The organism is Bilifractor sp. HCP3S3_D3, from assembly GCF_052063915.1.
Taxonomy (GTDB): domain Bacteria; phylum Bacillota; class Clostridia; order Lachnospirales; family Lachnospiraceae; genus Bilifractor.
The window spans coordinates 115,344-230,686 of the sequence record NZ_JBQHWP010000002.1 but is presented as its reverse complement, the minus strand read 5'-3'; the positions used below and the strand labels follow the sequence as shown (position 1 = coordinate 230,686).

At 51.2% G+C, this 115,343-nt stretch carries 114 protein-coding genes and 2 pseudogenes (2 of these 116 cut by a window edge); 107 read left to right on the top strand and 9 right to left on the bottom strand.

The window, feature by feature from the left end; genetic code table 11:
• Positions 1 to 496: the 3' end of an MATE family efflux transporter gene (locus ACTNDI_RS02290; RefSeq protein ID WP_441099140.1), read on the top strand. 893 nt of this gene lie to the left of the window's left edge; only the last 496 of its 1,389 coding nucleotides appear in the window; its start codon lies off the left edge, out of view; the stop codon is at positions 494 to 496.
• Positions 497 to 701: 205 nt separating this feature from the next.
• Positions 702 to 2,171, top strand: a complete 1,470-nt coding sequence (locus tag ACTNDI_RS02285) for an aminoacyl-histidine dipeptidase (RefSeq protein WP_441099139.1) — start codon at positions 702 to 704, stop codon at positions 2,169 to 2,171.
• 14 nt (positions 2,172 to 2,185) lie between these two features.
• Here ACTNDI_RS02285 and ACTNDI_RS02280 read toward each other — a convergent pair whose 3' ends face one another.
• Positions 2,186 to 3,319, bottom strand: coding sequence for a hypothetical protein (locus tag ACTNDI_RS02280; RefSeq protein ID WP_441099138.1), 1,134 nt, complete (start codon positions 3,317 to 3,319; stop codon positions 2,186 to 2,188).
• Between the two features lie 271 nt (positions 3,320 to 3,590).
• Here ACTNDI_RS02280 and rpsB point away from each other — a divergent pair, with 271 nt between their 5' ends.
• The 6 genes from rpsB (at position 3,591) to ACTNDI_RS02250 (ending at position 12,665) form a co-directional block, all read left to right on the top strand.
• Complete coding sequence (rpsB, locus tag ACTNDI_RS02275; RefSeq protein WP_441099137.1) at positions 3,591 to 4,337, top strand: 30S ribosomal protein S2; 747 nt, start codon at positions 3,591 to 3,593, stop codon at positions 4,335 to 4,337.
• Between the two features lie 31 nt (positions 4,338 to 4,368).
• Positions 4,369 to 5,310, top strand: coding sequence for a translation elongation factor Ts (gene tsf / locus ACTNDI_RS02270; protein WP_441099136.1), 942 nt, complete (start codon positions 4,369 to 4,371; stop codon positions 5,308 to 5,310).
• A gap of 282 nt (positions 5,311 to 5,592) precedes the next feature.
• The gene (locus ACTNDI_RS02265; RefSeq protein ID WP_441099135.1) at positions 5,593 to 6,909 is read left to right on the top strand and encodes an alpha-amylase family glycosyl hydrolase; all 1,317 of its coding nucleotides are present in this window, start codon (positions 5,593 to 5,595) and stop codon (positions 6,907 to 6,909) included.
• A gap of 206 nt (positions 6,910 to 7,115) precedes the next feature.
• The gene (ade, locus tag ACTNDI_RS02260) at positions 7,116 to 8,819 is read left to right on the top strand and encodes an adenine deaminase (RefSeq protein ID WP_441099134.1); all 1,704 of its coding nucleotides are present in this window, start codon (positions 7,116 to 7,118) and stop codon (positions 8,817 to 8,819) included.
• 651 nt (positions 8,820 to 9,470) lie between these two features.
• Positions 9,471 to 12,092 (top strand): cation-translocating P-type ATPase, encoded by a 2,622-nt coding sequence (locus tag ACTNDI_RS02255; protein ID WP_441099133.1) that lies wholly within the window; start codon positions 9,471 to 9,473, stop codon positions 12,090 to 12,092.
• Positions 12,093 to 12,101: 9 nt separating this feature from the next.
• Positions 12,102 to 12,665 (top strand): DNA-3-methyladenine glycosylase I, encoded by a 564-nt coding sequence (locus tag ACTNDI_RS02250; RefSeq protein ID WP_441099132.1) that lies wholly within the window; start codon positions 12,102 to 12,104, stop codon positions 12,663 to 12,665.
• Between the two features lie 4 nt (positions 12,666 to 12,669).
• On the opposite strand, the gene ACTNDI_RS02245 is transcribed toward ACTNDI_RS02250, so the two are convergent.
• Positions 12,670 to 13,872: an iron-containing alcohol dehydrogenase gene (locus ACTNDI_RS02245; protein WP_441099131.1), complete on the bottom strand. Its 1,203-nt coding sequence runs from the start codon at positions 13,870 to 13,872 to the stop codon at positions 12,670 to 12,672.
• 517 nt (positions 13,873 to 14,389) lie between these two features.
• Positions 14,390 to 15,310 (bottom strand): FKBP-type peptidyl-prolyl cis-trans isomerase, encoded by a 921-nt coding sequence (locus ACTNDI_RS02240; RefSeq protein ID WP_441099130.1) that lies wholly within the window; start codon positions 15,308 to 15,310, stop codon positions 14,390 to 14,392.
• A 791-nt stretch (positions 15,311 to 16,101) separates the two neighbouring features.
• On the opposite strand from ACTNDI_RS02240, the gene ACTNDI_RS02235 reads away from it, so the two are divergent.
• From ACTNDI_RS02235 to ACTNDI_RS02210, 6 genes and pseudogenes are all read left to right on the top strand, one after another.
• Positions 16,102 to 17,574, top strand: coding sequence for an NAD(P)/FAD-dependent oxidoreductase (locus ACTNDI_RS02235; RefSeq protein WP_441099145.1), 1,473 nt, complete (start codon positions 16,102 to 16,104; stop codon positions 17,572 to 17,574).
• 14 nt (positions 17,575 to 17,588) lie between these two features.
• A pseudogene (locus tag ACTNDI_RS02230) lies at positions 17,589 to 18,854 on the top strand (NAD(P)/FAD-dependent oxidoreductase); the annotation flags it as partial.
• Between the two features lie 125 nt (positions 18,855 to 18,979).
• On the top strand, positions 18,980 to 19,345 hold the full coding sequence (locus ACTNDI_RS02225; RefSeq protein WP_441099144.1) for a DUF1667 domain-containing protein: 366 nt from the start codon (positions 18,980 to 18,982) through the stop codon (positions 19,343 to 19,345).
• A gap of 337 nt (positions 19,346 to 19,682) precedes the next feature.
• Positions 19,683 to 21,647: an electron transport complex subunit RsxC gene (gene rsxC, locus ACTNDI_RS02220; protein ID WP_441099129.1), complete on the top strand. Its 1,965-nt coding sequence runs from the start codon at positions 19,683 to 19,685 to the stop codon at positions 21,645 to 21,647.
• Position 21,648: 1 nt separating this feature from the next.
• Entirely contained in the window at positions 21,649 to 22,281 is a 633-nt protein-coding gene (locus tag ACTNDI_RS02215) for a methylenetetrahydrofolate reductase C-terminal domain-containing protein (protein WP_441099128.1), read from the top strand.
• A 103-nt stretch (positions 22,282 to 22,384) separates the two neighbouring features.
• Entirely contained in the window at positions 22,385 to 23,266 is an 882-nt protein-coding gene (locus ACTNDI_RS02210) for a methylenetetrahydrofolate reductase (protein ID WP_441099127.1), read from the top strand.
• 243 nt (positions 23,267 to 23,509) lie between these two features.
• Here ACTNDI_RS02210 and ACTNDI_RS02205 read toward each other — a convergent pair whose 3' ends face one another.
• From ACTNDI_RS02205 to ACTNDI_RS02195, 3 genes are all read right to left on the bottom strand, one after another.
• Positions 23,510 to 24,640 carry a pyridoxal-phosphate-dependent aminotransferase family protein gene (locus ACTNDI_RS02205; protein ID WP_441099126.1) on the bottom strand — a complete coding sequence of 377 codons (1,131 nt, stop codon included), beginning with the start codon at positions 24,638 to 24,640 and terminating at the stop codon, positions 23,510 to 23,512.
• 84 nt (positions 24,641 to 24,724) lie between these two features.
• On the bottom strand, positions 24,725 to 25,300 hold the full coding sequence (locus ACTNDI_RS02200; protein ID WP_441099125.1) for an ECF transporter S component: 576 nt from the start codon (positions 25,298 to 25,300) through the stop codon (positions 24,725 to 24,727).
• Positions 25,301 to 25,397: 97 nt separating this feature from the next.
• A complete protein-coding gene (locus ACTNDI_RS02195) occupies positions 25,398 to 26,273 on the bottom strand; it encodes a rhomboid family intramembrane serine protease (RefSeq protein ID WP_441099124.1) in 876 nt (291 codons plus the stop codon).
• A gap of 324 nt (positions 26,274 to 26,597) precedes the next feature.
• On the opposite strand from ACTNDI_RS02195, the gene ACTNDI_RS02190 reads away from it, so the two are divergent.
• From ACTNDI_RS02190 to ACTNDI_RS02060, 27 genes and pseudogenes are all read left to right on the top strand, one after another.
• A complete protein-coding gene (locus ACTNDI_RS02190) occupies positions 26,598 to 27,854 on the top strand; it encodes an ROK family protein (protein WP_441099123.1) in 1,257 nt (418 codons plus the stop codon).
• A 335-nt stretch (positions 27,855 to 28,189) separates the two neighbouring features.
• On the top strand, positions 28,190 to 28,846 hold the full coding sequence (gene fsa / locus ACTNDI_RS02185; protein WP_441099122.1) for a fructose-6-phosphate aldolase: 657 nt from the start codon (positions 28,190 to 28,192) through the stop codon (positions 28,844 to 28,846).
• A gap of 226 nt (positions 28,847 to 29,072) precedes the next feature.
• Positions 29,073 to 29,924 (top strand): transketolase, encoded by an 852-nt coding sequence (locus ACTNDI_RS02180; protein ID WP_441099121.1) that lies wholly within the window; start codon positions 29,073 to 29,075, stop codon positions 29,922 to 29,924.
• A complete protein-coding gene (locus ACTNDI_RS02175; protein WP_441099120.1) occupies positions 29,912 to 30,850 on the top strand; it encodes a transketolase family protein in 939 nt (312 codons plus the stop codon). Before ACTNDI_RS02180 ends, ACTNDI_RS02175 begins: the two co-directional genes overlap by 13 nt.
• Positions 30,825 to 31,004, top strand: a complete 180-nt coding sequence (locus ACTNDI_RS02170; RefSeq protein WP_441099119.1) for a hypothetical protein — start codon at positions 30,825 to 30,827, stop codon at positions 31,002 to 31,004. The genes ACTNDI_RS02175 and ACTNDI_RS02170 overlap by 26 nt, the downstream gene beginning before the upstream one ends.
• A 46-nt stretch (positions 31,005 to 31,050) precedes the next feature.
• On the top strand, positions 31,051 to 31,569 hold the full coding sequence (locus ACTNDI_RS02165) for a metallophosphoesterase family protein (RefSeq protein ID WP_441099118.1): 519 nt from the start codon (positions 31,051 to 31,053) through the stop codon (positions 31,567 to 31,569).
• Between the two features lie 422 nt (positions 31,570 to 31,991).
• Positions 31,992 to 32,783 (top strand): ZIP family metal transporter, encoded by a 792-nt coding sequence (locus ACTNDI_RS02160; RefSeq protein ID WP_441099117.1) that lies wholly within the window; start codon positions 31,992 to 31,994, stop codon positions 32,781 to 32,783.
• Positions 32,784 to 32,935: 152 nt separating this feature from the next.
• Positions 32,936 to 33,697 carry an alpha/beta hydrolase family protein gene (locus ACTNDI_RS02155; RefSeq protein WP_441099116.1) on the top strand — a complete coding sequence of 254 codons (762 nt, stop codon included), beginning with the start codon at positions 32,936 to 32,938 and terminating at the stop codon, positions 33,695 to 33,697.
• A gap of 136 nt (positions 33,698 to 33,833) precedes the next feature.
• Complete coding sequence (locus tag ACTNDI_RS02150; RefSeq protein WP_441099115.1) at positions 33,834 to 35,735, top strand: RyR domain-containing protein; 1,902 nt, start codon at positions 33,834 to 33,836, stop codon at positions 35,733 to 35,735.
• Between the two features lie 136 nt (positions 35,736 to 35,871).
• Entirely contained in the window at positions 35,872 to 36,780 is a 909-nt protein-coding gene (locus tag ACTNDI_RS02145) for a hypothetical protein (protein ID WP_441099114.1), read from the top strand.
• A gap of 132 nt (positions 36,781 to 36,912) precedes the next feature.
• Entirely contained in the window at positions 36,913 to 37,548 is a 636-nt protein-coding gene (locus ACTNDI_RS02140) for a phosphoesterase (protein ID WP_441099113.1), read from the top strand.
• A gap of 293 nt (positions 37,549 to 37,841) precedes the next feature.
• Complete coding sequence (locus ACTNDI_RS02135) at positions 37,842 to 38,450, top strand: hypothetical protein (RefSeq protein ID WP_441099112.1); 609 nt, start codon at positions 37,842 to 37,844, stop codon at positions 38,448 to 38,450.
• Positions 38,451 to 38,839: 389 nt separating this feature from the next.
• Entirely contained in the window at positions 38,840 to 39,355 is a 516-nt protein-coding gene (locus ACTNDI_RS02130) for a MarR family winged helix-turn-helix transcriptional regulator (RefSeq protein ID WP_441099111.1), read from the top strand.
• Positions 39,356 to 39,388: 33 nt separating this feature from the next.
• Entirely contained in the window at positions 39,389 to 40,729 is a 1,341-nt protein-coding gene (locus ACTNDI_RS02125) for an MATE family efflux transporter (RefSeq protein WP_441099110.1), read from the top strand.
• Positions 40,730 to 41,193: 464 nt separating this feature from the next.
• On the top strand, positions 41,194 to 42,021 hold the full coding sequence (locus ACTNDI_RS02120; RefSeq protein ID WP_441099109.1) for a nucleotide-binding protein: 828 nt from the start codon (positions 41,194 to 41,196) through the stop codon (positions 42,019 to 42,021).
• Positions 42,022 to 42,223: 202 nt separating this feature from the next.
• Positions 42,224 to 44,410, top strand: a pseudogene (locus ACTNDI_RS02115) (nitrogenase component 1); the annotation flags it as partial.
• A gap of 561 nt (positions 44,411 to 44,971) precedes the next feature.
• A complete protein-coding gene (locus ACTNDI_RS02110) occupies positions 44,972 to 45,181 on the top strand; it encodes a HypC/HybG/HupF family hydrogenase formation chaperone (protein ID WP_441099108.1) in 210 nt (69 codons plus the stop codon).
• Entirely contained in the window at positions 45,178 to 46,236 is a 1,059-nt protein-coding gene (gene hypD / locus ACTNDI_RS02105; RefSeq protein ID WP_441099107.1) for a hydrogenase formation protein HypD, read from the top strand. Before ACTNDI_RS02110 ends, hypD begins: the two co-directional genes overlap by 4 nt.
• Before the next feature lie 152 nt (positions 46,237 to 46,388).
• Positions 46,389 to 47,393 carry a hydrogenase expression/formation protein HypE gene (gene hypE, locus ACTNDI_RS02100; protein WP_441099106.1) on the top strand — a complete coding sequence of 335 codons (1,005 nt, stop codon included), beginning with the start codon at positions 46,389 to 46,391 and terminating at the stop codon, positions 47,391 to 47,393.
• 161 nt (positions 47,394 to 47,554) lie between these two features.
• Positions 47,555 to 47,806: a TM1266 family iron-only hydrogenase system putative regulator gene (locus tag ACTNDI_RS02095; protein ID WP_441099105.1), complete on the top strand. Its 252-nt coding sequence runs from the start codon at positions 47,555 to 47,557 to the stop codon at positions 47,804 to 47,806.
• Between the two features lie 20 nt (positions 47,807 to 47,826).
• A complete protein-coding gene (locus ACTNDI_RS02090; RefSeq protein ID WP_441099104.1) occupies positions 47,827 to 49,281 on the top strand; it encodes a nitrogenase component 1 in 1,455 nt (484 codons plus the stop codon).
• A gap of 190 nt (positions 49,282 to 49,471) precedes the next feature.
• A complete protein-coding gene (locus ACTNDI_RS02085) occupies positions 49,472 to 50,695 on the top strand; it encodes a nitrogenase component 1 (protein WP_441099103.1) in 1,224 nt (407 codons plus the stop codon).
• 150 nt (positions 50,696 to 50,845) lie between these two features.
• The gene (hydF, locus tag ACTNDI_RS02080) at positions 50,846 to 52,054 is read left to right on the top strand and encodes a [FeFe] hydrogenase H-cluster maturation GTPase HydF (RefSeq protein WP_441099102.1); all 1,209 of its coding nucleotides are present in this window, start codon (positions 50,846 to 50,848) and stop codon (positions 52,052 to 52,054) included.
• Positions 52,055 to 52,181: 127 nt separating this feature from the next.
• Positions 52,182 to 53,318: a [FeFe] hydrogenase H-cluster radical SAM maturase HydE gene (gene hydE, locus ACTNDI_RS02075; protein WP_441099101.1), complete on the top strand. Its 1,137-nt coding sequence runs from the start codon at positions 52,182 to 52,184 to the stop codon at positions 53,316 to 53,318.
• Between the two features lie 95 nt (positions 53,319 to 53,413).
• On the top strand, positions 53,414 to 56,101 hold the full coding sequence (hypF, locus tag ACTNDI_RS02070; protein WP_441099100.1) for a carbamoyltransferase HypF: 2,688 nt from the start codon (positions 53,414 to 53,416) through the stop codon (positions 56,099 to 56,101).
• 204 nt (positions 56,102 to 56,305) lie between these two features.
• Positions 56,306 to 57,073 (top strand): metal-dependent hydrolase, encoded by a 768-nt coding sequence (locus ACTNDI_RS02065; protein WP_441099099.1) that lies wholly within the window; start codon positions 56,306 to 56,308, stop codon positions 57,071 to 57,073.
• Between the two features lie 12 nt (positions 57,074 to 57,085).
• Entirely contained in the window at positions 57,086 to 58,993 is a 1,908-nt protein-coding gene (locus tag ACTNDI_RS02060) for an ABC-F family ATP-binding cassette domain-containing protein (protein ID WP_441099098.1), read from the top strand.
• A gap of 140 nt (positions 58,994 to 59,133) precedes the next feature.
• Here ACTNDI_RS02060 and ACTNDI_RS02055 read toward each other — a convergent pair whose 3' ends face one another.
• Positions 59,134 to 59,676: a glutathione peroxidase gene (locus ACTNDI_RS02055; RefSeq protein ID WP_441099097.1), complete on the bottom strand. Its 543-nt coding sequence runs from the start codon at positions 59,674 to 59,676 to the stop codon at positions 59,134 to 59,136.
• A 465-nt stretch (positions 59,677 to 60,141) separates the two neighbouring features.
• Positions 60,142 to 60,405, bottom strand: a complete 264-nt coding sequence (locus ACTNDI_RS02050; RefSeq protein ID WP_441099096.1) for an HPr family phosphocarrier protein — start codon at positions 60,403 to 60,405, stop codon at positions 60,142 to 60,144.
• Between the two features lie 377 nt (positions 60,406 to 60,782).
• Between ACTNDI_RS02050 and asnA the strand changes: the two genes are divergently transcribed.
• The 37 genes from asnA to ACTNDI_RS01865 all read left to right on the top strand — a co-directional run bounded on the left by asnA (position 60,783) and on the right by ACTNDI_RS01865 (position 98,712).
• On the top strand, positions 60,783 to 61,793 hold the full coding sequence (asnA, locus tag ACTNDI_RS02045; protein ID WP_441099095.1) for an aspartate--ammonia ligase: 1,011 nt from the start codon (positions 60,783 to 60,785) through the stop codon (positions 61,791 to 61,793).
• Positions 61,794 to 61,909: 116 nt separating this feature from the next.
• The gene (locus ACTNDI_RS02040) at positions 61,910 to 62,248 is read left to right on the top strand and encodes a hypothetical protein (protein WP_441099094.1); all 339 of its coding nucleotides are present in this window, start codon (positions 61,910 to 61,912) and stop codon (positions 62,246 to 62,248) included.
• 409 nt (positions 62,249 to 62,657) lie between these two features.
• Positions 62,658 to 63,233: a 2-oxoacid:acceptor oxidoreductase family protein gene (locus ACTNDI_RS02035; protein WP_441099093.1), complete on the top strand. Its 576-nt coding sequence runs from the start codon at positions 62,658 to 62,660 to the stop codon at positions 63,231 to 63,233.
• Between the two features lie 233 nt (positions 63,234 to 63,466).
• A complete protein-coding gene (locus ACTNDI_RS02030; RefSeq protein ID WP_441099092.1) occupies positions 63,467 to 63,775 on the top strand; it encodes a 4Fe-4S binding protein in 309 nt (102 codons plus the stop codon).
• Positions 63,772 to 64,980, top strand: coding sequence for a transketolase C-terminal domain-containing protein (locus ACTNDI_RS02025; protein ID WP_441099091.1), 1,209 nt, complete (start codon positions 63,772 to 63,774; stop codon positions 64,978 to 64,980). Before ACTNDI_RS02030 ends, ACTNDI_RS02025 begins: the two co-directional genes overlap by 4 nt.
• 50 nt (positions 64,981 to 65,030) lie before the next feature.
• Positions 65,031 to 65,978: a thiamine pyrophosphate-dependent enzyme gene (locus ACTNDI_RS02020; protein WP_441099090.1), complete on the top strand. Its 948-nt coding sequence runs from the start codon at positions 65,031 to 65,033 to the stop codon at positions 65,976 to 65,978.
• A 221-nt stretch (positions 65,979 to 66,199) separates the two neighbouring features.
• Entirely contained in the window at positions 66,200 to 67,075 is an 876-nt protein-coding gene (locus ACTNDI_RS02015) for a LysR family transcriptional regulator (protein WP_441099089.1), read from the top strand.
• Between the two features lie 48 nt (positions 67,076 to 67,123).
• Positions 67,124 to 68,155: an aldo/keto reductase gene (locus tag ACTNDI_RS02010; protein WP_441099088.1), complete on the top strand. Its 1,032-nt coding sequence runs from the start codon at positions 67,124 to 67,126 to the stop codon at positions 68,153 to 68,155.
• Positions 68,156 to 69,534: 1,379 nt separating this feature from the next.
• Positions 69,535 to 69,849: a hypothetical protein gene (locus ACTNDI_RS02005; RefSeq protein ID WP_441099087.1), complete on the top strand. Its 315-nt coding sequence runs from the start codon at positions 69,535 to 69,537 to the stop codon at positions 69,847 to 69,849.
• 17 nt (positions 69,850 to 69,866) lie between these two features.
• Complete coding sequence (locus ACTNDI_RS02000; RefSeq protein WP_441099086.1) at positions 69,867 to 71,888, top strand: V-type ATP synthase subunit I; 2,022 nt, start codon at positions 69,867 to 69,869, stop codon at positions 71,886 to 71,888.
• A 2-nt stretch (positions 71,889 to 71,890) separates the two neighbouring features.
• Entirely contained in the window at positions 71,891 to 72,355 is a 465-nt protein-coding gene (locus ACTNDI_RS01995; protein WP_441099085.1) for a V-type ATP synthase subunit K, read from the top strand.
• Between the two features lie 153 nt (positions 72,356 to 72,508).
• The gene (locus tag ACTNDI_RS01990; protein WP_441099084.1) at positions 72,509 to 73,120 is read left to right on the top strand and encodes a V-type ATP synthase subunit E; all 612 of its coding nucleotides are present in this window, start codon (positions 72,509 to 72,511) and stop codon (positions 73,118 to 73,120) included.
• Positions 73,113 to 74,087: a V-type ATPase subunit gene (locus ACTNDI_RS01985; RefSeq protein WP_441099083.1), complete on the top strand. Its 975-nt coding sequence runs from the start codon at positions 73,113 to 73,115 to the stop codon at positions 74,085 to 74,087. Before ACTNDI_RS01990 ends, ACTNDI_RS01985 begins: the two co-directional genes overlap by 8 nt.
• Positions 74,080 to 74,403, top strand: a complete 324-nt coding sequence (locus tag ACTNDI_RS01980; protein ID WP_441099082.1) for a V-type ATP synthase subunit F — start codon at positions 74,080 to 74,082, stop codon at positions 74,401 to 74,403. The genes ACTNDI_RS01985 and ACTNDI_RS01980 overlap by 8 nt, the downstream gene beginning before the upstream one ends.
• A 99-nt stretch (positions 74,404 to 74,502) precedes the next feature.
• Complete coding sequence (locus ACTNDI_RS01975; protein WP_441099081.1) at positions 74,503 to 76,269, top strand: V-type ATP synthase subunit A; 1,767 nt, start codon at positions 74,503 to 74,505, stop codon at positions 76,267 to 76,269.
• Between the two features lie 5 nt (positions 76,270 to 76,274).
• Positions 76,275 to 77,669: a V-type ATP synthase subunit B gene (locus ACTNDI_RS01970; protein WP_441099080.1), complete on the top strand. Its 1,395-nt coding sequence runs from the start codon at positions 76,275 to 76,277 to the stop codon at positions 77,667 to 77,669.
• A gap of 186 nt (positions 77,670 to 77,855) precedes the next feature.
• Positions 77,856 to 78,509, top strand: a complete 654-nt coding sequence (locus ACTNDI_RS01965) for a V-type ATP synthase subunit D (RefSeq protein WP_441099079.1) — start codon at positions 77,856 to 77,858, stop codon at positions 78,507 to 78,509.
• Positions 78,510 to 78,817: 308 nt separating this feature from the next.
• On the top strand, positions 78,818 to 80,140 hold the full coding sequence (rsxC, locus tag ACTNDI_RS01960) for an electron transport complex subunit RsxC (protein ID WP_441099078.1): 1,323 nt from the start codon (positions 78,818 to 78,820) through the stop codon (positions 80,138 to 80,140).
• A 15-nt stretch (positions 80,141 to 80,155) separates the two neighbouring features.
• Positions 80,156 to 81,163, top strand: a complete 1,008-nt coding sequence (locus ACTNDI_RS01955) for an RnfABCDGE type electron transport complex subunit D (RefSeq protein WP_441099077.1) — start codon at positions 80,156 to 80,158, stop codon at positions 81,161 to 81,163.
• Positions 81,160 to 81,804 (top strand): FMN-binding protein, encoded by a 645-nt coding sequence (locus tag ACTNDI_RS01950; RefSeq protein ID WP_441099076.1) that lies wholly within the window; start codon positions 81,160 to 81,162, stop codon positions 81,802 to 81,804. The genes ACTNDI_RS01955 and ACTNDI_RS01950 overlap by 4 nt, the downstream gene beginning before the upstream one ends.
• A complete protein-coding gene (gene rsxE / locus ACTNDI_RS01945; protein ID WP_441099075.1) occupies positions 81,801 to 82,640 on the top strand; it encodes an electron transport complex subunit RsxE in 840 nt (279 codons plus the stop codon). The genes ACTNDI_RS01950 and rsxE overlap by 4 nt, the downstream gene beginning before the upstream one ends.
• Positions 82,637 to 83,209 carry an electron transport complex protein RnfA gene (locus ACTNDI_RS01940; protein ID WP_441099074.1) on the top strand — a complete coding sequence of 191 codons (573 nt, stop codon included), beginning with the start codon at positions 82,637 to 82,639 and terminating at the stop codon, positions 83,207 to 83,209. The genes rsxE and ACTNDI_RS01940 overlap by 4 nt, the downstream gene beginning before the upstream one ends.
• A gap of 21 nt (positions 83,210 to 83,230) precedes the next feature.
• Complete coding sequence (locus ACTNDI_RS01935) at positions 83,231 to 84,022, top strand: RnfABCDGE type electron transport complex subunit B (protein WP_441099073.1); 792 nt, start codon at positions 83,231 to 83,233, stop codon at positions 84,020 to 84,022.
• A 223-nt stretch (positions 84,023 to 84,245) separates the two neighbouring features.
• Entirely contained in the window at positions 84,246 to 84,803 is a 558-nt protein-coding gene (locus ACTNDI_RS01930; protein ID WP_441099072.1) for a NusG domain II-containing protein, read from the top strand.
• 31 nt (positions 84,804 to 84,834) lie between these two features.
• On the top strand, positions 84,835 to 85,347 hold the full coding sequence (locus ACTNDI_RS01925; RefSeq protein WP_441099071.1) for a Gx transporter family protein: 513 nt from the start codon (positions 84,835 to 84,837) through the stop codon (positions 85,345 to 85,347).
• Positions 85,348 to 85,492: 145 nt separating this feature from the next.
• A complete protein-coding gene (locus ACTNDI_RS01920) occupies positions 85,493 to 86,710 on the top strand; it encodes an FAD:protein FMN transferase (RefSeq protein WP_441099070.1) in 1,218 nt (405 codons plus the stop codon).
• A gap of 164 nt (positions 86,711 to 86,874) precedes the next feature.
• The gene (locus ACTNDI_RS01915) at positions 86,875 to 88,080 is read left to right on the top strand and encodes a metallophosphoesterase family protein (protein ID WP_441099069.1); all 1,206 of its coding nucleotides are present in this window, start codon (positions 86,875 to 86,877) and stop codon (positions 88,078 to 88,080) included.
• Positions 88,077 to 90,890 (top strand): AAA family ATPase, encoded by a 2,814-nt coding sequence (locus ACTNDI_RS01910; protein ID WP_441099068.1) that lies wholly within the window; start codon positions 88,077 to 88,079, stop codon positions 90,888 to 90,890. Before ACTNDI_RS01915 ends, ACTNDI_RS01910 begins: the two co-directional genes overlap by 4 nt.
• Positions 90,891 to 90,997: 107 nt before the next feature.
• Positions 90,998 to 91,768, top strand: a complete 771-nt coding sequence (locus tag ACTNDI_RS01905; protein ID WP_441099067.1) for a type III pantothenate kinase — start codon at positions 90,998 to 91,000, stop codon at positions 91,766 to 91,768.
• A 182-nt stretch (positions 91,769 to 91,950) separates the two neighbouring features.
• Positions 91,951 to 92,820: a class B sortase gene (locus ACTNDI_RS01900; protein ID WP_441099066.1), complete on the top strand. Its 870-nt coding sequence runs from the start codon at positions 91,951 to 91,953 to the stop codon at positions 92,818 to 92,820.
• A gap of 37 nt (positions 92,821 to 92,857) precedes the next feature.
• Positions 92,858 to 93,043 (top strand): DUF951 domain-containing protein, encoded by a 186-nt coding sequence (locus ACTNDI_RS01895; RefSeq protein WP_441099065.1) that lies wholly within the window; start codon positions 92,858 to 92,860, stop codon positions 93,041 to 93,043.
• A gap of 385 nt (positions 93,044 to 93,428) precedes the next feature.
• Positions 93,429 to 93,908, top strand: coding sequence for a single-stranded DNA-binding protein (locus ACTNDI_RS01890; RefSeq protein WP_441099064.1), 480 nt, complete (start codon positions 93,429 to 93,431; stop codon positions 93,906 to 93,908).
• 85 nt (positions 93,909 to 93,993) lie between these two features.
• Positions 93,994 to 96,045 (top strand): DHH family phosphoesterase, encoded by a 2,052-nt coding sequence (locus ACTNDI_RS01885; protein ID WP_441099063.1) that lies wholly within the window; start codon positions 93,994 to 93,996, stop codon positions 96,043 to 96,045.
• A complete protein-coding gene (gene rplI / locus ACTNDI_RS01880) occupies positions 96,045 to 96,494 on the top strand; it encodes a 50S ribosomal protein L9 (protein WP_441099062.1) in 450 nt (149 codons plus the stop codon). Before ACTNDI_RS01885 ends, rplI begins: the two co-directional genes overlap by 1 nt.
• Before the next feature lie 46 nt (positions 96,495 to 96,540).
• Entirely contained in the window at positions 96,541 to 97,893 is a 1,353-nt protein-coding gene (gene dnaB / locus ACTNDI_RS01875; RefSeq protein WP_441099061.1) for a replicative DNA helicase, read from the top strand.
• A 216-nt stretch (positions 97,894 to 98,109) separates the two neighbouring features.
• The gene (locus ACTNDI_RS01870) at positions 98,110 to 98,283 is read left to right on the top strand and encodes a DUF362 domain-containing protein (protein ID WP_441099060.1); all 174 of its coding nucleotides are present in this window, start codon (positions 98,110 to 98,112) and stop codon (positions 98,281 to 98,283) included.
• 198 nt (positions 98,284 to 98,481) lie between these two features.
• Positions 98,482 to 98,712, top strand: coding sequence for a DUF1858 domain-containing protein (locus ACTNDI_RS01865; RefSeq protein WP_441099059.1), 231 nt, complete (start codon positions 98,482 to 98,484; stop codon positions 98,710 to 98,712).
• 11 nt (positions 98,713 to 98,723) lie between these two features.
• Here the strand turns inward: ACTNDI_RS01865 and ACTNDI_RS01860 are convergent, their stop codons facing one another.
• Entirely contained in the window at positions 98,724 to 99,476 is a 753-nt protein-coding gene (locus ACTNDI_RS01860) for a GNAT family N-acetyltransferase (protein ID WP_441099058.1), read from the bottom strand.
• 417 nt (positions 99,477 to 99,893) lie between these two features.
• On the opposite strand from ACTNDI_RS01860, the gene ACTNDI_RS01855 reads away from it, so the two are divergent.
• From ACTNDI_RS01855 to rpsM, 29 genes are all read left to right on the top strand, one after another.
• The gene (locus tag ACTNDI_RS01855) at positions 99,894 to 100,931 is read left to right on the top strand and encodes a hypothetical protein (RefSeq protein WP_441099057.1); all 1,038 of its coding nucleotides are present in this window, start codon (positions 99,894 to 99,896) and stop codon (positions 100,929 to 100,931) included.
• Positions 100,932 to 101,414: 483 nt separating this feature from the next.
• Complete coding sequence (gene rpsJ / locus ACTNDI_RS01850; protein ID WP_441099056.1) at positions 101,415 to 101,732, top strand: 30S ribosomal protein S10; 318 nt, start codon at positions 101,415 to 101,417, stop codon at positions 101,730 to 101,732.
• A 103-nt stretch (positions 101,733 to 101,835) separates the two neighbouring features.
• A complete protein-coding gene (gene rplC, locus ACTNDI_RS01845; RefSeq protein ID WP_441099055.1) occupies positions 101,836 to 102,471 on the top strand; it encodes a 50S ribosomal protein L3 in 636 nt (211 codons plus the stop codon).
• A 28-nt stretch (positions 102,472 to 102,499) separates the two neighbouring features.
• Entirely contained in the window at positions 102,500 to 103,120 is a 621-nt protein-coding gene (rplD, locus tag ACTNDI_RS01840; protein WP_441099054.1) for a 50S ribosomal protein L4, read from the top strand.
• A complete protein-coding gene (gene rplW / locus ACTNDI_RS01835) occupies positions 103,120 to 103,419 on the top strand; it encodes a 50S ribosomal protein L23 (protein WP_441099053.1) in 300 nt (99 codons plus the stop codon). Before rplD ends, rplW begins: the two co-directional genes overlap by 1 nt.
• Before the next feature lie 56 nt (positions 103,420 to 103,475).
• Positions 103,476 to 104,315: a 50S ribosomal protein L2 gene (rplB, locus tag ACTNDI_RS01830; protein WP_441099052.1), complete on the top strand. Its 840-nt coding sequence runs from the start codon at positions 103,476 to 103,478 to the stop codon at positions 104,313 to 104,315.
• A 16-nt stretch (positions 104,316 to 104,331) separates the two neighbouring features.
• On the top strand, positions 104,332 to 104,610 hold the full coding sequence (gene rpsS, locus ACTNDI_RS01825; RefSeq protein WP_441099051.1) for a 30S ribosomal protein S19: 279 nt from the start codon (positions 104,332 to 104,334) through the stop codon (positions 104,608 to 104,610).
• A 27-nt stretch (positions 104,611 to 104,637) separates the two neighbouring features.
• Positions 104,638 to 105,024 (top strand): 50S ribosomal protein L22, encoded by a 387-nt coding sequence (rplV, locus tag ACTNDI_RS01820; protein ID WP_441099050.1) that lies wholly within the window; start codon positions 104,638 to 104,640, stop codon positions 105,022 to 105,024.
• 12 nt (positions 105,025 to 105,036) lie between these two features.
• Positions 105,037 to 105,693 (top strand): 30S ribosomal protein S3, encoded by a 657-nt coding sequence (gene rpsC, locus ACTNDI_RS01815; RefSeq protein ID WP_441099049.1) that lies wholly within the window; start codon positions 105,037 to 105,039, stop codon positions 105,691 to 105,693.
• A 2-nt stretch (positions 105,694 to 105,695) separates the two neighbouring features.
• Positions 105,696 to 106,133: a 50S ribosomal protein L16 gene (gene rplP, locus ACTNDI_RS01810; RefSeq protein WP_441099048.1), complete on the top strand. Its 438-nt coding sequence runs from the start codon at positions 105,696 to 105,698 to the stop codon at positions 106,131 to 106,133.
• The gene (gene rpmC / locus ACTNDI_RS01805; RefSeq protein ID WP_441099047.1) at positions 106,123 to 106,332 is read left to right on the top strand and encodes a 50S ribosomal protein L29; all 210 of its coding nucleotides are present in this window, start codon (positions 106,123 to 106,125) and stop codon (positions 106,330 to 106,332) included. Before rplP ends, rpmC begins: the two co-directional genes overlap by 11 nt.
• 44 nt (positions 106,333 to 106,376) lie before the next feature.
• Positions 106,377 to 106,634, top strand: a complete 258-nt coding sequence (gene rpsQ / locus ACTNDI_RS01800; protein WP_441099046.1) for a 30S ribosomal protein S17 — start codon at positions 106,377 to 106,379, stop codon at positions 106,632 to 106,634.
• A 28-nt stretch (positions 106,635 to 106,662) separates the two neighbouring features.
• Positions 106,663 to 107,031, top strand: a complete 369-nt coding sequence (gene rplN / locus ACTNDI_RS01795) for a 50S ribosomal protein L14 (RefSeq protein WP_441099045.1) — start codon at positions 106,663 to 106,665, stop codon at positions 107,029 to 107,031.
• Positions 107,032 to 107,042: 11 nt separating this feature from the next.
• A complete protein-coding gene (gene rplX, locus ACTNDI_RS01790) occupies positions 107,043 to 107,351 on the top strand; it encodes a 50S ribosomal protein L24 (RefSeq protein WP_441099044.1) in 309 nt (102 codons plus the stop codon).
• A gap of 18 nt (positions 107,352 to 107,369) precedes the next feature.
• Complete coding sequence (gene rplE, locus ACTNDI_RS01785; protein WP_441099043.1) at positions 107,370 to 107,909, top strand: 50S ribosomal protein L5; 540 nt, start codon at positions 107,370 to 107,372, stop codon at positions 107,907 to 107,909.
• 19 nt (positions 107,910 to 107,928) lie between these two features.
• On the top strand, positions 107,929 to 108,114 hold the full coding sequence (locus ACTNDI_RS01780; RefSeq protein ID WP_441099042.1) for a type Z 30S ribosomal protein S14: 186 nt from the start codon (positions 107,929 to 107,931) through the stop codon (positions 108,112 to 108,114).
• Between the two features lie 19 nt (positions 108,115 to 108,133).
• On the top strand, positions 108,134 to 108,535 hold the full coding sequence (rpsH, locus tag ACTNDI_RS01775; RefSeq protein WP_441099041.1) for a 30S ribosomal protein S8: 402 nt from the start codon (positions 108,134 to 108,136) through the stop codon (positions 108,533 to 108,535).
• Positions 108,536 to 108,668: 133 nt separating this feature from the next.
• Positions 108,669 to 109,208 carry a 50S ribosomal protein L6 gene (gene rplF / locus ACTNDI_RS01770; RefSeq protein WP_441099040.1) on the top strand — a complete coding sequence of 180 codons (540 nt, stop codon included), beginning with the start codon at positions 108,669 to 108,671 and terminating at the stop codon, positions 109,206 to 109,208.
• A gap of 18 nt (positions 109,209 to 109,226) precedes the next feature.
• Positions 109,227 to 109,595: a 50S ribosomal protein L18 gene (gene rplR / locus ACTNDI_RS01765; RefSeq protein WP_441099039.1), complete on the top strand. Its 369-nt coding sequence runs from the start codon at positions 109,227 to 109,229 to the stop codon at positions 109,593 to 109,595.
• Between the two features lie 21 nt (positions 109,596 to 109,616).
• Positions 109,617 to 110,126 carry a 30S ribosomal protein S5 gene (gene rpsE, locus ACTNDI_RS01760; RefSeq protein ID WP_441099038.1) on the top strand — a complete coding sequence of 170 codons (510 nt, stop codon included), beginning with the start codon at positions 109,617 to 109,619 and terminating at the stop codon, positions 110,124 to 110,126.
• A 14-nt stretch (positions 110,127 to 110,140) separates the two neighbouring features.
• Complete coding sequence (rpmD, locus tag ACTNDI_RS01755; RefSeq protein WP_441099037.1) at positions 110,141 to 110,323, top strand: 50S ribosomal protein L30; 183 nt, start codon at positions 110,141 to 110,143, stop codon at positions 110,321 to 110,323.
• 17 nt (positions 110,324 to 110,340) lie between these two features.
• On the top strand, positions 110,341 to 110,781 hold the full coding sequence (rplO, locus tag ACTNDI_RS01750; protein ID WP_441099036.1) for a 50S ribosomal protein L15: 441 nt from the start codon (positions 110,341 to 110,343) through the stop codon (positions 110,779 to 110,781).
• A complete protein-coding gene (gene secY / locus ACTNDI_RS01745; RefSeq protein ID WP_441099035.1) occupies positions 110,781 to 112,091 on the top strand; it encodes a preprotein translocase subunit SecY in 1,311 nt (436 codons plus the stop codon). The genes rplO and secY overlap by 1 nt, the downstream gene beginning before the upstream one ends.
• 267 nt (positions 112,092 to 112,358) lie before the next feature.
• Positions 112,359 to 113,000 (top strand): adenylate kinase, encoded by a 642-nt coding sequence (locus ACTNDI_RS01740; protein WP_441099034.1) that lies wholly within the window; start codon positions 112,359 to 112,361, stop codon positions 112,998 to 113,000.
• A gap of 30 nt (positions 113,001 to 113,030) precedes the next feature.
• Positions 113,031 to 113,792 (top strand): type I methionyl aminopeptidase, encoded by a 762-nt coding sequence (map, locus tag ACTNDI_RS01735; RefSeq protein ID WP_441099033.1) that lies wholly within the window; start codon positions 113,031 to 113,033, stop codon positions 113,790 to 113,792.
• Between the two features lie 10 nt (positions 113,793 to 113,802).
• A complete protein-coding gene (locus tag ACTNDI_RS01730; protein ID WP_441099032.1) occupies positions 113,803 to 114,069 on the top strand; it encodes an RNA-binding protein in 267 nt (88 codons plus the stop codon).
• On the top strand, positions 114,069 to 114,287 hold the full coding sequence (infA, locus tag ACTNDI_RS01725; RefSeq protein WP_441099031.1) for a translation initiation factor IF-1: 219 nt from the start codon (positions 114,069 to 114,071) through the stop codon (positions 114,285 to 114,287). Before ACTNDI_RS01730 ends, infA begins: the two co-directional genes overlap by 1 nt.
• A 391-nt stretch (positions 114,288 to 114,678) precedes the next feature.
• Positions 114,679 to 114,792 carry a 50S ribosomal protein L36 gene (rpmJ, locus tag ACTNDI_RS01720; RefSeq protein WP_003022746.1) on the top strand — a complete coding sequence of 38 codons (114 nt, stop codon included), beginning with the start codon at positions 114,679 to 114,681 and terminating at the stop codon, positions 114,790 to 114,792.
• Between the two features lie 298 nt (positions 114,793 to 115,090).
• Positions 115,091 to 115,343: the 5' portion of a 30S ribosomal protein S13 gene (gene rpsM, locus ACTNDI_RS01715; protein WP_441099030.1), read on the top strand. The gene runs 119 nt beyond the window's last position; 253 of the gene's 372 nt are visible here — the first part of the coding sequence; it begins with the start codon at positions 115,091 to 115,093; its stop codon lies beyond the right edge, outside the window.

Below are 115,343 nucleotides of genomic sequence, written 5' to 3'. Positions count from 1 at the left end.
CATCGGTGGCATAGGAATCGGTATCGGTCTGATGACCGTTGTTGGTCAGTGTATTGGTGCAGGACGTGTAGAAGAGGCAAAGTATTACATTGTAAAGATAAGCATGATCGCTGAAGTTGTCGTGCTCGTCTCCTGCGCTATTGTTTTTGTGATTGCAAAACCTGTGATGTGGCTTGCCGGTATGGATCCGGAAGCTGCTGATATCTGCTTTAACATGCTGATCTATGTGTCTATTGTAAAGCCAATTGTCTGGATACCGGCGTTTATTCCTGCTTACGGTATGCGATCTGCCGGAGACGTGAAATTTTCCATGATCGCGTCCAGCATAACCATGTGGTGCTGCAGGGTTCTTGTGACCACAGTGTTGATTCGTGTGTTCGGTTTTGGACCGATCGCTGTATGGATCGGTATGTCACTTGACTGGCTGGTGCGTGGGATTGTATATTCTCTGCGTTATCGTTCCGGTAAGTGGCTGAATCACACGGTTATTTCGTAAAATTACATATTATTTACGCGAACAGTGAGCCGCAGCCGAATGCGAAGTATTCGTGTGCGGCGATCGTCGCGATAGCGAGATAAAACTCGCGCAGCGTGTTTTTATCTCGTTTGATGTACTGGGGACATAATAATGAAGTTGCTCACATATCATGGATTTGAGCTGCTTTCTTATTATCAATAGATAAAGATCAGGAGGAAAAAGAATGTCAGACAGAAAAATTCTGGAGGGAATCGAACCTGCGGAGGTTTTTCGCTATTTTGAGGAGATTTCGGCGATACCGAGACCTTCCGGAAAGGAAAAGAAAATCAGTGATTATCTGATTCAATTTGCCCGGGCACACGGTTTTGAGCATTATCAGGACGCCTTGAACAATGTAATTATCATAAGAGAAGCATCAGAGGGATATGAAAATCAGGAGCCTATCATTCTTCAGGGCCATATGGATATGGTTTGTGAAAAAAATCCGGGTGTGACGAAGGATATGTCGAACGAGGGGCTTGATCTTGACGTCAAGGGTGATTTTATCTCCGCAAAAGGGACGACTCTCGGCGGTGATGACGGAATTGCGGTTGCGTACATTCTGGCCATTCTGGACTCCGCGACACTGAGACATCCGAGACTGGAGTGTGTGATTACCGTTGGTGAGGAGGTAGGGATGGATGGCGCGAAGTTCATCGATTGTTCCCCATTAAAGGGCCATCTCCTTTTAAACCTTGATTCTGAAAAAGAAGGTGTTGTTCTGGCCGGTTGTGCCGGCGGCGCGTCCGAAAAGGTGATTCTTCCAATCACCCGGAAACCATTTAATGGACAGAGAGTGGAGCTTCACGTATCCGGTCTCACAGGCGGCCATTCGGGTACGGAAATACACAAGGGACGGGCAAATGCAATGCTTCTCTTGTTCCGTACAATTATGGAAGCATCCCGTGAGACAGGAGTACGCTTGATTTCTATAAGCGCAGGTACAAAGGACAATGCGATTCCGAGAGAAGCAGCTGCAACGGTTGTGGTTGAGGATTTTTCAAAATTCCTGCATTCCGTTCAGATCAGCGAAAAAAATATTCAGAGGGAGTACCGGGCGGTTGACCCTGGTCTTCAGATGACGGCAAAAGAGGAATCCGCCATCCCGGAATCCGGAGCGGATGAAGATCCACTGACTATGGAAGACACCCGCAGAGTTATCGCTCTGGCAAATTCGCTTCCTTCCGGAGTCCAGCGTATGAGCGATGAAGTAGATGGACTCACAGAAACTTCCCTGAACTGGGGCATTACAAGCCTGACAGACGGAGAATTCTCTATGTGCGCTTCTGTACGGAGCTCCGTGGCATCGGCACTCGCCGCTCTGGTTCAGAAAATCAACTGGATCGCGTCAGCATACGGTGCCGAGACGGTGGAGAACGGTGCCTATCCGCCGTGGGAATGGGTCGAGCACTCTAAGCTGCGCACGCGGATGTCGAAGATATATCGTGAGATGTTCGGGAAGGAACTCGTCATAAAGGCAATACATGCCGGTGTGGAGTGCGGTCTGCTTGCCGGGAAGATTCACGGCCTGGATGCAGTTTCCATGGGACCGGATATCTTCAATATTCACACCCCGCAGGAACGGCTGTCGATTTCCTCTGCCAGGAGAATGTATGATTACATCCTCAGGATACTGGAATATAAAAATGCATAGAGATGTACTGAGAATCATTCCTCCAGAGCTTTTTGTGCATCCGCCAGCTGTTCTTCAAGATCACTGATTTCCAGCTCAAGCATCGGACGCGCTTCCTCTGCCTGTGTAATCCTTCGAAGCTGCTCCAGTATAGAATCGTCATCCGGCTTCAGAAAGCCTGACAGAAAAGCCTTCGGATACAGGAAGGCTTTTTCTGTATCCGAAAAACGAACCGTCATACGTCCGTTAACACACGAAGAAACAGTGCCGGTGCCGAAGGCACGGTGTACTACCGAAATTCCGTCTACTGCCGGAAGCTGCAGAGAGAGCAGATCTTCCAGATGTGCTTTCTTCACAGAGAGTTCCCGGCGGATCTCATCGATGCGTCCAGCAAGCTCTCTGGCCCGTTTCGCTCTTTCCATCCATTCGTCTGTAAAGGAGGACCGGATGCGCAGATGCGAATAGAAGTCATTCCGGTATGCACAGTCGAGAATATCATATGCCAGAAAATGGAGGTTATTGCTGAATTCTGCGGGGAAATCCGCCATACGGTTCTGATGGAGCTTCAGAATTTCAGGATAATTCCATACCTCCTCCAGAAGGTTATCGCACATTTTGTAGTAACCCTTAAGGGAAAAATGATTGCCATACATGAAATAATCCCCGAATTCCGTCGCCTGAGCGAAAAGATCAGCAGCTTCTTTTTTATAGAAATAATTATCAGAAGGAGAAAATGCTGTGAGAAGATTCAAAACAGAGACTGAGGTCTGCTCAAATTCAGTTTTCCCCTCAAATCGCCGGCCGATCCGGGCGTTGATGTCGTTCCGAAAATCAAGGATACGGGAAGCGCGCAGTTCCAGATCACCGTGATCCTCCGTATAGAAGAGTCGGATCAGCTGTTCTCTGACAAATGATGTTTCTTCCGGGATCTCGGCAAGTGCGGCAATACCCTCGAGAGAGCGGTACATCGGAGTATCAAGAAAGGTCCTGATTCCTGATGTTGACGCCCGGAGCATTGCCGGAAAATCTGCATCATCCGGATTCCAGTTTTTTTTGAAATCGGAAAGGCCTTTCCGCAGAGAATCAGTGCCGGAAATTTCGCCTGCTGCTGCACTGTCAAAGCAAAGTCTGTACTGGGTGAAAATCAGATCTGAATTTTTTGTGTTCATTGTATACTCCTGTATGATTGTACATTTGCGTTGCCTTAAATACTGCGCAGAAAGATTGTGCATTTGCGCTGCCTTAAATACTGCGCAGAAAACTTCAAAAGTATAACACATAAACACGTGCAATTATATCCTTGCGGAAGAAGAAAAACTGTGCTACAATTGGAAAGCTGTTTAGAAAGCATGCGCGGAAATTTTCGGGGTGGTGCCTCCTGTGAGGTTCCCCGGTAAGTTGAACCGTGCAGAAGTTTAAAACCAAAAGGAGAGAAATACTATGAGCGTAATTTCAATGAAGCAGTTACTCGAAGCCGGTGTACATTTCGGACACCTCACAAGAAGATGGAACCCCAAGATGGCTCCCTACATCTACACAGAGCGCAATGGCATCTATATCATTGACCTTCAGAAGTCTGTAGGAATGGTAGATGAGGCTTACAAGGCTGTTGCGGACATCATCGCTGACGGCGGCAGAATTCTCTTTGTGGGAACAAAGAAGCAGGCACAGGATACCATCAAGACTGAGGCTGAGCGCTGCGGTGAGTTCTATGTCAATGAGAGATGGCTCGGCGGAATGCTGACGAACTTCAAGACCATCCAGACACGTATTGCCCGCCTGAATGAGATTGACAAGATGGAAGAGGACGGGACCTTTGATGTTCTTCCGAAGAAGGAAGTCATGGGTCTGAAGAAAGAGCAGGAGAAGCTCGTTAAGAACATCGGCGGCATCAGAGAGATGAAGAAGATCCCGGATGCTATCTTTGTTGTAGATCCGAAGAAGGAGCACATCTGTGTTGAAGAGGCTCACGCACTGGGAATCACTCTGATCGGCATCTGCGATACCAACTGTGATCCGGAAGACCTCGACTATGTAATCCCGGGAAATGACGATGCGATTCGTGCCGTTAAGCTTCTGGTTTCCAAGATGGCAGATGCTGTCATCGAAGCAAAGCAGGGAATGGCACAGGAATCCGGCGATGAGGCTGCAGAGGAAGCTGCTGCGGAAGCCGCAGAGGCAGAATAATTAATCATACAACCTACAGGAGGAATTCGAAATGGCTATTAAAGCTTCTCAGGTTAAAGAGTTAAGAGAAATGACCGGTGCCGGAATGATGGACTGCAAGAAGGCCCTGACGAACACCGACGGAGATATGGATAAGGCAGTTGAATGGCTTCGTGAGAACGGTATGGCAAAGGCACAGAAGAAGTCCGGACGTATCGCCGCAGAAGGTATTGTTATGTTCAAGGCTGCTGATGATGGCAAAAAGGCCGCTATCGTTGAGGTAAATTCCGAGACAGACTTTGCTGCCAAGAACGAGAAGTTCCGTTCCTATGTGGCACAGGTTGCAGATCAGGCACTGACAACAACCGCTGCAGATATCGACGCATTCCTGGCAGAGCCCTGGAAGTTCGACACAAGCAAGACCGTTAAGGAAGAGCTTGACGCAGAGATCGCCGTTATCTCCGAGAATATGCATATCCGTCGTTTCGCACAGGTTGAGGAGCCGAACGGATTTGTAGCAACCTACAATCATGCGGATGGAAAGATCGGCGTTCTGGTTGATGTTGAGACAGATGTCGTAAATGACGCAATCAAAGAGATGGCAAAGAATGTTGCCATGCAGATCGCTGCCATGAGACCGCAGTACACAAGCAACGCTGAGGTTCCGGCAGACTACATCGCGCATGAGACAGAGATTCTTCGCGCTGCAATCATGAACGATCCCAAGGAATCCCAGAAGCCTGAGAAAGTGATCGAGGGAATCGTAAAGGGCCGTGTCAACAAGGAACTGAAGGAGATCGTTCTTCTTGATCAGGTATACGTAAAGGCTGAGGACGGCAAGCAGTCTGTTGAGAAATATGTTCAGCAGGTAGCAAAAGAGAACAATGCCAAAGTTACCATCAAGGGCTTTACTCGTTTCGAGACCGGAGAAGGACTTGAGAAGAAGAACGAGGATTTCGCCGCTGAGGTAGCTGCTCAGGTTGCAGGAAAGTAATTCCGGTGGATCTGAATTGTGCCGGAGTTATCCGCGCACCTCTTCCTGATCTCTTATAAATCGAGAAAATTTAAAAGCATTACAAAACAGACAAGCTTCGGAAGCACAGTCACACAAAGAATTTAACGTGACAGAGCCTCCGGAGCTTTTCTAATTTCTATTTGAAGGAACAGTTCTCCGGCGATATACTGTTATAGACAGACAGGATGTGCTACGCAAGTGGAGCATACAAAAAGTAAATACCCGCATCTGACAGAGGCGGGAACGGAAAGGTATAAAACGATGGCATACAATACTTCAAAAGAATTACGAAATGATGTGATTTATTCCGTTTTTGTAAGAAACTACAGCGAAGAAGGTACCTTTGACGCGGTTCGTCGGGACCTTCCCAGGATCAAGGCATTGGGAACAGATATCATCTGGCTGATGCCGATTCATCCGTGTGGCGTGAAAAACCGGAAGGGCAGTCTGGGGTCTCCGTACGCGATCCGGGATTACCGCGCGGTAAATCCTGAATTTGGAACAGCAGAGGATTTTCGACATCTTGTGGATGCAATCCACGACCATGGCATGAAATGCATCATAGACGTCGTATACAATCATACTTCACCCGACAGTGTTCTCGCGAAGGAGCACCCGGAATATTTCTATCACAAACCGGATGGAAGCTTTGGCAACCGGATCGGAGACTGGTGGGATGTCATTGACCTGGATTACAGCTGCCATGATCTGTGGAAGTATCAGATTGACACATTGAAAATGTGGGCAGGGGAATACCGGGTCGACGGATTCCGTTGTGACGTCGCTCCGCTTGTTCCGGTTGCGTTCTGGAAAGCGGCTAGAGAAGCTGTGGAGGAGGTACATCCGGGATGTATCTGGCTGGCAGAAACTGTGGAACCTGAGTTTATCTCGTTTAACCGCTCACACGGCATTCCCTGCGCGTCGGATTCGGAAATCTTTCAGGCATTCGATATCAGCTATGCATATGACATTCACGGAATCTTCTACGATTATCTGACTGGCTCAAAGAAGCTGAAAGAGTACGCGGATGCTGTCAACCTTCAGGAGTGTATCTATCCCGACAATTACGACAAACTGAGATTCCTTGAGAATCATGACCAGCTCAGGGCTGCTTACATGATTCGTGACGAGAAGGCGCTCCGCAACTGGACAGCGTTTCAGTATTTTCAGAAGGGAACTGTTCTGATTTATAATGGACAGGAAAGATGTGCGGACCACACACCGGGACTGTTTGACAGAGATAATATTTCCTGGAAAGGAGAAGATATCACGCCTCTGCTTCAGAAGCTTTTCCAAATCCGAAAAGAAAATTTTGCGGCAGACTGCAGTATCCATCTGCAGGCGGAGGACAGGGACATTCTGATCGGAATCCGCACGGAGAACGCGGACAGAACAGCGGGGGATACCGGTAAGAGAGCTGTCGGAATCTTTTCGCTCCGGGGAGAGACAGGGCTTCTTTCCGTAAAGCCCTATGAGATACCAGACGGCATCTATACAAACCTGATTGACGGCACAGAAGTAGAAGTGAGCATGGGGCGGATATCGGTCAGCGGTGAGCCCTTGATCATTCTTGTGTAAGTCCAGTCGCAATATTCCCGGCTTACGGTGCCTGCTCACCAGTGGGCAAGTTCATTAGCGGCACGGAAGCTGCCTGCAGCTTCCGCATCGCGGAAACTTATCCATTGCGGCGGTCCGCCTGAACGATGCAAAGAGGTAAGCGGCTTAGGGAATGCAGTGTGTAATCTGAGAGACAGTGTGTCGTTCCGATACGGAGGTGATATGGTATGGAACTTACGAAGTATATCGGCTGCTCCAGAGCGGCAAGGAAGCTAGATAAGGCAGATCTTGTTCTGAAAAATGCGAAAATAGTCAATGTATTTACCGACCGTGTGGAGGAAGGAAATGTCGCAATTACAAACGGCATGATTGTCGGAATCGGAGATTATCACGGTGTGCGCGAAATTGATCTGGAGGGCCAGTATCTTACCTCGGGATTTATTGACGCGCATCTTCACCTGGAGTCGACACTCGTAAATCCGCAGGTGCTGATTGCCAAGGCAACGGCACACGGAACCACTACCTTTATCGTTGATCCTCACGAGGTGGCAAACGTGGCAGGGACAGCCGGAATCGATTATCTCCTGTCCCAGACGGAGAACTGTCCCGCACACGTCTACGTGATGATCGCCTCCTGCGTCCCGTCCACACCGATTGATGACAACGGTTGTACCCTGACTGCGGATCAGATGGCTCCTTATCTGAAAAACCGCCGTGTTCTTGGTCTTGGCGAGGTGATGGACTGCATGTCTGTCATCAATGGGGATCCGGAGATGAACCGTAAGCTGGAGCTGTTTGACGGCAAAGTGAAGGATGGCCACGCTCCGAATTTGTCGGATGAGGAGCTTGCCGCCTATGTCATGGCCGGTGTGACCACTGATCACGAGGGCACCACTTATGAATACGTCATGAAGGAACGCTCCATGGGCATGACCTGTCATATCCGGGAGGGGAGCGCCGCAAGGAATCTGGAAATGATAGTAAAGGGCATTGTAGAGAACAATACAAATACCGAGGGCTTTTGTTTCTGCACGGACGACAAACACATCGAAGATATTGCTCGGGAGGGCGACATCGATCACAACGTCCGCAAGGCTGTCAGTATGGGCATCAGTCCAATCGCCGCTGTCAAGATGGCGACAATACAGCCGGCGCGATGCTACGGGCTGAGAAGAACCGGAGCTGTTGCGCCCGGGTATGACGCAGACCTTGTGGTATGGGATTCCATCAAGGACTTCAATGCCCGGATGGTCTTCTACAAGGGAAACTTGATCAGAGGAGAGCAGAGAATAAAGCCTGCGCCGTGTCCACCAGAGCTGATGGATACCATCCACCTCGGAAAGATCGATCCGGAAAAGCTGAAAATACGCCTGGACGGGCATCCTTTCCCGGTGATCCGCATGATCCCGGGACAGATTCTCACTGAGCGAAAGGACCTGCTCCTTCCCGGGAAGGAGTATTTTGAGGCAAACGGCGATCTGGACAAGATCGCGGTTTTTGAGCGGCACAAGGCAACCGGAAAAACCGGCGTCGGTGTGGTACAGAATTTTGGACTGCGGGAAGGCGCAATCGCATCCTCAGTGTCTCACGACAGCCACAATATCATCGTCATCGGAGACAATGACCGGGATATCCTTCTTGCGGTAAAGGAACTTGAACGAACGCACGGCGGCTATACGATCATCCGGAACGGTGAGGTCTGTGACACCCTTGAGCTTCCGATCATGGGACTGATTTCCGACAGGAGCTACAGCTATGTCAATCAGAAGCTTCGAAAGATGATCCGTCAGGCACACCGGATGGGCGTTCCCGAGGATATGGATCCCTTCATTACACTCTCTTTCATGGCGCTCCCGGTTATTCCGGAGATCCGCTGTACGCCGAGAGGCATCTACAGCGTCACGGGCGGTGAATTTCTCCGCAGGGCATGAAAAAATTCCGTCGTTACTAAAGTATCTAAATTTTTCAAAAACACTTGACGGAAAGACCTGCGGATGATAGCATTCTGTTTTACAGAAGCATAGAGGGAGTAATCAAAATAGCCCGTCAACAAGCGCGTCTGTCCATGCGGCAGAATGGTTGGCTATACCTCGGGATTCGTTCAGGTGATGAGACTTTATGCAGATGGAGAGACAGAACGTTGTGTTCTGCCTTTCCGTCTGCGTAAAGTCTCTTTTACTGTATAAGCTCTTCGAAAACGCAGACAGGCCGCCTGTCGCGAAGCGCGCGTAAGAGACTGTATGCGATTTCGAAGGCAACAGGTATGAGCGTGAAGCCGTGTGAAACACGGCGAAAACGCGAATATGCGTGGGCAGTGAGCCACATCCGCTCACACAAAGTGTGAAGCGGTGGGGCGAACGCCGCGACAGACCGACGAAGTCGGTCACCTGTAGGATTGCGAGAGTGCGAAGCACGGAGCAATCCGTAGCTTATACAGTGTGTGGCACAATGTATCGAAAACGCAAACAGGATCGTCGCACGCGAAGCGCGTAAGAGACTGTATGCGATTTCGAAGGCAACAGGTATAAGCACGAACAGCGTGACAATTGACGGAACAGAACAGAAGAAAGGAAGGTGCAGCTATGGCGGACTGGTATCAGAAGAATTCAGAAGAATCCCTTCAGGAGCTTCATTCCAGTAAGGAAGGGCTCACAGATGATGAGGTCAGAAAACGTCAGGAACAGTATGGGTTCAATGAACTGAAGGAAAAAAAGAAGGAATCAGTATTGCAGGTTTTCCTGGGACAGTTCAAGGACCTGATGGTGATTATCCTGATTATCGCCGCGACAATTTCCATGCTGACCGGCGATGTGGAGAGTACACTGGTTATTTTTGCCGTTCTTGTGCTGAATGCGGTTCTGGGGACAGTTCAGCATGTAAAAGCGGAAAAATCTCTCGAGGCGTTGAAGGCACTGTCCTCGCCCACCGCAAAGGTAATTCGTAATGGGACGCGCGTAGAAGTCGAATCCAGACAGGTTGTGCCGGGCGATATCCTTGTGGCGGAGGCTGGTGATCTGATCGTCGCGGATGGACGGATCCTGGAGAACTATTCCCTTCAGGTCAATGAGAGCTCTTTGACCGGAGAATCTCTTAATGTGGACAAGAGTGATGCTGTGCTCAATGGCGATCTGCCGCTTGCGGACCGGAAGAACATGGTCTATTCCGGCTCCCTTGTCACCTATGGGCGCGCCGTGGTTCTGGTGACGGAAACGGGAATGCAGACGGAAATCGGCAGGATTGCCACACTGATGAACCAGACCGGTGAGAAAAAAACCCCCCTTCAGAAAAATCTGGATGATTTTTCAAAGAAACTCGCGACAGGGATTCTGATTATTTCGGCGGTAATTTTTGTACTGGGAATCGTGCGGGGCATGGAGCTTCTGAATTCTCTCCTGTTCGCCGTTGCGCTTGCGGTTGCAGCAATTCCCGAGGCACTCAGTTCCATCGTTACGATCGTGCAGGCTATGGGAACGCAAAAAATGGCACGGGAACATGCGGTCATCAAGAAACTATCCGCAGTGGAATCTCTGGGCTGCGTATCGGTTATCTGCTCGGACAAAACCGGTACTCTGACGCAGAACAAGATGACGGTGCAGCAGATTTATGCCGGCGGCAGAGTATTCGGGCCGGAGGAGTTTGATATGCATCAGCAGACACATCGTTATCTTCTCTACGACTCCGTTCTCACCAACGATGCGACATTATCAAACGGAAAGGGAGTCGGAGATCCGACAGAATACGCGCTTCTGGAGATGTATGGCAAGGTCAAGGGCCTGATGCAGAAGGAAGAGGATCTGACGCTTTCTTACGAGGACCTTCGCACCATGCTGCGAAGGATTGAGGAGGTGCCCTTTGATTCCGACCGGAAGCTGATGAGTACAAAGCACCGGATCCACGGAGTTTCCACAATCTTCACCAAGGGCGCTGTAGATGTGTTGCTTGACCGCTGTGACAGCATTCGGATCAGCGATGAGGAAATCAGGCCGATTACTGAGGAAGACCGTAAGAATATCACAGAGCAGAACCGGAAGTTCTCTGAAAACGGTCTCCGTGTTCTGGCGTTTGCGTACCGGGAGTCTGAAGAGGAGCTTTCACCGGAGACAGAGTATCACTTCACCTTCCTCGGACTGATTTCGGAGATGGATCCACCGAGAGAGGAGTCCGTTCAGGCCGTTCAGCATGCAAAAGAGGCAGGAATCCGGACCGTAATGATCACTGGAGATCATAAGATCACAGCGACCGCGATTGCGAAGCAGATTGGCATCTTTCAGGAGGGTGATCTTGCGGTAACCGGCATGGAGCTGGATGATATGTCGGATGAAGAACTCAACGGAAAAATCGAGAAAATATCAGTCTACGCCAGAGTATCTCCGGAGAATAAAATCCGGATCGTGGATGCTTGGCAGAAAAAGGGAAAAATCGTTTCCATGACCGGCGACGGTGTAAACGACGCGCCTGCTCTGAAGAAGGCGGATATCGGAGTCGCGATGGGCATCACGGGAACGGAAGTCTCTAAGGATGCGGCGTCCATGATTCTGGAAGATGACAATTTCGCAACGATAATCAAGGCAGTTGCGAACGGGCGGACCATCTACACAAATATCCGTAACGCCGTTCTCTATCTGCTGTCCGGCAATCTTTCGGCAATTATCACCGTTCTGGTTACCTCGCTTCTGGCGCTTCCGATTCCGTTCCAGCCGGTACAGCTTCTGTTCATTAATCTGGTGACAGATTCACTTCCGGCGCTGGCGATCGGAATGGAGCCCGGCTCAGACGATGTTTTGAAGAAGAAGCCCAGAGACCCGAAGGCTGGAATCATGGACCGCAACTTTGCGCTGCGGATGATTTTTCAGGGAGGATTGATTTCCGTGGCTGTTATCATCGCCTATCATATCGGCCTTGGAGAATCCCCTGCCATGGCATGCTCGCTCGCGTTTCTGACGCTGACCTGCTCACGGCTGCTTCACGGCTTCAACTGCCGCGGAGAAAAAAGCCTGCTCCGCCTGGGATTCCGAAAAAATCCCTACAGCCTAGGTGCATTCCTGCTCGGACTGGTTCTGGTGATCCTTGTTTCCGTCACCCCTGTGGGCAGAAGCCTGTTCTCGGTATCAGCCCTGAACAGCATACATATTCTGACCATCGGCGTTCTGGCGCTGATACCGACGGCAATCATTCAGATTGTCCGAATCATACAAAGAAAGTGAGGAATCGCAGTGAGCAGCAGATGTACAGAATATTTCAGAGATGATCCGATTCTGATGGAATACCATGACAGGGAATGGTGCAGAATCAGGCATGATGACCGCTTTGAATTCGAAATGCTCTGCCTCGAGGGCGCCAGCGTCGGATTATCCTGGAAGACGATCATTCACAGAAGGGCCTTCTATCAGAGGGCCTTCCACAACTTTGAGATAGACGCCTGCGCAGCAATGTCCGATGCTGAACTGGAAGGCCTTATGACTGATGAGGGACTGATCCGGAACCGGAGCAAGATTTTCAGTGTGCGCCGGAATGCTGCCGCGGTTCAGAAGATCCGGGATGAATTCGGCTCCTTTGACGCGTATCTGTGGAGCTTTACGGATGGCAGACCGCGGGACGGGCACTGGAAGACACCGGAGGAGATCCCCGCGGTCTCCGGACTTTCCCGGGAGATGAGCCGGGACATGAAGAAGCGGGGACTTTCCTATGTAGGACCTGTCATTACCTATTCTTTTCTTCAGGCTGTCGGAATCGTAAACGATCACCTGGAAGACTGTGAGGTCAGAAAACAGCCATAAATGTTCAGGACAGCTGTCCGGCTCTGCGGAGAATCCTTTTGAAATGCTCCCGGTCATAAATAACCGGAACCGGATACAGAGGATTGGCTTCCTGAACCGCCCACGCGGCCATCTGGTCCAGGTCAGCTTCGGAGATTCCCTCGATGTGATCCGGAATGCCAAACGTCCGGTTCATGTCGCGGATTTTCTGAATAAAGACAGCGGCACATTCGCTGTCCGTGCCTGCTGCGATATGAGCTGCTCTGGCGAGATCTGCGAGAGGCCGTTCTACTTTTTTTCCGTAATCCTCGAGAACGATGGGCAGAAGGACCGCGTTGGCGAGCCCGTGCGGAACATGATACAGGCCGCCGATGGTGTGCGCCGCCGCGTGTACGTTCCCCACACAGGCGGTGGTGAAAGCCAGTCCGGCCTTGAAAGAGGCAAAAAGCATTTCCTGACGTGCCTTCAGATTGTCCGGTTTTTTAAATGCCTCAGGAAGATAACGAAAAATCGCTCTGACAGCTTCCCGACATTGTCCGGGTGTCTCCCGACGGTGATAAGGCCGGTTGAGGTATGCCTCAACCGCATGCGTCAGAGCGTCCATTCCCGTTGTGGCGGTCAGAAACGGCGGAAGAGAAACAGTCAGAACCGGATCGAGAATTGCATAGTCCGGACAGAGGACAAAATCGTTGATCGAATACTTATGATGTGTCTCCGCGTCGGTTATAACGGCGGCGACTGTGCATTCGGAACCGGTGCCTGCAGTCGTCGGTACCGCAAGGAAGAGAGGCGTCTTCCTGCGAACCTTCAGAGTTCCGCCCATCTCCTGCAGCGACCTGTCCGGTCTGGCAATCCGGGCAGAAGCTGCCTTCGCCGCGTCCATATTTGAGCCGCCGCCAATTGCCACAAAGCAGTCACACCGCTCCTGTGTATACATGGCAGCGATCTTTTCAACTGTTTTCGTATCCGGATCCGGACGGACATCGGAGAAGAGCGAATATTCCTTCAGCTTTTTACACGCGTTTACGAAAAAATCGCTTTTTACAATTCTCGGCCCCGTGACAATCATCGGGTGTGATTTTCCTTCTTTTTCCAGAATTTCATCGATACGATTCAATGCATGGGCTCCGGAAACCACCTCAGGGCCTTTTACCGGCAAAACCCGGATCCCAAGTCCGAATACACTCTGATAGAGTCTGTCGTATATCTGATCTAATCTAACATTCATAATAGATATCCTTTCCGAAATCCGGCGGCATACATCTGGTGCGGATTTTCCTGACGGACAGATCCTGTCCGGTATGCTTCAGGGTTACTTTTTCATTATACCCCTGTTATACTGCGCACGGGGCACCATTATATTGGAAAGGCCATCGATACAAACGCGAGAGCACAGAAGAACGCTGGTAGAGATGACCCCTGAGCCCCGCAGCAAAACGAGATAAAACACGCTGCGCGAGTTTTATCTCGCTATCGCGACGCTCGCCGCACACGAATACTACGCATTCGGCTGCGGCTCACTGTTCGCGTAAAAAAATCCTCCCTCACAGATCCTGATATGGAAATCAGGCTCTGGTGGGAGGAATTTTTGCCGCCGGCTGAAATGGCCGGCGTCTGTCCCGCTGTCGTGATCAGTCCGGTGCAGCTTTACACGCATCAGGAAAAGCGTTTCCGATCCGTTCTCTGTCCTGGTCAGTCATATGCAAAAAACAGTCGGGGACAAGGTGTCGCCTTTTATATCCCGATCATGCTTCCACGGAGACAAGCTCGATCTTGAAATTGAGCTCCTTTCCAGCCATCTCATGGTTGGCATCGAAAGTAATTGTCCTGTCATCCTTTGCAGTGACGACAACCGGAAACGGCTGTCCCATAGCGTTTGAGAGGTATACATGGTCGCCTGTCTTCAGACCGGCGGCACCCTCCATCTGGCTGATCTCTACCGTGAAAATCGCTCTTGGATCGCGTTCGCCGTAAGCTTCGTCCGGAGTGAGATGAATATTTACAATATCTCCGACATTCATATCTACGACCGCCTTGTCAAAGCCAGGGATCATCATGCCCGTTCCACAGACAAACTCCAGCGGTTCTCCCCGGTCGTACGATGAGTCAAAGACCGTCCCGTTGTTGAAGGTGCCTTCGTAATGCGTCTTCACTGTCTTTCCGGCGTTTTTACCCTCCAGGATCACCTTCATTTCATGACAGCCGCCTCCACAGCATCCACCGCAGCCTTCTTCCTCCTCGCCGCCGCAGCAGCCGCCGGCGCATCCGTCTTCATTGTCACCACAGCATCCGTCTTCGCTGTCTCCGCAGCATCCGCCGTGACTTTCGGATCCATGGTGATGCTCACAATTCACTCCCGCTGAAGAAAGCTTTCCGGCGAGAAATGCCTGAACCGCCTCATCCGTATCACCCTGTGCGCCGGAGACAATCTGCAGCCCCGCGGACTGGAGAGCCGACTGGGCGCCGCCGCCGATTCCGCCGCAGATAACCGTATCTGCGCCAAGGTCTGCAAGCAGTCCTGCGAGCGCCTCATGTCCGATTCCGCCGGCTCCAATCACCTCGCTCGACACGATCCGTCCGTCCTCAACGGTATAAATCTTGAAATTCTCTGTTCTTCCAAAATGCTGGAAGATATTTCCGTTATCATAAGTAACTGCAATTTTCATAAATAAAATCCTTTCGTTTGTTGCAGGCGGAAGCCCACTCGCTTCAGGCTGTGGGCAGCTGACAAAACATTTTCATCAGCTGCTGGCTCTGAAATCTTTGGTTTTTCCGACCGATTCAACCGTGTTTCACGGGTTATCTCACTGTCACAACTTCTGCGCAATAAAGACAGTATACGAAATAATAAGAAGAAAAGCAACATCCTCAGCATTTCCCGCTGCAAGGTCCGGAAGCTGCGTAGCAGATGTCAGAGTTCCAGGATTGCGAGAGCGCGAAGCACGGAGCAATCCTTAGCTTATACAGTTTGTGGCACGATGTAATGTATGGTTTATTACTGAATATCAGTAACCGGTAAAAAAATAAAAAAAATTAACGGATAAATAACACACAAACGATGAAAGATGTGTTACAATACATTTAGTTTCGGATTTCAGAGGTCAAAGTACCGCCGGTAGCGCGGCGATCCCTGTTGACAGACCTCGATGAATTCCGGAAGAGTGAATAGTCAAATCTAATATTGCAGCTGGAGAACAATGAGTCAGTCGCTGAACAGTACATCGTACTGTTTATGTGCTGACTCTTTTTTTACGCGAACAGTGAGCCGCAGCCGAATGCGAAGTATTCGTGTGCGGCGAGCGTCGCGATAGCGAGCTGCAGGCCGCATCCGAATGTGGGACGGCCGGATGTGGCAAGCTTCACGATCGTGGAGAAAAATCCGTAAGTTTTTTCCCTGCAGCCTGCGGGTATCCCTGCAGGGCAGAAGTCCACAAATCAGGAGGTTGAATGTACGATGCTGTATGATGTGATCATTGTAGGAGCGGGAGTGAGCGGATGCGCGATTGCCCGGGAGCTTTCCAGATACAGACTCAATATCTGTGTGCTGGAAAAGGAAGAAGACGTCTGCTGCGGCACAACAAAGGCCAACAGTGCGATTGTGCATGCCGGTTTTGATGCGGCGACAGGAAGCATGATGGCTAAGCTGAATGTTCGCGGTAACGAAATGATGGATAAGATTGCCGCTGATCTTGATGTGCCGTTCCGCAGAAACGGCGCTCTTGTGGTCTGCACGGACCCGGAGGAGCTTGGAGGACTTCAGGAACTGTATGACCGGGGAATCGCCAACGGTCTAAGCGCCGACAGCATGGAAATTCTGAGCCGGGAGGAAGCCCTCGCCATTGAGCCGAATCTCGCGGACGATGTGGTAGGCGCGTTCCATGCCAAAACAAGCGGAATTGTCTGCCCGTTTCTTCTGAATATTGCGATGGCGGAAAACGCAAACGTCAACGGCGTCGACTTTTTCTTCAATACTGAGGTGGAAAAAATCGAAGCGGATAACCTGAAGCCGGACGGAGAGAGGATCTGGAAGATCCGCACCTGCAACGGAGAATACCGGACCAGGTACCTTGTCAACGCGGCCGGCGTCTACGCGGATGTCTTCCACAATATGGTAAGCGCCAGGAAAATACATATCACCCCGAGACGCGGCAGCTACTGCCTGCTTGACCATTCAGCCGGAAATCATGTATCTCACACGGTTTTCGCACAGCCCGGAAAAATGGGCAAGGGTGTTCTGGTAACGCCTACGATTCACGGCAACCTGCTGATCGGCCCGAATGCCCAGGATATCGAGAACAAAGAAGGTACAAATACAACGGCGGACAGTCTGAACGAGATCATAGAAAAAGCCGCGAAGAGCGTGAAAAATATACCCATGCGCCAGGTAATCACCTCCTTTGCCGGACTCAGAGCTCATGAGGATGGCCATGATTTCATCATCGGAGAGGTAGAGGATGCGCCTCATTTTATTGACTGCGCGGGAATTGAATCCCCCGGCCTGTCCTCGAGTCCTGCGATTGGAGAATATGTCAGAAAGCTGCTGGAGGAGAAGATGAAACCGGAGCGGAAGGAGAACTGGACCGGTACCCGAAAGGGAATTCTGAATCCCGCCTCTCTTTCCTTTGAGGAGAGAAATGAGCTGATCCGGGAAAATCCAGCATACGGAAGAATTATCTGCCGGTGTGAATCCGTGACCGAAGGAGAAATTCTGGACGCGATCCACCGCCCGCTCGGCGCCCGCTCCCTGGACGGCGTCAAGCGCAGAACGAGAGCAGGCATGGGACGCTGTCAGGCAGGCTTCTGTTCTCCGCGTACCATGGAGATCCTTCATCAGGAACTTGGACTTCCATATGAGAAAATCACCAAGAGCGGGGGAAATTCCAGACTGGTTATCGGCCGCACGAAAGAGCATAGCGGGGAGGAAGAATGATGGAGACAAATGAGATGATGTCTTATGATATTGTGATTGTCGGCGGCGGTCCCGCCGGCCTTGCGGCGGCTATCGCGGCCAGAAAAGGCGGAACCCGGAGCATTCTGATTCTGGAAAGAGATAAGGAACTCGGAGGAATTCTGAATCAGTGCATCCACAACGGATTCGGACTTCATACCTTCAAGGAGGAGCTGACCGGTCCGGAATATGCAGACCGCTTTATTCAGCAGGTATATGATTTGGGTATCGAGTACAGACTCGATACGATGGTGATGGACATCTCCCGGGATAAGGTTGTGACCGCGATGAATCGGACTGACGGGATGTTCCGGATTCAGGCGGGTGCCGTGATTCTCGCTATGGGATGCAGGGAGAGACCAAGAGGTGCTCTGAACATACCGGGATACCGGCCTGCCGGCATCTACAGCGCAGGTACGGCACAGCGCCTGGTGAATATCGAGGGTTACATGCCGGGACATGAGGTCGTCATCCTGGGATCCGGCGATATCGGGCTGATCATGGCGCGCAGAATGACTCTTGAAGGGGCAACCGTCAAGGTTGTCGCAGAGCTGATGCCTTATTCCGGAGGCCTCAAGAGAAATATCGTGCAGTGCCTGGATGACTTTGGAATTCCGCTGAAGCTTTCACACACCGTGGTGGACATTGAAGGAAAGGACCGCGTGAAGGCGGTTACGATAGCAAAGGTGGGAAAGGACATGAAACCGATTCCGGGTACGGAAGAACGGTATACCTGCGACACGCTTCTTCTGTCCACCGGCTTAATCCCGGAGAACGAACTTTCCGCAGGCTGCGGAGTGGAGATGAATCCGGTCACGAAGGGACCGTTTGTCAATGAAATCATGGAGACGAACATTCCCGGTGTATTTGCCTGCGGGAATGTCCTTCATGTTCATGATCTGGTTGATTACGTATCAGAAGAGGCAGGCAGGGCAGGTGAAGCTGCTGCCAGATATGTGCAGAGCGGATGCGCTGAGGCATCAGGGGAACAGTCACCTATTCGGCTTGTCGCTGCCGGCGGAGTCCGGTATACCGTTCCGTCAACGATTCACACGGATCGGATGGATGATCTGCTGACAGTCCGCTTCCGGGTCGGAGCGGTTTATCGTCAGGCCTATGTGAGCGTTTGTTTTGATGACGAGCGGGTTCAGCATCAGAAGAAGAAAATCATGGCGCCCGGAGAGATGGAACAAATCATTCTCCAGAAGAAAAAGCTTCTGGAAAAGCCGGACCTGCGCACCATCACAATAAAAATCGAAGAGGACGATACCCCGGAAGCGGTAAAGAGCGCTTCTGAGGAGAATACCATGAGCCATGCGAATGAGACGTCCGGAGCTGCGGACAGCGCCGCACACCGGCAGACCATATGAAGGAGGCACGGAGTATGATGCAGAAAAGAGATCTGACCTGTATCGGCTGCCCCATGGGCTGCCAGATCACAGTAGAATTTGAAGGGGAAGAAATAAAGAGCGTAACCGGAAACAGCTGCAAAATCGGCGACCGGTACGCAAGAAAAGAGGTTATACACCCGGAGAGAACAGTAACCTCAACCGTCGCGGTGACAGGAGGGGACAAGGAGCGCTGTTCGGTGAAGACCAGGGGAAATATCCCGAAGGACATGATTTTCGAATGCATGGACGCCATCAACCGCGTCTGCATTTCAGCTCCCGTAAAGATCGGAGATGTCGTCATTCCGGACGTCTGCGGAACCGGAATCGATGTCGTTGCCACAAGAAATATCCACAGGCAGTGAGCCACACCCGACAGGGCAGAGATTTCACGGCACGCTTTTCGCGCGGCTGTGAATCCCTGCCCTGTTTTTTTACGCGAACAGTGAGCCGCAGCCGAATGCGAAGTATTCGTGCGCGGCACAGACGGCGTTCTGTTGACAGAATTATCTGTATGTAATTTCCAAAAATTATAGAGAATTTCGATAAAAAATATGCTAAAATAGACACAAGTCCTGGTTATTTAGGCGTATGAAACGGATAACCGAGATTAATGGAAACGGTAGGATTGCGGAGAATCCGAAATTTCACGGAAGTGGACATAGATGGTCAGGACAATCAAATATTTCAGAAAGGAGAAAAATGGTGAATTATACCAAGTATGCGTTGAAAGACAGCGAAGAATTGAAAACTCTTCTCAAAGACAGAGACAATCTCTTCGTTGTCGCCTGTAACAAATGCTTCAAGGAATTCGACACCCTGAACGAGCCGGATGCGGACGAGTTCGCGAAGCTTGCGGAGGCACAGGGCAAAAGGATCACAGGCATTGCCAAGGTTGACTTCCTCTGCAATCAGGTCCGGACAGAAGAACGTCTGCCGGATATGATTCCAGAAGGAACTGACCATATTGCGGTTGTTGCCTGCGGTCTTGGTATTCAGACAGTCGCGAATATGGAGGTTAAACCCGTACTCGCTGCGGCTGATTCACTGAACTATACCGGTTATCATGGTATGGCCCTGACGAAGAAGACCTGCGGTGCGTGTTCTCAGTGTTATCTGAACCTTACCGGAGGTATTTGTCCGATTGTTGACTGTTCCAAAAGCCTGTTAAACGGCCAGTGCGGAGGCGCAAAGGACGGAAAGTGCGAAGTTGACCCGGAGAAGGACTGCGCATGGCAGAGAATTTATGACCGACTGAAGGCACAGGGAAGGCTGGAGGAATTTCTTGCTCAGCCTGTGCAGTACCGCGATTATTCCAGAATCAGCCACAAGGAAATCAACGACTATGTAAAGAATCTCCGGGAGAGAAGATTCTCCGGTTATTACGGAGGTGTCCATCCGAGCGAACGCAAGGAAATTACCGAGGATATTCCGCTCGCGAAATTCCCGGAGCCGGAACAGGTAATTATTCCCTTGTCCATGCATGTTGGAAAGCCAGCGGTTCCGATTGTCAAGGTCGGAGATCACGTAAACGTCGGACAGAAAATTGCCGAGCAGGATGGATTTATCAGCTGCTGCATTCACTCCAGTGTGAGCGGAACCGTTACTGCCATCGAGCCGCATACCCATCCGAACAAGGGACCGGGCGTGATGTCGATTGTGATCCGGTCTGACGGCAAGGACACTCCGGACGCATCTGTGAAACCCGCCGGAAAGCTGGAGGATCTCACACCGGATGAGATCATTGAAATCGTAAAGGAGAAGGGCATCACCGGAATGGGCGGCGCCGGCTTCCCGACCTATGTGAAGCTCAAGCCGAACAAGCCGATTGACGCGGTCCTTCTGAACGGATGTGAGTGCGAGCCCGTTCTCACCGCGGATCACCGCGTTCTTCTTGAGTATCCGGACGCTGTCATTTTCGGACTGCAGGCGATTATGAAGGCGGTGAATGCGCCGAAGGGATACATCGTTATAGAAGACAACAAACCGGACGCTGTAGCCCTGCTTCAGTCAAAGGTGGAAGATATTGCGAACATCGAGGTGCGTTGCGTACGAACGAAATATCCGCAGGGCGCCGAGAAGATGCTCATTAAGAATGTGATGGGACGAATGGTTCCGAGCGGCGGACTTCCTGCGGATGTCGGCGCTGTCGTAGACAACGTCAGCACAGCGAAGGCGATTGCTGACGCCATCAGAACCGGCATGCCGCTGGTGGAACGGGCGGTGACCGTATCGGGAGAGCATATGGTTCATCCCGGAAATTTCATGGTCAGGATCGGTACGAATGTGCAGGAGATCATTGACTACTGCGGCGGCACGACAGGAGACGATATCACCATCAAGATGGGAGGCCCGATGATGGGCTTCGCGATTTCCGATACGAACGTTCCTGTGATCAAGGGCTCCAACGGCATCATCGCTGTCGATACACAGCACAGTGAAGAGGAAGCCTGCATCCGCTGCGGACGCTGTGTGGATGTCTGTCCGATGGAACTTGCACCGCTGAATTTTGCGAAATATGTGGATGAAGGCGACGCGAAGGCTCTTCTTGCAGAAAATATCAGAGATTGCTTTGAGTGCGGCTGCTGCCAGTATATCTGCTCCTCCAAGATTCCTCTGGTCACCAAGATCAGAAAAGGAAAAGTCATGATCAGGGAGGTGAAGTGAAGTGCTGATTACGGAGTTAAAATCAAAAGATACCATCGAGTCCCTTGTGACCGGTAAAGCATTCATTATTAACTGTCACGGATGCATGGAGGTACGCTTCCCCGAGAAGGAAGCAGATGCGCTTGAGAAATCTCTTGCAGAGAGCGGGAGAGTGACCGGTATCGTCACAACAGATTATATCTGCAACCCGGACAACCTGAAGCTCCAGCTGAAAAACCATGCGGCTGAAATTGAGGCGGCTGACTCAATTCTTGTATTCTCATGCGGAGTCGGTGTCCAGACGGTTGCGGATCTCTACCGGGACAAACCAGTGTATGCCGCATGCGATACGATCCGGCTGCCGGGGTATCAGGGCGTCACTCCACTTGAGGCAGACTGCGGACAGTGCGGGACCTGCTATCTGAATCTGACCGGAGGAATCTGCCCGATCACTGCGTGCTCCAAGAGCCTTGTGAACGGTCAGTGCGGCGGTGCCCGGAACGGTATGTGTGAAGTGGATCCCGAGATGGAATGCGGATGGGAGCGCATATACAAACGGCTGAAAGCTCTCGGTCGGCTCGACGCCATGCGCTGTCCTACCCAGCTGCACAATTTTGCAACTGATGAAGCAACCAGAGAATGTAAAGAATCATAAAGGAAAGCAATTCGGCTTCCGGACCTGAGATACCGTGAATTACAGTTCCCGGGGCCGGAGGCTGAATATCTGCCATAGATCACAAATATCAGGAGAGACAATTATGAAAATTACAGAGTTGTTTAAACAGGGCGAATTTGTAGTATCTGCAGAGGTAGGTCCGCCAAAGGGATTTCACATCGATGAACTGGTGGAGAGCGCAAAGAAATATTTGAGCAAAGTCGACGCGATCAACGTAACGGACTGCCAGTCCTCTGTCATGCGGATCGGTTCTCTGGCTGTTTGCAAGACACTGAAGGATGCAGGGCTCAATCCGATTTTCCAGCTCGCCTGCCGTGACAGAAACCGGATCGCTCTGGAATCTGACCTGCTGAGCGCCGCGCTATTCGGCATCGACAATGTGCTTGCGCTTACCGGAGACCACACAAAGCTGGGTGATCATCCGGACGCGAAGCCGGTATTCGATCTGGATTCCGTCTCCCTTCTGCACACCATGTGTCTGCTGGAACAGGGCAGGGATCTCGGAGGAAACGATCTCGTCGGCGAGCCGCCGAAGTTCGCCAAGGGTGCCGTTGTATCTCCATGCAGCGACTCCGTAGACGCACAGCTCATGAAAATGGAGCGAAAGGTAGCGGCAGGCGCAGAATACTTCCAGACGCAGGCTGTCTTTGAGCCGGAGAAGTTCATCAAATTCATGGAACAGGCGAAACAGTTCGGCAAACCGGTTATGCTTGGCATCATCATTCCGAAATCTGTCGGCATGTGCAAATTCATGAACAACAATGTCGCGGGAATTTCTGTCCCGGATTCCATGCTTGATGAGCTCAGAGCAGACAAGGAGAAGACAAAAGCCGGAATCACCGGCGTTGAAATCGCTGCCCGGATTATCCGGGAGTGCAGACCCTACTGTCAGGGCGTTCACATCATGTCGCTCGGATGGGAGGACAAGATCCCGGAGCTGCTGGAAAAGGCAGAAATCCGCTGATTTTATCTTCTGCGTTCATTTCCGGTAAAAACCGGAGGAGAAAATAGCCTAAAACGAAGACGGTCCACGTCACTGCCCGTGATCCGGGTGTGACAGGGCCGCCTTTTTTGATTTTTGTGTAATATTTTCTGATCCGTCCGGATCCACATGTCTATATGCTGGAACCGTCTTTTGGGGTTGTTACGTGATATTTTCTGACCCGTCCGGATCAATTTCTCTGTGGGAAGGAACCGTGTTTTCTGATTATTTTGTGAGCGTCAGAAATGTCTGCTTCATGTCACATTTCAGGCGGATTCCATGCTTCTCCAGCACCTTCTGCATCGCGCAGAGCGTGTCCGCGACATCCGGCCGGTTGCAGCTCTCGCCCATATGCCCGATTCGCACAACCTTTCCGGCAAGAACATCAAAGCATCCGGATATCAGAATGTTGTAGTCTTCCGCCATTTCCTTCAGCAGCTCCCGGTCTGTGATACCATCCGGCACATTGATCACCGTTACCGTGTTGGACATTCCGCTTCTCAGATAAAGGGAGAGACCGGCTGCCCTTACAGTTTCCCGTACGGCACCGGCAATCCGGGCATGTCTGTCGAAGACATCCGGGTCATCCAGGAAGTTGTCGAGCGCCTGCCGGAGACCGTTGATGTCGCTGACCGGCATGGTGTAGGGGAACCACTGATCCTTATAATAGTTTTTCATGGCCAGAATGTTCGCGTAAAAGCTCCTTATCGGGGTTTTCCGTTCTTCCATGGCACGGAAGGCGCGGTCACTTACCCAGATCATAGTCAGGCCGGGCGGACAGGAGAGCGCTTTCTGAGACCCTCCGCAAAGGATGTCGATGCAGCTTTTCCCGAGATCAAGAGGTTCTCCGAACATGCCTGCAACAGAGTCCGCAACGACCATGATGCCGTAGGAATTCAGAAGTCTGCTGATGGCCTCCACGTCATTCAGTACCCCGCTCGGTGTATCACAGTGGACAACGGTCGCGTATTTGAAGTCATGGTCATTCTGCAGATAAGCTCTCAGGGCGTTCAGGGGTACCGGCTCGTGATAATCCGTAGTAAAGAGGACAGGAACCCCTTCGTAGATTTTCACAAAATCCGCGAATCCCTTTCCAAAAATGCCGTTGTCGATGACGAGAACCCGGTCGCCGGGCTCCGTGAGCGAAGCACAGGCGGCTTCCAGTCCCAGAATACCCTCTCCTCCGAGAATGAAGGCAGTCTGATCGGTGTGCAGTGCCTTCGAGAGCAGCGCACAGGTTTCATGATAAAAATCGTAGAATGCCGGATCAATGTCCGGATTGGTGCAGGGCAGCGCCCTTGCGTCTCTGACGTTCTGGCGGACCTGAGAGGGCCCCGCCGTCATGATCTTGTACATAATATCATCACCTCTGATGGAAAAAATATGAACATCCGCACAACAAAAAACGTGTGCCTCCGCGGTGGAATGACGCTGACAGACTCAGACAGCCACCGCATAGGCGCGGCGGGTAACTCTCCGAAGTACCGGAAGAACAGCCAGAACGATAACGGCTGCCGTTACGACCTGCAGAACATTTCCCGGGATGGAGCCGAGGGGAGTGATCCAGTTTCCATATAGGATGACCTCGGCAAAGTAATAACCGACAATTTTGATCAAGAGAGCAAGTATCATGGAAACCGTGTCATTCAGATGCACATTCCGGATCGGACGTTTTTCTGCGAACAGACCGACTACAAAGCCCATGAATCCGACAATGATCAGGGTAAAAGGCGCCCAGGCGGTCCATCCGCTCAGCAGATCAAAAAGCCCCATCCCGATTCCGCCCGCGAGGGCACCGGTTCGCCTGCCAAAGAGAATCGCGGCAATAAACAGGGGAACATTTCCCAGATGAATCAGTCCGCCGCTTCCCACAAACGGAAGACGGATGTTAATCAGCCAGGTCGCCACATAGGTGAGGGCAATCATCAACGCAGTGGTAACCAGATCCTGAGTACGGCTTTTAAATGGGATTACATTTGATGCTGCTGTTTTCTTTGTCGTATTTTTCTCTGTCATAATTGTTTCCTCCCGCCATTGAATTTTGAAAATCTGCGTCTTATTCTATACGCTTTTGGATATATGAGTATTTCCAATTCGGGAGAAAAAAATATGATCAGATATTTCTCTGAAGGAAATCCGGTCTGCCGTTTCGGTCGTTATCCCGTAGAACCATGCCAAGGATAAAACCGGTGATCATGCCTCCGAGATGGGCCCAGGCATTGACACCAGCCCCGATATTCTGGAGAAACATAAAAACGGAAAAAATAATCATCAGCCATGGATTCGCGCGGCGGTTTGTCTTCTTTCTGTCTATGACCGCAGCCCCTGCGTATGCGCCGATCAGCCCGAAAACGGCTCCGGACGCGCCGGCAGATATTCCGAAGTTTCCGGTGGAAAGGTCGACAGCAAGGCTGAGAAGATTGCCGCCGATCCCGCTGACCAGGTAGAGAATCAGATACCGGATTTTTCCATACTGTTGCTCCAGAGACCAGCCGCAGTAAGTCAGTGAGATCATATTGGAAAATATATGGCTGAACCCGAAGTGGATAAACATGCTTGTAAACAGCCTCCACCACTCATGCTCCCTGATCATCAGCGGCGCATACTGTGCGCCTGCCTCAACGACTGCGTTGTCTCCATTGCTTCCTCCGGTCATTTCTTCAAACAGAAACACAAGCACATTCGCGAGAATCAGCAGAATTGTGATGACAGGAACTGTAGTCCCGCGGCCGGACCGTTTTTTCCTCCCGAAAGTGCCAGAAGAGGAGCCGGCATCCGCCTCGAAAGGCGAATTTCCCTGCGAATAGCGGTCGCCACGCGAACGAATAATGCGATCAATCAGATCACGTCCCCACCGTTCCGCCTCGTCCTGACTTTGGAAAAGTCCTGCCTGCAGCACGTTTTTCTGAGGATCCAGGACCTCACAGCGGATTCCTGCTACCTCATAATAGAATTTGAGTGAATAATCCCGGTATTTCTGTGTTTTCATCGAATCGTTTTCCTCCAGGGTTTCTCTCATTGTACCACAACATGTTTGACCAGAGGATCACTTCATCCGTTTCCTTTCCGTTGTTTTACCAGAGGCTCTTACTTCCCGTTTCTCACCGCGAGGCCGTTTCCTGCCGGTTACTGTTCACCCCAACTATGTGCGGTAAGGATTTTTCAGTCCTATTGCCGGTTCTTCCGGTATCTTTCACTTAGTTCCGTCTTATAAGTTATTCGTTTCCGTGTTATAATCAGATAAAAGAACGTTGTCCGGGAACACATTCTGAACAGGGGGCCGGATCCGGATCGGCAGACATGAGGACGAGATATGAGTGTAGCGAGAACAGGCATGAATCAGACGAACATCCAGGATTTGAACAGGGAGCTTCTCCTGAATTTTCTACGAAGTGAGGGCGAGTGCGCAAGGATTACACTCGCAAAGCTTTCCGGTCTGAAGCAGGCCACGGTGACGAACATTATCAATGACTTTATCCGGTGGGGAATTGTAAAAGAAGTCGGTTTTCTGACCGGGGAGAAGGGGCGTCGATCGATCGGCATTTCTTTGAACAAGGAAGAATACGGTGTCATCGGAATCCGGATCACCAGGAAGAATTACTCATTCGGGTTGTTCAACATTGCAGGAGAAGAGATTTTTTCCCGTATATCTGAAGATTTCACCGGAGTGTCCGCAAAGGAGGTATTTTCCCACCTGTTAACATCCGTGGATCAATGCATTGACGAGGCAGGGGGACGTAAGATCCTTGCAATCGGAGTCGCAATTCCGGGTCCCTATAACAGGGTAACCCGGAGAATCGAGCTTATGACGGGGGCATCCGGCTGGAATGAGGTCCCGATTGAGCAGGAATTGAAAAACCGGTATCACATTCCGATCTATATCGAACAGAATGCAAACGCGGCGGCTGTTGCTCAGTACTGGTATAATCGCGACAAACTGGACAATGATCTCCTTGTCTATGTCGCTGCCGGGCAGGGCATCGGCGCCGGAATCATCAGTGACGGAGAGCTCGTTCGTGGAAGCATCGGCACCGCCGGAGAAATCGGGCATACCTCCATCGATATGAATGGGCCAAGATGCATCTGCGGCAACAGAGGATGCCTTGAGAATTACTGCTCATCGATTGCATTTACAAAATTTGTCAATGAGCGGATGCGCAGGCGCAGTTCATCGGAAGACAGCTCTTCCGGTTCGCCGCAAAGAGACAGAGCGCTGACATTCCGGGAGGCAGCGGAACTGGTCCGTGATGGAGATGCGGATGCCGTAGCAGTCTATCTGGAATGCTGCGATCGTCTGGCGGTCGGCGTCGTCAATATTATCAACAGCTTTAATCCGAAATACCTCATGCTGGGGGATGAAATGTCCCACGTGGCGCCGGATCTGATGCTTCAGAGGGTGAGACAGAGGGTGCGGGAGCGCACAATCCCGGCAATTTTCGAAAGCACAAATATCAGTCTTTCCGTCGTTGAACATGACTCGATGGTGAATGGCGCTGCTATAGTGGCAATCACGGATATTTTCCGTCATCCGGCTGATTTTTTCAGTGACACGCAAAAGAAAGGCGAGTGATCCATTCCGGCAGCGCCTGTTGCATATGATGCTGCCGCATTCCCGTGACTTTATTCGTGTGAGCCTTCACTGTAAAATCGTGACGGACCATGAATGTGGAAGATCAGTAATCTTTGTAAACCAAACAACCATGCGACAAATCGTGCGACAAACGGTATAAGATTTGGACTGCCCGTGCCTCACAGGCAAATTTAATATTGACTTTATGTATTAATCGAATTAATCTATATGTTGAGCAAAGATATATGCCATCAGGCTTCTGAGAGCTTTGCTCATCCATTCATTGGTTTCAATGTAAGATGTGACATCATTTATTTTTAAGGAGGACCTTAATCATGAAATTCTTTATCGACACAGCAAATGTAGATGAAATCCGTGAGGCAAATGACATGGGAGTTATCTGCGGCGTTACCACAAACCCGTCTCTGATCGCAAAGGAAGGCCGCGATTACAAGACGGTTCTGAAGGAAATCACCACGATTGTTGATGGAGCGATCTCCGGAGAGGTAAAGGCTACCACAACGGATGCGGAAGGAATGATCAAAGAAGGACGGGAGATTGCCGCGATTCATCCGAACATGGTTGTAAAAATCCCGATGACGGCAGAGGGGCTGAAAGCGATCAAGGTTCTTCACTCGGAAGGGATCAAGACAAACTGCACGCTGATCTTTACGGCAAATCAGGCACTTCTTGCCGCAAGAGCAGGCGCGACATATGTATCTCCCTTCCTGGGACGTCTGGATGACATCAGCACGAGAGGCGTTGATTTGATCCAGGAGATTTCCGACATCTTTGCTGTTGCCGATGATATCGACACCCAGATTATCTGCGCATCGATCCGCAACCCCATGCATATTACGGACTGCGCACTCGCGGGCGCAGACATCGCAACCGTTCCGTTTAAGGTAATCAAGCAGATGATCCATCATCCGCTTACCGATGAGGGAATTGTAAAATTCCAGAACGATTACAAGGCTGTCTTTGGAGAGTAAGCAGACATTAGATACCTGGTGCCACAGACTTAATCAGTCTCGGATTCCCACACAGGGCCGCACCGTGATCATTCAGGCTATTGGGTCACGGTGCTGTTTTTTTGTACAGAAACAGCAGTGACCTTGTCGCTTCCGCTGATGGTCATTACCGTTACCGTGTATTTTTGATGGAAATAATCTTTACCACATCGCTGTCACTGCCATATGACATTTATTACAGGAGACAATGAAAGAAATGGAAAATCTGGAATTACAGAAAATCGCAAATGAAGTTCGCAAGGACATCGTAACTGCCGTACATTCCGCGAAATCCGGTCATCCGGGCGGGTCTCTCGGAGCGGCGGATATTTTTACCTATCTGTATTTTGAGGAGCTGAAGAATATTGACCCGCATGATCCGAAGAAGCCGGACCGTGACCGCTTTGTGCTCTCCAAAGGCCACTGCGCGCCGGGACTGTATTCCGCTCTGGCGGAGAGGGGATACTTCCCGAAGGAGGATCTCGTCACCCTCCGCCATGTGGGTTCCTATCTGCAGGGACATCCAAACATGAACGACACTCCAGGTGTGGACATGTCGACGGGATCGCTCGGACAGGGCGTTTCTGTCGCCTGTGGAATGGCACTCGCAGCGAAGCTGTCCGGAGAAAGCTATCATGTATACACACTGCTCGGAGATGGTGAGTGCGAGGAGGGCGAGGTCTGGGAGGCCGCGATGTTCGCGGGCGACAAGAAGCTGGACAATCTCACCGTAATTGTGGACTACAACAATCTCCAGATCGACGGAACCCTGGAGGAGGTCAATTCACCCCTTCCGCTCGACCGGAAGTTTGAGTCCTTCCGTTTTCACGTCATCTCCGTGGCGGACGGAAACGACTTTGATCAGCTCCGCGCTGCTTTCCGCGAGGCAGCACAGATCAAGGGCATGCCGACGGCGATCATCTGCAGAACCGTGAAAGGAAAAGGTGTCTCCTATATGGAGAACAACTGCGACTGGCACGGCAAGGCACCGAATGACGAGGAGTACGCGCAGGCAATGGAAGAACTGAAGAAAGCAGGTGAAGCATTATGTCAGAAGTAAAGAAAATCGCCACCCGGGAGAGCTACGGAAACGCTCTGGTGGAGCTCGGAAAGAAGCACGACGACCTGGTGGTTCTGGACGCGGATCTTGCGGGAGCGACCAAGACAGGAATTTTTAAGAAGGCTTTCCCGGAGCGCCATATTGACTGCGGAATTGCCGAGGGCAACATGATGGCCGTTGCGGCGGGACTTGCCGCTGCGGGAATGGTTCCGTTCGCGAGCAGCTTTGCCATGTTCGCGGCGGGACGCGCCTATGAACAGGTCAGAAACTCCATCGGCTACCCCCACCTGAATGTAAAGATCGGCGCGACACACGCTGGAATTTCTGTCGGAGAAGACGGAGCGTCCCACCAGTGCCTGGAGGATATCGCTCTGATGCGCGTGATCCCGGGAATGACCGTCATCGTTCCGTCGGACGACATCGAGGCACGGGCGGCCGTCGAGGCAGCATATGCGTACAAGGGACCGGTATATCTGCGGTTCGGACGTCTGGCGGTTCCGGTGATCAATGACAGACCGGACTACCGGTTTGAAATCGGAAAAGGCATCACCCTTCGTGAGGGAAAGGATGTGACCATCATTGCGACAGGACTGGAAGTGCAGTCGGCGCTTGAGGCCGCACAGAAGCTTGCGGCGGATGGCATCGACGCAGAAGTGATCAACATCCACACGATCAAGCCGCTGGATGAAGAGCTGATCCTTGCGTCCGCGAAGAAGACCGGGCGGGTTGTCACCGTGGAGGAACACTCTGTGATCGGAGGACTCGGCGGAGCGGTCTGCGAGGTACTTTCGGCGAAGGCACCGGTTCCGGTGCTCCGGATCGGCGTCAACGATGTATTCGGCGAGTCCGGACCGGCTGTGGAGCTTCTCCACAAGTACCGTCTCGACGGAGAAGGTGTATATGGCCAGATCCGCGCATGGCTTTGATGCGGAGGATGAGCTGACCGGCGCACGCAGGAAAATTGTCCCGGCAGTACCCGCGCGTTGGTCTGATGCGGAGCATGAGCTGACCGGCGCACGCAGGAAAATTGTCCCGGCAGTACCCGCGCGTGGGTCTGACACGGATCTGGGCATGCAGTGAACTGTCAGCGAAACAGGATGACAGAAACATGTTGTGAGGAACGGACATGAACAAGACGAATAATAAGGTTTTGATTTTTTCGGACAATCACGGCGATATTCTCCCCATGAATCAGATCATTGAGGCGGAATGGCCGTTTGATGTGCTCATTCACTGCGGGGACGCGCAGTGCAGCCTTGATCTCGTTCTGAAGCATCGTGCGGAGTTCCGGCTCCTTGCTGTAAGCGGGAACTGCGATTTCCGCTCCGCATTTCCGGAAGAACGGACCTCGCAGGTTGGCGATCATACGATACTGATTGTTCATGGTCACCATCATTATGTAAATGACGACACGGACTTTTTGTCGGCAGCAGGTATCCGGAACCATGCGGATATCATCTGCTTCGGTCACACGCATGTTCCTCTGATCCGGAAAGAAAAAGGCGTTCTTCTGATCAATCCGGGCAGTCTGACCAGATCCAGACGATACGACAGGAAAGGAACCTATGCCGTCCTTCACACCGGAGGGCAGGAGGACGAAAAAGTTATCCTGAAACTCACGAACGGAGAGATCATTGACGGATAACCGATGTAACATTTTGATGGCCTGTCTTATGCATGCGGCTTTTCTGATTTAGCTTCTTTCCTTGTGGCATTCCGGTACTTTCCGGAAAGCCGTAAGGCAAGAACCATCATCAGAGAGGCCGTTTTCTATTTTTTGGGGAGCGCTGCCTTCATCCATTCCCTGCATGCAATCTTCTCCGTGTGTATAATTCATTTATATCTCCGTGTGTGAAATTCATTTACACCTCCATGTGTGAAATTCATTTACACCTCCATGCGTAAAATTTATTTATACCTTGTGTGTGTCTGCGATTTCGTTTAAGATGAAAACAAACAGCCGTCTCACGGCGTGTCCGGTTACAAGTGCAGAACCTGCTGCAGCATTACATTACACAACAATCATTACGCAGCAATATCATTACATAATAATAGGGAGGATATCCGTTGAACACGCAGACACTACAGGCCATTCAGGGCGTGCTGATCCCGTTTGCCGGAACGGCTCTCGGATCCGGCTGCGTCCTTTTCATGAAAAAAGAACTTAGCAATCCGGTTCAGAAGATGCTGACCGGGTTTGCCGCCGGAGTTATGACAGCCGCATCCGTCTGGAGTCTTTTGATTCCTTCTATGGAGCAGAGCAGCTCATGGGGAAAGCTTGGATTCCTGCCGGCCGTCATTGGATTCTGGCTCGGAACACTTTTTCTTCTGCTTCTGGACCATGTTATCCCGCATCTTCACATGAACGCGGAACAGGCTGAAGGCCCCAAAAGCCATCTTGCGAAAACAACCATGATGGTTTTTGCCGTTACGCTTCACAATATTCCGGAGGGAATGGCGGTCGGAATCGTCATCGCCGGATTTCTCACCGGATCTGCCGAGATAACAGCAGGAAGCGCACTCGCCTTATCCGTGGGAATAGCCATCCAGAATTTTCCGGAGGGGGCTATCATTTCCATGCCTCTGCACGCGCAGGGCAAGGGAAAGGGAAAGGCTTTTGCGGCAGGTGTTCTGTCAGGAGCAGTCGAACCGGTCGGCGCAGCACTTGTGATCGCTGCGTCCTCTGTCTTTGTCCCTGTCATGCCTTATCTGCTCAGCTTTGCAGCCGGAGCAATGATGTATGTGGTTGTGGAGGAGCTGATCCCCGAGATGTCCGCAGGCAGTCACTCCAATCTCGGAGTGCTCATGTTTTCCCTGGGCTTCACTTTGATGATGGCGCTTGATGTGGCACTGGGCTGAAAACACAGAGAGATGATGGAGATCGATGTGGCACCGGGCTGAAAAGACAGAGAGATGATGGAGATCGATGTGGCACCGGGCTGAAAGGACAGAGAGATAATGGCGTCTGATACGGCACTGGACTGACGAGTCAGAAAGAAGTGGATACCGACATGGTTAAAAATTTTGACATCAATGAACAGAAATACAGCATCCGCTGTAAATACTACTGCGGAAAGGACCCGCATTCCGTGACGGATATCGTGATCGCGACATACGGGTTTGGCGGCAATAAGGATAACAGCGCGACCGAGAAATTCGCGGAGAGACTGATCTCGAAATACAAGCATTTCGGAGTCGTTGTCTTTGACTGGCCTGCTCACGGGGCGGACTCCCTGAACAGATTCCTCCCGGATGAATGTGTGACCTACTTTGATCTGGCCGTAAACTACGCCCGAAAGGAAATGAACGCTCAAAATCTGTATGCATACGGAACCAGCCTTGGCGGGTATATCACGCTTCGCTATCTGACAGAGTACGGCAATCCTTTCCGGAAGATTGCTCTGCGCTGTCCCGCGATCAATCTCTATGATATCATGATGGCTGACATCACACCGGACGAGCAGACGAAACTGGACCGCGGAAAGGAGATCGTCAGAGGATATACACGAAAGATTCGTCTCACCTCGGAATTTTTTGATCAGCTCCGCGCGGCAGATGTACGGAAGAGAGAATACTTCGATTTTGCCGATGACATGCTGATCCTCCAGGGCACAAAGGATGCGTTCATCCCCTTTGACACTGTCCGTCAGTTTGCGGAAGACAACGTCATCGAACTGATCCGTATGGAAAACGCAGATCATCCGTTCTCAGACCCCGGAATCATGGATCTCGCGATCTCAAAGATCATTGATTTCTTTCATCCGGAGCAATGAGTACGCTCCGATACCGGAAGGGATCGTGGAAACAAAGGCCGCTTCCGGCGGTTTTGGACAATTCAGCGCTGCCCGAAAATACAGACGATTTTCAAAAGTCAGGCGTACGGGTGGTGTAAAAGAAAGCAGGTAGTCTATGAGTATACGACTGGAGGAAGAGAGCTTCGCTCAATACCGGCCGGGGCTGTCTCTGAACGCGGCATTTCCGGAGGACAAGGTCCCGCTTCTGCAGATGGAACATCTGCGACAGCTCGATTTTATGATCGGGCGCGGGCTCTCCTATGAAAATACGATTAATGCATTTTTTCAGCAGCTCTATCTGAATGAATCCATGCGTTCTCTGAAAGAGCGGCAGGACATGGTTGTACTTCTGGATAATGAAGGGGCCCTTGTCCGCGACAGCGGGGTCTGGGCCTTCCTCTTTACTCCGGGAACGACAGAAAACCAGACACTCAGCCCGGATACCCGGCTGTATCCTGTATATATCGACATGCTGAAGCAAGTGGAGGAGGGACGGATGGTCCGTATCTTTCTTCCAGTATACAGTGAACGCTCTCTCCTGATGGGAGCCAAGAAATACAGTATCCTCGATGAGTACGCTGCTCTCCACAGGGGCGGCTTCCTGACTGTGGCTAAGAACATCGTGGTAAACGGTCCCCAGGAGCTGTACCAGAATGTTCCGGTGCTTTCCTGTGGCGCATTGAAGACCGTTGATGTATCTGAGATTGACAGCTACAGCACAATCCGCGCACTCATGCAGGATTATGCCTACCAGTACGATCACCGGACGTCCGCCGCTCCGATCCAGCCTCTGTCCATCGCTGTATTCGGCGCTCCCGGTTCCGGAAAGTCTTTCGGTATCAAAGAGATCGCCGGGAGTGTCGGACGCTTTCGGATCGCAACCATCAACTGTTCCCAGTTCCGTACGACCGAGGCACTTTTCCTCGCTCTGCACCGGGAACTCACCGAATCGGAGGACGGAAGCATCCCGCTGATCTTTTTTGATGAATTTGACTCCACCTTTGAGGGGATGGAGCGCGGATGGCTGAAATATTTCCTCGCGCCCATGCAGGATGGTGAGTACACACTCAAGAAAAAGACGATGACGATTGACGCGGCGGTCTTCGTGTTCGCGGGCGGAACCGCAGGTTCATTCTCTGAATTTCTCCCGCAGACCGAGGAAAAACGGGCGGAATTCCGCAATCTGAAGGGACCGGATTTCGTAAGCCGCCTAAAGGGCATGCTCGATATCAAGGGACCGAATCCTACGAGCCCGACCGACCGGACGAGCATCATTCGCAGAGCGCTGCTGTTCCGCAACCTGATCATCCGGAAATATCCCGCAATTTATGATGAGAATTCCGGTCAGATCAATATCTCGCGAGGCCTTCTCTCAGCGCTTCTGAGGGTGTCGGAGTACCGTCACGGCTCCCGTTCGCTGGAATTTATTCTGGCAATGTCGAAACTCTCCGGCGAGAAAAAATTCACCCCGGCATCTCTTCCGCCCAGTGAACAGCTGGATATCCATCTCGATGTTCGTGATTTCCGCGACAAGATCATGTTCGAGCAGTTCATCGGCGCCGGAATGGAGGCGACCGCAAAAGCTCTCTACGAGATCGGTAATGAGGATGAGGCAGGAGACGCTTCCGAACCGCCCCACTGGAATCTGGTCGGGGAGGACAGAAGAGAGAATTACCGCAGTATCATCCGTTTCGTGGGAGAGCATCTGATGGATCCCCGATCCAGAATCGGTATCCGCCATATCATCCCGGACGCGCCGGATACGCTGCATGAGCCGGAGGGAGAAGATCTCCGGTATCTCTGCCAGCTGCTCCATGAGGGATGGAGGATAAGGATGATTTCCGCCGGCTGGCGCTATGACGAAGTGGAAGACCGCGAGCTGCTCCGTTCTCCCCGACTCGCGGAGTATGAGAGCCTGTCGATCGATGCGCGTGATGCGATTGAGGGGACTCTGCTTCGTCACATCCGGCACATCAACCGGATGGGGTACGAATTTTTCCGCAAGTTTAAGCCGTAACAACAGATCATGACCGGGATCCACGGCATCTCTGCACAAATGGCTGCCTCATTACTTCAATGATCGGAAGAATTCAAGAAAGTGACGGATTTTTACGGCAGAACGATGCCGTTTCATCGCAGAAAGAGTGAATGGTATGAAAAACATCTGGAAAAAGGCAAAATATCTTCGTGAAAGAATCCGTCTGGACCGGAAAACCTTTCTTCTGTATACGGTGCTCCGTATTCTTGTCATTCTGACTGCCGTGCGGTGCTTCCTGACACAGAATTACGAAGGCTTCGCGCTCTGTCTTCTGTCGCTGATCCTTTTCCTGCTCCCATCATTTTTCGAGGAAAAGCTGAAGCTGGAAATACCGCCTCTTTTTGAGGGCATCATCTATCTGTTTATCTACGCGGCAGAGATTCTGGGAGAGGTAAACCATTATTACACGGCGATACCCGGTTGGGACACGATGCTTCACACACTGAACGGATTTCTGTGCGCGGCAATTGGGTTTTCTCTCGTTGATATCATGAACCGGAAGAGCCGGAGGCTCAACCTCTCACCTTTGTATCTCGCCCTTGTCGCTTTCTGCTTTTCCATGACGATTGGCGTAATCTGGGAGTTCGTTGAATTTACCCTGGATCAGCTTTTTTTCCTGGATATGCAGAAGGATTTTATTGTAAAGACCATCGGTTCCGTAACTCTGGATCCGACACACTCCCAGATACCGGTCAGGATCTCCCACATCACAAAGACGATCATCGACACGGCGGACGGTAAGACCTACACCATCAACGGCGGTTATCTTGACATTGGAATCATCGATACCATGAAGGACCTCATCGTCAATTTTATCGGTGCGGTCGCCTTCAGCGTGATCGGATATTTCAGTGTAAAATACAGAGACCGCAGCAGCAGCGTAAAGAACATCGCGAATGATCTGATGCTCCGCACGCTTTCCGATGAGGAACTGCTGAAACAGCGTGAAGAGATCGATAAACGGCTGGCGGAATCAAAGGAAGAAAGAACTAACCTGAAAAACTCACTGAAAACCAGGCTCTGACAACGAGATAAAACACGCTGCGCGAGTTTTATCTCGCTATCGCGACGCTCGCCGCACACGAATACTTCGCACTCGGCTGCGGCTCACTGTTCGCGTAAAAAAAATGGAATTTCTCCGGGAAGGAGGTACCTGATGAAACGGTATATCTCAGATCAGCATTTCTATGATGATGACGTCATGCTGCAGCTCGATCACCGGCCGTTCCGGAACGTAGAGGATATGAACGAGTGTATGATCCGCCGCTGGAACGATACGGTGAAAAGTGATGATGAAATCTATGTAATCGGTGACATGTTTTCCTGGTCCGGAACCGGTCGTGACCCTGAAAAGCTGAATGCAGTGCTGCACCGGCTGAATGGCAGAATTTATCTGATCATCGGCAACCATGATCTGAAGTGGTTTGACCGGCCTGACATAGACAGCGGACGTTTCGAATGGATCCGCCATTACGCGGAAATTCGTGATGCGGAGAGAAATGTCATCCTCAGTCATTATCCCATGCCCTTCTATGGCATGAATCACATGAGGGACAAAAACGGAAATCTCAGGACCTTTATGCTCCACGGCCATGTTCATGATACCAGCGAGGCGGAACTTCTCTATGATTTTGAGCGAAGGGCTGCGCAGGTGACCGTCACAACAGCTGGTGGAAGAGCGGAGCCGGTGATCTGCAACCTGGTGAACTGCTTCTGCGGCTACTCTGATTACCGTCCCCTGACGCTCGATGAATGGATCCGCAGAAGAGCGGAACTTTTGCAGTTTTTCTGAGAACGGAACTTTTGCAGTTTTCCGGGAGCGCATCTTGTGCAGCTTTTCTGAAAGTGTGAAATATCTGTGTTCTTCTGTAAAAATCAAGGGGAATCTTTTCCTGAATTGCGCCGTGAATTTTGGTGAATCATTTCGTGCCAACTGCGGTATAGTAAAAGGCGTAGTCAACAATCGCATTCATCTTTCGCGGGATGACGATAAGGATGTAATACGATGTTTCTGTCCAGCGCCCCGCATAGCGGACGTATACATGATTCAGCCGGGTTAAGCGGCCCGGAGAAAGAGGTACAGGTATGGAAACATTAATGGCAAACGCAAGAGACATGAGCAAGAAGGGAAGACAGCTGAGAAAACAGGGCTTCATCACCGGGTCAATTTCCGGCAAAAAGCTGGAACACTCCATCAGCCTTCAGATTCCTGAGAAGAACGTAAAGCAGTTCATGCTTCATCACACGGTTGGAAGCAAGGCCCTTGTCGATGTCGATGGCACAAAGTATATGACAATGATCAAGAGCGCGGATTTCAGCGTTCTGACCAATCATTATATTGATATGACCTTCCAGCAGCTTCAGGCTGATGAAAAGGTTAAAGGTGAGGCCGAGATCATTCTGGAGAATGAGGATCACGCGAACGGATTCATCACCAGCAACTGCAATGAGATTGAATATGAAGCATATCCGGCAGATATTGTTGATCATATTGTCATCAATGTTGCAGATTATCCGGTCAACACAGAGCTTCAGGTAAAGGATCTTGATATCGCGAAAAACGACAGAATCCATGTGCTGACTCCGTTGGATACCAGTGTTCTTCATGTATCCGAGCACCGGCACATCAAGGCAGAGGATCGTGCGCTGCTTGAAGACGAAGATGCCGACAGCACCGACACCAGCGCGTCCTGATCCGGTTTGCAGGATCTCCGGATCGGGAAAATCGATTGTTGCGCAGCAATTGAACAGATTTATCAAAAGAGCCACAGTCTGCTGCGGCTCTTTTTCTATCGTTTGCACATCAGCTTTTCTCCTGACTTTCAGTCATCGGCTTTCCACACCTCTGTTTCATTCTCTTCTACAATCCATGCAGTAGCGGTCTGTTTTTCTCTATTTTTCAGGCCATCCTTCTCTATTTCTCAGCCCTTGACATATGTCCGAAATCGGACTATACTTCTGAGATATAAGTCCGATTTCGGACATATTATCCTTCATCTATACAGAAAGGATCTGCCGACGTCAACTACCCACGATCTAAAGGCAGCGGGTTTCCGCCTGCGGCAAACGAAAGGATTTTATTGATGAACATTGAGAAGTCGCCAAATGAGGGACTGCTTGACCAGCAGAAAGAACTGAACCGCATTGCCAAAGAGTATGATGAGTGCTACCGGAATCTGTCAAGATTATATGGTATACCGGAGGGGCAGCTGTGGACGCTCTATGAGATGCGGCTTCGCGGCGGCGAAATGGCGCAGGCTGACCTCGTAAACGTAACCTTCATGCCAAAGCAGACAATCAACTCCAGCATCAAGAAAATGGAGGCTCTGGGGCTTATCTCTCTGTCCCGGGAGGGAAATGGCAGAAGGAAGACCGTCACTTTGACGGAGACAGGGGAGGCGCTTGCCCGAAGGACCGCGGATCGGGTAATCTGCGCCGAGGCGTCGAGTCTCTGTAAGATGGAAGAGCAGGAGAGAGCGCAGCTTCTCAGGCTGTTCGGAAAATATATTTCCGGACTTCAGCAGTCGGTGTCCGATGAACAGTTGAACCATACCAGGGATACGGACGGTTACGACTGCGGCAAGGCGTGTTCTCCGTAACAGAAAGATAACACGATTCTCAAGGAGGTTCCGATGAAAACCAACGCGATCCGTCTTTCGGATCATTTTACCTACCGCAGACTGTTCCATTTTACGCTTCCACCAGTGATCATGATGGTCTTTACCTCCATCTACGGCGTGGTCGATGGATTATTTGTCTCAAACTACGCCGGGAAAACCGCGTTTGCTGCTATAAATCTGATCATGCCGTATCTGATGGTGATGGGTTCATTAGGCTTTATGATCGGAACAGGTGGTTCCGCTCTTGTTTCCATGACAATGGGACAGGGCAGGAAGCAGAGGGCAAATCAGCTGTTTTCCATGATGATCCTGTTTACGGTCATAACCGGCGCGCTCACCTCCATACTGGGCAACCTCGCCATGGAAAAGATGGCCCTGTTCCTTGGCGCGACCGAGGAGATGATGCATGACTGTCTGGTCTACGGATGGATCGTGAACGGCTTCAATCTGGCATTCATGCTTCAGAACCTGTTTCAGAGCTTTTTTGTAACCGCAGAGAAGCCAAGGCTCGGCCTCTATGTTACGATAGCCGCCGGCCTCACCAACATGATCCTCGACGCGCTGCTCGTCGGCGTGTTCCGCATGGGTGTTGCGGGCGCCGCGTGGGCAACCGGGTTCAGTCAGGTTGTCGGAGGGGTACTGCCTCTGTTTTATTTTGCCCGAACGAATTCAAGCCGGCTCCGCCTCGAACCGTCGAAACTTGAGCTCTCTCCGATTCTCAAGGCCTGCGGCAACGGATCTTCCGAGCTAATGAGCAACATTTCCTCATCTATTGTCAGCATGCTGTATAATTTTCAGCTGATCAGGATGCTCGGCGAGGACGGGGTATCCGCATACGGAGTGCTGATGTACGTCAGCTTTATCTTTGTCGCCATTGACATCGGATATTCGGTCGGCTCTGCTCCGATTGTCGGCTATCATTATGGCGCCGGCAATACAGACGAGCTGAAAAACATGCTGCGAAAGAGCTCAGTAATCATGGGGGTCACGGGTGTCCTGATGACCGTTGCTGCCTTCCTTCTGGCAGATCCTGTTTCCAGGATTTTTGTCGGATATGATGCGGGACTGTATGCGCTGACAGTACACGCGTTCCGGATTTTCTGTCTTGGTTTCCTGCTGTCCGGATTTGACATTTATGCATCTTCCTTCTTCACCGCGCTGAACAATGGAAAGATCTCAGCCGCGATTTCTTTTCTGCGGACACTGGTTTTTCAGGGTGCCTGTGTCCTTCTGCTTCCGGGATTGCTCGGCGCGGACGGTATCTGGTGGGCGGTCACGGCGTCCAATGTATTTGCGTTTATCATATCTGTGCTGTTTCTGATCAGAAAGCGGGAGACGTACCACTACTTCTGACAGATGTATGTGTATTTTTTGGCGTGCATCCCTTTCGCTGAAAGGTGAAACAGAGTATACTGATTTATATCAGACTTGACTGCAAAGTTAATGTACCGTTTTCCGGAATTGTCCGCACAGTCGGCACGGGGAACCGGCTTTTTCTGAGTGGGAAAGGGTCCGTGAAGAAGAAAACCGGCCAAAGACTTCTGCTCCCTGAGAAGCAGAACAGCCGGACTATGATCTGATCTTTTCAAGGCCCCTTTTGCGGGCCTTTTTTATTTACGCGAACAGTGAGCCGCAGCCGAATGCGAAGTATTCGTGTGCGGCGAGCGTCGCGATAGCGAGATAAAACTCGCACAGCGTGTTTTATCTCGTTGTCACTCATGCCCGGCGGAAAAAGCAGGAATTTCACATCCTGCACATGCCGTTACACCACCGGCCGGTATCCGGGGAATCGGTGATAAAGTTTCCGGAGGTTTTATATGTTAAAAATCGCAGTTTACGGCAAGGGAGGCATCGGGAAATCCACGATGACCTCTAATCTGGCGGCAGCGTTTGCTGTTCTTGGCAGGAAGGTGATCCAGATCGGATGTGACCCGAAGGCGGATTCCACCTCGAATCTCCTGTCGGGAGAGCCGCTGATTCCCGTTATGAATTATCTGCGGGAGCATGAGGAGGATCCCTCAAGTCTTTCAGAGATTTCCCGAAGGGGATTCGGCAATGTTCTTTGTATCGAGACAGGGGGTCCGACCCCCGGACTCGGCTGTGCCGGAAGAGGAATCATTGCGACCTTCAACCTTCTGGATGAGCTGGAGCTCCTGGAAACGGAGAAGCCGGATGTGGTCCTCTTTGATGTCCTCGGTGACGTCGTGTGCGGGGGTTTTGCGGCTCCTATTCGGGAGGGATATGCGGATACGGTTCTTATTGTGACATCCGGAGAGAAGATGGCTCTCTATGCAGCTGACAACATTTCCACTGCCGTGAAAAATTTTGAGGACAGAGGATATGCTTCGGTCGGGGGAATCATCCTGAACCGGCGGAATGTTCCGGAGGAGGAGGAGCGGGTCCGTTCCTTTGCCGCAAAGAAGGGCATCGATGTCATCGCGGATATCCCCAGGTCCAACCTGATCAATCAGGCGGAGGATCTCGGCAAGACCGTGATTGAGAAGTTTCCGGATTCGGAAATCGCCGGAAAATTTATGGATCTCGCCAGAAACCTTCTCTCCGGGGCAGCTCCGGATGTGGACTCGCAAGAAGCCGGGCAGGCTGAACGTTTTCATTTTTCCAGACTATATGACTGTAACTGCTGACCGATTCCCGGGAAGTCAGAAGATCCTGACCGGGGGACCTGATCATCCCTTGTCCCGCAAACGGAGCGGCTGCAACCGGTATACAGTCATGGGATTCTGCCTGCCGGCAGAGGATTGCCTGTAAAAACAAGCTGACACAGCATTGTCTGGAAGCCAGGCCGTCACAGACTCTTCCGGAAGATTAAGCTGACAGAGGATTGCTTTGAAAAATAAATCTGAGAAGAACTTTAAAATCGAACCGAATTACTACACTGCCGCCGAGCTTTCCAGGGCGGGAAAAGATCATATTCCCGATCTCTATCAGACGGGACGTCACCTGATCTATTCTTCTCCGGCCACACTGGCTTACAATTCACCGGGGGCCGAGGGCTTCGGCGTTAAGCGGGCCGGGCTGTCCGTTCCCGGATCGGTCATGCTGATCGTATCGCCGGGGTGCTGCGGCAGAAACACCGCTGAAATCACGAGAATCCGCGGCTATGAAGATCGTTTTTTCTATCTTCAGATGGATGAGACGGATCTTGTTACAGGGCGGCATCTGAAAAAGATACCGGCTGCGGTCCGCCGGATCGCCGGATCTCTTCCGGTGAAGCCGTCCGTGATCATGATCTGCATCACCTGTGCGGATGCTCTCCTCGGCACGGATCTGGAACGGGTATGCCGCAGAGCAGAAAAGGAAGTGAACCTTCCCGTCCGCCCGTGCTACATGTATGCGCTGACGAGAGAGGGCAGAAAGCCGCCGATGGTATATGTGCGGGAATCGCTGTACTCCATGCTTCCCCGTCAGAAGAAGAGAAGCACCAGTGTGAATCTTCTTGGATATTTTGCGCCGCTTCATCCCGAGAGCGAGCTCTTCTCTCTCTTAAAATCTGCGGGAATCCGGAAAATCCGTCAGATTTCAGCCTGTAAGGATGTGAATGATTTTTACAGAATGGGAGAAGCAAACTTCAATCTCGTGCTGAATCCCGAAGCAAGGGGAGCAGCTGAAGCGCTCACAAACCGGCTGGGCATTCCCAGCATCGAGCTCACCCGTTTCTACGAGACGGATCTGACCGGGCATCAATATCAGGCATTCTTTGCGGCACTGGGCATGACTGTTCCGGAGAACGTGAATGCGATGACAAAGGAGAGGGCGGACAGTGCGGGGGAGGCGCTCCGGGCAGAATACCCGGATCTCTCATTCAGCATAGGAGAGGTTGTAAACGCCAATCCTTTTGAGCTGGCGCTCGCTCTTCTGCGGATGGGCTGGAGGGTAACCGAAATTTTTGCAAACCCTGCTGCTGACTGCTATCCCTACATCGACCGCATCGCCGCCCTGTGTCCCGACATCCGGGTGTATTCCAACACAGATCCGTCGATGCTCGGCTATGAAATCCGCAGTGCGGAAGGAACCAGCGGCACGCATATCACCATCGGAAAGGATGCCGCATACTATCATCCGGACGCCCTCCATCTGAATTTCAATGAGGACTCCCAGCCCTTCGGCTATGAAGCTGCCTGGTATCTCTGGGAGAGGCTTGGAGAACTCGTCCGGGAGAAGGTATCACCTGCACGGGAGGGCTCAACTCCTCCGCAAAAATTATCCGCGCAAGAGGAGGCGGCAGTCCCGATGGCACCTGAGAGGGCACTTGCCGGACCGGTAAAGGGACTCGATATGTACCTGACTCCCTTTGCCCCGGATCAGTCCGGCGCTGTCTCTGCGCTCTATTCACTCGATGGAATGATCGTCATTCTGGACGCGGGAGGATGCACCGGCAACATTCTCGGATTCGATGAGCCCAGATGGCAGCACCACAAGGCAGCTGTCTTCTCCGCGGGACTCCGCGACATGGATGCCATCATGGGAAGAGACCGGGAGCTTGTTCAGAAGGCTATCTCTGCATTTTCCGGAACGGAATGCTCGTTCATCGCCCTGGTCGGAACTCCGGTGCCTTCCATTATCGGAACGGATTATCGGGCGCTTGAGAGGATGCTGGAGAAAAAATGCGGCTGCCCAGTCATCAGCATACCAACCTGCGGAATGAAAACCTGCGAATCCGGATTGGAGCAGACATATCTGACCTTATTCCGTTCTTTTTCCGGGAAAGGGAAAGCTTCCTCTTCAGATGGCAATCTGCCTGGCTATTCGCATAGCGGAACGGCTTTGTCTGGTCACCCGGCAGAGGCGTCCGGAACTGCCGGCGTGATCGGGTGCACTCCGCTGGAATTCGTGGACATCGCGGACCAGAAAAGAATCCGGGATCTTTTGAAGAGTAGAGGATACGGAAGAGTTGTTTTCTACGGCTCTGATGCAGACCGGCAGGATTATGAAAACGCCGGGGAGAACGTCAGGAATTTTGTCCTGTCGGGAGCAGGAATCCGATCCGCCGAATATCTGCGGGAAACCTTCGGCACTCCTTTTGAAGTCGGATATCCGGGCATCGCCTGGTATCTCAGGAACCTGCCGTCCGGTTTTGAAGACACCTGCCGCGCAGGTACCGCAAGAATCCTGATTCTGCACGACCCTGTGGCAGCGGCTTCGCTGAAGGCTGCTCTTCTGGAGAAATTTTCCGGAGAGAAGATCAGAATAGACTGCGCATCCTTTTTTGCGGGAAAAGCCTGTGAACAGGATTCATATACCGTCAGCGGTGTGCCGGTGAAGCCGGATGTGTCCCTTCGGGAGGAAAACGACCTTCTGTCACTGCTGCGCGAGAAGACCTACGATTATATCTTTGCCGATCCCGCCATTGCGAAAATTCCGGCGGGAGGGGCATCCCTGATTTCATTCCCGAGCTTTGCCATATCGGGGAAAAGAATTCTTACCTGAGAGGGCATCAGCCACAAGAACAGAAACCGTGTTTTATCATATTTGTGCAGAGCTTTGAAAAAATTTTTTATCATGATTTTTAGAAGGCTTTTTAGGAGAGCCTTGAAGAAATTTGCAACAAATGCATCAGAAAGGAAGTAAACAGACATGTGTGTTGGAATATCCGCTAAAGTGGTCAGTATCAAGGGCGGCGTCGCGATTGTAGATGCCGGCGGCGCAAAGAAGACCGTTTCCTCCGAGCTTCTTACCGACCTGAATCCCGGAGATTATGTGATGGTGCACGCGGGATCGGCGATCGCGAAGATCACCGATGACGATGAGGAGGAGACGGATTCTCTGCTGGAGGATCTCAGATGAATCAGATGGACAGAGCAATAAGCATCCTCCGTGGATATGACGGACCGGAGGTGCGGATTATGGAAGTGTGCGGCACCCATACCCACGAGATTTTCCGTCAGGGCATACGCGGCATTCTTTCTCCGGCGATTCACATGATCTCCGGCCCCGGATGTCCTGTCTGCGTGACCGGGACGGGCTATATCGATGAGGCACTGTGGCTGGCGGAAGAAAAGGAATGCACCATTCTCACCTTCGGAGATCTGGTCCGTGTTCCAGGCTCCAGGGAATCTCTGCAGAAGGCGCGCGCAAAGGGCGCAAAGATCCGCACGGTGTATTCTCCACAGGACGGTGAAGCATACGCGGCCGCACACCCGGAGGAGGAATGCGTTTTTCTCTCGGTCGGATTCGAGACGACCACGCCCAGTTCCTGTATCGCGGTAAAAAATGCGATTCGCGATAGAATCCGGAATTTCAGTCTCCTCACGGCCAACAAAACGATGCCCATGGCCTACGAGGCGATGAAGGATTCTACCGATCTGTTCCTCTACCCAGGCCATGTACATGCGATAACCGGGCTCTCCATACCGCGTATGCTCGCGGATACCCATCAGGTATCCGGTGTATGCGCCGGCTTTACGGCCAGAGAACTCGTAACCGCCCTTGCGGTTGCCGTGACGAACTTTGAAAAGGGCGGATATTTTTTCGTGAACTGTTATCCCAGAGTCGTCCGGGAAGAGGGACAGTCGGAGGCGATCCGGCTCGTTGATTCCATGATGGAACCCTGTGATGATCTGTGGCGGGGAATTGGCCGGATTGAAGGCTCCGGAATGAGGCTGCGGCCGGAATACGCGGAATATGACGCCAGAAGCCGATACCAGATTCCTCCCATGCAGGGCAGAACAAATAACGGGTGCAGATGCGGATCCGTGCTCCAGGGCAGGATCGAGCCCGGGCAGTGTCCACTGTTCGGAAAAGTCTGCACGCCGGAGCATCCGGCCGGGGCATGTATGGTATCCTCCGAGGGAGCGTGCAGCGCATACTATCTTTACGGATCCCATCAGACGCTTCTCTGATCGCGAGAAGTATCTGCGCTTTTGCCGCAGCTGTTCTGCGGGCGGCAGGGGGACATGAAATCACCGCTCCGATCAGAGCATGAAACAGCAGCAGCCCTGTTCGTGACATATTTTGGAGACATTTACCCAGAAGGAAGGATAAGCTGACAATTATGAACGATACAGTCACACTTGCGCACGGCGCAGGCGGTAAACAGACGGCCGAGCTGATCGACCGCGTTTTCAGAAAACATTTTCAAAACCGGTATTTCACATCCGATGATGCCTCCGTACTCCCGGCGCCCTCCGGGAAGATGGCAATGACGACGGACGGATTTATTGTGTCCCCGGCGTTTTTCCCTGGCGGAAATATCGGCAAGCTGTCAATCTGCGGAACGGTCAACGATCTGACGTGCATGGGCGCCAGACCTCTTTACATGACCTGTGCCTTTGTCATAGAAGAGGGATTTTCCATGAACGATCTGGAGAAGATCGTATCCTCGATGGAAAAGACAGCGGCTGAGGTGGGAGTTAATCTGGTCGCGGGGGATACCAAGGTCGCGGGAAAGGGGCAGGCAGACGGATGTTTTATCACGACGACCGGAGTCGGTGAAATTATTGACGGTGTATCGACATCGGGAAAATTTGCGGCTCCCGGAGATTCTGTGATCGTAACCGGAGATATCGGACGTCACGGCACGGCAATTCTCCTTGCCAGGGACGACTATGGAATTGATGCGGATGTGACGACTGACTGTGCGCCGCTGTGGCATCCGATTCACGCGCTTCTTCAGGAGGTTCCCGGTGTTCACGTGATCCGTGACGCTACGAGAGGAGGTGTCGGCACCGTTCTCTACGAGATTGCAAAGGAGGCAGGTGTCGGTATCTCCCTCGAAAGAAACAAAATTCCCGTCGCAGAAGAAGTAAAAGGCGTCACTGGAATGCTGGGCCTTGAACCTCTTTACCTTGCCTGTGAGGGAACCATGGTACTTTTTGTGCCGGAAAACCTGACCGGTAAGGCTTTGAACATCCTGCGCGGGCAGAAATATACTTCCGGAGCGGCTGTCATCGGTACAGTAACCGCCGAGAACAGTGGAAGAGTTATTATGGAGACGGAAATCGGAGCAAAGACCTATCTCCCGGAACCCGGAAACGAGCTGCTGCCAAGAATCTGCTGACACAATATACATGAGACGGGGCAGCAGTCCGCAGTTTATACAGCTTGCGGCACAATTTTATCGTACGGGCGTTTTCCGGATAACAGCTGCCGCCGGTCGTCATTCTATGATCGTCTGTAACGGGGATGCGCATTGATACAAATCGGAGGATGGAAGGACAAATGGATAGCGAAACACGGGTAGCAGTCATTTCAATTATTGTTGAGAATCCGGACGTCGTACCCGAAGTCAACCGGATTCTTCACGAGGGAAGCGGTTTCATCATCGGGAGAATGGGAATTCCCTACCGTGCGAGAAAAATTAACATCATCAGCATTGTTCTGGATGCGCCGCAGCCAGTTATCAGCGGAATTTCCGGAAAGCTCGGAACCATTGACGGCGTCAGCGTAAAAACCGCTTACTCTAACATTTAACGGTCCTATTCGAGGTAACTATGCTTCATTCGCTGAATACGCCGGATAACGGCCGAAACAATATCATAAAAATCCGGGACGCTGCCACGGGACGTACCTTTCCCTGGGGGCTGGAATATAACTGTCCCGTGCATGAGCACTGGAATATCGTCCACACCGGCATGCTGATTCCGGAATGTCATCAGATCTATGTCTGCACAGATAATTGTCTGCGCGGCGTCATTATGACGGCAGATGAGATGGATGCCGCCGACCGCATTTCATCCGTCATGCCGGACGAAACGGAAATCTTCGACGGAAGACTGGAGGAGATCACCATACGCGGGATCAAGGATGTGATCCGAAAGCTGCCGGAGCGGCCGCGGGCGGTTCAGCTTTTTCCGGTCTGCATGCATCATTTCATCGGATGCGATATGCGATACATCTTCGATCAGGTGGAGAAGGCATTCCCGGAGATTGACTTCATGGAGTGTTTCATGGACCCGATCCGGCAGAAGCTGACGACCACACCGGAACAGCGGCAGCGTTTTCAGATGATGAAGGTGCTCGCAAAAGAGAACGTACCGGCAGATTTTTCAAGCGTGAGCATACTCGGAGAGAATCTGCGGACGAGGGACAGTGACTTCCTGGAAATCCTACAGCAGGAGGGGTTCCGAATCCTGCAGGTGCAGGACTGCCGGACGTATGATGAATATCTTGCGATGGGACACTCCTTTCTGTGGATCACGAAGTCACCGCTGTCCAGATATGGTCTGGAAAGGGCGTCGTCTCTTGGCGGGAGAAAGAGCCTCTATCTCCCCGCTGCTGTGAATTATGACGAAATCGACGATCAGCTCGGCTCTCTTATGAATCTGTTGTGTGAAGCGAGCGGCAGATCACGGGCGGAAGCCGGAGAGAAGCTCTCGGTCCGGATCAGAGAGCAGCGCGCGCTGACGGAAACGGCCTTCCGGGAGGCAAGAGCTGTCATCGGTGACACGCCGATTGTACTGGACTACATCTGCGAGCCAAGGCCCGTGGGATTCGCCCGGATTCTCCTGGAGCACCATCTCAATGTCGTGCGCATCCTGGCGGATCAGGTGAGCCCGGAGGAAGCTGCCGACCTGGCCGCACTGAAAGAAAGATATCCAGATATTGAGCTGATGTCTACAGGCGCCGCAGATTCACTGTATGAACGGGAGCGATTCAACGCGCAGTATCGCCCGGTGCGCTCTGAATCCGGATCAGCACCCGGAAAAGTCCTCGCGGTCGGCCCAAAGGCCTCTTTTTTTACAGGAAGCCCGTATTTCGTCAATGCGATAGAAGCCGACGGCGCCACCGGATACATGGGAATCCGGCACATGCTGCGGCTGATGTGCGATGCGCTTCGGGAACCGAAAAATCCCGAAATTGTAACGGGAAAAGGCCTTGGCCTTCCCGGTGTCTGGGATCCGCTCTGCGGAGAACACCCGAAGAAGGGCGCGTTTTTTCTGACCTGAATAATATGCCATAACCCGTAAAAGCTGCGGATTGCTCCGTACTTCGCACTCTCGCAGTCTTACAGGTGACTGATTTCGTCGGGCGGCCGCGGCGTTGGCCCATCGCTTCAAATCTTGTGTGAGCGGAGGTGGCTCACTGCCCGCACATATTCGCACTTTCGAGTCGCTAACAGGGAGAGAGAATCGGACGATGAAAGAGACCTACAGAGTGCTTCCGGTCTGGGCCGGAGATGTATCCGGCATTGCGGGAGCTCTATATGAATTCGGAGGAATGACGGTCATCCATGACCCCTCCGGATGTAATTCCACCTATAATACGCATGATGAACTGCGCTGGTACCGGGAGCCCTCAAATATCTTTATCTCCGGGCTTAACATGAAGGACGCCGTTCTGGGAAACGATGAGCGGTTTATCCGGGATATCCTGAATGCGCAGAATTCCCTTCCGGCGCGTCCGGAATTCATCGCGCTCTGCAATTCACCCGTGCCATGGCTGAACGGAACGGATTTTGAAGCCATTGCAGGCATCCTGGAACGAAAGACCGGAATACCATCCTTCTATGTTCCTTCAAATGGCTGTCATGACTACGCGCGGGGAGCGGGCCTCGCCTGGCAGAGACTTCTTCAGAAGTTCCTCGGAAGACGAAAAAACACCTCGGCGAAGACCTGCGTCAGAAGAAAAGAGGGAGAGGCCATTTCTGTCAATGTGTTCGGTATGATGCCGCTGGACTTTGCGGCAGAGGGATCCGCGCTTTCTCTGGAAAAGCTTCTCCGGAAACGAGGATTACGGATCCGGACCGCTCTGACGGACGGGAATACCTGCAGCTTCCGCCGCCTTCCCGACATGGCGGAGGCGGACGTCTCGCTGGTTCTCTCAAAGGCAGGGCTTCCTCCGGCAAAATATCTGAGCGACAGATACGGCATCCCATATGTGATCGGCGTGCCGCTCGATGACGAGGACGATCCCACTCTGCAGCAGCTTGTGACTGCAAGATTCAAGGGAGCAGCTTTACGGGAAAAGGAGCCGGAAAATGAGGCACCGGACTCCCGCCCGCCGGTGATTTTTCTCACAGAGCCGGTACTGGGCGCATCGCTTGCTTCGATGGTCCGCCGCAGGACCGGGAGAAAAACCATCGTCATTGACCCGCTGGAGACCGATCCGTCCGTCCGAATCCCGGGCGTTGATGCGGCTCACTTCGGCGAAGAGGAAATCGAGGCATTTTTGACGCGCTTTCCGGATGCGGATCTCGTCTGTGATCCCATGTATGACCATATCCTCCCGGAGCCCGACCGCACACGCCGGATTTTTCTTCCGACGCTTGCGCTTTCCGGAAGAATCTACCGGAATCATTTCGTCAACTATTTTGACCGCGGCATCTCAGACAGACTGGTTCGCCTTCTGCTCTCAGAGTGATTTCGGCCATCTCTGCATTTTTCCTTTCTCTATAAACATTAATACCGGGAACAAGGAAGGATGCATCCTGACACAGAATCCTCAGACTGGGCAATTTGCATATGGAATTGTTGGATAAACATAAATTCAGGATATCAGGAGGAAACCGTTATGAGTATGAATGAAACACCCTCATCAGAAAGAGTGCAGATCGGATTCTTCGGGCGCAGGAATGCCGGAAAATCCAGTGTAATCAACCGTCTGACCGGACAGAGCCTTTCCGTGGTATCGGATGTCCCCGGCACGACAACTGATCCGGTCCGGAAGGCCATGGAAATCCACGGGCTCGGACCCTGTGTGGTCATTGACACCGCGGGCCTTGACGATGTGGGAGAGCTCGGAGCGCTGAGGGTCCAGAAGACAAAGGACATGATGGATCGGATTGATCTTGCCGTCATTGTAATCGGGGATGGGAAAATATCTCCGGATGAGAAGGAACTTCAGACCCGGTTCGCCCAAAAAAATATTCCTGTAATCTTGTGCTTCAACAAGCAGGATCTCGGTCTGCCCGTCTCGCTGCCGGAGGATGCGGTCCAGGTCTCAGCAGAGACCGGATACGGTTTTGATGAGCTGACGCATGCCATCCGGGTCCGGGCGAAAGAGAAGATCCGGACAGCGGGAATGCTGGATGATCTTATAACGAAAAATGATACTGTCATTCTGGTTATTCCCATGGACGCGGAGGCCCCGAAGGGAAGGATTATTCTTCCTCAGCAGATGGTTCTCCATGAGATTCTGCTCCACCACGCTTCCGCCTGTGTGTGCCAGACGGAAGAACTGGCAGATGTCCTGAACCAGAACCCGGATTGCCGCCTGGTCATCACCGACTCCCAGGCGTTTTATCGGGTGAAGGATATCGTTCCGGACAACGTTCCGCTCACCTCTTTTTCCATTCTGATGGCCCGGTACCGCGGCTATCTTAAAGCGGCTGTTGAAGGCGTACAGGAAATAGAAAAACTGACGGACGGAGACACGGTTCTTGTGGCTGAGGGATGCACACATCGCCGGACCTGCGGAGACATCGGATCCGTAAAGATTCCGGCGCTTTTAAAAAAATACACCGGCAGAAAACTGAACATCGAACTGTCTTCAGGCAGCACGATGAAAGAAGACCTGTCCTCCTGCCGGCTCGTGATCCACTGTGGCGGGTGTGTGCTCAACGACCGGGAGATGGCTTCACGGCGCGATCACGCCATCCGTCAGGGCACACCGATTACAAATTATGGCATCGCGGTTTCCTATATGCGGGGAATCCTCGGCAGGTCCCTTCGCATGCTCCCGGAATTCGCGGAGCTTGCGGCAGAACTTCCAACTGTCTGAAAACAGCTTCCGGCAGCCGGAAGCCAGCTTCCCCGGAAGTGATAAAGCAGCGGAGCATGTGGCTTTATGCGGTATGTGACGCTGTTTACAGCATGGCTGTTTAAGAAAGGCTTGGAGACAGAATTTTATGAACAATAAAGACAGAATCCTGCAGCTCCGGGAACAGAAGGTACTTCCCCGGGATGATTTCAAGGCTCTGCTTACAACGATGAATCCGGCGGAGGAAGACTTCCTGGCAGGGAACGCCCGGGAAGTCCGGGAACAATACTACGGAAATGAAGTTTACCTGCGGGGGATCATTGAATTTTCCAGCTACTGCAAAAACGACTGCTATTACTGCGGAATACGGAAAAGCAATACGAAGGCCCAGCGCTATCATCTGACCCGTGAACAGATTCTCGAATGCGCTGACATCGGATATCAGCTGGATTTCCGAACCTTCGTGCTCCAGAGCGGTGAAGACCTGTCCTACAGCACCGAGGATATCTGTGATATTGTCAGCAGCATCCGCAGAAAGCATCCGGATTGCGCGATAACTCTTTCGATCGGCGAGAAAACCAGGGAAGAATATCAGGCATACTTTGACGCCGGGGCAGAGCGGTATCTGCTGCGCCAGGAAACTTCAGATCCGGCGCATTATGCCAGACTTCACCCGGCGGAGCTTTCCATCCGGAACCGCAAGCGCTGTCTCAGCGACCTGAAATCCATCGGCTATCAGGTCGGCTGCGGAATCATGGTCGGAAGCCCTTATCAGACCTGGGACAATGTGATTGCCGATCTTATGTATATGCGGGATCTGCAGCCGCAGATGATCGGAATCGGCCCGTTTATTCACCACAAGGATACTCCGTTCCGCCTTGAACCGGACGGAACACTGGAGGATACACTTCATCTTCTGAGCATCCTGAGACTAATGTTTCCAGCGTCGCTTCTCCCGGCGACCACGGCACTCGGAACGATTCATCCCAGGGGTAGAGAGATGGGAATACTTGCCGGCGCAAATGTTGTCATGCCAAACCTGTCTCCAAAGGGAGTCCGGGCGAAATATATGCTCTATGACGGAAAAATCTGTACGGGGGACGAGGCTGCGGAATGCAGGGCGTGTATGGCGAGGCGGATCGAAACAACCGGCTGCCACGTTGTGATATCCAGAGGCGATCACCCCGACTTTCGCGGTGCAGCGGAGAAACAGACAGGTGTGAACCATGAATCATCTCCTGTCGCTTCTGTTTCGGGCGGTGCGGGGGAGACGGGAAACAGGTAAGCCTGAAACCGTATCGGCTGCAGAAAACCGCGTATTACGACAGGTCACAGGCTGTGAAAAACCGGAGGAGTCTGACAGCCAGGAGGATATAGAAAATGACAGACACCGCAGACATCATCAGACAGATCAAAATATACGGCATTGTACAGGGGGTCGGCTTCCGGCCGACAGTTTCCCGACATGCGGCTGCCTGCGGCATCCGTGGCACTGTCTGCAACAAGGGCTCCTTCGTCGAGGTGATTGCTGAGGGAACCGACGCAAAAATCAACGCGTTTATCCGTCTGGTCCGCGAACAGCCGCCGAGACGGGCAGTGATTCTGAAGATGGATGTCCGTCCACTGAAAACAGCGCTACATTTTTCGGATTTTTCAATTATTGAAAGCCGGAAGACAAAAGGAGAGATCTTCGTGTCCCCTGACATCGCCATTTGTGACGAATGCCGGGCGGAGCTGCTGAATCCGTCTGACCGGAGATATCTGCATCCTTTTATCAACTGCACCTCGTGCGGCCCGAGGCTTACGATCCTTGAATCTCTTCCCTATGATCGGGAGCGGACATCCATGAAGGTATTCCCCATGTGTCCGGAATGCCGTCACGAATATGTCACCCCGTCCTCACGCAGATATGACGCCCAGCCTGTCTGCTGCAACGACTGCGGTCCCCATGTTTACATCCTTCCAAAAGACGGGAGTGCGCCCTCGATCACCGGCAGAGAGGCAATCCTGGAGACCCGGCGCATCCTGATCGATGGCGGCATCGCGGCAGTCAAGGGCATCGGCGGCTTTCATCTCTGCTGCGACGCCTCCAATACAGAGGCCGTCCGGCGTCTCCGGGAGCTGAAGCACCGGCCGTCAAAACCTTTTGCGGTGATGATGCGGGACGAAGCCTGTGTGCAGGCCGAGTGTTTTCTGACAGAGGAACAGAAAGCCATCCTGACAGGTCACCAGAAGCCGATTCTTCTCCTGCAAAAGAAAGACAACATCCGACTGTCGCCAGCAGTGGCCCCGGATAATCCCAGCGTCGGCGTTATGCTCCCTTACGCTCCGGTTCAGATTCTTCTCTTCCAATATGATGATGGCCGCTCTATGACGCCTATGCTGGTCATGACAAGCGGAAATGTCAGCGGAGCGCCGATCTGTCACAACGACCGGGAGGCACTTGAAGAGCTTTCCTCCATCGCAGATATCATCCTGTCGAACAACCGCGCAATCAACATCCGCTGTGACGACTCCGTCATGGATTTTTACCGGAACAGCCCGTACATGATCCGGAGATCCAGAGGCTATGCCCCGCTCCCATACATGGTCACTGAGGGGCCGGCCCCCGGACGAACGGTTCTTGCCATCGGAGGCGAACTGAAGAACACCTTCTGCGTCGGAAAAGGAAACCTTTTTTATCCCTCGTCTTACATCGGAGATCTTGCGGACATCCGCAGCGCGCAGGCACTCCGGGAGACAGTCGGACGCTTTGAAACTCTGCTTGAGGCAAAACCGGATCTGGTTGTCTGTGATCTCCACCCCGGTTACCGGTCCACGGAAATCGCCGGAGAACTTGCGGCCAGCGTCCCGCTGGTGCATGTCCAGCACCACTACGCCCATATTCTCTCCTGCATGGCGGAAAATGACCGGACGGATCCCGTGCTTGGCCTCTCCTTCGACGGCACCGGCTACGGAACCGATGGCACGATCTGGGGCGGAGAAGTATTGCTTGCGGACACGCATGGTTTCCGAAGACTTGGAAGTGTGGAACCCTTCCTGCATATCGGCGGAGATACCGCCTCACGAGAGGGCTGGCGGATCGCCGCATCCTTGATCATAAGCCTGTTCGGAAAGAATGACCGGGGACATGGATCCCGTGACAATTGCGCGGTTCTCCCGTTCCCGAATAATGACAGAGGACATGAATCCCGTGACAATTGCGGTATTTTCACGCTCCCGGATCAGGGCGGCAGCCCATTATCACAGGGAGAACGAATTCCTCCGTGGAGCCGGAATGAAATCGATCATCTGTCGCCGGAAGAGATCATGACAGCGCTTGATCTCTGTTCTCCGACAGAGGCCGGAATTATGCGAAAGATGCACGAAAAGCGGCTGAATGCCGTCGTATCTACGAGCTGCGGGAGAATCTTCGACGCAGTCAGCGCAATTCTCGGTATCCGCAGAGCATCAACCTTCGAAGGAGAAGCCTCTGCCACCTTAATGTACCGCGCCCTGCAGTACCAGAAGAACCATTGTGACACAGAGAATTCATACAACACGGATCTGAATAACCGGGATTCATATAATATAGATTCATGTAATACAGATTCATGTAATATAGATTCCTATAATATGGAATTATCGAACAAGCAATTCTCTAATGTAGATCCATACTACATGCCAGAAGCCGCGGTGAAAAAAAACGCCAAACCAGAAACTGAGATTTCCGGTTCCGGGATATTCCGGATTCCCACCGGAAGGATTGTCAGACGAATCATTCTGGGTAAGCTTTCCGGAGAAGATCCGGACCGGCTTGCCTGGATATTTCATGATTTGCTCGCGAGAGAGACCTGCCGTTTGCTCGTTCATCTCCGCAGGCTGGACTGCCGTCTGCCCGACACCGTTGCCCTATCCGGCGGATGCTTTCAGAACACGCTTCTCCTCGAGATGATGCAGAATCTGCTCGAAAAAAACGGTTACCATGTGCTTACGCATCACCTGGTTCCCCCAAACGACGGAGGGATCGCGCTCGGGCAGGCATATTACGGCGCCTGCCTCAGCGGGGAAGACCTGCCTGTGAGGTAACCTGATGGTCACCCCGGAAAAACGCCTGCGATATTTCCGGCCGGGAAAACCCCGCCTCTGAGGTAACCTGATGGTTACCCCGGAAAAGGCACCTGCGATGTGTCCGGGCGGGATAGCTCTGCTCTCCAAGGTGCCCCTTGCGAAAAAACAGTGATCCGTTATAATAGTCGCAGAAAAAAGATCAGGGGAGAAGATCAGTCACACATGCTTGGAAGGACGCATTTTTTTATTGGAATCACGACAGCACTGGCGATTTTTGAGCCGTCCTCCCTGCCTATTCTTGTGGCAGGAACCGGGGCCGCAGCCATGGGAGGAATTCTGCCGGATATAGACGCCGGAACGTCCGGGGCCTCAAGAGAGACTGAGAAAATCATCGGGGTATGCACCGCGGCAGTATCCCTGATCATACTGGCCGATTATTTCTTCCATATCGGTATCTATCAGTCACTGATGTCCCGGAGCAGCACATCGCGTGTTATCGCCGGAATCGCAGCCTTTCTCCTGCTGTGCGTCATCGGGAGGAGAACACATCACAGGAGCTTTATGCATTCCTTTGCAGCGATGATCCTTTTCTGCCTCTGTGTCAACGTCATCTTTCCCCAGATCACCTGTTATTTTGCCGCAGGATACCTCTCCCACCTGCTCACGGATCTTCTGAACCGGCAGTGGGAGCTGCTTCTGTGGCCGTCAAAACGTGGATTTTCTCTAAAAATGTTTCGCTCGGACGGCGTCGTCAACTGGCTGATGTTTGTCGCTTTCATGTGTACCTCTGTCTATCTGATTCTGGTGTTTTCCCCGTTGAAACCACTGGCAGACGCAATCACAGCCGGGATCAAGCCGAAACTGGCTGCCGCAGTCACAGCCGCAATCAAGCCGAAACTGACCGCCGCAATCACAGCTGCAATCAGGGGGAAAATGTCGGGAGGTTCACTGCCCGGATCATCGTTTATCTGGCAGCAGGTCAAAACTTAAGGAGACAAAGAAATGCTTCTTGAAATAAAAGACGGGACAGTAAGCCGTGAAGGCATCCCGGTACTCAGCCGTTTTTCCTTTGAGATCCGGGGAACGGAGAAGGCAGCAGTTGTCGGCCGGAACGGCGCGGGAAAGACGACACTGCTCGACGTAATATCCGGAAAGCTGGACCTGGATACCGATGAAAAGCATCCGGACGCGGGGCTCACCCGCTCACGGGCTTTTACGACGGGGATGATGGATCAGACGTTTGCCGGGGATCCGGACAAAACCCTTGAGCAGGCAGTTCTGGAAGCGGTGATGTCCGGTAAACCGGCTGGATACCGGTATTCCAGGGACCGTTATTACTATGAACAGCTCTATGACCGGATGCTCACGGGCTTCGGGCTCGCCAAGAGTGACAAGACAAGAAAACTTTGTGAATTTTCCGGAGGCGAACAGCGCAAGATCATGCTGATCCGGCTCCTCCTGGCCGAACCCGATGTTCTGATCCTCGACGAGCCCACCAATCATCTGGATCTGGAATCAGTAGAATGGCTTGAACATTATATCCGCCGCTACCCGAAGGCGGTGATTCTGGTCTCACATGACCGCTATTTCATCAACCGGACCGCTGATGTGATCTGGGAGGTCGCAGGCGGACAAGTTACCCGGTATTCCGGAGGGTACACCGCCTATACGGAAGAGAAGGCAAGGCGATACCAGAGACAGCGGAAGGCATACGAGGCACAGCAGGCGGAGATCCAGAGAGAAAGAGAACTGATCCTGAAATTCAGGAACAAACCCAGGAAGGCTGCCTTTGCCCGCTCCAGAAAAAAAATCCTTGACAGGATGAATCCTGTGGAAAAGCCGCGAACGGACGATGCTTTCATACACACCGGAGACCTGCTTCCCGCGCGCCCGGGCAGCAAATGGGTCTTTGAATGCGTACATATGAAGATTGGTTACCAGAAGGACCGTCCTCTCAAGGAAATCTCTTTCCGGATTCGCAGAGGACAGAAAATCGGTGTGATCGGGCCGAACGGGTCCGGAAAATCAACCTTTCTCAAAACGGTCGCAGGTCTTCTGTCCCCTCTGGAGGGAGAGCGGAAGAGTGGCGCACACATCGAATCTGCCTATTTTGATCAGTTCTCCGCCGAAATCGCCGGAGAAGAGGCAAAAAGAAATGTTCTGGAATGGTTCCATGACCGTTATCCTTCGATGAACGAGAAAGAAATCCGTGATTTTCTGGCTGGTTATCTGTTTCGCGCCAGAGACCTCGGAAAAATGGTGGAAAACCTGTCCGGCGGGGAAAAATCGCGCCTGGTGCTTGCTTCCCTGCTGTATCCCCGTCCGAATTTTCTGATTCTGGATGAACCGACAAATAATATGGACATTCCCGCAAAGGAAACACTGGAATCTCTCTTTCGATGCTACAGAGGAACCATACTTTTTGTCTCTCATGACCGGTACTTTCTGAGCCGCGTGGCGGACTCTCTCTTACTGTTTGATTCCTGTGAAACCGGAATCCACTACTATCCGTTCGGATATGACCACTATATGGAACAGAGGGAGCTCGCGAAAAGCGGAACAGACATCGCCGCGCTGCGGACCGCTGAGGATCAGCGGTTAATTGAGGAATTAAAGGCGGTTCCGAAGGCAGAGCACTTCCGCCTTCGGGAATTCTCCACTGAAGAAGCGACACTTGACTGGCGTTTCGGCCTGATCCGACCGGAGCTTGAGACCTCCGGGGAAGCCTTCCGGAAGATCTGCCTAAGGATGGAAGAGGAACAGAGGCAGATTCCGGAAACGCTGGAAGAGTACATGAATGCCGATTCCACAAACTTTCATCAACGCGAAGAGGCGAGAGATGTCTGGACTGAAAAATGTCTGGACTGGTATGATGTATGGCTCGACACCCGGGAAGCAGAGGACCCGTAACGAGATAAAACACGCTGTGCGAGTTTTATCTCGCTATCGCGACGCTCGCCGCACACGAATACTTCGCATTCGGCTGTGGCTCACTGTTCGCGTAAATCAGATCAGTGTAATCCGTCCAGATCTTCATTGTTTCTTTCCCTTTAAATCAGTTTTTCGATCTCCGCGCTTACATCCTTCATTTTTTCCGTGGGCTCAAAACGCGCCACAACATTTCCTCCGCGGTCCACCAGAAATTTGGTGAAATTCCATTTGATTTCCGGATTGTTCTTGTAATCGCTGTCGATCTTCTTCAGCATGGTGCTCATCATCAGAGCGGTGGGACCCTTGCCAAATCCATGGAATCCCTGCTGGCTCTTCAGATATTTATAGAGCGGGAGAGCATTCTCACCGTTCACATCCGATTTCTTCATCTGCGGGAACTGTGTGTTGTATTTCAGGGTGCAGAACTGATGGATTTCCTCATCAGTTCCCGGAGTCTGTCCGGCGAACTGATTGCACGGAATATCGATGATTTCAAGTCCCTTATCATGAAAGGCCTCGTAAATTTCCTCCAGATCTTTGTATTGCGGAGTAAATCCACAGCCGGTCGCGGTGTTCACGATCAGCATAACTTTCCCCTTGAACTGTCCAAGTGAAACTTCCTCTCCCTGAGGAGTTGTTACCGAATAATCATAAATACTCATTCTGTCGTCCTTTCTGCTGTTCCGCCGGCGTCATCATCTGTGAATCATTCTCCTCTGCAGATGGACATGATCTGACGGCAGCATAAAATATTATCTGTTCTTTCTTTTAAATTGAGTGCTATAACATTGCGTAAAATCTTTATGCAATTACATTGTATCAAATTTAATAAGAAAAGCAAGCGTTTTTTTATTTTTTCAATTACGTTTTTCAGGCATGTATCCGTACGGAAAACGGTTAACGGGATAAAACACGCTGCGCGAGTTTTATCTCGCTATCGCGACGCTCGACGCACACAAATACTTCGCATTCGGCTGCGGCTCACTGTTCGTGTAAAAAAAGCCGCAGGCTTTTACACCTGCGGCTTTGCGGAACCCAAAGTAGCCTGACGGTTCATACCGTCGTGACACAATGCACCTGTTACCAGGTTCCTCCGCCACTAAGAACGAGGATATGGCGGCTGCTTTTTATATGACCCGGGCCATCTGATCGTCCTGTACCAGATAATCCCGGACTGCTTCTTCGAGCATTTCCTGATCAGCCTTGCGATCGGTATGCGCCTCCAGAAAAGCGTTCCGACCTACCCCAAAGTAGATCAGACCAAGAACCGACTTGGCGTCGATCACGGTTCTGCCGCTGTGCAGATCAACATCAAAAGGCATTTTCTGGATTCTCGCAGAAAAAACAGACGCTTCCTCAACGGAAGGAATATTTACGATGTAACGAGTCATACTCTCACTCTCCTTCATGCTTACAAAGCAGGTCTGGCTTCAGTTTCGGGATGGGATCGATCCCACATACAATATGGAAACGCCTCCATCTTTAGCAGACATCATAGCATTAGAAAAATAGATTTCAAATCAAATTCAAAGATCTATGAGTCATAATTTGCGGGTCTGTGTCAGAACAGACCGGAAGCATCGGCGCCGGGAGATCTCTCGTCTTATCAAAGCACATTCCGGCAAAAGCCGTCTGAATTTTAAGTATTCCATCGGCGCGGCGTGCTTGTTTTCATTTATAATTTGTTGTTCGTCGGTGAAAAATGTGCTATTGTAGCTAGGTCAGAAGTACTTGACCTACTTTAGAAGAAACATAGGAGGAATAGACCATGAGCAGCATTTTTATTCCGGACGGCTACCATTCGGAACTTGATCTGAAGGAAACACAGATCGCGATAAAGAAAGTTAAAGATTTTTTCCAGAACCAGCTGGCCGCGGAACTCAATCTTCAGCGTGTGTCAGCGCCTCTTTTCGTAGATCCGGAATCCGGCCTGAACGATAACCTGAACGGGGTGGAAAGACCTGTCAGCTTCGGAATTAAAGAGCAGAATGAACGAAAGGCTGAAATCGTTCAATCCCTCGCGAAATGGAAGAGATACGCTCTCGGGCGCTACGGCTTTCAGCCGGGACAGGGACTCTACACGGATATGAATGCGATCCGTCGGGACGAGGACACAGACAACATTCATTCTATCTATGTGGATCAGTGGGACTGGGAACGCGTCATCACAAAGGAGGAGCGGAACCGCGAGACGCTTCACCGAATCGTAAAGAATGTTTACGAAGCCCTCCATGTGACAGAGAAGTATGTCGAGAACAAATTTGAATATGTGCACTGCATCCTGCCGGAGCAGATCACCTTTGTGACCTCCCAGGAGCTTGAAGATATGTATCCGGACGACTCCCCGAAGGACCGCGAGTACAAGTTTGCCAGAATTCACGGTGCGATCTTCATCGAGCAGATCGGCGGAAGACTGAAGTCCGGTGAGAAGCACGACGGACGAGCGCCGGATTATGACGACTGGTCTCTGAACGGTGACATCATTGTATATTATCCGGTCACTGATATTGCTCTGGAGCTTTCCTCAATGGGCATCCGGGTGGATGAGGATTCTCTGAAACTTCAGTTGAAGGAAGCCGGATGTGAGGAGAGAGCGGAGCTTCCCTTCCAGAAAGCAATTCTTGAGAAGAAGCTTCCGTACACCATCGGTGGCGGAATCGGGCAGTCCCGTATCTGCATGTTCTTCCTCAGAAAGGCGCATATCGGAGAAGTTCAGGTCTCCCTATGGCCGGAGAAAGATCTGAAGTACGCAGCGGACCACGGCGTTACGCTTCTCTGATGAACAGGCGCCCCGTTTTGCGCGGAATTACCTGCGGACAATGACCGTTCGCACACGTTTTCTCATTGCCGTTTGCTCCATACCGCGGTAAAATGAGTCAAAAGGAGGTCCCGTCTATGGAGAAATTGAGCGACTTGAAGAAATACATCAGTGGGAAGAAAAAGGGATACGGAACCGCGTATTACGGAACGATCAACGGAGAGACCATCTATCTGTCCGCAGGTATCCGTGAAATCTATTTCGTCGGCAGTGAATTTCAGACAATCATCCATTATGTGACACGGTTCCAGAAGGGCGACTTCGGGGAAGCTCCCGACAGAGGAAAGGACGAAAAAGCCGGTCACGAGTACGGCTGTTATCCGGGAAACCTCGAGAGCGACAGCGGCGAGGACACGAGCGTCTGGATTCACAGAGACGCAGAGGCAGTGATTGTCTATTTTGCCTTTGAACGTTGAGACGGTTACAGCTTCATTCCGAGGTGTAAAATTAAATATGGTCTGATGCGGTCCCGGGACCTTTGCGCGAATCACCTCTGCGCTGAGGCCTCCGGGACCGCTCATTTTTTTACGCAAACAGTGATCCGCAGCCGAATGCGAAGTATTCGTGTGCGGCGAGCGTCGCGATAGCGAGATAAAACTCGCGCATCGTAATTTATCTCGTTGGAAGAATGATGAAATAGTTTCATCATTCTTGTGAAGATACATAAACAAAAATTGTTTACAATTCCGGTGTTTTCTGTATAATAGTAAAAGTTGAGTGTAAATCAACATAAAGATGAACAATATCAAACAGAATAAAAATGATTATGCAAGAAACATTGCCGCATACGGTATGAAGCCGCAGAAATTCAGAGAGGATTTTGCAATGAAGAACACAGTTGAAATCAGATGGCATGGCCGGGGTGGCCAGGGCGCCAAAACCGCAGCGCTGCTTCTGGCAGATGTCTGCTTTAAGACCGGCGCGTATGTGCAGGGCTTTCCGGAATATGGTCCGGAGCGGATGGGCGCGCCGATCACCGCGTTTAACCGCATCAGCCGGATGCCGATCCGGGTGCATTCTAATATTTATGATCCGGACTATGTGGTTGTCGTAGACGAGACTCTTCTTCACGCTGTTCATGTGACTGACGGTCTGAAGGAAGACGGCGCCATCATTGTAAATACGCCGAAAACCCCGGATGAGATCCGGCCGCTGCTTCGCGGATATCAGGGCAGAGTGGTCACTGTCGACGCAAGAGAGATTTCAGAAAAAGCACTCGGAAAGAATTTCCCGAATACGCCGATGCTTGCAGCAGCAGTTGCGGTCAGCCGGGTCATGGATAAGGATTCCTTTGTCGCCAACATGCGGGAATCCTTTCAGCACAAATTTGCGAAAAAGCCGGAGGTCATCGATGGAAACATGCGGGCATTGGAGGATGCCTTCAGAGCGGTCGGTGATTGAACCGCCGGTCAGTGTGCCGGCGTGCAGTTGTATCCGCCTGCAGCGCGTGAGGACATTTAGGTTGTGTACGGTCATTCGGTTATGTTCGGATACACATTGATAGCCGATACGCAGCTGTATGCGGACATGCATTGTGCGCGGATTTGCACTTGTATCTGAGCGGATGGAAGTTACTGAAAAGATCAGAGAATATACGGACTTCGCGTGAAGCGAATGTCCAGAGAGGATTTTTTATGCGTACCGATATATCACAAATCAACGAACAGACGCCCTGCGGCGGTCTTACGGAAGGCATGCAGATTTTTGCGGGCGGAACCTCCAGACAGTTCAACACCGGAGAATGGAGGACAAATACCCCTGTTTATATGAAGGAAAAATGCAGACAGTGTCTTCTGTGCTGTCCGGTCTGCCCGGACGGAGCTATCCCCTTTCAGGACGGCAGACGATTGGATTTTGACTATATGCACTGCAAGGGATGCGGCATCTGCGCAAAGGTTTGTCCTTTTGACGCAATTGTCATGAAGGAGGGCATTGAACCATGAGTAATCTGGAAATCATCAGAAGCAGAGAAATCAAAGAGAGGATGTCCGGAAATGAAGCGGTTTCCTATGCGATCCGGCAGGTTGAGCCGGATGTCATGCCGGCATTTCCCATAACACCGTCCACGGAAATACCGCAGATGGTCTCAACCTACATCGCGAATGGTCAGATGGACACCGATTTTATTCCGGTCGAGAGCGAGCATTCCGCAATGTCTGCCGCTATTGGCTCTGAGGCAGCGGGAGCGCGGACCATGACAGCGACATCCTCCGCTGGACTGGCTCTCATGTGGGAGGAGCTGCTGCTCGCGGCATCCAACCGGCTGCCCATCGTTCTGACCCTGGTGAACCGCACGCTTTCCGGTCCGATCAACATCAACTGCGATCATTCCGACGGCATGGGTGCGAGAGATACCGGCTGGATTCAGATCTACGCGGAAGACAACCAGGAGGTTTACGACAACTATATTCAGGCATATCCGATTGCGGAAGATCCGAGAGTTCACCTGCCCGTGATGATCTGCCAGGATGGCTTCATCACAAGCCATGCCGTGCAGAACATCTGTCTTCTGGAGGATGAGAGCGTTAAGAAATTTGCCGGCACCTACGAGCCGGAGGAGTTCATGCTGAATCCCGGAAAGCCGGTTTCCGTCGGTCCTTATTCGATCTCAAACTATGAGATGGAGGCAAAGAAAAATCAGGAGACCGCCATGGAAAATGCGCGCCAGGTCATCCTGGAGGTCGCGGAGAAGTTTGAACAGATGTCCGGAAGAACGTACGGATTTTTTGAGGAATACCGGACGGAAGACGCAGACTACATCATGCTGATCATGGGTTCCGCTGCCGGGACGGCAAAGGAGGCGGTTGACGAGCTCCGCGAAGAGGGATGGAAGGCAGGCGTACTGAAACTACGTGTCTTCCGCCCTTTCCCTGAAGCGGAAATCGCGGAGGCACTTCGGAACTGTAAGGCGGTCGCAATCATGGACCGCTGCGAAAGCTATAACGGAAACGGCGGGCCTCTCGGCAGTGAGGTGACGGCGGGATTGTACCGAAACCGGGTATTCATTGAGGCGGTCAATTATATCTACGGTCTTGGAGGAAGAGATTTTACCACAGATCATGTAAAAGAAGTATTTGCCGAGCTCCGGGCTGCTGTGGAGGAAGGCACACCTGTGCAGCAGCACAAATATGTGAATCTGCGCGGATGAACACGATATCAGAACCCGAATATACCCTCATAAACAGGAGATAATCAGAAATGAGTAATGACTATAGTTTAAAAACGATGCTCGCCAGGCCGGAGAGGCTTGCGCCGGGCCACAGAATGTGTGCCGGCTGCGGGGCAACCATCGCCGTCCGCGCCGTTCTCCGCGCACTGAAGCCGGAAGATCATGCTGTGATCGGAAATGCCACCGGTTGTCTTGAGGTTTCCTCCTTTATGTATCCATACACTTCCTGGGAGGACAGCTACATCCACAACGCCTTTGAGAACGCCGGAGCAACGCTGTCCGGCGTTGAGACCGCCTATAAAGTTTTAAAAAGAAAGCATCGTCTCGGGGAGAAGGATTGCTTCAAATTTATCACCTTCGGGGGTGACGGCGGCACCTACGACATCGGATTCCAGTCCCTGTCGGGCGCGATGGAGAGAGGACACGACATGCTCTACGTCTGCTATGATAACGGAGCCTACATGAACACCGGCATCCAGCGTTCCTCCGCGACGCCGATGTTTGCGGATACCACCACCACTCCGGCCGGAACAAAATCAGCCGGAAAGGTTCAGTACCGCAAAGACCTTACCGCCATCATTGCCGAACACTATGTCCCCTATGCCGCACAGACCACCCTGACCAGAGACTTCAAGGATCTGCACAGAAAGGCGGAAAAGGGGATCTATACGGAAGGTCCGTCTTTCCTGAATGTTATGACCCCCTGTCCCCGCGGATGGAGATATCCGACAGAGGATGTCATGGAGATCTGCCGTCTTGCGGTCGAGACCTGCTACTGGCCACTCTTCGAGGTAGACCACGGCGTCTGGAAGCTTTCTTATGTGCCAAAGCACAAGCTTCCGATCGAGGACTTTCTGAGACCGCAGGGGAGATTCCGTCACCTGTTCAAGCCGGAGAATGAACACCTGATCCAGGTCTTTCAAAATGAAGTGGACAAGCGATGGGAGGACCTCCAGTACAGATGTTCGCGATACTGAGCTCCTGCCTTCTGAATACTCCCGCATTCGGAAAATGAACGGCAAAAACGGACGCGGCAGAGGGGCTTCCATATCGCACATAAATATGTTACCCTATTTATGTTATTGTGCTATCATTTCAATAGATATAGTCAATAGATATGGCCGGCAGGACTTTTCAGAGATCCTCCGCGCGGAGATTCGTATCAAGGAACAGAAATCCGTATAAAGAAAGGAAATCGATGACACTACTTACATACCAGGTATTCAAGACTGTTGCAGAGATGGGAAGCTTCCACAAGGCAGCTGATGTACTCGGCCTCACGCCGTCCGCTATCAGCCATTCGATCTCCGCGATGGAGAAGGAGCTTGGTTTTGCGGTTCTTACCCGCAACAAATCGGGAGTCACCCTGACCAATTACGGAGAACACATTCTTCCCTACGTGAATTCGGTATTGAACAGTGATGAGCGTCTGCAGCAGGTCGTGGCGGAGTATAAGGGCCTGAAGACCGGAACGGTGAAGATCGGCTGTTTCTCAAGTGCTTGCACCAACTGGATCCCGGATATCATCCATTCTTTTGAAGCGCAGTATCCCGCAATCCGGATCGAGGTCTTTGAGGGGACCTACGATGATGTCCGCTACTGGATCAAGAACGGAATCGTTGATTTCGGCTTTCTCTCGGCATCGAGCGCAGGAGATATTCCGATTGAGATTTTTTACAAAGATCCGCTCCTCTGCATTGTCTCCGCCGACTTTGAGAAGAAGTCCGAGGGAGATACCATCGGAATTGAGGAGATGAGCCACCACCATTTCGTGGCGCAGAGAGAGTCCACCGACGCTGATATACAGAATTATCTGCGGCAGAATAATTTTTCCACGCAGATTCGCTATCACGTACTGGATGACCTTTCTACGGTCATCATGGTCGCAAAGGGATTCGGAATCTGTATCATGCCTGAACTCGTCATGAACGACATTCCCTATAATGTCAGACGATATCGCATGGATCCGGACGCATACCGGGAGATCGGCCTGGCGTGTCTGAATCCTGCGTTAATGGCTCCAGCTGTACGGACCCTGTATCAGTACATTCTGGATACCTGCCGGAATATCTGAGCGCAGATTTTACGCATCACCCAAAAGGAAAGGGGTAAGAAGACAGGAATGGAAAAGGACGTTTATATTGCAGATCCAGGAAGATACTCCGGTATGACTTACAACCACGTCGGAGCCAGCGGGCTGAAATTCCCCGCGGTTTCTCTCGGCTTCTGGCACAACTTCGGCAGCAACGGCAATTACGACAACATGAAGGCAATGTGCCGGACCGCCTTCGATCTTGGCATCACCCAGTTTGATCTCGCAAATAATTACGGCCCTGTGTACGGAAGCGCCGAGGCAAATGCGGGAAGAATCCTGCGCGAGGATTTCATGCCGTACCGGGATGAACTCGTCATTACAACTAAAGCGGGCTATGATATGTGGGAAGGCCCGTATGGAAACTGGGGAAGCAAAAAATATCTTACTGCCAGCATTGATCAGAGCCTGAAGCGTCTGGGACTGGAATATGTTGACATTTTTTATCATCACAGAATGGATCCCGAAACGCCTCTGGAAGAGACAATGGACGCGCTGAATCAGATCGTCAGAAGTGGCAAGGCGCTCTATGCCGGAATCTCAAATTACGACAGAGAGCACACCGAACGCGCGATTGAGATTGCAGCAGAGATTCATCTTCCGCTGATTGTTAATCAGCGGCGTTATTCCATTTTTGACCGTACCATCGAAGAAGACGGCGTGAAGGATTTCTGCTATGAAAACGGAATGGGCATCATCGCCTTCAGCCCTCTCGCGCAGGGGCTGCTCTCGAACCGGTACATCAACGGGATTCCGGATGACAGCCGGATCGCGAAGGACGGAAGATTTCTCCATGCCTCCGACCTCACCGAGAACAGGCTGCGTCAGATCAGGGCACTCGATAAGCTCGCCGGCGAGAGAGGACAGACGCTTGCCGAGATGGCGCTTGCGTGGATCCTCAAGGATGACCATGTCTGCTCAGTTCTGATCGGTGCCTCAAGACCGGAGCAGATTGCGGAGAATGTAAAAATTATCGGGCACACCGATTTCAGCGATGAAGAGCTGATCCGGATAGACCAGATCTGCGGCATCAATTACGATGAAAACCACAGGCCTTTCTAACCTGAAAAAGAATTTCCTTTTACCGGTACAATACGGCGAAGGTGTTTATCCTTCCGCAAAGATTGTACCGGTATTTTATTTACGCGAACAGTGAGCCGCAGCCAAATGCGAAGTATTCGCGTGCGGCGAGCGTTGCGATAGTGAGATAAAACTCGCACAGCGTATTTTTTCTCGTTGTCTTGCACAATATTCTGAATATAATTACATCTACAAATTATTATCAAATAACGCTTGACAAAACAAAGATATATCAGTATTATATAAGCAACAACAAGATATCTTTCCGAACCGGAAGTTTCCTTTTTCCTTCCCTTTGAAGAGTTCCTGACAGAAGATAGTGCAGAAGCTCCACAGAAGAGAAACCTTCCCGGAACTATCAGCGGATGGTTCTCGGAAGAGAATGAATTCGAGAGAGCAGATGCTTATGGTGAACCTGCGCAGCAGGTTGCAGAGATGACGATTCCAGGAACGCGAAATGCTTCTGAAGACAGAAGATGAGTGATTCAAAGGAAGAGAGAATTCAAAAGTCAGCACTGAATACAGAATTCGGAAACAACGGCGGGATCTCAGGAATAAGATCTGGAACCCCTGGGTGAAAGGCCTTTCAAATTCAGGAGACAGGAAGGAATCTTGATGAAATAACAGCATATAGAAAAGGAGGTTATAAAGTGAAACTTCTAGAAATTCATTAAAAGGGCTGTTTCGTGACGAGAAAGCGGAACAGCCCATTTTTTTGTCCTCTTTCATATTTTTTTCCTCTTCCTTGTCCTCTCTTCCTGAAATACAAACCTTTCGTCTGCTGAACGCGGGAGCTCTCTGCGATCATGTCATGCTGTGTGTAGTTGACCTTTCTTCTTTTTTCTCTCCGTCCTTATTCTCTCTTCTCGATCCAAATCAATATTTCCATCTCATTTTCAGATCCTGCGAACAGTAAGCCGGATCCACAGATGACTTTCGCTATTATTCATAATCCGGATTTTCTGATTTTATGCAAATGTATGCGTAATATATCCCTCTGCCATGTGGTTTGCGAATAATCCGGGTCAAAAGATATTTTATCGTAATCCTGCGAATTTTATACACAAATGATTGAAAAACACGGAACAGATGTCTATAATATTGTTATCATCAGTTTCAGACAACGGATGAATCCACACAGATCTTTTATGACACGCAATCCGTCGCGATTTGTCGCTTCTTCGATATGCAGAACGTTGCGTTTCATAAGTGGAATACCAGCCAATTGCACAGGCCGGCGGAGAGAAGCCGGATTACATCTCAAACGTATATCACTGACAACGCACCTATATTCTTGACCTATATTCGTGACCGTAATGCCGGTGATTTTTTTATTTTTGCAGAAAAGAGGTGGTGACAGTATGCTGTCCGATGCGATTCAGACTGTGAAAGACGCGGAAGCGGAGGCTGACGCCCGGATCATTGAAGCAAAGAACCGCGCCGCATCCATCGTAAAACAGGCAGGCATGGATGCGGACCGGATCCGGAAAGATGCGGAGCAGGAAGCCGCCGCAGATTATTCAGAGGCGATGGAAGCTGCGAAGGAAGCCGGAGAGCAGCTGCTGAGGGAAGCCTCTGCAGCAGCCGGGCAGGAATGCACAAGGCTCAGGCAGAAGGCAGCGGAACAGGAACCAGCGGCAATAGAGAACGTGATACGCCTTGTACTTGGCGGATAAATAAAGGTGGAATCTGAATGGCAATTGTAAAAATGCAGAAGCTTGGCATCTGCGCATTGAACCGCAACAGAAAGGCCATTCTTGAGACATTGCAGTCGATGGGGATCATGGAGATGCGTCTTGAGGATCTGGGCGAAACCTCCGATTTGTCGGAGAAAGACACACAGGCAGCCAGATCCAAATATGAGAAGCGCGCTGCCTGCTTTGAGGATGCACTCACCCTCCTGAAACAGTACCCCGGAGGAAAGACCGGCGGACTTTTTTCAGGAAAGGAGTCTTTGGAACGATCCGTCTACCAGGAAGCCATCCGGAACCGTCATCAATTCAATGTCGAGGTCGCAGACCTTCTGTCAGCGGAGAGAAAAATCCAGGAATGCGGCGTTGTCATACAGAAGGACGAAAATCTGAAAGAAAGCCTTACCCCGTGGAGGAATCTCGACATACCGATGAGCATGACCGGAACCAGGAAAACATCCGTTCTGATCGGGACGCTTCCGGGAATCTGGAGCACGGAAAAGGTTCTCGCGACCGCTTCCGGCAGCCTTTCGGAACCAGCCGCGGTCTTCTGTGAGATTTTGTCCTCCGAAAATGGAATGACCTGCATCTGGGTGCTTTGTCTGGCCGATGAGGAGCGCTCTGTGGAGGAAAGCCTCCGGTCAGCAGGTTTTGTCCGTCCGTCGCTTCCGGTGACCGGAATCCCGGCAGAGGTGATTGCCGGATGCGAGAACGAAATTCGTGAGCAGAAGCAGCAGATTGAAAATCTGAAGGATCGGATCGCTTCCTATGCTGGTGAGAGGGAAAACTTCCGGATCATGGCGGATTATTACCGCACCCGCGCGGAGAAGTACCGGCTTCTCGGTCAGATTCCCATGAGCAGAAACGTGTTCTTTCTGGAAGGATGGGTTCCTGCTGCCCAGGCTGAACGTATCGGGCAGTTTCTGTCCGGGAAGTATGGCGCCTTTGTGGAGACCGAAGAGAAGCGGGAGGACGAAATCGAGCCGACACTTCTGAAAAATAACCGTTTTGCCGAATCGGCAGAGGGAGTTCTGGAATCTTACGGCCTGCCGCAGCATGGCAAGGTGGATCCGACGGCAGTCATGTCCGTGTTTTATGTGTTTTTCTTCGGGATGATGCTCTCAGACGCCGGGTACGGGATCGTCATGGCACTCATCTGCAGTATCCTTCTTTTGAAACACAGAAATCTGGACCACGGGCTAAAGCGCTTTCTGAAGCTTTTTTTCTTCTGCGGAATATCCACAGCCTTCTGGGGGTTCATGTACGGCGGATTCTTTGGGGACGTGATTGATGTCGTTGCTCATACATGGATGGGAGTTCCGGCGGATACCGTTGTTCTTAAGCCTCTGTGGTTTGCCCCGCTCAACAATCCGATGCGGCTTCTGATCTGGTGCCTTTTCTTCGGTATCATACACCTGTACACCGGTCTCGGCATCAAGGGTTTTGAGATGCTGAGGGATCGCGACATCACTGGTTTTTTCTCTGATGTGGTGTCCTGGTACCTGTTTCTGACGGGATTGATCCTGATGCTCCTGCCGACAGATCTGTTCCATTCCATCTCGGGAATGACCTTTGTGTTTTCTGACGGAGTGTCCGTTTCGGCAAGGGTTTGTGCGGCAGCGGGTGCTCTGATGATCCTTCTGATGTCGGGACGTTCCAGAAAGAACTGGGCGATCCGTATCGCGCTCGGCGCCTATGATCTCTACGGAGTAACCGGCTGGCTGTCCGATGTTCTGTCTTATTCCAGGCTGCTGGCTCTCGGGCTGGCGACAGGCGTCATCGCGAATGTTATCAATATGATGGGCTCCATGTTCGGTTCAGGGCCCGCGAAAGTAATCATTTTCATCGTGGTATTTCTGCTGGGGCATACCCTGAATATCGCGATCAACGCACTTGGGGCATATGTTCATACAAACCGGCTTCAGTATGTAGAATTCTTCGGCAAGTTCTATGAGGCAGGGGGCAGACCCTTCGCTCCTTTCCAGACAATGACGAAATACATCCAGATCAAGGAGGAAAAGTAACTATGAATATGGGAATGGTTTTTGCACTCATGGGCGCTGCACTGGCGACAGCACTGCCGGGCATCGGATCTGCCTGGGGAGTCGGAATTGCCGGTCAGGCTGCCGCGGGAGTTGTGTCGGAGGATCCGGAGCAGTTCGCGAAGGTTCTTCTGCTTCAGCTTCTCCCGGGCACACAGGGTATCTACGGACTGCTGGTAGCCTTTATCACACTCTCCAGCATCGGAATTCTCGGTGGAAACCCTGTAACAGATACCGCGACCGGCATGCTTTATCTGTTCGCCTGCCTGCCGATTGCCCTCGTAGGGTTGATCTCCGCCTATCATCAGGGAAGAACCTCTGTGGCCTCAATCGGACTTATCGCCAAGAAGCCTGATCAGTTCGGAAAAGCCATGCTGTTCCCCGCGATGGTTGAGACTTACGCTATCCTGGCGCTTCTGATTTCCATCCTTTCAGTGAGCGGAATCTGATGAACATCCGCGTCTGCCAAAAATACGTCAGCGGATAGACAGCAAAACCGCCGTACACATGTGGACAGGCAGGAACCCCCGAACAGATCCGCTGCCCACAGCCGGAAACATGTTGGCGGATAAACAGAAAACAGGAATGACAGGGAGACAGATATGGAAGGATTAGAAAAGATTACCGGGAGTATCCTTCAGGAGGCCGGGGAGAAGGCTTCCGCCATTCTCCGAAAGGCACAGGACGACGCGGAAGAAATATTGAAGAGGGCAGAGAATGAACGCACAGACCTGCTTGTCCGGACCAGACAGAAGGCAGAACGCGACGCGGAGACCTATGCGGCATCGATTGCCTCCCGGGCTGCGCGAGAAACGCGGGAGGCACTTCTCTCGGAAAAGCAGGCAATCATCCATAAGACCATACAGAAAGCCTGCCATGAACTGGCAGACAGAGACGACAGCCAGTATTTCAGGATGATTGAGGACCTTGTACGCAGATATATCCGGGCGGAAAACGGAGAGATCCTGTTTGGACAGAGAGATCTGCACAGACTTCCCTCCGGCTTTGAAGACCGGCTTGACCGGATCGCAGGGGACGCCGGTGGATCGCTTCAGATTTCCAGGAATCCGGCGGATATCGAAAACGGATTTCTGCTTCGATACGGAGGAATTGACGAGAACTGTACTCTGAAAGCGCTCTTTGAGGAGAAGATGGATCTGCTTCAGGATGCGGTTCATGAGATGCTGTTCCGACAGGAGAAACGATATGAGTGACCTGGACTACATATACGCGGTTGCCAGAATCCGGGTGAAAGAGAAGCTTCTGCTCTCGGACGAGGATATCCGGAGAATGTCCGAAATGAAGGACTGCAGGGAGATCCTGCAGTTCCTGTCTGACCGGGGATGGGGTGACGGTTCACCCCCAGAGGATGACGGTGTACAGATACTGGAAGCAGAAGAGAAGAAAACTGCGGATCTGATGAAGGAGCTCAAGGCGGATCCCGGTATTTTCCGGGTGCTTTCCTACCCACGGCTGTATCACAATCTGAAGGCCGGAATCCGGGAGCTCTGCACAACGGATCACCCGGATCATCTGTATTATGACATCGAGGGTTTTGGAAAAGAGGAAATCCGCAGAATTCTCAGAGAAAAAGATTACGGTGCGCTCCCGGAGCATATGCGAAAGCCGGCACAGCGGGCGCTGGAGACGATGATCCGCACCCAGAATGGTCAGAAATGCGATCTGATCATCGATCGGGGATGTCTGGATGCCTGCGGGAGAGCCGGACGCCGGTCCAAAAACCGGCTTCTGAAGGATTACGAAGAATCTTCAGTAGCTGTCACAGACATCAAAATAGCTGTGCGCGCACAGAGAACCGGTAAGGATCTGGAATTTCTGAAGGAGGCGCTCTCCCCGTGCAGCACTCTGAATATCGATATTCTGGCAGCAGCGGCTGTCTCGGGAGAAGCTTCCCTCAACGATTATCTCAACAGTCATGGATTCGCGGAAGCTTGTGAGGCGCTGAAGGATTCCCCTTCCGCCTTTGAATGCTGGTGCGACAACCGTATTATTGAAGCTATTCTTCCACAAAAGAGAAACAGTGTGTCAGCCGGACCTCTGATCGCCTATTATCTGGCCAGAGAAAATGAAATACGAATGGTGCGGATTCTTCTGACGGCGAAGGCCAATGGCTTTTCCGTAGAGAATATACGTAAACGGATAAGGAAGATGTATGGTTAAAGTAGCAGTCATGGGCGATTATGACAGCATCTACGGCTTTGCGGCCATCGGGCTGTCCACATTTCCGATTCGGAACAACAATGCCGCAGAAGGGTCAAAAATTCTGAAAAATCTCGCGGAGAATGGTTTCGGCGTCATTTATATCACAGAAGAGCTGGCCGGCGTCCTCGCCGGCGAAATCAGCAGATACCGGGACAGACTGTTCCCCGCAATCATCCTGATACCGGGGATCCGGGGAAATACCGGCGAAGGCGTATCCTCAGTGAAGAAATCCGTGGAACAGGCGGTTGGAAGCGACATATTGTTTTCCGGCTGAAGTCTTTACCCGGTATGATGATTCAGCGGACCGCATGCCCATGGTCCGCGCACGTCCCGCAGGACCGATGAAACAGGAAACAGAAGGAGAGCATATCGAATGAGCACAGGTACAATCAGAAAAGTTGCCGGCCCTCTTGTGATCGCCGAAGGCATGCGTGATGCGAATATGTATGATGTCGTGCGTGTAAGCAGAGAAAGACTGATCGGTGAAATTATCGAGATGCACGGCGACAGGGCTTCCATACAGGTTTATGAGGAGACACAGGGCCTTGGTCCGGGCGAACCGGTGGAATCTACCGGAGAGCCGCTGTCTGTGGAACTGGGTCCCGGACTGATCGGTTCCATCTACGACGGAATTCAGCGCCCCCTGAACAAGATCATGGAGATCACCGGGAGCAATCTGCTTTCCAGAGGAGTAGAAGTCCCCGCGCTCGATCATGAAAGGACATGGGAATTTGCCGCATCCGTCAGGGCGGGGGACGAGGTTTCCGCAGGCGACATCATCGGCACCGTTCAGGAAACCACGGTCGTCACGCACCGGATCATGGTTCCCAATGGAATCAGCGGCAGAATACGGGATATCCGGTCCGGATCCTTCCGCATCGACGACGCGGTCGCCACAGTAGAGACAGTCTCCGGCGATGTAAACCTCACACTGATGCAGAAATGGCCGGTGCGAAGAGAACGCCCCTATGCCAGGAAACTGCCGCCGGAGATGCCGCTGATTACGGGTCAGCGCGTCATCGATGCTTTCTTTCCAATCGCGAAGGGCGGAGTCGCTGCAGTTCCGGGTCCTTTCGGCTCCGGCAAAACAGTAATTCAGCATCAGCTGGCCAAATGGGCTGACGCGGATATCGTTGTCTATATCGGCTGCGGCGAGCGCGGAAATGAAATGACCGATGTTCTGAATGAATTTCCGGAGCTTACAGACCCCCGGACGGGCAAATCCCTGATGCAGCGCACGATACTTATCGCAAATACATCGGATATGCCGGTGGCGGCGCGTGAGGCGTCGATCTATACCGGTATTACCATCGCTGAATACTTCCGGGACATGGGATATTCCGTTGCCCTGATGGCGGATTCCACATCCAGATGGGCAGAGGCGCTCCGTGAAATGTCCGGCCGACTCGAGGAAATGCCCGGTGAGGAGGGCTACCCCGCTTACCTCGGTTCTCGTCTGGCACAGTTCTATGAGCGCGCGGGCCATGTCATCGCACTCGGAAAGGACGGAAGAGAGGGCGCGCTTTCCGCAATCGGCGCCGTTTCTCCGCCAGGCGGCGATATTTCCGAGCCGGTGTCACAGGCCACGCTGCGGATTGTCAAGGTGTTCTGGGCACTGGACGCGGATCTCGCATACCAGCGCCATTTTCCGGCCATCAACTGGCTGACGAGTTACAGTCTCTACCTCGAAACCATGGGAAAATGGTTCGATCGCAAGGTAGAACCGGACTGGATGGATATCCGGCAGAACCTGATGAGCCTGCTTCAGGATGAGGCATCTCTGAATGAGATTGTAAAAATGGTGGGCATGGATGCGCTCTCTCCGGAAGACCGCCTGAAAATGGAGGCGGCCAGATCTATCCGTGAGGACTTCCTGCATCAGAATTCCTTTGATGAGACAGATACTTATACCTCTCTGAAAAAACAGTACTACATGATGAAACTGGTATATGCCTACTATGCCTACAGCGTCAGAGCCCTGAAGGAGGGCGCGGATATCAATGACCTTGTCCGTATGCCTGTCCGGGAACAGATCGGCCGTTACAAATACATCGACGAGAAGGCCATCGGCCGCGCGTACGAAGACACACTTGCGGAACTTGCTTCCGAAACCGCGGAAGCGGCAGCAAAGGAGGAGTGATCGGAATGGCAGTAGAATATCGCACAATTCAGGAAGTTGCCGGTCCTCTGATGCTGGTAAAGGGTGTCGAAGGCGTAAAATACAACGAAATGGGCGAAATCATCCTTGCGGACGGAGAAACGCGGAGATGCCGTGTTCTGGAGGTGGACGGCCCGAATGTACTGGTACAGCTCTTTGAGAATTCAACCGGAATCAATCTCTCGAACAGCAAGGTGCGATTCCTCGGAAGATCAATGGAACTCGGTGTCTCTGAAGATATGCTGGGAAGAGTATTTGACGGGATGGGCCGCACCATCGATGACGGTCCTGAGATTCTGCCCGACAGGCGGATGGATATCAACGGGCTTCCCATGAATCCGGCAGCCCGTGCCTATCCGTCAGAATTCATACAGACCGGCGTATCTGCCATCGACGGGCTGAACACGCTGGTCAGGGGACAGAAGCTCCCTATTTTTTCCGCCTCAGGTCTTCCGCATTCGCAGCTTGCCGCACAGATTGCCAGACAGGCAAAGGTCCGCGGAACCGGCGAGCCATTCGCCGTTGTTTTCGCCGCAATGGGAATCACCTTCGAGGAGGCGCATTTTTTCGAGGAATCCTTCCGGGAAACCGGCGCCATTGACCGGACCGTCCTTTTCATCAACCTTGCGAACGATCCTGCAGTAGAGCGGATTTCCACACCACGAATGGCTCTGACTGCTGCGGAATACCTTGCCTTTGAAAAAGACATGCATGTCCTCGTGATCATGACCGATATCACAAACTACGCGGATGCACTGCGTGAGGTATCTGCGGCAAGAAAGGAGGTCCCGGGACGCCGCGGGTATCCCGGTTATATGTACACCGACCTCGCCCAACTTTACGAGCGCGCCGGACGCCAGAGAGGGAAGAGCGGATCCATCACCCTGATTCCGATCCTGACAATGCCCGAGGATGACAAGACACATCCCATCCCCGACCTTACGGGATATATCACAGAGGGGCAGATCATCCTGTCCAGGGAGCTGTACCGGAAAGGCATCAAACCTCCCGTTGACGTTCTACCGTCCCTGTCCCGTCTGAAGGACAAGGGAATCGGAGAGGGAAAGACCCGAGGGGATCACGCTGCCACCATGAACCAGCTGTTCGCCGCTTATGCGCGCGGTAAGGACGCCAAAGAGCTGATGACCATTCTCGGAGCCGCAGCGCTCACGGATATTGATCTGCTCTACGCACAATTTGCGGATGCGTTTGAAAAGCAATATGTATCCCAGGGATACACCACAAACCGCAGCATCGAGGAAACACTTGAAATTGGCTGGAAGCTGCTTCGCCTGCTCCCGAGATCCGAGCTGAAGCGGATTCCCGATGCTGTGCTTGACGAATATTACAAGGGTGAAACGGGTTCTGAAAACCTTGCCTGACGAAAACTGCCCGGCTGCAGGGAATCCGTGCGCGAAGCCTGACGGGTACCCGCAGCTTGCAGGCAGCGGTTTCTGCCCCGCCGCTGTCCGGATAGAAACGGTTGTCTGGAGCGTCGAATCGATCGTTGTCAGAAACAGTTTCTGGCCCGCCGCCGTTCGAATATTAATCTGAGAGGAGGATGCGGATTGTCCGGAGCACATGTAAATCCAACAAGAATGGAGCTGACCCGCCTGAAGAAGAAGCTGGTGACTGCAACGAAGGGACACCGTCTCCTGAAGGATAAACGGGATGAACTGATGCGTCAGTTTCTTGACCTGGTCCGCGAGGATATGGATCTTCGCATAAAGGTGGAAAAAGGCATCCGAAACGCAAATGCCGAATTTGTTCTGGCGAAGGCCGGTATGTCCGAACAGACACTCCGTACAGCCATGCTGGTTCCGCGTCAGGAGGTTTTTCTCGAAGAAACCACCAGAAATGTCATGAGTGTGAACCTTCCGGTTTTCAGTGCCCGTACACGCACCGCCGATCAGAACGACATCTTCTCCTACGGATTTGCTTATACCTCCAGTGACCTGGATGGAGCCGTGCAGTCGCTATCTGATATACTGCCGGACATGCTGCGCCTTGCGGAGGTTGAAAAATCCTGTCAGCTGATGGCATCGGAGATCGAAAAGACACGGCGGAGAGTGAACGCTCTGGAGCATGTGATTATCCCGGAAACCAGAGAGGGGATCCGGTACATTACGATGAAACTCGACGAGAACGAGAGGAGCACGCAGGTCCGCCTGATGAAGGTTAAGGATATAATGCTTGAGGAAGCACATCATTACGAGAAATAAGAAAGCAAAAGATTTTGACGATATTTCAGACAGGCCGCCCGGCGACAAGGGAGCCTGTCTTTTTTACGCGAACAGTGAGCCGCAGCCGAATGCGAAGTATTCGTGTGCGGCGAGCGTCGCAATAGCGAGATAAAACTCGCGCAGCGTGTTTTATCTCGTTTGATCCCGGAAAATTTTAATATAACAGGCTTCCGCTATGCATTTTTTTTGAAACATATATCGATTTAGCAGGAAATTGAATGTCACTTTTCGAAACGGTGTATTATAATATCTATGTTATTTGTAAGCAAAGGAAGGAGGATGGGTAGATGGGATTATTTACCTTTAAGGGTGGCGTTCATCCGTATGAAGGCAAGGAATTGTCAGCGGAGAAACCGGTTGAAGCCATAAAACCCGGAAAAGAATTAGTCTATCTGCTGTCACAGCACATTGGTGCTCCGGCGAAACCGATCGTTGCAAAGGGAGACCGGGTTCTTGTCGGGCAGAAAATCGCCGAGGCGGGCGGCTTCGTCTCTGCGCCGATTCATGCATCCGTATCCGGTACGGTAAGCAGAATCGAAAAGAGGAAGAATGCCACCGGCGGTTATGTCGATGCTATCGTCATCGAAAATGATGATCTGTACGAAAGCGTCAGCTTTGAGGAGGCTGACCCGGAAGCTTTGTCCAGGGAAGAAATCCTGAACAGAATCCGGGAGGGAGGAGTCGTCGGGATGGGCGGCGCAGGCTTCCCGACAGCCGTTAAGCTCTCTCCGAAGGATCCGTCCGTCGTGGATCATATCCTCGTGAACGGTTCGGAATGTGAGCCTTACCTGACCTCGGATTACAGATGCATGCTCGAGTTCCCGGAGAAAATTGTCGGAGGCCTGGAGATCATTCTGAAGCTGTTCAAGCCGGAATGCAAGGGAGTCATCTGCATTGAGGACAACAAGCCGAAGGCAATAGAGGTCATGCGAAAGGCAGCAGCGGGCAAAAACCGGATCAGCGTTGCCGTCATGAAGACAAAATATCCGGAGGGAGCGGAGCGATGCCTGATCAACGCGATTACCGGCCGCTATGTCAATTCCAGAATGCTCCCGGCAGACGCCGGATGTGTCGTCGATAACATCGATACCGTCATTGCCGTGTATGAGGCGGTAAAATACGGAAGGCCTGTCATCGACCGCGTCTTCACCGTCTCTGGCGATGCGCCTGTGAATCCGAGGAATTTCCGCGTTCCTGTCGGCATGAATTACGCGGAAATCATTGAGGCGGAGGGCGGTTTCAAGTCCACGCCCGAAAAGGTAATTTCCGGCGGTCCCATGATGGGATTCGCTCTCTACGACCTGAACATCCCGGTTACGAAGACCTCAGGCGCGATTACCGCTTTCCTGCAGGATGAGGTTTCGCGTTCGACGCCTTCCGCCTGTATCAACTGCGGCCGCTGTGTAAAGGGCTGTCCCGCAAGACTGCTTCCCTGCAGGCTGGCAGACTTTGCGGAGCATAATGACGCAAAATCCTTTGAAGAATACTACGGACTGGAATGTGTGAACTGCGGTTCCTGCAGCTATTCCTGCCCGGCAAAGCGCCCGCTTGCCGCGGAGATCAATATGATGCGCCAGACGGTACTTGCCAATAAAAGGAAGAAAAAATGAGGGAGGTTCAGGAGAATGAATGAAAAATATCAGGTTTCTGTCTCACCTCATGTAAGAGACAGTATTTCTACACGGAAGATCATGCTTTTCGTGATCATTGCACTGCTCCCCGCCAGCATCGTGGGAGTCCTGAATTTCGGGCCGTATACCCTGTTGATTCTGTGCCTTTCCGTGGCGTCCTCGGTCGCTGCCGAGTACTGCTACGAACGGATCCTGAAGAAACCTGTCACCACCGGAGATCTCTCCGCAGTCGTCACCGGGCTTCTGATCGGTATGAATATGCCGCCGCAGATTCCGTGGTGGATCCCGGTCATCGGATCAGTATTCGCGATTATTGTTGTAAAGCAGGTTTTCGGAGGACTTGGACAGAACTTCATGAATCCCGCACTCGGAGCCAGATGCTTTCTTCTCATTTCCTTCTCCAGTGAAATGACGAACTATGCAGCCGGCCACGGAATCACCTCGCTGGTGACAAAGGTGGCTTCCACCACGGACGCGCTCTCCGGAGCAACCCCGCTTGCGTACCTCAAGACCGGCGCTCATTTTGATCTCAGCGCACTTTTCCTGGGAAATGTTCAGGGTGTTATCGGTGAGACCTCCGCAATTGCCCTTCTCGCCGGAGGAATTTTCCTTCTGGTGATGCAGATCATTGACTGGAAGATTCCGGTCATCTATCTGGGCAGCTTTGCGGTTCTGGTGCTGATTACAGCGGCAGCCAGAGGCTACAGCAATCCGCTTGAATTCACTGCGGAAGAGCTCTGCGCCGGAGGCATTATGCTTGGCGCATGGTTTATGGCGACGGATTATGTCACATCACCGATCACGCCGAAAGGCCAGGCAATTTACGCGGTGTTCCTTGGTGTCATGACCTGGCTCTATCGCATGATCGGCAACAGCTCCGAAGGTGTTTCCTACGCGATCATCCTCGCGAACTGCATTGTTCCGCTCATTGAGCGTTATACACGTCCGAGAGCCTTCGGCATCCAGAAAGACAAGAAACAGAAGGAGGCAGGAAAGGCATGAGCAAGAAACAGACATCTGTCGTTCATGACACAATCATCATTACTGTGATCACCGTGGCAGCAGGTCTTCTCCTCGGCGCTGTACACGGAGTGACTGCGGGACCGATTGCTGCCCAGGAGGCATCCGAGAAAGCCGCTTCCCAGAAAGAAGTTTTTGAAAACGCGGACAGCTTCAAGACCATATCGGATTTTGACCAGAGCGATTTCCAGTCATATCTCGACAAGGCCGGACTGGACAAGACCTCGGTCAGCGACATCAGCGAGGCCGATGATCAGAACGGAAACAAGCTCGGATATGTTGTAGACGCGACCAATAATGAGGGCTACGGCGGCGCGATTGAGCTGATGGTAGGCATCACAACAGATGAATCCGGAAGCCTTACCATAAACGGAATCTCCTTCCTCTCCATCTCAGAGACCGCCGGCATGGGCATGAAAGCGAAAAACGACGAGTTCAAAAATCAGTTCAACAATCTGAGCCTTGGCGACAACACGGAGATTGAATATACCAAGACCGGAAAAAGTGCGGACAACCAGATCGATGCGATCAGCGGCTGCACAGTAACGACAAACGCTGTAACCAAGGCCGTCAACGGTGCTCTGGCTGCAGTGGAATATCTGGAGGGAGGCAGTGCATCATGAAATTGAAGAAAAACTCTCCGGCAGAACGGCTCTGGAACGGACTGTTCGTCGAAAATCCGGTATTTGTTCTGGTTCTCGGAACCTGCCCGACCCTTGCGACGACGACTTCCGCAATGAACGCGATCGGCATGGGACTTTCTACCACCGTGATTCTGGCGCTGTCAAACCTGATTATTTCTGCGCTCCGCAAGATCATTCCCGAGCGGATGCGGATGCCGGCGTATATCGTCGTAATAGCTTCCTTTGTAACCATGGTCGACTTCCTGATGGAGGGGTTCACACCTGCGCTTTACGCATCACTGGGCATCTATATCCCTCTGATCGTCGTGAACTGCATTATCATGGGCCGTGCCGAAGCGTATGCCGGCAAGGAGCCAATGATCCCGTCCTTCTTCGACGGTCTCGGAATGGGAATCGGTTTCACCGTTGCAATTTTCTGTATTGCCTCGATCCGTGAGATCATCGGTGCCGGCACCTGGTTCGGCATGCAGGTTATGCCTTCCGGATACGTTCCGGTAAATATCTTCGTCCTCGCTCCCGGCGCATTTCTGGTTTACGCCTTCCTTGTCGCCGTGATGAACAAGCTGAAGATCGGCGCAGGCCGCCGTCCGAAAAAGGACTGGGATCCCACTGAGAAAATCTGCGGCGACTGTCTGAGCTGCATGAAGCTCGGAATCTGTGACGAAAAGCCCGAGTCCTGTTCCGAAACACCCGCACAGACCATCGCGCGCAGCAAAGGAACCGTCGCCGAAGCAATTGCGGCATCTGCCAGCGAAAAGTCTGCCGCACAGACGGCAGCTCCCTCATCTGAGAAAAAGGAGGCGACTAAGTCATGACATTACTTCTGCTGGCTGTAAATGCCTGCCTGATCAATAACGTCGTTCTCAGCCAGTTCCTCGGCATCTGTTCGTTCCTTGGCGTGTCCAAGAAGCCTGATACCGCGGCAGGCATGGGAATGGCGCTGACCTTCGTACTGACTCTTTCCAGTCTTGTCTGCGGAATCCTGTACCACTTTTTACTTGTTCCCTTCGGACTGGAATATCTGAAGACCATTGTATTTATCCTGATTGTTGCTGCCCTGGTTCAGTTCGTAGAGATGTTCCTGAAAAAATTCGCAAAGACACTCTATGACGCACTCGGAATTTATCTTCCGCTGATCACCACAAACTGTGCGGTACTGGGAGTCGCGCTGATCAATGTGCAGAAGGATTACAGCATCCTCACAGGTACCGTTTACGGCTTTGCCACAGCGATCGGCTACACGATTGCAATCATTATTCTCGCAAACATCCGTGATAAGATGGTAAACAACGATGTTCCCGGATCCTTCCGTGGATTCCCGATCGTAATGATCACTGCCGCTCTGATGTCGATCGCATTCTTCGGATTCTCAGCACTGAAGTAAAGCGTAAAGGAGGTTATGGTTATGAGCGTAAGTACTATACTGGCGGCAACGCTGATGGTCGGCGGCGTCGGTTTATTCGTCGGCATCTTCCTCAGCTTTGCCAGTAAGGTCTTTGCCGTTCCTGTTGATGAGAAGGAACAGGCAATCGCAGAGGTCCTGCCCGGGGCGAACTGCGGCGGCTGCGGATTTTCGGGTTGCGCCGCTCTGGCGGCTGCAATCGCGTCAGGAAACGCGCCTGTCAATTCCTGCGTGGTGGGACAGAAACCCGTTGCCGATAAGATCGCGGAGATCATGGGAACTTCTGCCGGAAGCGATGAGCGGAAGGTCGCCTTTGTCCGCTGTGTCGGGGACTGCGAGAGAACAACGGAGAACTATGTTTACACGGGGCCAAAGTCCTGTAATGTCGTAAAATTTGCTCCCACGGGAGGCCCGAAGTCCTGCCGGTTCGGCTGCACGGGGTTCGGCGAGTGCGTCCAGGCGTGTGAATTTGGCGCGCTCTCCATTCAGAGAGGAGTCGCCCATGTGGACGAGGAGCTCTGCAAGGACTGCAAAAAATGTATGGCTGCCTGCCCGAAGGGACTGATCATAGAGGTTCCGTATCATTACGTATCGCATATCGGATGCGTCAATCCGGAGAAGGGAAAGCCGGTCATGAACAACTGCAAGATCGGCTGTATCTCCTGCCAGAAATGTGTGAAGACATGCCCGCAGCAGGCAATCGAGATGGCAGGCGGATTCCCGGTCATCGATTACGGCAAATGCACAAACTGCGGAGAATGCAAGGCAAACTGCCCGCGCAAGTGCATTGTCTGATACGTCCGCTCCGGAATTTCGAACAGAACCATTGTGCTGTACCGTAAATTTCGGGCAGAATCGTTGCGGTTTTACCGTAAATTTCGCACAGAACCGTTGCAGCTGTAAATGTTTGTGATATTCAGATATCTTCCAGAGGCCGCCGCACATACGGCGGCCTCTTTTTACCCGAACAGTGAGACACATCGATCCCCCTGTTCCGGTGCAGACAAGAGGTTTGTTTATGAACAGAAAAAACTTCGGACGAAATGATTTCCTCCTGATTCTCTGCATTTTCGCCGCCGCGGTTCTGATGCTTGCCGCATATTCCCGGTATATGAGTCATGCGGATTCTCCCATGCTCGAGATCACTGTTGACAACAGAGTATTTGGCACTTACGATCTGAAGCATGACACGGTCATAAAAATTAATGACACAAATGTCTGCGAAATCAGAGATGGTGCCGTGCGAATGATCTCTGCCGACTGTCCGGATCAGATCTGCGTCCATTCCGTGCCGATCACCGCGAATGGAGGCAGCATTGTCTGCCTCCCGAACCGGGTGGTTCTCAAAATTATAAATGCCGATAGTTCCGGCTCTTCGCACGCTTCCCGAAGTACGGGCACCGAAGGCAAGAACATTTCCTCCGGGCAGGACACCGCCGGGATCCATTCCTCATCCGGTCAGGGAACGGATAAAAACAGCTCTGTATCCGGGCAAGAGACCGATCACTCCGATTCTTCCACAGAAGATACAGATTCTGAGCCGTCCTCTCCGGAAATTGATACACTGGCAGAATAACCACGTCGGGACAAGAAAGGCAGAACGCATCATGGATCAGAGAAACAAATCGAAAAGAGCAGCATACCTTGGCCTTTTGACCGCACTTGCCATTCTCTGCGGATACATCGAAAGCCTTATTCCCTTCAGCTTCGGAATACCCGGCATCAAGCTCGGGCTCTGCAACGTGGTCATCCTGATCGTGCTTCTGCTGTTCGGCTGGAGGGAAGCCGTGCTCGTATCCGCCGCCAGAGTCGTGGTGATCGGTTTTCTCTTCGGGAATCTGTTCAGTATCGCGTACAGCATGGGCGGCGCCATGCTCAGCATTCTCGTCATGGTTCTGCTCATCCGCACTGGAAAATTTCACGAAACCGGCATCAGCGCAGCCGGCGGAGCCGCGCACAACATCGGCCAGATTCTGGTCGCATATCTTGTCACCCCCGATCTTCCCCTTCTCTGGTATCTCCCGATCCTGATGATTGCCGGCCTCATTACCGGAATCCTGATAGGCATTGCGGTCTGGGCAGTTCTCCTGAGAGTTCCGTCTTTTCCAAAGCAAATCTGAGATTCTGCTGTTTTATTTTCCGGACTCGTTTAAAGACGCCGTGTGAAAGGCTTCCGGATGCGCAGATTTGCGCTTGATTATAAGAGAGTGTATAATAAAGCCCTGAACTTATGAAAAAGCAGCCCGCTGTTTGGGCGGGCCTTCGATGGAACATTTTTATCAGTTCCACGGATACCGGCAACTCGCTGTTCGCGCGGACTTCCGATACGGACAGAAGATGAAAGCAACGGAGAAACCGATTATGAGAATATTTCAGAGCATTCAGTCATATACCGCGCATGCGAAACGACGTCGGCGGCTATATCCCCGGATCGTCCCCTGTATCCTCTGCGCCGCGCTCGTTCTGGGCAGCTTATCCGCCGGATGCGGCATACCCTCCGGAGCTTCAGCGGCCCGGGGAACTTCCGCGGATGCGGAGATGTCTGAGGATGCCGGGACATACTTTGACACGGTAATCGATATCCGGGTATATGGGAAACAGGCTGAAAAGCTTCTGAAGGGCTGTTTTTCCATCTGTGATGACATGGAGAATACGCTTTCCGCACAGAAAGAAACCAGCGAGCTGTACAAGCTGAACCACCGCTCTGCCAGCACCGTTGAGGTCTCGGACGACCTTGCGGAATGCATACACAGAGGACTCCAGTACGGTGAGATGTCCGACGGCGCGTTTGACATCACGATCTATCCGGTAAAAGAGCTGTGGAATTTTGAAGGAGACACCGATGATCCGGAGATTCCGGACGACGCTGAAATCCAGAAGGCTCTTAAGCTTGTGGACTATCGAAAGGTTCACATCGATGGCAATACGGTAACCTTTGATTCTCCGGATACGCAGATCGACCTCGGCGGAATCGCCAAGGGGTACATCTCACTGAAATTAAAGAACTATCTGAAGAATAACGGCTGTACCTCCGCTCTGATCAATCTGGGCGGCAACGTGAGCGTCCTTGGCGAAAAGCCGGATGGCAGCCCGTTTGTCGTCGGAATCCAGAAGCCGTTTGCTGACCGGGGAAGTGTTCTGACCACCATTGACACCAGGGATGAGAGTGTGATATCTTCCGGCGTGTATGAGAGATATTTCCGGAAGAACGGCACGCTCTATCATCACATCCTGGATCCGAAGACCGGGTATCCGGCAGACACCGGTCTGAACCAGGCTACGATCATTGGAACCGACGATGTGCTCGGGGACGCGCTTTCCACCATCTGCATCCTGCTCGGACGGGACAGGGCGGAAGAACTGATCCGCAGAAACAGTCTGGATGTTACCGTACTGTTTACGGATACCGACAATCAGATGAGCTGGTATCCGGAGCCGCTCTCTGGCGCGTCCGGCTCTGTCTCATCCGTCTCATCATCCTGACAGACCGATGAATGAAAGGATATCCTCCGTCATCAGCGGACAGGCTGACGCTCCTGACGCACTCTTTTCCGGTGTCAGCATTTGACAGAAAAGACACTCACTTATTCGGCATTTCTTTATGCCGGACGGCTGCGTCCATGGATAATCACGGGAGATAAAAGGTATTGAAGATCATACATTGTGCGGATCTGCATCTTGATTCCAGAATGACCTCTATTTTAAGTGCGTCAGAGGCGCGGGAGAGAAGAGCGGATCTGTTGAAGACGTTTATGAATATGGTCCGGAGCGCAAGCGAAAGCTCCGTGAAGGCCATCCTGATCAGTGGAGATCTGTTTGACTCCGAGCGAATTTCCGCGAACGCGAGAAACACGGTATTCGAGACGATCCTCACGCACCCGGGAATCCTTTTTTTCTATCTCACGGGGAACCATGAGCGCGACGGTTTTCTCAACAGGCTTTCGCGCCGGCCGGACAATCTGCTCACGTTCGGACCGGGATGGAGAACCTATACGATCCGTTTAGACCGCGCCGGAAGACCGCACGCGGAGCCCGCAGAGGAGGAGGATCCTGCCGGGGGAAGGATTACGATCAGTGGTCTGGAACTGAATGAGGCAAATGCGCCGGTCGCTGCGGCAGGTCTTCATCTCTCTCCGGAGGATTTCAATATTGTCATGCTGCACGGTCAGGTGGCAGATTATCCCGTTAAGGGAAGACCGGAAATCATTGGCCTGCATCAGTACGCAAACAGAAATATCGATTATCTGGCTCTTGGGCATGTTCACCGGTATCATCAGGATGTCCTTCCTCCCGGCGGCGCATGGTGCTACCCCGGCTGCCTTGAGGGAAGAGGCTTTGATGAGTGCGGGGAACACGGCTATGTTCTTCTTGATATTGAGGACAGGAGCGATTCACGGCAGCAGGAGGTTCCGCAACCGCACAGCCGCAAACCTTCCGGGAACGGATTTGTCCTGAATGGAAGCTTTGTGCCGGTGCCCCAGCGTCATTTTCATGAGGAATCCGTAGACATTACGGACTGCGCCAGCACGCCGATGATCATCTCGAAGATGGAGCGGCAGCTTGATTTTCCGGCAGGGGATCTGGTGAAGGCAATATTGACCGGAACTCCCGATGTGAGCGGTGAGAAAAATCTGGTACAAATTCAGAATTATTTTAACGCCAGATTTTTTGTCTTCCGCCTGGAGGACCAGACCAGACCCGCGGTGGACTATAACGCCTATGCGCTCGACGCTTCACTGAAGGGAGAATTCGTGCGGACCGTAGAAGAGGACCCGGACCTCCCGGAGGAGAGAAAGGCAGAAATCATCCGCTGCGGAATCCTTGCGCTTGCGGGGGAGGATACAGATCTATGAAATTAATCAGCTGCCACATTGAAAATTTCGGCCGCCTCAATAATCTTGACCTTGAATTTCACGACGGACTCAATCCGATTCTCCGGGAAAACGGCTGGGGAAAAAGCACTTTTGCGCATTTTCTGCTGGTCATGTTCTATGGATTTGCAAACGAGCGCAAGAAAAATGACCTGGAGAACGAAAGAAGGCGGTTTGCTCCGTGGCAGAACGGTGTGTACGGAGGAAGCATCACCTTCATCTGGCGCGACCGGAAATACCGTCTGGAGCGGACCTTCGGTCCGAGGGACGGAAAAGAAGACGCTCTGGCACAGTTCGATGCAGACACAGGCCTTGTCTGCCGCGACTTCTCTGCCGTTCCCGGCGAGGATATTTTTTCTCTCGACAGGCCATCCTTTGAACGAACGATCTTTATCGGACAGCAGTCCGTTCACACAGATGTAACCGCCGGCATTCATGCGAAAATCGGAGATCTGACCGGAGAACAGGCCGATATGAGCATGTACGATGAAGTGCAGAAACGCCTTAAGACAGAGACCGACCGGCTGACTCCCTCCAGAAAAACGGGTGAAATTCATCAGCTGAAGACTCATCTGGCGGAGCTTTCCGCCACAATTTCCGGAAAATCCGGAGAAGAAGCCGCTTATCACCAGAATAATCTCCGGATCGCTTCTCTTCAGGAAGAGAAGCGGGATCTCCTCTCTCAGCTGGAGCAGCTGCAGAATGATCAGCGTGCGCTGAGCCGTGATAAGGATCTGGGCGCCAGAAGAGAAATCTATGAAAATTTCCGGCGTGAGGAGGCTGCGGCACTGAAGGATCGCGATGACATGCGGAATCAGTTTCCGGATGAGGTTCCGGATCCCGCGGATGTTGATGAGTGGCTGGAGACTGCCAGTTCGCTGGACCGTGTTACAGCTTCGGATCCAAACGATGATCTTTCCCCGGAGCAGCAGCAGGAATATATCCATCTGCGTTCCACCTTCCGGAATGAGGTTCCCGGGGAATCCGCGATTGCCCGTGCGGAGGAGCTGAACCGCAATCTTCAGATCGCTGTTCATCGCGCGTCCAGAAGCCGTCTCTCCCCGGAAGAGGAGAAAAAGCGTCAGGAGGACGCAGACTTTTTCTCAAGTTACCTTCCGGAAAGTGATGAGCTCTCGGAGGCAATCCGGAGCTGGAACCGGAGAAATGCCATTGTGAGCGCGCTGCCGCAGAAAAAAGCAAACGCGCGTCTTCTGAAAAATATGCTGGACCGTGACTCCGGAGAAGAATCGCCGCGACGGCCTGCGCATTCCTTTGCCGGTATCTTTCTGATTTTCTGCGGTATCGCGATGATTGCTGCGGGATTTTTCATCAGCCGCAGTCCGTCCGGAGGCTTCGGAATCCCTGTTGTCGCGCTGATGGGCGCCGGAATTCTCAGTCTGCTCATCGGCTCTGGTCTGGAATTCGTAAACGGCGGAGGCGGGAGATCCAAAGGACGTCCTGCCCGACAGACAGCCACAGATTCCGATGACACTGCCTCTTCTGCTTCCCCGTCCGTATCTTCCGGTGCGCAGCACAGTTCTCTTACGGAATCATCAGAGGAAGAGCTTCTACAGCTTTCCTATGAAATCCGGGCAGATGAAGCAGAAATCGACGAGATCGAACAGACGACCCGGGCTGTTTTTGACCGAATCGGCATCGATGTGCCGCCTGAAGACACCTATCAGACGCTTTATGACCTTCGTGGAAAGGTGAGAGAGTATCAGGAACTTGAGCGCCGGGACGAGAGGTTCCGGTCCGGCGAGGAAAACCGGAACATCAAAGAGATGGAAGATCAGCTGTACCAGTTCCTGACCGCCTTTTATCCCGCTCTCGATGAAGACACCGACATGAGCCAGTCGCTTCAGGAACTGAAGTATGATGTCAGGCGATACCGTGAATTCCTCGACCGCAGGGAAAAACAGCGGCTCGCGGACGACCGCAGAAGCCGGAAGGAAAATGATCTTCGGGAATATCTGCGGAGCATCGGCTATCTGCCGGAACGCGATATGGCGAAGCAGCTCAGCCGCATTCGGGATCAGCTGAGACGGCTTTCCTCTCTCGAGGAAATCTATCAGAACCGTAAGACAGCGCGCGAGCAGTTCGAGGATCGTCACAACATGGGACAGATTCTGGCGGGAGCCTCCGGAACAGGCGCAAGCTATACTTCCGGAAGACAGGGACAGACGCTGGAAGCCATTTCTGCCCGTCAGGAGGAAATTCACGAAAGGATCTCAGACCTGGAATCGAAAATCCAGACCTGTCAGAGAGATTCCGAACGAATCAACGGCCGGCTTGAGGAAATCGCGGACGCAGAAAATGCACATGACCTCGGCGAACAAAAGCTGAAAAAGCTTGAGCACCGTTATCAGGTTCTCATGGCAACCCGCCGGTACCTTGAAGAGGCCAGAGCCCGTTTCTCCGCGAAATTCATGGAGCCGGTCCGTAAAGAATACATGAAATACTATCAGCTTCTTTCACCGGGCGACGGAAAGGAATACACCCTCGATGCGGACCTGAACATCCGGGTACGGGAGGCAGGTGCCTCGAGGGATGTCGGTTATCTGAGCGAAGGCTATCAGGACCTGATCGGACTCTGCCGAAGAATGGCAATGATCGATATCATGTACAGGAACGAGAAGCCGTTCCTGCTCTTCGATGATCCCTTTGTCAACCTGGACGACCAGAAACTGACCGGCGCCCGGGATTTTCTGACAAGGATTGCCGAAAATTATCAGATCATCTACCTGACCTGTCAGAATGCCCGGAACTACAGTGAAACTATTCGTCCGTGATCTGCCCGGAATTATAAGGAAGCCATTCGTCCGTGATTTCTTCCGTCCGAGTCCCGGGATCCGTATCAGACAGAGACATACTGAAACAACAGATAGAGAGGACACAGATGTTTATTGCAATTGACGCAGGAAATACCAATATCGTCTTCAGCGTAATGGATGAGGAAACGGTCTGCTTCGCCAGCCAGCTCAGAGCCGACCGCCACAAGACGAGTGATGAGTACGCGGTTTTCTTTCGGGAGCTTCTGCACATCCACCACATTTCTACCGGCGATGTAGAAGGTGGAATCATCTCTACCGTCGTCCCGTCCCTTAAGAAAAAACTGTATGACGCAGTTCTCGCAATTACCGGAAGAAAATGCAGGATCGTCGGACCCGGCCTGAAAAATGGCCTGAAAATCCGTATCGACAACCCCGCTCAGCTCGGCAGCGACAGGGTCGCAGAGGGCGTCGCTGCCATTAATCTGTATCCGGCTCCGATCGTTATTTTTGACATGGGAACGGCGAACACCTTCTCGGTCATCAGCCGCGACGGCAATTACATCGGAGGCATGATCATGCCGGGCACCCTGATCAGTCTGGACGCGCTGACCGAAAGAACAAGTCAGCTGCCGCAGATTGACCTGACGGAGCATCCGGAACATCTGATCGGAACGAATACGGTTGACTGCATGAGAAGCGGCGTCATCTTCGGCACAGCGGCGATGCTTGACGGGGTCATTGACCGCATCACAGAGGAACTCGGAGAAAAGCCGTCTGTGATCGCGACCGGAAGCCTCTCCGAGGCTATCATTCCCTACTGCAGGCAGAAGATCATTCTGGACAAATACCTGCTGCTGAAGGGCCTTCGCATCATCTACCTGAAAAACCGCCGCTGAGAGCATTCTCGCATACGATGATCATCTGCGGCAGGCAAAGCCGGCAGCGGCATCACAAGATCATACACGCGCATCGCCGGACGCCAATATCCAGGTTTTTTACAGGTGATCTCACAAGATCATACGCGCGCGTTGCCGGACGCAGCCGGCAGTTCGAATAATAAGGATACGGAGAATCAGAAATGGCACAGATACAGCCTGATAAGAAAAAGAAAAAAATAAGCGACAAGGTGCTGGTTTTCGGCATTGTTCTCTGTCTTGCAGTCATGGCATTTTCTCTTTATCAGATCATAAAAACAGCCATGGCATACCGTGAGGGAGAGGAGGAATACAACCAGCTGCGGCAGTACACCACCGCACAGCAGGATTCCGGCGGAGACGGCGGGGAAAGCGTCTCCGGATCTTCGGCTTCCACAGCTGTGCAAAGTTTGAGCGCAGTCTCTGTCTCCGGTGACCCGGAAGAGGAAACGCTCAAGGCACCGATCTCTGTCGACTGGAATTCTCTGAAATCCATAAACCAGGACATTGTCGGCTGGATCTACATCGGCGCGCTCAAACTGAGCTATCCGGTAACGCATTACACAGATAACGATTTCTATCTGCACCGGACCTTTGAAAAGAATGACAATTTTGCGGGCTCCATCTTTGAAGAGTATCAGAACAGCACGGATTTCAACGATCCGAATACCATCATCTACGGCCACAACATGAAAAACGGGTCTATGTTTGGAACACTTTCTCATCTGGAGGAAAAATATGCAGAGGATCCCTATATCTGGATGCTGACTCCAAACGGAAATTACTGTTACCGCATCTTCAGCATGAAAAAGGCTGCAATCTCGGATGAGACATATACACTTTTCATGGGAACAGACGACACCTTCACGGACTGGTGTAATAAGATGAAATCATCTTCAGATATCGATACCGGTGATTTTTCCTTTACAACAGAAAGCAAAATCCTGACCCTTTCCACCTGCACGACAGACAGTGGACATCGTTTTGTTGTTCAGGCGCAGCGTATAGCGGACACAGATCGCAGCGGATCTTAACAGATCACAGAAGGCCACGACACAGGAGGATTTGACTATGGAATATAAGGTCGGTCAGATTGTCAGACTCAGAAAAAAACATCCCTGCGGTTCCGAAGAGTGGGAGATTCTCAGGGTCGGCGCAGATTTCCGGCTGAAATGCTTGGGCTGCGGGCATCAGATTATGGTTCCCCGAAAGATGGTAGAGAAAAATACACGCGGCCTCAGAGATCCCGGTAAATAAACATCCCTGCTGTCTGACGCTTGCAATGATTCCATCCGAATTCCGGTCCAGGCATCATTTAGATCCAGACGTCATTTAGATCCAGGCGTCATTTAGATCCAGGTTACCTTACGATGCAGGCGATAAACCAGAAGCATCTGCGGTTTCCATCGGAAACTGTGAGAGAATCCGGTGTTCCCTTTAATTAGCAGATATGCTAAAATAAATGGGTCGAAATATTATGTTCAGACGGCCTCCGGCCGTGCTCCTCATCTGTTGCCGGCGATGACGGGGCATACAGGCTGTTTCCCTTCGCGGGAAATGCTGCCGCAGTACAGGTTATGCTCCCGTGACGGGGCATCACAGACAGTACAGACACATTTTTTTCAGAACAAGAGGTAAAGAGATGAACAAAGTCATTCTAATGGGAAGATTAACAAGAGATCCCGATATTCGTTATTCACAGGGCGAGAACTCACAGGCGATCGCGAGATATACGCTGGCAGTAGACCGGCGGTTCAGAAGAGAAGGGAGCGAGCAGACTGCCGACTTTATCGGCTGTGTTGCCTTCGGCCGCCAGGCGGAATTCGCGGAGAAGTATCTCCATCAGGGAATCAAGATTGCCATCACCGGCCGGATTCAGACCGGAAGCTACACAAGACAGGACGGAACCAAGGTTTATACGACAGACGTCGTCGTGGAAGAGCAGGAATTTGCCGAGAGCAAGGCGGCAAGCCAGCAGAATGCGGCAGCTGCTTCTCAGCAGTACAACAGATCCGCGGCTCCTGCTGCTCCGCAGGCCGGCTCAGACGCGGGAAGCGAAGCGGCCGGTGACGGATTCATGAATATTCCGGACGGAATTGACGAGGAGCTTCCGTTCAAGTAATCGGACATCGTTACAAACCAGCATTCCGGAAGGGCGGCCTTTGAACTTCTTCACTGGCCGCCCCTGTATGTAAAGAGGATCAAATATGAGCAGAGTAAAAATGACCGGCCAGCTGAGAAGATTTCTGTTTTTCCCTCAGGTGCTGCTGATTCTTCTGGCCGTCTTCAACATTGCCATCTATTTCATCAATGTGAAAGCCGGTCTTCTGGCAAGTGCCGGGCTCGCAATTTATGTGGTTTTTGTCGCTGTTGTGTACGCGAGACAGCGTTCAGGGATCACAAATGAACTTGTCACCTTTGCCACCCAGTACGGACAGATCCAGCGCCAGCTGATGATGGATCTCTCTCTTCCCTATGCCATCACCGATGACCACGGAAGGCTGCTGTGGTTCAACGACGCCTTTGCTGATCTGACCGGGAAGAGCCGGAAGAATTTCTACAAATCCATTGCCAGCATCTTCAACGGCCTTTCCCCGGACAAGTTTCCGGCGAGAGATCAGGAAGCTGATTATGAGATCATTTACAATAAACGTGACTATCGAATCCAGATCAAAAGCGTTGTACTCGATTCTCTGATCGACGATTCCGGTCTCATTGACAGGGAGACCAGGGAAAAAAGCAGCTATATTTACGCATTCCTTTTGTACGATGATACGGAGCTGAACGAGTATATCCAGAAATACGAAGATGAGACGATGGTCTGCGGCATGATCTATCTGGACAACTACGATGAGGCGCTCGAAAGTGTCGAGGAGGTCCGCCGTTCCCTTCTGACGGCTCTGATCGACCGGAAAATCAACAAATATTTTCAGGATCTCGACGGAATCGTAAAGAAATATGAAAAGGACAAATATATCGTCCTGATGCGAAGCAGCACGCTCAGCGAGCTCAAGGCCATGAAATTCAACATCCTTGAAGATGTGAAGACCGTAAATATCGGAAATGACATGGCCGTAACCCTCAGCATCGGCATCGGCGCCAATAACGGTTCCTACAACCGAAACGCCGACTGCGCCAGGATGGCGATTGATCTCGCCCTCGGAAGAGGAGGAGACCAGGTCGTGCTGAAGGACGGTGACAGCATTACCTATTTCGGCGGAAAGTCGCAGGCAGTAGAGAAGAGCACACGCGTGAAGGCCCGTGTAAAGGCGCACGCGCTTCAGGAATTTATCGAGAGCAAGGAAAAGGTCGTCGTTATGGGCCACAAGCTGCTGGACATCGATTCCTTTGGCGCCTCGATCGGTATTTACCGCGCCTGCCGCACTCTGAACAAGAAGGCTTATGTGGTCATCGACAGTCCCACTTCTTCCACAAGTCCTTTTATTCAGGAATTCGAGGACAATCCGGATTATGATCCGAAAATGCTCCTGAATATACATGACGCAAAGGAAATGGTCGACGAAAATACCCTTCTCGTCGTGGTGGATACCAATAAGCCGGATTACACCGAATGCGAAGAACTGCTCCACCAGACAAAAACCATCGTCGTGCTCGATCATCATCGCCAGGGCAACAATTATATCCGGAACGCAGTTCTTTCATATATAGAACCGTATGCGTCCTCGACCTGCGAAATGGTTGCAGAGATTCTACAGTATTTCGCAGAAGGCGTAAAACTGAAAAATATCGAGGCGGATTCTCTTTATGCCGGAATTATGGTGGATACCGACAACTTTATGTCGAAGACTGGCGTGCGGACCTTTGAGGCCGCTGCCTATCTGCGTCGAAGCGGCGCTGATGTCACCCGCGTAAGGAAGATGTTCCGCGAGGATCTCGGTGATTACCGTGCAAAGGGAGAGACCTTTAGCAACGCGGAGATTTACCGCGAGCACTTCGTAATCGCAGAATGTCCGAGTGAAAATGTTGAGAGTCCGACAATTGTCGGTTCTCAGGCTGCAAACCAGCTGCTGAATATCAAAAACGTGAGGGCATCCTTTGTCCTCACAAGCTACAAAAATATTGTCTATATCAGTGCCAGAGCGATTGATGAGGTCAATGTTCAGATCATCATGGAACGTCTCGGCGGAGGCGGCCATCTGAACATGGCCGGAGCCCAGATACCGAGGGTGACTGTTGATGAGGCGAAGACAAGACTGAAGAACGTTCTGGACAACATGCTTGACGGAGGAGAAATCTGATGAAAGTTATTTTGCTTGAAGACGTAAAATCCCTTGGAAAAAAGGGCGACCTTGTAAATGTAAGCGACGGCTACGCGCGCAACATGCTGCTTCCGAAGAAGAAGGGCGTTGAGGCGACACCCGCCAATCTCAACACCCTGAAGCTGCAGAACAAACACGCGGAAAAGCTCGCCGCGGAGGCTCTTGAGGCTGCCAAAGAGCTGAAGGAACAGATCGAAAAGAAATCCATTTCCCTGAAAATCCGCACCGGAGAAGGCGGACGGGTTTTCGGCTCCATCTCTGCCAAGGAAATCGCGGACGCCGCAAAAGACCAGTTGGGATATGAGATTGACAAGAAGAAAATCTCCATGGACGGACCGCTGAAAGAGCTTGGGACCACTAAGGTTGATGTCCGCCTCCATCCGCAGGTAATCGCAAAGCTTGCCGTCAATGTAACAGAAGAGAAGTAAGCATTTTTCCCTGATATGTGATTTGGAACAGAATGGGTGACGATTTATGGATGAATCCGTAATTAAAAGAATACTGCCGCACAGCGAAGAAGCGGAACAATCGGTCATCGGCTCCATGCTCATGAGCCGGGAGGCGATCGCCGCGGCATCGGAGACATTGACCGGTGCCGATTTTTACCAGCAGCAGTACGGCATTATTTTTGACACAATGGTAGAACTGAATAACGAGGGCGTCGCCGTTGATGTCGTCACCCTGCAGAACCGCCTGCGGGAGAAAAAAGTTCCCCCGGAGATCTCGGATATGGAATATGTGAGAGATCTCCTGAAGGCAGTTCCAACATCCGCAAATATCCGGCACTACGCAGGAATCGTAGCCGAGAAGGCACTCCTGCGGCGGCTCATCCGCGCCTCAGAGGAAGTGGAAAACAGCTGCTATCAGGACGATCTTCCCATAGAGCAGCTCCTGGACGAGTCCGAAAAGAAGATGTTTCAGCTGTTTCAGCAGAAAACCGCATCGGATTTTGTCCCCATCAAACAGGTTGTGCTGAACGCTCTGAATACAATAGAAAAGGCATCACGGACGACAGGAAATGTCACCGGTCTCGCGACCGGCTTTACCGATCTGGACTACAAGACCTCCGGCCTCCAGAACTCGGATCTCATTCTTGTGGCCGCCCGGCCTTCCATGGGAAAAACAGCCTTTGTACTGAATATCGCAGAGTACATGGCTTTCCGTCATGACAAGCACGTTGCAATTTTTTCTCTCGAGATGTCAAAGGAACAGCTTGTGAACCGTCTTCTGTCGATGGAATCTCATGTCGGATCACAGAACATCCGGAACGGAAATCTGAAGGACGATGAATGGAAAAAACTGATCGAGAGCGCGAATGTGATCGGCAAGTCAAATCTCATCATCGATGACACGCCCGGTATTACCGTCCGCGAGCTTCGCACCAAATGCAGAAAATATAAGCTGGAGCACGGGCTCGATATAGTAATGATCGATTACCTGCAGCTTATGAGCGGAAGCGGTGTCAGAAAATCCGATTCCCGCCAGCAGGAAATTTCCGATATTTCCCGGTCACTGAAGGCACTTGCCCGTGAACTAAATGTACCGGTCGTTGCTCTTTCCCAGCTCAGCCGTGCCGTTGAGAGCCGCCCGGATCACCGGCCCATGCTGTCGGACCTCCGGGAATCCGGAGCGATTGAGCAGGACGCCGACGTCGTCATGTTCCTTTACCGGGATGACTACTATCATAAAGATTCAGAGAACAAAGGCATCTGCGAAATAATCATCGCGAAGCAGCGAAACGGCCCGATCGGAACAATCAATCTGGTCTGGCTGCCGGATTTCACAAAGTTCGAAAATGCGGCGCCGCGGGATCAATATGGAAACTGATTGCCGCCGCGCAAAGGTTAAATTTATTCGCATGATTTGGACAGTCAGGCACATCAGCGTGTGAGCATATGTGTCAGATGGGTCATCGGATGTTCTTGATTTTGTACTTGTTTTAAATGAGAAGATAGTATAGAATACAACTTGACAAGGCGGATGATGGGTTCCGCCGAGTTCTCTATTTGATATTAAAGTTTTCATTTAAGGAGGATTTTTAAGATGGCACGTGTTATTTCTGATGATTGTGTATCCTGTGGAACATGTGAGGGTGAGTGCCCGGTTGGAGCAATTTCTCAGGGCGATGAGCATTATGTAATCGATGCAGATACCTGCGTTGACTGCGGTGCCTGCGAAGCTGCATGCCCGACCGGAGCAATCAGCGAAGCTGAATAATCCGGATAACACATGACGAGAAACGCCGGCGCTCCTGCGTCGGCGTTTTTCTGTATAAATCCGGCCGCATGTTCCTCGCCCTCGGGGGGAGTCTGCCCGCCGGTGGACCAGGATCATTAGCGGTTCAAAAGCTGCGAGAGTTATAGAGCAGCTGGCTTTATACATGATCATAAGCCGCACAGGCTGTGGAGGACAGAAATGAAGATAAATAAGAATATGACCGTTACTGAAATTCTGAACGTAGACCCGATGATCAGCAACATTCTTACCGGACACGGCATGAGCTGTCTCTTTTGCGGCGCCGCCGTCCATGAGACCCTGGAACAGGCCTGCCGTGTTCACGGAATCCCTGCAGATCAGGTGGATCTTATGGTCGCGCAGATCAATGATTTTATCGGCGGACCGGAAAACGCAGATGAACCCTGCTGATCAGCGGAGGGTCAGCATAACTTTTTCACCCGAAACGAATCGGTATAGAGATAACGGAATCCAAGGGACTCATACAGGCGAATTGCTGCCGTGTTTCCTTCCACTACCTGCAGATATGCGTGAGACGCGCCCATTTCCTTCCCGTTCATCAGAATCGTGCTCACAATGGCGCGAGCAAGTCCCCTTCTTCGAAAATCCTGGCGGACATGAATAGCGTAGACCCCGATATAGTCTCTGTCCAGAATCCCAAGCCCCGTTCCGATGATAGATTCACCGTCATGAATCGAAACGCATACCGTCTCCTTCGGGATTGCGCGGTACATGGAGGGAACGACCTGCCGGTGCATGACGTTTGTCGTTCCCTTCAGGGCAAAGAGTCCTTCTATCCAGGAGGAAGGAATAAAGCGCGAGACATCCGCCCGGATGCCCGGCTTCAGATTCATCCGTTCCGGAAAGTTCATCACCATGTTATAGTTTACGTGTTCCCTCACATATCCGTTATCTTCCAGAAATGAGTCAAACGAGGCGTCAAGAAGCGGTGAGATCTTGAAGATACAGGGGGTTCCCCACTTCCGGTAAACACTTTCGGTATATCGGAGCTTCTCTTCCAGCGGAATTTCCGATATGCCGATCTGTTCCACGCAGTTTGTTCTGTGAGTATAAAAATAGGAAAATCGCAGAAGCCAGCCGTCATAGATCTCAATCTGATGAGACGGCCAGGCGTTCAGTGATAAATCTTCAATAGTTTTGACCAACGGATTCATTTGCAACCTCCGGAATCAGTGTAAACGCGCCCGATCTTTTCCGCACCTTTCCCGCGCGATGATCCTGTAAGCATTTACATAGCGAAATTTACGATATTCATCCTGCATTATCATCGAAAACCCGCCTTTCACTGTGCGCATCTGCGGTCCCGCAGAGATCACAATAAGCCCCATGCGATAACACGCTGCGGGATGGCCTTATACCGCGCACCTGCGGCTTCATCCATATGAGCATAGCATAGATGATGCACGGACTTCAATGATCTGTCCGGCATTTCTTCTATATAATATACAATTTCTTGCATTCAAAATTCTGTTGGGTTATAATTACGCTGTATGTACGGGACTATCAACCTTTTATCCCGTTACGGAGCAGAAAAAGCATGTTTTGTATGCATGTTACAAGGGGAGTACAATATGTCAAAAACACTTAAGATCATTGTGGGAATTATTCTTGCGCTATTTATAGCATCTGGAGCGGCTCTTATTATTCCTCCGTTCGCCGGATATGACATGAGAGTTGTACAGCAGCAGACGACAGGGAATATTCCCGTCGGAAGTGCTGTTTACTCGAAGGAACTCGATTCCTCCTCTATTTCAGCCGGCGAGAAAATTCTGGGAATCGGCACGGACTCACTGAATATCTACACGGTTGAGAAATACAGTTCCTCAGACGGGACAGTTCTTGTGAGCGATGGCACGAATGAGCAGACCTTCCAGGTGTCAGCGAAATACCTCAAGGTAATGTTTACCGTTCCGCTTATTGGATTTCTGATGATCGCCACACAGTCACTTGGTGGAATCATTGCTCTGGCACTTGTTCTTGCGCTTGTCATATTCCTTTTCATCTCAGCCGAGGCCATACGGAGGGGAGAGGAAATGGAGGAAGATGAGGAAGACCAGGATCCGGAGGAAGACGAATTCTACCAGACACTCGCAGCACGTAAGAAGAAGCGTGACGCAGAATCCGATGTGTCTGCGGAGTTAAACAGAAACGCAGCACATCGTCAGGCTGCACAGATGAAAAAGCAGCAGGCAAAAAGTGGTTCGGCAAAGGAAGAGCCTGCATCCTCCTCTTTCGACAACACGAATGGGATGACCGAGATCTCCGGTTCCGACACAGAACCATCATACGATATTCCGCGTGCAGTTCCGGAGGAAAAAGATCTCGGAACAGATTCTCTCCCGGATGTTCAGGCTGCACTGGAAGCTGCGCTGGAAAGCCAGCCCTTGAATCACACAGCGGAAACATCCAGAATCAATATTCCGGTTGAGGAAACCGCTTCGGATTCCGATGCCACAGGAACAGCGCCGACAGGAGAGATCGAACTTGCAATGCCTGTTCACACGGCAGATGAGCTTCTCTCCAAAGCGTACAGTGACGGTCTCGATCCGAAGGTAAGGGATGATGAGATTACCGGGGTGACTCTTGTTGACTACTCCGATTGTCTGTAAGAACGGAGATGAATTTGTTCCGTCTTACGGTGATTTTATAACAGAATCACCGTAAGACGGTTTTTTTGTCTTTATCCGGACGGTTGGTGCCTAGATATTCCCTTCTAATAAAAACAGTACACAGCTTCCGGATACAGACTGCACACAGCTTCTTATCTGCGCTGTACACTTTTGCCCGACTCATATTGCCCACAGGTAGATTTATACAAAATTTCAAAAGAAAGTTCTTGCATTTTTTCTTACATGCTCGTATAATCATCATTGTTGTGACATAAAAGCGATGAAACATAAGATTGCAGCATTCCCGGCTGGTAACTTATGCGGAGCAAATGTCTAGTCATGATACAGGCGAAACGTCACTGTACAATCGAAAAGTCCGCCATAGAGCGGAAACGCCGGATGTCAGTTTAAGGACACACCCGGAAATGTGTACAGTCACCACCGCCGTGCTATCAAAAGTACGATAAGGAGGCGACTTTTTTTATGGCAAGTCAAGTAATGAGAATCACCCTGAAAGCGTATGATCATCAGTTGGTTGATGCATCTGCCGCAAAAATCATCGACACTGTGAAGAAAACCGGAGCAGTTGTCAGCGGACCGGTTCCGCTTCCAACCAAGAAGGAAGTAGTAACCATCCTGAGAGCCGTACATAAGTACAAAGACTCCCGTGAGCAGTTTGAGCAGAGAACCCACAAGAGACTGATTGATATCATAACACCGACACAGAAGACAGTAGATGCGCTGTCTCGTCTTGAAATGCCGGCTGGTGTCTACATCGATATCAAGATGAAGACAAAGTAACACCACGTAACTCTATAATGAGCTTCCCCATACAGGATGCTCCGCTGTAGGCTGACATGAGCTTGAACAGGAATCAGGCTCCGCTGTAGAAATGAGGTTTATCATGAAGAAGGCTATTTTGGCTACAAAAGTTGGAATGACTCAGATCTTCGATGAGAATGGTCTGGCTATTCCGGTAACTGTTCTTCAGGCAGGCCCCTGTGTTGTCACACAGGTAAAGACCCGGGAGAACGACGGCTACAGTGCCGTACAGGTAGGATTCGGCGATATTCGCGAGAAACTCGTCAACAAGCCGAAAAAAGGTCTGTTTGACAAGGCCGAGACTCCGGTAAAGAGATATCTTCAGGAGTTCCGTTTTGACAATGCGGAAGACTACGAAGTAAAGCAGGAAATCAAAGCCGATATCTTTGCTGCGGGAGACCATATTGATGCGTCCGCAATCAGCAAAGGTAAAGGATTCCAGGGTGCCATCAGAAGACATGGACAGTCCAGAGGACCCATGGCTCATGGTTCCAAATATCATCGTCATGCAGGTTCCAACGGTACCTCTTCTGATCCGTCAAGGGTATTCAAGGGAAAACACATGCCCGGACATATGGGACATGTAAAGGTTACCGTTCAGAATCTGGAAGTCGTAAAGGTAGATGCTGAAAACAATCTGCTTCTTATCAAGGGCTCTGTTCCGGGACCGAAGAAGTCTCTTGTAACAATCAAAGAGTCTGTCAAGACAGTTCAGTAATCTCTAACGAGAAAGGAGGAACTTACAGATGGCAAACGTATCTGTTTACAATATGGAAGGCAGCGAAGTGGGAACACTTGAGCTTTCCGATGCCGTTTTCGGCGTTGAAATAAAAGAAAATCTTGTTCATCAGGCAGTTGTTCAGTATCTTGCAAACAACCGTCAGGGAACACAGAAAGCGAAGACCCGCTCAGAGGTAAGCGGCGGCGGCGCAAAGCCCTGGAGACAGAAGGGAACCGGTCATGCAAGACAGGGATCCACAAGAGCTCCGCAGTGGACTGGCGGCGGAATGGTATTCGCTCCGGTTCCGCGTGACTATTCCTTCAAGATGAACAAGAAGGAGAAGAGAGCGGCTCTGAAGTCCGTTCTTACCGATAAAGTTCAGGAGAACAAATTCCTGGTTCTGGATGAGCTGAAGTTTGACGCTCCGAAGACCAAAGATATGAAGAAGGTTCTGGATGCTCTCAAAGTTGAGAAGGCTCTCATCATCGTCGGAAATGACAGTGATAACGCAGTTATCTCCGCAAGAAACATTGCAGGCGTTGCTACCGCTTCACCTGAGACCATCAACGTATTCGATCTTCTGAAATACAGCACCGTGATTGCTACAAAGAGCAGTGTAGCAGCAATTGAGGAGGTGTACGCATAATGGCATCCGTTCAGTACTATGACGTTATCATCCGTCCGGTAATCACCGAGAAGAGCATGAGCCAGATGAGTGACAAGAGATATTCCTTCCTTGTTCATCCGGACGCTACAAAATCTCAGGTTAAGGAAGCTGTTGAGAAAATGTTCGACGGAGTTAAGGTTGCGAAGGTCAACACCGTTAACTACGCGGGCAAGACAAAACGCCGCGGCGCGAATGTCGGCAAGACAGCTGCCACCAAGAAGGCCGTTGTGACACTCACCGAAGACAGCAAGGAAATAGAGATCTTCGAGGGCCTGTAAATATACAGTTTATGCGCGGCGACGCGCGATAACAAACATCGAAAGGAGATACTGTAATGGGAATCAAATCTTATAACCCATATACACCTTCCAGAAGACATATGACCGGATCGGATTTCGCGGAGATCACAAAGACCGTCCCGGAGAAATCCCTCACCGTATCACTGAAGAAGACTTCTGGCCGTAACAATCAGGGAAAAATCACCGTAAGACATCACGGCGGCGGAAACAGAAGAAAATACAGAATCATCGATTTCAAGAGATTCAAGGATGATGTTCCCGCAGTTGTAAAAGCGATCGAGTACGATCCGAACCGTACCGCAAACATCGCTCTGATCTGCTATGCAGACGGTGAAAAAGCATATATCCTCGCACCGGAAGGCCTTAAGGTCGGCATGAAGGTCATGAACGGAAGCAACGCTGAAGTTCGTCCCGGAAACTGCCTGCCGCTGAAGGACATCCCGGTTGGTACTATGGTACATAACGTTGAGCTGCACAAAGGCAAAGGCGGACAGCTTGTTCGTTCTGCCGGAGTAGGAGCGCAGCTGATGGCAAAGGAAGGCGGCTATGCCACCCTTCGACTTCCGTCAGGTGAGATGCGTATGGTATCCCTTGAGTGCCGTGCAACAATCGGTATCATCGGAAACGGTGACCACAACCTGGTAAATATCGGTAAAGCCGGAAGATCCCGCCACATGGGCATTCGTCCTCATGTCCGTGGATCTGTCATGAACCCGAACGACCATCCGCACGGTGGTGGTGAAGGTAAGGCTCCGGTCGGACGTCCGGGTCCCTGCACACCTTGGGGCAAGCCTGCTATGGGTCTTAAGACCAGAAAGAAAAACAAAGCATCTAACAAACTGATCGTTCGCAGAAGAAACGGTAAGACGTTATAATTAAGGAGGATAAACGATGGCTCGTTCATTAAAAAAAGGCCCGTTTGCTGATGAGAGCTTACTGAAAGCCGTTAATAAGGCTGTCGAGTCCGGCGACAAAACAGTCATTAAAACATGGTCTCGTCGCTCTACAATATTCCCTAACTTCGTTGGACTTACAATTGCGGTTCACGACGGAAGAAAGCATGTTCCGGTATATATCACCGAGGATATGGTAGGCCACAAGCTCGGAGAGTTCGTAGCAACCAGAACCTACAGAGGACATGAGAAGACTGAGAAGAGAACCGGCGCGTAATTGTAGATCGAAAGGAGGTTATTTGAAATGGCAAAGGGACATAGAAGCCAGATTAAACGTGAAAGAAATGAAAATAAAGAAACCAGACCGTCCGCAAAGCTTTCTTACGCAAGAATGTCTGTTCAGAAGGCCTGCTTCGTACTGGACGCAATCCGCGGCAAGGATGTCGAGACCGCTCTTGGCATTCTGACTTACAGCCCGAGATACGCTTCCTCTGTTATCAAGAAACTGCTGGAGTCCGCTGTTGCGAACGCAGAGAACAACAACGGTCTTTCCAGAACAAATCTTTATGTAGCTGAGTGCTATGCAAACAAGGCACCGACAATGAAGAGAATTCAGCCAAGAGCACAGGGACGTGCGTACAGAATTGAAAAACGTACAAGCCATATCTCTGTTATCCTTGATGAGCGATAAGAGGAGGAAAGCATGGGACAGAAAGTAAATCCAAACGGATTAAGAGTCGGAATTATTAGAGACTGGAATTCCAAGTGGTATGCAGAAGCTGATTTTGCAGACAACCTGGCAGAGGATTACAAGATCCGCACATACCTGAAGAAGAGACTGTACACCTCCGGTGTGTCCAAGATCGAGATCGAAAGAGCATCTGACCGCGTTAAAATCACCGTTTACACCTCCAAGCCTGGTGTGGTAATCGGAAAAGGCGGCGCTGAGATCGAGAAAGTTAAGAAAGAGCTCAAGCAGTTCACAGACAAGAAGCTTGTCGTTGATATCAAAGAGGTAAAGAGACCGGACCGCGACGCTCAGCTCGTTGCTGAGAACATTGCTCTTCAGCTTGAGAACCGTATGTCCTACAGACGCGCGATGAAATCCGCTATGCAGAGAACAATGCGCGCAGGAGCAAAGGGAATCAAAACCAGCATCTCCGGACGTATCGGCGGCGCTGATATCGCCCGCAGAGAGTTCTACAGTGATGGAACGATCCCGCTTCAGACCCTTCGCGCAGACATTGATTACGGTTTTGCTGAGGCAGATACCACATACGGAAAAGTCGGCGTAAAAGCATGGATCTACAACGGTGAAGTACTTCCAACCAAGAATCATAAGGAAGGGAGCGATAAATAATTATGTTAATGCCAAAGAGAGTAAAACATAGAAAGCAGTTCCGTGGTTCTATGAAAGGCAAAGCCCTGAGAGGCAATGCTGTAACACAGGGTGAGTATGGACTTGTCGCTACCGAGCCCTGCTGGATTAAGTCAAATCAGATTGAGGCTGCCCGTGTAGCTATGACCAGATACGTAAAACGTGGCGGTAAGGTTTGGATCAAGGTATTCCCGGATAAGCCAGTCACAGCAAAACCTGCTGAAACCCGAATGGGATCCGGAAAAGGTTCTGTAGAGTACTGGGTAGCTGTTGTTAAGCCGGGTCGCGTTATCTTCGAGATTGCTGGTGTTCCGGAAGAAGCTGCTCGTGAGGCGCTTCGTCTTGCTATGCATAAATTACCTTGCACCTGCAAGATTGTTGCCCGTGAGAAAGTAGAAGGCGGTGAAACAAGTGAAGAGTAAAAAGTACGTAGAAGATTTAAGAACAAAATCCGCAGCCGAGCTGAATGACGAGCTTGTTGCAGCGAAGAAAGAGCTTTTCAACCTGAGATTCCAGAATGCTACAAATCAGCTCGATAATACCGCACGTATTACCGAAGTTCGCAGAAACATTGCCAGAATTTCAACTATCATCGCGCAGAATGCGAAGTCCGCTGACTGATTTTTTCAGGTCAGAAATTCGTAACGATTGAAAGGAGACAGATCGTGGAAGAACGTAATTTAAGAAAAACACGTGTCGGCAAGGTTGTCAGCGATAAGATGGACAAGACCATCACAGTTGCAATCGAGGATCACGTTGAGCATCCGCTTTACCACAAGATTGTAAAAAAGACATACAAGCTGAAAGCACACGACGAGAATAACGAGTGCAAAATCGGCGATACCGTGCGTGTAATGGAGACCAGACCGCTGTCCAAGGACAAGAGATGGAGACTGGTTGAAATTATTGAGAGAGCGAAATAATCAGGATTGCTAAAGGAGGTTTACCAGAATGGTTCAGCAGGAAACCAGATTAAGAGTTGCTGATAATACCGGTGCCAAAGAGATCCTTTGCATCCGTGTTATGGGCGGTTCTACCAGAAGATATGCAAATATTGGTGATATCATCGTTGCTTCGGTCAAAGATGCAACACCAGGCGGCGTTGTTAAAAAGGGTGATGTAGTGAAAGCCGTTGTCGTACGTACCGTAAAGGGCGTACACCGCAAGGACGGTTCCTACATCAAGTTCGATGAGAACGCTGCAGTAATTATCAAGGATGACAAAACTCCAACAGGTACACGTATTTTCGGACCGGTTGCCAGAGAGCTTCGTGAAAAACAGTTTATGAAGATTGTTTCCTTAGCTCCGGAAGTATTATAAGGAGGACGTCGATGTCAGTTAAGATTAGAAAAGGCGATACCGTCCGCGTAATCGCCGGAAAAGATAAAGACAAAGAAGGAAAAGTTCTCTCTGTTGACGCAAAGAATCATCGCGTGCTTGTTGAAGGCATCAACATGATCACAAAGAGCGTAAAACCGAATGCTGCAAACCAGCAGGGCGGCATCATCAACAAAGAGGCTCCGATCGATATTTCCAACGTTGCTTACCTGAAAGACGGCAAGACAACACGTATCGGATATAAGTTCGACGGAGACAAGAAGGTACGCGTAGCCAAGAAGACCGGCGAAGTGATTGATTAAGGAGAGGAGGCATAAAACATGAGCAGATATAAAGAGTTATACAGTAATACGATTGTTGATGCCATGACAAAGAAGTTCGGTTACAAGAACGTCATGGAAGTGCCGAAACTCGCCAAAATCGTCATCAACATGGGTGTCGGTGAGGCCAAGGAGAACGCTAAGCTCCTTGACTCTGCCGTATCCGATCTGGAGAAGATTTCCGGCCAGAAACCTGTTGTTACAAAAGCGAAAAAATCCGTTGCAAACTTCAAGATCCGTGAGGGAATGCCGATCGGATGCAAGGTTACTCTTCGCGGAGAGCGTATGTATGAGTTCGCTGATCGTCTGATCAACCTCTCACTTCCCCGTGTACGTGACTTCCGCGGCGTAAATCCGAATGCCTTTGACGGCAGAGGAAACTACGCTCTGGGAATCAAAGAGCAGCTGATCTTCCCTGAAATCGATTATGACAAGATCGATAAGGTAAGAGGAATGGACATCATCTTTGTTACTACCGCAAAGACAGATGAAGAAGCACGTGAGTTACTGGCACAGTTTGGCATGCCATTCGCAAAGTAATTGAGGAGGAATCGAATTCATGGCTAAAAAGTCAATGAAAATCAAACAGGCACGGAAACCGAAATTCTCCACAAGAGCATACACACGCTGCAGAATCTGCGGACGTCCGCACTCTGTATTAAGAAAATACGGCATCTGCCGTATCTGTTTCCGTGAGTTAGCATATAAGGGAGAGATCCCGGGCGTAAAGAAAGCAAGCTGGTAAAGAAAGGAGGAAATGTAAAATGTCAATAAGCGATCCGATTGCAGATATGCTTACGAGAATTCGTAACGCAAACGCAGCAAAACATGATACTGTTGATGTTCCTGCATCTAAAATGAAGATTTCCATCGCTGATATTCTTGTTAACGAAGGATATATCGAGAAATATGATCTTGTTGACGAGGGTGCGTTCAAAAACATCCACATTACACTGAAATACGGTGCTGATAAGAACGAGAAGATCATCACTGGTATGAAGAGAATCTCCAAACCAGGTCTTCGTGTTTACGTCAATAAGGATGAGCTTCCGAAGGTTCTCGGCGGACTGGGTATTGCAATCCTTTCCACCAACCAGGGAGTGATCACCGACAAGGAAGCCAGAAAGCTTAAAGTCGGCGGTGAGGTTCTTGCATTCGTATGGTAATGCAGGACGCGGCATTCTGCCGCATTGAATTATGTTTGTAAGCAGGTTATACACACCTTTTACGAAATGTAACTGAAAACAGGGGGCTCGCACAGAGCTTCCCGAAAATCTAAGTTAATGGAGGAAATTGGCAATGTCACGTATTGGTAGAATGCCAGTGCCGGTACCTGCAGGGGTAACGGTAAATGTCGGAGAGGGCAATGTAGTTACAGTCAAGGGCGCTAAGGGTGAGCTTGTAAGAACTATGGCACCGATTCTGACAATTGAAGTAAAAGATGATGCAGTTGTAGTAACAAGACCTAACGATGAGAAATCAACAAAGGCTCTTCACGGACTGACCCGTTCCCTGATCCACAATATGGTTGTTGGCGTCAGCGAAGGATTTGAGAAGAAGCTTGAGATTAACGGTGTTGGTTATCGTGCTGCAAAACAGGGTAAGAAACTGGTTCTGAACCTGGGTTACTCTCACCCGGTAGAGATGGAAGACCCGGATGGTATTGAGACCGTTGTTGACGGCAACAATATCACCGTTAAGGGTATCTCCAAAGAGAAAGTCGGACAGTACGCTGCTGAGATCAGAGGCAAGAGAGCACCTGAACCTTACAAGGGCAAGGGAATCAAATATGCGGATGAAGTAATCAGACGTAAAGTCGGCAAGACCGGTAAGAAATAATTAAAGGAGAGTGTGATTATGATTAGTAAAGTATCCAGAGCACAGGTTCGCCAGAAAAAACATAGAAGATTGCGCAATCACATCGCAGGAACCTCCGAGAGACCGCGTCTTTCTGTCTTCCGCAGCAATGAGAACATGTATGCACAGATCATTGACGATAGTCAGGGCAAAACTCTTGTATCTGCTTCTACACTTCAGAAGGATGTCAAGAGCGAGCTTGAGAAGACAAACGATGTAGCTGCAGCAAAATATCTTGGTACAGTGATCGGCAAGAAGGCAATCGAAGCCGGCATCACCGAGGTAGTATTTGATCGTGGCGGTTATATTTATCACGGTAAAGTACAGGCCCTTGCTGACGGTGCAAGAGAAGCAGGACTGAAATTCTAAGGAAGGAGAAGAACACAGAATATGAGACACGTAATCATTGATCCCAGCCAGCTCGAGCTGGAAGATAATGTAGTATCCATCAAGAGAGTCTCCAAGACTGTAAAAGGTGGTCGTAACTCCCGCTTTACCGCACTTGTAATCGTAGGTGATCGCAATGGTCATGTAGGTGCAGGCCTTGGAAAAGCAGTTGAGATTCCCGAGGCAATCCGCAAGGGAAGAGAGGACGCTGTAAAGCATCTGATCTCTGTCGCAAGAGATGAGAACAACAGTATCACTCATGACTTTATCGGAAATTACGGAAGCGCTTCCGTTCTTCTGAAGAGAGCTCCCGAAGGTACCGGTATCATCGCAGGCGGCACAGCCCGTGCTGTCGTTGAGCTTGCCGGAATTCAGAACATCCGTACCAAATGTCTTGGTTCCAACAACAAGCAGAACGTAGTTCTTGCTACGCTTGAGGGACTGAAGGCTCTGAAGACTCCTGAAGAAGTTGCAAGACTCCGCGGAAAATCTGTTGATGAGATTCAGGCATAAGGAGGACAGTTAAGATGGCGGATAAGAAAATCAAAGTTACACTGGTTCGCTCTACAATCGGTTGTGTTCCGAAACACAGAAAGATCGTAGAGGGAATCGGACTCAGAAAATTAAACCACTCAGTAGAGCTGCCTGACAACGAGTCCACTCGCGGCATCATTCGTCAGGTCGGCTATCTGCTCAAGGTTGAAGAGTAATTGGAAGGAGGTACCAAATGGACTTATCAAATTTAAGCCCTGCTGAGGGCTCCAGACAGAGCGACAACTTCCGCAGAGGCCGTGGACATGGTTCAGGAAATGGTAAAACTGCCGGTAAGGGACACAAGGGACAGAAGGCTCGTTCCGGAGCACCGAGACCGGGTTTTGAAGGCGGTCAGATGCCTTTATACAGACGTCTCCCGAAGAGAGGCTTCACCTGCAGAAACAGCAAGGATATCGTTGCCGTTAATGTAGATGTTCTCAACAGATTCGAAGACGGTTCAGAAGTGACAATCTCCTCACTCGTTGAGAGCGGTATTGTCTCCAATCCGCGCGATGGTGTTAAGATCCTTGGAAACGGCGAGCTTACAAAGAAGCTCAATGTCAAGGTTACCGCAGCCAGCGCAAGTGCAAAAGAAAAAATCGAAGCAGCCGGTGGAACAATTGAGGTGATCTGATGTTAAAGACATTGCGTGATGCATTCCGAATCAAGGAAATACGGCGGAGACTTTTTTATGTGTTTCTCATGCTTGTCATCATACGATTGGCTTCTCAGGTTCCGGTTCCCGGTGTGGACACCAAGTTTTTTGCAAACTATTTCAGCAGCAACTCGACGGATGCGTTCAACTTTCTGAACGCATTCACGGGTGGTGGATTTACCAACTTTTCCATCCTCGCGTTAAGTATTACGCCTTACATCACTGCTTCCATTATTGTACAGCTTCTGACCATCGCGTTTCCCGCGCTGGAGGAGATGACAAGGGACGGCGAAGAGGGCAGGAAAAAGCTTGACCGCATCACCAGATACCTTACCGTGGCTCTTTCCTTATTTGAATCTGTCGCAATGTGTATCGGATTCGGCAATGAGCTGATCCTCGATCTTAATGCCGTAAACGTCATTGTCGTTGTTGCCAGCCTTACGGCAGGCTCCTGTTTCCTGATGTGGATCGGTGAACAGATCAATGACAAAGGCGTTGGAAATGGTATCTCCATCGTACTTCTGATCAACATCCTGTCCCGCGTTCCGCAGGATATGATCACTCTTTACGATAACTTTGTAAAGGGCAAGACCATTGCGAAAGCAGCGGTTGCCTGGGTAGTAATTGCGGTTATTATCCTGGCAATTGTCGTTCTTACGCTTATCCTGAACGGGGCAGAAAGGAGAATACCGGTACAGTATTCTCAGAAAATGGTCGGTCGGCGTCTTATTGGCGGTCAGTCTTCAAGTATTCCCCTGAAAGTAAACACTGGTGGTGTAATTCCGATTATCTTTGCATCATCCATTATGTCTTTCCCGGGAATCATCGTTGCCTTTACTGGAAAATCCCCTGCAGGATGGGGCGGAAAAATCATAAAGATGCTCAGTTCAAGCAACTGGTTTGATACTTCAGACTGGTTCTCTACTCTGGGGCTTGTGCTCTATGTCCTGCTTGTCATCTTCTTTGCCTACTTCTATACTTCAATTACCTTTAATCCGATTGAAGTTGCAGACAACATGAAGAAACAGGGCGGTTTCATCCCGGGTATCCGGCCGGGAAAGGCTACCGAAGACTATCTGAATTCCGTTCTTAAATATGTAATCTTCATCGGCGCTGTCGGTCTGATTATCGTTTGTGTGATTCCTTACGTATTTAATGGCCTGTTCAACGCAGATGTATCTTTCGGCGGAACTTCTCTGATCATTATTGTATCCGTCATTCTGGAGACACTGACACAGGTGGAATCTATGATGCTTGTTCGCAATTACAAGGGATTCCTTTCAGAATAATGAAATCATAAAATAGTTTTCGGAGGAGCTGCAGATATCTGCGGCTCCTTTTACTTACGCGAACAGTGAGCCGCAGCCGAATGCGAAGTACTCGTGTGCGGCGAGCGTCGCGATAGCGAGTTAAAACTCGCGCAGCGTGTTTTATCTCGTTGTCTTGACGCCTTCTCGCAAAATGTATACAATAATAAAATAATGGTCGGTCTGCGCTGATTTCTGCGCAGAAAGACAGAATTCAGATAAAACCATCATATCCGGGAGGTACACGTAATGAAAATCATCATGTTGGGCGCACCTGGCGCAGGTAAGGGAACACAAGCCAAGAAAATCGCCGCAAAATATGGAATTCCGCATATTTCCACGGGAGATATCTTCCGTGCGAACATCAAAGAGGGAACAGAGCTGGGCAGAAAAGCAAAGGAGTACATGGATCAGGGACTTCTGGTACCGGATGAGCTCACCTGCGATCTCGTTGTGGACAGAATCTCACAGCCGGATGCTTCCAATGGATACGTTCTGGATGGTTTCCCGAGGACTATTCCTCAGGCAGAAGCTCTCACCAAGGCTCTGGAGGCCCGCGGAGAGAAAATCGATTATGCAATTGATGTCACTGTGCCGGATGAGAACATCGTCAGCCGTATGTCGGGAAGACGTGCATGCCTGAAGTGCGGAGCCACCTATCATCTTGTCTACAATCCGCCGAAGAAGGAAGGGGTCTGTGACAACTGCGGAGCAGAACTCGTACTTCGCGACGACGACAAACCGGAAACGGTTCAGAAACGTCTGAACGTCTATCATGCACAGACACAGCCCCTGATTGATTACTATTCAAAAACCGGCGTTCTGTTCTCTGTAGACGGCACACAGGATATTGACAAAGTTTTTGCCGATATCGTTGCAAAACTGGGCTGATTCTGTATAATAAAGCAGTTGAGGCAGATTATGTCAGTAACCATCAAGAATTCAATTGAAATTAAGGCAATGCGCAAGTCAAACCGTCTTTTGCAGGACGTCTTCGCAGGGCTGAGGGAGATGATCCGGCCGGGCGTTTCTACCTGGGAGATCAACGAGGCAGGTGAGAAACTGATCCGGGATCTGGGAGGAGTTCCGAACTTTCTGAATTATTCCGGCTATCCGGCATCCGTCTGCACCTCAATCAACGAAGAGGTTGTTCACGGGATACCAAGCAGAGAACGAATCCTCAGGGAGGGAGATATTATCAGTCTGGATGCCGGTCTGATCTATGACGGATACCATTCGGATGCAGCCAGAACATACGCGGTCGGAGAAATCAGCAGGGAGGCCAGGGATCTGATAGATGTCACACGACAATCTTTTTTCGAGGGCATCCGTTATGCCAGAGCAGGTCTTCACCTGAATGATATCTGTACTGCCATCGGAGCTTATGCGGAGAGCAAAGGATACGGAGTCATCAGGGATCTCTGCGGACACGGCATCGGCAGAGAGATGCATGAAGATCCTCAGATTCCGAACTTTGCACAGAAGACACGTGGAATTCGTCTTCAGCCGGGCATGACTCTCGCGATCGAGCCGATGATTTCCACCGGGTCTTATGAGGTTGAATGGCTCGACGATGGCTGGACCGTTGTAACAAAAGACAGATCACTTGCGGCTCACTACGAGAATACTATCCTCATTACAGAGGGGGAGCCTGAGATTCTGACTCTCTCATCAAATGAGTAAGGGGTAATTTATGAGACAGCTGAAGGAAGGAATGTATGCCAGAAGCCTTGCAGGACACGACAAGGGAAAGCTGTACATCGTAGCAAAAGTATCAGGCGGCGACATCTGGCTGACGGACGGAGCGTGCAGGAATCTGGCTCATCCGAAAAAGAAGAAACGGATACACATCCAGCCATGTTTTCAAACCGCGACGTCTCTGGAGTCCATGATCCTGAGACAGCAGACCCTGACCGACACCGATATCAGAGATGCACTTAAATGCAAGGAGGAACTTTAATGTCAAAAGCAGATGTAATTGAAGTAGAAGGCGTCGTGCTCGAAAAACTTCCGAACGCGATGTTCCGTGTTGAACTTGAGAACAAGCATGTAGTACTTGCTCATATCAGCGGCAAGCTGCGGATGAATTTTATCCGTATCCTTCCCGGTGACAAGGTGACACTGGAACTGTCCCCTTATGATCTTGATAAGGGCAGAATTATCTGGAGAGATAAATAATTGACCCCGCGGGGCTTTTCTTCCGGAGCAGTCCAAATGGATGTCACGGCAGAAAGCCCTGCTTTTCGTTCAAGACAGCTTCAGCTTACACCCTCGATTCGGAATATCTTCTTATCTGCAGTACCCCTGTTATCCCATTTATTTGCGCTGTGCCATTACGATTGCCTTTTTCAGCAGCATTGCAAAGTACTCCATCAGCTTCCTGTCTATTGTCATTTCATACGAAAAAATCCTTTAAATTTCAGTAATTTTCTCTTGCATAAATCGAACCTCAATGATACAATGCTATACGTATCTTTTTGTGCCGTAATAAGGACTAACCCACCATAAGACGGCTGAAGAGGTACAGGCAATATCAATTATGCTTTCATCAAAGGAAAGGAGGATACTCATGAAGGTAAGATCTTCTGTGAAACCGATCTGCGAGAAATGCAAGGTTATCAAGAGAAAAGGCAGTATTCGTATCATTTGTGAGAATCCAAAGCATAAGCAGAGACAGGGTTGATTCCCTTTAATCAATCTGACCTTCTGCTTATGCGGAACTGATATTATAAAGTGAGACCTGACTGGCTGCGTCAGGATACCTCCGGCGGACATCACCGGAACATGGTATTTGCTCCGGGACTGATCCCTTATAATATCGCTTAAAACCTTGCCGGCGCCGTCGTGACCGGGAAAGGAAAGGCTGCCGACGTCTGGGCAGCTGGATGTATCATACCGACATCCCATTTAAGATGGTATTAACCAGACCAGCTGATATTCAGCAAATCATGACTGGTCAGAATCAAAGGAGGAAAACGCACATGGCTCGTATAGCTGGTGTAGATTTACCAAGAGACAAACGTGTAGAGATAGGTCTTACCTATATCTATGGAATTGGAAGAACAACTTCCAATCGTATCCTTGCGCAGGCTGGAGTTAATCCGGATACACGTGTAAGAGATCTGACAGACGAAGAAGTCAAGAACCTTGCTGCAGCAATCGAAGAGCTTCAGGTTACCGTTGAGGGTGATCTGAGACGTCAGACAGCAATGGATATCAAGCGTCTTCAGGAGA

Bases quoted from the DNA above. Each gene is read 5' to 3' on its own strand.
- ACTNDI_RS02150 (WP_441099115.1), top strand. From the start codon at position 33,834: ATGAGTATACGACTGGAGGAAGAGAGCTTCGCTCAATACCGGCCGGGG.
- ACTNDI_RS01860 (WP_441099058.1), bottom strand. From the start codon at position 99,476: ATGAATCCGTTGGTCAAAACTATTGAAGATTTATCACTGAACGCCTGG.
- rplB (WP_441099052.1), top strand. From the start codon at position 103,476: ATGGGAATCAAATCTTATAACCCATATACACCTTCCAGAAGACATATG.
- ACTNDI_RS02110 (WP_441099108.1), top strand. From the start codon at position 44,972: ATGTGTGTTGGAATATCCGCTAAAGTGGTCAGTATCAAGGGCGGCGTC.
- rpsJ (WP_441099056.1), top strand. From the start codon at position 101,415: ATGGCAAGTCAAGTAATGAGAATCACCCTGAAAGCGTATGATCATCAG.
- ACTNDI_RS02010 (WP_441099088.1), top strand. From the start codon at position 67,124: ATGGAAAAGGACGTTTATATTGCAGATCCAGGAAGATACTCCGGTATG.
- hydE (WP_441099101.1), top strand. From the start codon at position 52,182: ATGAACAATAAAGACAGAATCCTGCAGCTCCGGGAACAGAAGGTACTT.
- hypF (WP_441099100.1), top strand. From the start codon at position 53,414: ATGACAGACACCGCAGACATCATCAGACAGATCAAAATATACGGCATT.
- ACTNDI_RS01955 (WP_441099077.1), top strand. From the start codon at position 80,156: ATGAATGAAAAATATCAGGTTTCTGTCTCACCTCATGTAAGAGACAGT.
- rplO (WP_441099036.1), top strand. From the start codon at position 110,341: ATGGACTTATCAAATTTAAGCCCTGCTGAGGGCTCCAGACAGAGCGAC.
- rpsH (WP_441099041.1), top strand. From the start codon at position 108,134: ATGTCAATAAGCGATCCGATTGCAGATATGCTTACGAGAATTCGTAAC.
- ACTNDI_RS01740 (WP_441099034.1), top strand. From the start codon at position 112,359: ATGAAAATCATCATGTTGGGCGCACCTGGCGCAGGTAAGGGAACACAA.
- ACTNDI_RS01890 (WP_441099064.1), top strand. From the start codon at position 93,429: ATGAACAAAGTCATTCTAATGGGAAGATTAACAAGAGATCCCGATATT.
- ACTNDI_RS01970 (WP_441099080.1), top strand. From the start codon at position 76,275: ATGGCAGTAGAATATCGCACAATTCAGGAAGTTGCCGGTCCTCTGATG.
- ACTNDI_RS02285 (WP_441099139.1), top strand. From the start codon at position 702: ATGTCAGACAGAAAAATTCTGGAGGGAATCGAACCTGCGGAGGTTTTT.
- ACTNDI_RS02005 (WP_441099087.1), top strand. From the start codon at position 69,535: ATGCTGTCCGATGCGATTCAGACTGTGAAAGACGCGGAAGCGGAGGCT.
- rplP (WP_441099048.1), top strand. From the start codon at position 105,696: ATGTTAATGCCAAAGAGAGTAAAACATAGAAAGCAGTTCCGTGGTTCT.
- ACTNDI_RS02225 (WP_441099144.1), top strand. From the start codon at position 18,980: ATGCAGAAAAGAGATCTGACCTGTATCGGCTGCCCCATGGGCTGCCAG.
- ACTNDI_RS02025 (WP_441099091.1), top strand. From the start codon at position 63,772: ATGAGTAATCTGGAAATCATCAGAAGCAGAGAAATCAAAGAGAGGATG.
- ACTNDI_RS02125 (WP_441099110.1), top strand. From the start codon at position 39,389: ATGAAAACCAACGCGATCCGTCTTTCGGATCATTTTACCTACCGCAGA.
- ACTNDI_RS02060 (WP_441099098.1), top strand. From the start codon at position 57,086: ATGCTTCTTGAAATAAAAGACGGGACAGTAAGCCGTGAAGGCATCCCG.
- ACTNDI_RS01885 (WP_441099063.1), top strand. From the start codon at position 93,994: ATGAGCAGAGTAAAAATGACCGGCCAGCTGAGAAGATTTCTGTTTTTC.
- ACTNDI_RS02140 (WP_441099113.1), top strand. From the start codon at position 36,913: ATGAAACGGTATATCTCAGATCAGCATTTCTATGATGATGACGTCATG.
- rpsE (WP_441099038.1), top strand. From the start codon at position 109,617: ATGAGACACGTAATCATTGATCCCAGCCAGCTCGAGCTGGAAGATAAT.
- ACTNDI_RS01870 (WP_441099060.1), top strand. From the start codon at position 98,110: ATGGCACGTGTTATTTCTGATGATTGTGTATCCTGTGGAACATGTGAG.
- rpmD (WP_441099037.1), top strand. From the start codon at position 110,141: ATGGCGGATAAGAAAATCAAAGTTACACTGGTTCGCTCTACAATCGGT.
- ACTNDI_RS02190 (WP_441099123.1), top strand. From the start codon at position 26,598: ATGAGTGTAGCGAGAACAGGCATGAATCAGACGAACATCCAGGATTTG.
- ACTNDI_RS01920 (WP_441099070.1), top strand. From the start codon at position 85,493: ATGGAACATTTTTATCAGTTCCACGGATACCGGCAACTCGCTGTTCGC.
- ACTNDI_RS01940 (WP_441099074.1), top strand. From the start codon at position 82,637: ATGACATTACTTCTGCTGGCTGTAAATGCCTGCCTGATCAATAACGTC.
- ACTNDI_RS01975 (WP_441099081.1), top strand. From the start codon at position 74,503: ATGAGCACAGGTACAATCAGAAAAGTTGCCGGCCCTCTTGTGATCGCC.
- ACTNDI_RS02090 (WP_441099104.1), top strand. From the start codon at position 47,827: ATGCTTCATTCGCTGAATACGCCGGATAACGGCCGAAACAATATCATA.
- ACTNDI_RS02165 (WP_441099118.1), top strand. From the start codon at position 31,051: ATGAACAAGACGAATAATAAGGTTTTGATTTTTTCGGACAATCACGGC.
- ACTNDI_RS02050 (WP_441099096.1), bottom strand. From the start codon at position 60,405: ATGACTCGTTACATCGTAAATATTCCTTCCGTTGAGGAAGCGTCTGTT.
- ACTNDI_RS02095 (WP_441099105.1), top strand. From the start codon at position 47,555: ATGGATAGCGAAACACGGGTAGCAGTCATTTCAATTATTGTTGAGAAT.
- rplD (WP_441099054.1), top strand. From the start codon at position 102,500: ATGGCAAACGTATCTGTTTACAATATGGAAGGCAGCGAAGTGGGAACA.
- ACTNDI_RS01925 (WP_441099071.1), top strand. From the start codon at position 84,835: ATGGATCAGAGAAACAAATCGAAAAGAGCAGCATACCTTGGCCTTTTG.
- ACTNDI_RS02205 (WP_441099126.1), bottom strand. From the start codon at position 24,640: ATGTACAAGATCATGACGGCGGGGCCCTCTCAGGTCCGCCAGAACGTC.
- ACTNDI_RS02065 (WP_441099099.1), top strand. From the start codon at position 56,306: ATGCTTGGAAGGACGCATTTTTTTATTGGAATCACGACAGCACTGGCG.
- ACTNDI_RS02265 (WP_441099135.1), top strand. From the start codon at position 5,593: ATGGCATACAATACTTCAAAAGAATTACGAAATGATGTGATTTATTCC.
- ACTNDI_RS01910 (WP_441099068.1), top strand. From the start codon at position 88,077: ATGAAATTAATCAGCTGCCACATTGAAAATTTCGGCCGCCTCAATAAT.
- ACTNDI_RS01855 (WP_441099057.1), top strand. From the start codon at position 99,894: ATGTCAAAAACACTTAAGATCATTGTGGGAATTATTCTTGCGCTATTT.
- rsxC (WP_441099129.1), top strand. From the start codon at position 19,683: ATGGTGAATTATACCAAGTATGCGTTGAAAGACAGCGAAGAATTGAAA.
- ACTNDI_RS01990 (WP_441099084.1), top strand. From the start codon at position 72,509: ATGGAAGGATTAGAAAAGATTACCGGGAGTATCCTTCAGGAGGCCGGG.
- rplI (WP_441099062.1), top strand. From the start codon at position 96,045: ATGAAAGTTATTTTGCTTGAAGACGTAAAATCCCTTGGAAAAAAGGGC.
- ACTNDI_RS02210 (WP_441099127.1), top strand. From the start codon at position 22,385: ATGAAAATTACAGAGTTGTTTAAACAGGGCGAATTTGTAGTATCTGCA.
- ACTNDI_RS01980 (WP_441099082.1), top strand. From the start codon at position 74,080: ATGGTTAAAGTAGCAGTCATGGGCGATTATGACAGCATCTACGGCTTT.
- ACTNDI_RS01780 (WP_441099042.1), top strand. From the start codon at position 107,929: ATGGCTAAAAAGTCAATGAAAATCAAACAGGCACGGAAACCGAAATTC.
- tsf (WP_441099136.1), top strand. From the start codon at position 4,369: ATGGCTATTAAAGCTTCTCAGGTTAAAGAGTTAAGAGAAATGACCGGT.
- ACTNDI_RS02240 (WP_441099130.1), bottom strand. From the start codon at position 15,310: ATGAAAATTGCAGTTACTTATGATAACGGAAATATCTTCCAGCATTTT.
- ade (WP_441099134.1), top strand. From the start codon at position 7,116: ATGGAACTTACGAAGTATATCGGCTGCTCCAGAGCGGCAAGGAAGCTA.
- rplW (WP_441099053.1), top strand. From the start codon at position 103,120: ATGGCATCCGTTCAGTACTATGACGTTATCATCCGTCCGGTAATCACC.
- ACTNDI_RS01865 (WP_441099059.1), top strand. From the start codon at position 98,482: ATGAAGATAAATAAGAATATGACCGTTACTGAAATTCTGAACGTAGAC.
- ACTNDI_RS02145 (WP_441099114.1), top strand. From the start codon at position 35,872: ATGAAAAACATCTGGAAAAAGGCAAAATATCTTCGTGAAAGAATCCGT.
- ACTNDI_RS02195 (WP_441099124.1), bottom strand. From the start codon at position 26,273: ATGAAAACACAGAAATACCGGGATTATTCACTCAAATTCTATTATGAG.
- ACTNDI_RS02120 (WP_441099109.1), top strand. From the start codon at position 41,194: ATGTTAAAAATCGCAGTTTACGGCAAGGGAGGCATCGGGAAATCCACG.
- ACTNDI_RS02020 (WP_441099090.1), top strand. From the start codon at position 65,031: ATGAGTAATGACTATAGTTTAAAAACGATGCTCGCCAGGCCGGAGAGG.
- ACTNDI_RS02170 (WP_441099119.1), top strand. From the start codon at position 30,825: ATGGCCAGATCCGCGCATGGCTTTGATGCGGAGGATGAGCTGACCGGC.
- ACTNDI_RS02245 (WP_441099131.1), bottom strand. From the start codon at position 13,872: ATGAATGTTAGATTAGATCAGATATACGACAGACTCTATCAGAGTGTA.
- ACTNDI_RS02030 (WP_441099092.1), top strand. From the start codon at position 63,467: ATGCGTACCGATATATCACAAATCAACGAACAGACGCCCTGCGGCGGT.
- rsxC (WP_441099078.1), top strand. From the start codon at position 78,818: ATGGGATTATTTACCTTTAAGGGTGGCGTTCATCCGTATGAAGGCAAG.
- ACTNDI_RS02085 (WP_441099103.1), top strand. From the start codon at position 49,472: ATGAAAGAGACCTACAGAGTGCTTCCGGTCTGGGCCGGAGATGTATCC.
- ACTNDI_RS02015 (WP_441099089.1), top strand. From the start codon at position 66,200: ATGACACTACTTACATACCAGGTATTCAAGACTGTTGCAGAGATGGGA.
- ACTNDI_RS01895 (WP_441099065.1), top strand. From the start codon at position 92,858: ATGGAATATAAGGTCGGTCAGATTGTCAGACTCAGAAAAAAACATCCC.
- ACTNDI_RS02280 (WP_441099138.1), bottom strand. From the start codon at position 3,319: ATGAACACAAAAAATTCAGATCTGATTTTCACCCAGTACAGACTTTGC.
- rplF (WP_441099040.1), top strand. From the start codon at position 108,669: ATGTCACGTATTGGTAGAATGCCAGTGCCGGTACCTGCAGGGGTAACG.
- dnaB (WP_441099061.1), top strand. From the start codon at position 96,541: ATGGATGAATCCGTAATTAAAAGAATACTGCCGCACAGCGAAGAAGCG.
- ACTNDI_RS02255 (WP_441099133.1), top strand. From the start codon at position 9,471: ATGGCGGACTGGTATCAGAAGAATTCAGAAGAATCCCTTCAGGAGCTT.
- hypE (WP_441099106.1), top strand. From the start codon at position 46,389: ATGAACGATACAGTCACACTTGCGCACGGCGCAGGCGGTAAACAGACG.
- ACTNDI_RS01935 (WP_441099073.1), top strand. From the start codon at position 83,231: ATGAGCGTAAGTACTATACTGGCGGCAACGCTGATGGTCGGCGGCGTC.
- ACTNDI_RS02035 (WP_441099093.1), top strand. From the start codon at position 62,658: ATGAAGAACACAGTTGAAATCAGATGGCATGGCCGGGGTGGCCAGGGC.
- ACTNDI_RS02000 (WP_441099086.1), top strand. From the start codon at position 69,867: ATGGCAATTGTAAAAATGCAGAAGCTTGGCATCTGCGCATTGAACCGC.
- rsxE (WP_441099075.1), top strand. From the start codon at position 81,801: ATGAAATTGAAGAAAAACTCTCCGGCAGAACGGCTCTGGAACGGACTG.
- ACTNDI_RS02040 (WP_441099094.1), top strand. From the start codon at position 61,910: ATGGAGAAATTGAGCGACTTGAAGAAATACATCAGTGGGAAGAAAAAG.
- ACTNDI_RS02155 (WP_441099116.1), top strand. From the start codon at position 32,936: ATGGTTAAAAATTTTGACATCAATGAACAGAAATACAGCATCCGCTGT.
- ACTNDI_RS02200 (WP_441099125.1), bottom strand. From the start codon at position 25,300: ATGACAGAGAAAAATACGACAAAGAAAACAGCAGCATCAAATGTAATC.
- rplE (WP_441099043.1), top strand. From the start codon at position 107,370: ATGAGCAGATATAAAGAGTTATACAGTAATACGATTGTTGATGCCATG.
- ACTNDI_RS01730 (WP_441099032.1), top strand. From the start codon at position 113,803: ATGAGACAGCTGAAGGAAGGAATGTATGCCAGAAGCCTTGCAGGACAC.
- ACTNDI_RS01930 (WP_441099072.1), top strand. From the start codon at position 84,246: ATGAACAGAAAAAACTTCGGACGAAATGATTTCCTCCTGATTCTCTGC.
- rplV (WP_441099050.1), top strand. From the start codon at position 104,638: ATGGCAAAGGGACATAGAAGCCAGATTAAACGTGAAAGAAATGAAAAT.
- hypD (WP_441099107.1), top strand. From the start codon at position 45,178: ATGAATCAGATGGACAGAGCAATAAGCATCCTCCGTGGATATGACGGA.
- infA (WP_441099031.1), top strand. From the start codon at position 114,069: ATGTCAAAAGCAGATGTAATTGAAGTAGAAGGCGTCGTGCTCGAAAAA.
- fsa (WP_441099122.1), top strand. From the start codon at position 28,190: ATGAAATTCTTTATCGACACAGCAAATGTAGATGAAATCCGTGAGGCA.
- rplN (WP_441099045.1), top strand. From the start codon at position 106,663: ATGGTTCAGCAGGAAACCAGATTAAGAGTTGCTGATAATACCGGTGCC.
- ACTNDI_RS01985 (WP_441099083.1), top strand. From the start codon at position 73,113: ATGAGTGACCTGGACTACATATACGCGGTTGCCAGAATCCGGGTGAAA.
- ACTNDI_RS01995 (WP_441099085.1), top strand. From the start codon at position 71,891: ATGAATATGGGAATGGTTTTTGCACTCATGGGCGCTGCACTGGCGACA.
- secY (WP_441099035.1), top strand. From the start codon at position 110,781: ATGTTAAAGACATTGCGTGATGCATTCCGAATCAAGGAAATACGGCGG.
- ACTNDI_RS01900 (WP_441099066.1), top strand. From the start codon at position 91,951: ATGGCACAGATACAGCCTGATAAGAAAAAGAAAAAAATAAGCGACAAG.
- asnA (WP_441099095.1), top strand. From the start codon at position 60,783: ATGAGCAGCATTTTTATTCCGGACGGCTACCATTCGGAACTTGATCTG.
- map (WP_441099033.1), top strand. From the start codon at position 113,031: ATGTCAGTAACCATCAAGAATTCAATTGAAATTAAGGCAATGCGCAAG.
- rplX (WP_441099044.1), top strand. From the start codon at position 107,043: ATGTCAGTTAAGATTAGAAAAGGCGATACCGTCCGCGTAATCGCCGGA.
- rplC (WP_441099055.1), top strand. From the start codon at position 101,836: ATGAAGAAGGCTATTTTGGCTACAAAAGTTGGAATGACTCAGATCTTC.
- rpsS (WP_441099051.1), top strand. From the start codon at position 104,332: ATGGCTCGTTCATTAAAAAAAGGCCCGTTTGCTGATGAGAGCTTACTG.
- ACTNDI_RS02180 (WP_441099121.1), top strand. From the start codon at position 29,073: ATGAAAGAAATGGAAAATCTGGAATTACAGAAAATCGCAAATGAAGTT.
- rpmJ (WP_003022746.1), top strand. From the start codon at position 114,679: ATGAAGGTAAGATCTTCTGTGAAACCGATCTGCGAGAAATGCAAGGTT.
- ACTNDI_RS02055 (WP_441099097.1), bottom strand. From the start codon at position 59,676: ATGAGTATTTATGATTATTCGGTAACAACTCCTCAGGGAGAGGAAGTT.
- ACTNDI_RS01950 (WP_441099076.1), top strand. From the start codon at position 81,160: ATGAGCAAGAAACAGACATCTGTCGTTCATGACACAATCATCATTACT.
- rpsC (WP_441099049.1), top strand. From the start codon at position 105,037: ATGGGACAGAAAGTAAATCCAAACGGATTAAGAGTCGGAATTATTAGA.
- ACTNDI_RS02135 (WP_441099112.1), top strand. From the start codon at position 37,842: ATGGAAACATTAATGGCAAACGCAAGAGACATGAGCAAGAAGGGAAGA.
- hydF (WP_441099102.1), top strand. From the start codon at position 50,846: ATGAGTATGAATGAAACACCCTCATCAGAAAGAGTGCAGATCGGATTC.
- ACTNDI_RS01905 (WP_441099067.1), top strand. From the start codon at position 90,998: ATGTTTATTGCAATTGACGCAGGAAATACCAATATCGTCTTCAGCGTA.
- ACTNDI_RS02175 (WP_441099120.1), top strand. From the start codon at position 29,912: ATGTCAGAAGTAAAGAAAATCGCCACCCGGGAGAGCTACGGAAACGCT.
- rplR (WP_441099039.1), top strand. From the start codon at position 109,227: ATGATTAGTAAAGTATCCAGAGCACAGGTTCGCCAGAAAAAACATAGA.
- ACTNDI_RS02130 (WP_441099111.1), top strand. From the start codon at position 38,840: ATGAACATTGAGAAGTCGCCAAATGAGGGACTGCTTGACCAGCAGAAA.
- rpsB (WP_441099137.1), top strand. From the start codon at position 3,591: ATGAGCGTAATTTCAATGAAGCAGTTACTCGAAGCCGGTGTACATTTC.